Genomic DNA, 113,125 nt, shown 5'->3' on the forward strand with positions numbered 1-113,125 from the left:
CTCGTCAGCATCGGTGCCTTCGGTGTAGGCGGCCCCTGTTGTCAGCTCGCCGTCATGGTTGAAGCCGAACTGCATGGCCAGAGCCTTGAACTCGTCGGAGCCGTGATGGAGTTGCTGGAAGGCGGGCATCAGGTCGTCCTGGGCCAGGGCCTCGAGGGCCTCTGTCTCAAAGGCCGGATCGACTTCGCCTGCAAGGGCGGCCATGTCTTCACCGGCAATCTGCTCGTCGAAGACCATGACATCGGAGATGGTGCCGTTGAACTGCTGGTGGGCGGTGTGGGCATCATCGGAGCGCCAGGCCCCGGAAGCCCCGACCAGGAAGGCGCGCTCGTTCATGTCGAGGCCCTGCTTGAACTCGGGCTCGGCCGCCACCAGCTCGCCGTTGAGGTAGACCATCAGGCCGTCCTCGCCGAAGGTGACCGCCAGATGGTAGTCGGTGTTCTCCTCGACCTGGGTCGACTGGATCTTGAGATACTCGGTCGTGTCGTCAGATTGCTGGCGGACATAAATGGTGCCGTCCTTGAGCCAGACGGTCAGGTGTCCGCCCTCGTCATAGCCCGAGCCGTCCTTGGAAAAGAGGGCCTGGGACCCGGAGACATGATCGGCGTTGAAGGTCAGCGCGACCGTTCCGGCGGCAAGGTCCAGCGACGCCGGATTGCCCGCATCCAGGTAATCACCCTTCTCACCGGAGAACTCGTTGGAACCGGCAATGGCGAAGACCGGGGTACGTGTGGTGGACGCGCTTGACTGCATGCTTCTGACCTCCCGCAAGGCAATAGACGTGATCACATCGATCTGTTTCCGCTTTTGAAACAGGTGATCTGCGGGTGATTAACTTTTAAGACTTGTTTTGATGCGCTTAAGGGAAAAGGTCATTTTTGCTTCAAGTTTATTGAATGGTTTGGGAAAATTGTAAGTAAAATTAATAATAAAAAAGAGGGTTGAAATCCGGGGATGTTTATTAAAATTGCGCCAATTCTGTAGAAGTAAAAGATATTGTTTTGAAAAAGAAATTAAGTCTCGCGTGTAATTTTTCCCAATGCAAGTTTTGTCGGGTCAGTCTCGCGCAGGATTGCTCACGAGGCTTTCCTGAATTTCGAGACGGAACTGCGTTGAAAAAATTCTTCGGGAAATCCACAGGAACGCTACGTTGCCGAGGTCCCAAAACAAGAGCCGGCCGCGTGGCAAAACAGCAAAGCCGTAAGAATTCGAGAATGAATGGCATCGCACCTGAACAGGCAATGCGCTCTCCTGGAGTGAAGTGACCCGCGCGTCGATAAAACCGACGCACGGGCGGGAGCCTTGGGAAACGGGTGTTTCCTATCCGCCGAGCTTCACCCAACCGGCATTTTTTGCTGATGAACGCACGCACGCATCGATAAACTGAACACCTGCAAGACCATCGGCGATCCCGGGAACGAGGGAGGCGATTTCCTTGCCCTGCTGATGAGCACGAATGACGTCGGCGGCATCCTTGTAGAGATTGGCGAAACCTTCCAGGTAGCCTTCCGGGTGTCCCGGCGGGATACGAGTTGCCGGGTCGATGCTGTCCGACATTCCGGCGCCACCACGGGTGACGATGCGTTTGGGTTCACCGAAGGGTGTCACGTGAAGATAGTTCGGGTTCTCCTGATGCCACTCCAGTCCGCCCTTGTCGCCGTAGATCCGGATCTTGAGATTGTTTTCGTTGCCGGGAGCGACTTGAGAACACCAGAGCATGCCCCGTGCTCCGCTCGCAAAGCGCAGCATCACGTGGGCATTGTCATCTACCTGCCGGCCGGGCACGAAGGATTGCAGGTCAGCGGCCAGGCTTTCAGCTGACTGGCCGGTGATAAAGCAGGCAAGATTGTAAGCGTGGGTACCGATATCCCCTGTGGAGCCGCCTGCACCCGAGCGTGTGGGGTCCGTGCGCCAGTCGGCCTGTTTGTTGTTTTGTTCGACGGTTAGCCAGTCTTGAGCATATTCCACCTGGACGATGCGGATCGTGCCGAGGTCACCATTTTGCACCATTTCACGCGCCTGACGGACCATCGGGTAACCTGTGTAATTGTGCGTCAGGAAAAAGAGGGCGCTGGAATTTTCCGCTGCTTTGGCAAGTTTCTTGGCGTCGGCCAGCGTAGAGGTCAGCGGCTTGTCGCAAATGACATGGATGCCGCGTTTCAAAAACTCTCTTGCCGCAGGAAAATGAACGTGATTCGGGGTCACGATGGCGACGGCTTCAATGCCATCCTTCAACCGGGCTTCACGCTTGGCCATTTCCTCAAACGACGAATAGATACGGTCTTCCTTCAGGCCGAGAGCCCGTCCCGACTCCTGTGCTTTTTCAGGTGTTGAGGAGAGAGCGCCCGCCACCAGTTCATACTGACCGTCAATTCGCGCCGCGATCCTGTGTACCGCACCGATAAAGGCGTCCTTGCCGCCACCGACCATGCCAAGCCGGATGGGGCGTGCGTGCGGGTTGTCTTTTCCTTCGATTGCCATCTGGCTCCTCCTGTTGGCGTCGCGGTTTCAAGCGTGCCTTCACTGTAATCGATTACATTTCTATAAAGAAACCCCGCCCGATGGAAGCACTTGAATGCTGTTTCGACGAGCGGGGTCACTTTTCCTGGGTGCAAGGTCATTCTGGCGATAGGGTTTGACGGATCGAAACCGTGGCAGGATTTGCGCAGGGCCATTCTCCCGATACACCGGTGACCCGAGAGAAAGTGTGCCTGCGCAAACTCAGCTGATTCCCAACATCTTTCGGTTTGCTGCGTCGTCCGTACCGCCGTCGGCAAAGTCGTCAAAGGCTTTTTCTGTGACACGGATGATGTGATCGCGGACAAATTGAGCACCTTCGCGCGCACCATCCTCCGGATGTTTCAGGCAGCATTCCCATTCAACCACAGCCCAGCCATCAAAATCGTTGGCTGCCATCTTCGAGAATACCGCTCCGAAATCGACCTGGCCGTCACCAAGAGAACGGAACCGTCCGGCCCGATTGACCCAGGACTGATAACCTCCATAGACACCCTGGCGTCCGGTTGGATTGAACTCGGCATCCTTGACGTGGAACATGCCGATCCGGTCCTTGTAGATGTCGATATTGTCCAGGTAGTCCAGGCACTGCAGCACATAGTGAGACGGGTCGTAGAGCATCTTGCACCGGCTGTGATCGTTCAGCCGCTCCAGGAACATCTCAAAGGTGATGCCGTCGTGCAGGTCTTCACCCGGGTGAATTTCGTAGCAGACGTCTACCCCCATATCGTCGGCGTAATCGAGGATAGGCCGCCACCGTCTCGCAAGTTCGTCAAAAGCGGTCTCGACAAGACCCGCCGGGCGTTGTGGCCAGGGATAGATGTAGGGCCAGGCAAGTGCGCCGGAAAAAGTTGCATGGGCAGAGATGCCCAGATTCCGGCTGGCGGCCAGAGCCTGCTTTACCTGATCGACTGCCCAGGATTGGCGCGCCGCTGGATTGCCGCGTACCTCTGGAGTTGCAAAACCGTCAAAGGCGGTGTCGTAGGCAGGATGAACGGCAACGAGCTGTCCCTGGAGATGAGTGGAAAGTTCGGTAATTTCAACTCCGTTCTCCTTGGCGGTGCCAGCAAACTCTTCGCAATAGGTCTTGGAGCTGGCCGCTTTTTCCAGATCGATCAGTCGGCCGTCCCAACTGGGAACCTGAACACCGGCATATCCGCAATCGGCCGCCCATTTCGTGATCGCGTCCCAGGAGTTGAATGGTGCCTCGTCTCCGGCAAACTGTGCCAGAAACAACGCGGGGCCCTTGATTGTTTTCATGAAATCCTCCCGATGTTGAGGAAAAGGGGCCGGAACCCCATCGCGCAAAGTTCCGGCCCGAAGGTCACGGTCTTGTTCATGCCGTGACCTGGATGTCCCGAGCCTTAGAAAGGAGAATCCGGGAAGTAGTAGCTCTCGGCGTTCTCGCGTGTGATCAGCGTCGCGCCGAGAATGTAGCGGCCTGCAACAGGGCCATTGGACTTGAAGGCGTTGACCGTTGCGTCCATGGCTGTCGCGATCATTGCCGGCGGGTAAAGGACGTCGACCGGAATGAGTTCATCGCCATCCATGATGCCCTTGATGATTTCCTTCATGCCGGCGCCGCCAACAACAAACATGCCATTTCCATCGCGGCCGGCCTGCTTCAGGGCTGCGACCACACCAACGGCAATATCGTCATCCTGGGCCCACACGGCGTCGATATCCGGGAAGCGGGACAGGAAGTCCTGCATCACTTCAAAGCCGTCGTCCCGGTTCCAGTTGGCATGCTTGTGATCAAGAACATTGATGCCCGAGCCTTCGATTTCCTCCATGAACGCGTCAAAGCGCTCATTGTCGATGACAGTCGGAATACCGCGCAGGACAACGATATTGTCGCCCTCTTTCAGGCGGCCCTTCATGTATTGAGCCGAAACGCGGCCGAGTTCCGGGTTGTTGCCCGCTACATAGAGGTCTTCAATGCCCGGCTGGCTGAGGCCGCGGTCGACGACCGTGATCCAGGCACCGGACTTCTTGACGTTCAGGACCGGATCGGTGAGCGGCTCGGATTCAAAGGGAAGCACCACCAGTGCATCGATCTGGTGAACCGATACCAGGTCTTCCAGTGCACTTGCCTGTGCGCCGGGATCCGGAGAATTGACCAGAATAAGGTCGACATCCGGATACAGTTTCTCAAGACGTTTTTCGGCTTGCTCCGCGTGCCAGTTCATGCCGGCTGCCCAGGCATGGGTCGGGGTCGGGTAGCTGACGCCGATTTTGATCTTGTCTTCAGCAACCGCAGAACCTGCAAAAGCAAGCATTCCGGTTACAGCCATCATTCCCAAAGTTTTCTTCATGAGCATTGTTTCCTCCTCCAATGCTGACGAGTGGACGCACTTCTCCCGTCCGGTGCGAGCCGGTTCAAAATGAGGGGACGGGTCCCAGTTCAGTAGAGTGGCGTCAGGACTTTCCGCTCTTGCCGAGCTTCCAGTCACTGCGCTGCAGGAGAACCGCAACGATGATGATCAGGCCCTGCATGGTTCCATTCAGGTAGTTCGAGATCATATCGGTGAAGTTCAGAATGTTGCCGATGGTTGTCAGGATCAGTGCACCCAGGATCGTGCCGCCTATCCGGCCGTATCCACCTTTCAGCACTGTGCCGCCAATGATCACCGCTGCGATTGCTTCAAGCTCCCACAGGACACCGGTTGACGCCGACGCCGAACCGAGGCGGGGGACATAGATGATCGTTGCGAAGGACACACACAGACCCTGGATGATGTAGGTCAGTGTCTTGACCCGGTCGACATTGATCGCGGAGTACTTGGCGACAGCCTCATTTGAGCCGATTGCCGTGCAATAGCGCCCGAATGCCGTCCGGTTGAGCAACAGCCAACCGCAGATGGCAACCCCGATGAACACCCAGACAGGGAAGGGCAGCCCCAGGAAACTGTCATAGTAGACAGGTCTGTAGGTGCCGCGAATATCAAAGTTCAACGACAAGGTGCCGCCGTCGGCGAAGTAGGTGACGAGCGACCGGTATATGCCCATGGTGCCAAGCGTGACGATAAAGGCCTCGATCTTGCCCTTGGTTGTCAGGGCGCCGTTGATCCATCCGGCGCCAATTCCAAGCAGAATGGCGAGCCCGCAGCCGAGCAGCACCGTTGGAACTCCGGTTCCGAGCGTCTCCACGGCATTGTTCATTACAATGATCATGACCCCGGAAATGGCAGCGGCCATGGAACCGACGGAAAGGTCGATACCGCCCGCGGTAATCACGAAGGTCGCGCCGACCGCGATGATGCCGATAAAGGCCGAGCGGGTGAGCAAGTTGGTCAGGTTGCCTTCGCTGACAAAGGCAGGGTTCAGCATAAACCCGACAATGCAAAGTATCAGCAGCGCCAGCGCTGGTCCGAGCGTCTTGAAATCGATGGAAAACCGTTTGGCGGATTTGGCCGCTGTTTCTTCGGATGCGGTCATCATGGTCAATGGAGTTCCTCCCGTTTCAGCCCGGCGGCGTAGCGCATGATTTCGTTTTCGTTGATGTGGTCACCGGTCAGAACCCCGGTGATATGTCCTTCGCGCATCACCACGACCCGGTGACAGATCCCGATGATTTCCGGCATTTCCGAAGAGATCACCACGACGGACACGCCTTCTGCGGCCAGTGCTGCAATAAAGTGATAGATTTGCTGTTTGGTGCCGACATCGATGCCGCGTGTCGGCTCATCGATCACCACGATCCTGGGGTCGCATTCCATGATCTTGGCAAGCAGCAGCTTCTGTTGGTTACCACCCGACAGCTTGCCGACGGTGACTTCGGCATCGCGTGCACGGACATCGAACCTGCGGACAGCCCTGGTAAGTGCATCGTCTTCCGCCTTGCGGTCGATGGAGAAATTCCGAACGAATTTCGGTAAGGCAAACAGTGTCAGGTTGGGCCGCATCTTCTTATCCAGCAGCAGCCCCTTTTCCTTCCTGTCCTTGGTCAGGTACGCAAGGCCCGCATCGCGTGCTTCGGCGACCGACATGGGGGCCGTCTCGTGCCCAAACAGTCTGATCTCGCCGCTATCGACAGAAGACAGACCGCAGATTGCCTCGAAAACAGCGGTTCTGCCCGAGCCGACCAGACCGGAAAAGCCCAGAATTTCTCCCTTGCGCAATCCGAAGCTGACATTGGAAACGCCCGGCGCGTGCAGGTTTTTGACTTCAAGTACGAGGTCCGCGTCCACATCTGCTTCATGCATGGGCGGATAAAGGTCGGAAAGTTCTCGCCCCACCATCATCTGTGCCATCGTGTCCGGTGTCAGGTCTTGTGAAGGACGGGTATCTATCCACTGGCCGTCACGCAGGATCGTCACACGGTCGGCGATGGCTTTCACTTCATTGAGCTTGTGCGAAACGAAGACGATACCGACACCGCTTTCTTTCAGCTTTTCAACCTGGCGGAAGAACACTTCCGTTTCTTCTTCAGTCAGAACGGCGGTGGGTTCGTCCATGATCAGGATGCGAGCGTTGCGGCTGACCGCCTTGACGATCTCCACCATCTGCTTCTGAGCGATGGTCAGGTTGGAAATGCGGTCGGCCGGCGAAATGTCCAGGCCAATTTCATCAAGATACTTCTGTACGGTTCGCCGCATACCGGCGCGATCCAGGAAACCGTTTGATCTCATTTCGCGGCCAAGGAAGACATTTTCCTCCACGGTCATCTGCTCAGCGAGATTGAGTTCCTGGTGAATGAGCACGATGCCCAGCTTCTCCGCCGCACCGTTCGGGGGAAGGGCGGTCTGCCTGCCGTCCAGCCTGATCTGGCCGGAGGTCGGATCATGGAAACCTGACAGGATCTTCATCAGAGTCGACTTGCCTGCGCCGTTCTCGCCGATCAACGCATGCACTTCGCCCTCGCGCACATCCATGCTGACGCTGAACAGAACCGGCACGGGGCCAAAAGACTTGCTGATGTTGACAGCTTCAATGATCGCCGCAGGAGCGGACGCTTCCATCGACATTGATGATTCCTCCCAGGCGCCGGAACCCTCTTCCCCAAAGGCGCCATAATCATGATGTAAACGTTTTCATCATCGATGTAAACCTTTACATTGACGATTGTAAACCTTTTCATGAATCGTTTCAGGCACTATACCGCTAAGACAGTGTTGAGATTCATGCACTTAAATGAGCCCGCACTGCACAAAACCTGAGGGCAAAGAATGAGTGAACCGGTGGACCGGCCGGCGACAATCGAAGATGTTGCAAAGCTTGCGGGCGTTTCCATCGCGACCGTGAGCCGGGCCTTGCGGTCTCCGGAAAAGGTTGCCGAAAGCACGCGGAAGAAAGTCACCGCTGCAATCGCCCGAACCGGATACACCGCCAATGCGATGGCGCAGAACCTACGCATGCAGCGTTCGCAGATGGTTCTGGTACTGGCCTCGTCCATTGCCGACCCGAACTTCGCCGGCATCCTGACAGGCCTGGAAAAGGCTGCCAACGACCGTGGCTATGGCGTTCTGATCGGAAATACGGAAGGCACCACCGGATTGGAGCAGAACTACCTGCGTTTCATCTCAACGGGCATGGCGGACGGACTTGTGCTCTTGACCGGCCATGTGCCCGTCGCCGGAGAACCGCAGACACCTCTCACCAATCTGCCTCCAATCGTTGCGACAGAGCGCCCGGTTTCCAACACCCAGATCAGCTATGTCGGCGTTGATGACGTTGCCGCCTCCAAGATGGCAACCGAATATCTGATCTCTCTTGGCCACCGGCGGATCACCTTCATCTCCGGCGGACCGGCAGACATTCGCAGCGATTTGCGCCACTCGGGCTACAAGCAGGGGCTCAAGGAATCTCCCGAGAACCTGCGCGATTGGCGCATGGAGGGCGATGGCACCAGCGAAAGTGGCCGTGCTGCCGTCGAGCGCCTGTTTATCAAGGATGACTTGCCGACGGCTTTTTTCTGTTTCAACGACAACACCGCCATTGGCGTGATCTCCGCCCTGCAATTGCGGGGGTACCGGGTACCGGAGGACTTCTCCGTGCTCGGGTTTGACGACATCCCGTTCGCCAATAATTTTACCCCCGGCCTCACGACAATCCGTCAGCCGCGCCATCACATCGGTGAAAAGGCCATGAACATTCTTTTGGACCGCCTGGCAAATCGCACACTAACGTCTCAATCCCATTTGCTTCACGGTGACCTGATCGTTCGGGAGAGCTGTGCAGGTGTTGCCAAGCAACGGCGTTGAGAGCAGGGGGCACGCCCCGTAATCGCAGTGCCCTCTGAGTGGGAGGCGGAGACAGCAAGGCCTTAGATCGGCGCCAGATGGCTGGAAACCTCATCGAGAAAGGCGCGTGCGAGTTTCGACAGGCCGGTTTTACCGGCATAGACGGCATAGAGAGAAATCTCCGGCATCTGCCAGTCCGGAAGCACTTCGGTCAGTCGACCGGATTTGAGATCGTTTTTGCACAACAGGCCTGGTAGCTCTCCGATTCCTGTCCCGAATTCGATCGAGGTTTTTAGGGCCAGATAGTCATTTATTGCCAAGGTCGGCTCGAAGGTCGCTTCGTGAGATTGGTTGCCCTTTGTCAGGTGCCATGTCGTCTTCTCCTGCTCCTGAAATCCAAAGCCGAGAAGGCTGTGTAAGCAGAGGTCTTTTGGTCTTTGAGGGGCCGGGTTTACTGCGAGGTAGGATGGAGCTGCACAGAGCCGGTGCCGGTGACTGAGCAATTTGCGGATGACGAGGTTGGGGGCCGAAGGACGTGCGACACGAAAGGAAAGATCAATCCTGTCGTCGACGAAATCCAGCATGCGTTCGCTGACGAGAACCTGAACCCGCGCATTTGGCTGTTGCCGCAAAAACCGGTCGATTGGTTGGGCAAACAGCAGCTCCGTCAGATTGGGCGGAACTGATACTCTCAAAGTTCCGGCCAGGCTTTCCCGCTGGCTGCGGATGGCCTGGTTGGCATAACTCAGCGCACTGATGCCTTTGCTGCAAAGCTCGAAATATGTGGCGCCGGCGTCCGTGACCCGCAACGGTTTGCGCGACCTGTCCAGCAGCCGGATCTGCAATTCTTCTTCAAGTTCCGCCACCTTTCGGCTGACAGTGGACAGCGGCATTCGCAGAGTGCGTGCTGCAGCCGTGAAACTCCCCTGACGGACAACTTCGACAAAAACAGCGATGAAATCGAGGTGTTGCATGAGTTCCCATTTTTGGAATGTTGCTCCCAATATTAAGGGATATTCCAAAATGTGGAAGACAATTATCTCTTGATCAGGAAACTACTGACAGGGGTATTTCATGCACAATCGAGACGGAACGATCAATTACATCGAGTTCCCGTTGAAAGACGCTGAACTCACAAAAGCGTTTTATTCCAAAGTGTTCGGATGGACCTTTCAGAACTGGGGAGACAGTTATCTGAGTTTTGATGGTGCCGCTGTCGAAGGTGGCTTCAATGGTGAAGCCGGCACTCCGGTGACTTCACCTGGCGTTCTGGTGGTCCTTTACGCAGATGACTTGGAAGCAACCTTGCATGGGGTGAAAACTGCAGGGGGCACCATCCTCCGTGAACCTTACGAGTTTCCAGGCGGTCGCCGTTTTCATTTCTCTGACCCGAACGGAAACGAGCTTGCCGTCTGGACGGAGGTTAGCCAATGACCGTTCTTGTTACAGGGGCTACCGGAACAATCGGCGCGGAACTGGTTGGCCTGCTCGTCAAAGACGGGCTATCGGTCAAGGCTCTTTCTCGCTCTTCAGATCGTTTGTCACAGACCTTCGGCCAGGGAGTGGAGGCAGTGACCGCTGATCTCGAAGATACCGCAGCTCTCGGACGCGCCATGACAGGTGTGGAAACGCTGGTTCTGATTACACCGGCATCCGAAACAGCTGCCCGGCACGCTGCAAAGGCGATTGAAGCTGCGCGTTACAACAGGGTTCGGAAGATCGTCAGAATATCAGCCATCAAGGCTTCGCTGAAAGGACCAACCCACAATACGCGGCTGCATGCGCAAACTGAGGCGGACCTCATCGCCTCTGGCATTGATTATGTCATTCTGCGTCCGAACTACTTCATGCAGAACATGTTCCTGGCTGCAGAACAAATTGCAAAGACTCGTGCTTTTTCTTTTGCGACCGGGCAAGGGCGAATGGCAATGATCGACGCGAGAGACATTGCTCTTTGTGCTTTTCGTTGTGTTAAGGCCGGCGACTGGAATGGTCAGATTCTGGAACTGACTGGGCCTGAAGCCATCAGCTTCGATGAGGTTGCAGAACGCCTGTCCGACTTCCTTGGTAGTCCGGTCGAGTACAATCCGATCTCTCCGCAGACAGCTTTCGACTTTGTCGAAGCTGCCGGTTGGGGAGAATGGATGGCAGCCCTTACCCGAGACTACGGTGCTGCCTATGCCTCAGGCTGGGGAGACTTCACGACGGACAACGTGTCTTCTGTGACCGGGCAAACTCCACGCAGTTTTGACGCATTCGCACAAGAGGTTTTTCTGCCTGCCTTGATATCCCCTGTCCCAGAATAAGGAAAACTCGGGAGGTCACACGCGGATGAACGCTCTCGCAGGTATTGCAGCTGAAACGCGGGACAGAAGTTGGCTGGTCACCGCTCTGGTGCCCATATCGCCTCCAAACTCCATTGGTCTCAAGGCGTTATCCTCAAATCCTGAATCAACTGCTGAATTGATCAGTTCTGCCGCATCGGCCAGTTCCGGCCGGTCGAGTTTCTCCGCCAGGTAGTCCAGCATCAGGGCTGCGCTCAGGATGGCCGCAAGTGGATTGGCTTTGTCCTGCCCCATGATGTCGGGCGCGCTGCCATGCGCGGGCTGGAAGAGGCCTGTGGTGTCTCCGATCTCGGCGCAGGCCGCCATGCCCATTCCACCTACAAGTCCACCGGCGAGGTCGGACAGAATGTCCCCGAACATGTTCTCTGTAACGAGGACATCGAAATCCCAGGGTTTGCGTACAAGATCGAGCGCCTGAGCATCGACGTAATTGTAACCGGTTGGCACATCGGGAAAGTCCTGCCGCACTTCGTCAAACAGGTGACGAAAAAATGCCAGCGACGTGAAGACATTGGCCTTGTCGACGCACGTCAGAGTGCCGGGCCTGCCACGCTCCCGGCGTTTTCTGGCAAGATTGAAGGCAAACTGATGCAGCTTTGTCGTCGTCTTGCGCGTGATACGGAGAATATCCTGTACCTCATCATCGTTGACCACGAGGCTTCGGTCGTGAGCGGCGGCGGAATAGAACAACCCTTCCGTCGACTCCCTCAAAATGATCAGGTCGATATTTGCCGCACGCCGATCGGCAAGTCTTTGAGGGGCGTTCGGATAGGCCTTGACGGGACGGACACCTGCATAGAGCCCAAACCTGTCTCGCAGCCGGAGGTGAGGTGATATTTCGGTCCCATCCTGATGGCGGATGGCGGGCAGGCCGATGGCGCCCAGAAAGATGGCATCAGCAGCCTCTGCACGGTCTTCTCCATCTGGTTCGATATCGGTGCCGTTTTCCTTGAAATATCCGGCGCCGGCCTGGATCTCGTCATAGACAGGCGCTTTCAACCCGACCCTGGCCAGGGCCGCTTCGGTAACCGCCATGGCGGCCTCTGCAACATCGACGCCGATACCGTCACCTTTGATCAGGGCAATTCTCATTTTGGGTCTTCCTCAAGTCCAATCAACGTCAAATTTGTCGACAATCCGGCCCACTTGATCTGGTGAAAGTGCAGATGTGGGAACACCACGCAGCAGCAGGGCCAGTCGTGCCGTCGCTTCCAGTTCTTCCATCGCGTTGACCGCAGTTTCCAGGTCCTTCCCGGCGACCACCGGACCGTGGTTGGCCAGCAGAACAACAGAGCGCTTTCCGGCAAGGGCCCGCACCGCATCACCCATCGCCGGATCGCCCGGCACGAAAAATGGCAACAGCTGTACCTTGCCGAGCAGCATGACCCCGTAGGCCGTCAAAGGAGGCACCGCATTGTCAGGATCAAGGTCGGGGAGAAGAGACAGCGCGACCGAGTGAGACGAGTGAAGGTGGACGACAGCTCCTGTGCCGGGGCGCGTGTCGTAGAAGGCTGAGTGCAGAGGGATTTCTTTCGTGGGCCTGTCGCCCGACAAAAGCGAACCGTCTTCCGCCAGATGGCTGATCCGTGCCGGGTTCAGGGACCCCATGGAGGAGCCCGTCGGTGTGACGAGCAGGCTGCCATCGGACAGACGTACCGATATATTGCCGGTCGACCCATGACTCAAACCGCGGTCGAACAATGACTTTGCAAAAAATGCGATCTGATCGCGCGACTTGGCGAGTTCGCTCATGTGCAACCCTCCAGAATGGCGAGGGCATCCTGAAAGAAATTCGGCCCGCCAAAGTTTCCGGACTTCAGGGCCAGCGCGAGCGGTCGTCCCGTAACTTTCAGAGCCGGAACACCGGCGGCAATTTTCGGACCGATTTCCAGGGTGTCTGCGCCAAGACCGGAAACGACGGCTCCGGACGTCTCACCACCGGCCACGACAATGCGCTGAACACCTGCCTTGGAAAGCGCAGCGGCCAGGTCGGCAAAGACGGTTTCAATTGCTGCGGCGCTCGCTTCCCGGCCGTAGCGTTCCTGTGCAACAGCCACGACCTGCGGATCGGCAGAGGAATAGAGCAGGGGCGGTTGGTCCTGTTTCAACGCCCACTCGACAATTTCCTGCAGCGAAAGGCGGTCGCCCATTATGTCGTCTGCAGCAAGTTCGCGTGCCGGTGCTGCTGACTTATAGGCCTCTACCTGCTGACGGGTCGCAGTAGAGCAGGATCCGGACAGAACCACCGCCTTACCGGTGACGCCGGACCAGGGTGATAGTTGTTCGGCAAATCCAAAGTTGGCCGGAAGGCCCAAGGCTATGCCTGAGCCGCCGACAAGAAGCTTTCGGGACTTTGCAGCTTGCCCGATGGCAACCAGATCGTCATTGCGGATGGCATCCACAACGACCATGGCCTTGCCGGAAGTTTCCGCGCTTCGGTGAATGGCTTCAGGTCCGGCCCATACTTCGCCGGCCGAAACATGGCCGACATCCCAACCGGTTTGGCGTGCAAGGACTCGTCGAATATCCGGATCTGACATAGGCGTCAGCGGATGATGCTGCATGCCGCTTTCGCTGAGAAGCTTGTCTTTGACAAAGAGATGGCCCTGGTAGACGGTTCGGCCGTTTTCAGGAAAGGCGGGGCAAACGAAAACGATCGTTTCTTTCAGCCATTCCGCCAGGGCTTCGGCAACAGGACCGATATTGCCGGCATCGGTGGAATCGAAAGTTGAGCAAACTTTGAAAACAATTTGCTCTGCTCCCTGCGACATCAGCCAATCGCAGGCTGCCAGTGCCTGGGTCACAGCATCCTTTGCCGGAATCGTGCGCGTCTTCAGGCCAATGACGCCGGCTTCGATGCCGGGAGCCGCCGGGATGCCCGGAACGCCGACATACTGCGCGCTCGGCATTCCACCTTCCGACAACATGAGTGCAATGTCGGAGGCGCCGGTGAAATCATCCGCGATCACTCCGAGTTTCATGACTTCAGCCCCTTGAGCGGACCACGGTCGAGACGGAATATATGCTCTGGCCCGTGCGTCGGGAACAGGTCCCGCACCAGCGGATCATGACCTGGAATGACAAGATCCCGGGAACTGGCGAGCTTCTGAATGGTCTTGAATCCGTCCAGCATTTCTTTCAGGTCGACAACGATCGGGAACGGTTTGGCTTCCAGAAAATTCTCGTAATAGTGGGAAGCATCCGAGGCGAGACACATCCATCCCGGTTCCGTCAGCACCCGGACCACCTGCAGCCCCTTGCTGTGACCACCGGTCCGATGAACCGTGACCCCTTCGGCAACCTCTCCATCTCCTTCGTGAAAGACGACCCGCCCCGAATAGAGGCGTTTCACTGCTTCGCAGATGTGGTCGGCGGTGAAGGGCGCCTGCAGAGTGTCATGGCACATGCAGGGACCGGTGGCGTAGGCCATTTCGGCGGCTTGAATGTGGATCGTTGCGTTGGGGAAATGACGCAGGCCACCTGCGTGGTCATAGTGGAGATGCGTCACGATGAGTGTGGAGATGTCCTCAGGAGCAATGCCCAAAGGGGACAGCGCCTCGCGCGGATCGAGCCTTATTGGACGGCCCCGACGGTCGGCTTCTTCCTGGTCATAACCGGTATCAACCAATATCAGCTCGTCGCCCCGGCGCAGCACCCACATGAAATAATCCATGTCGTGCTGCAGATGGTGATCGTCATCGAACAGAAAGCTGTCCCTGCGGGTCCGTGAATTCCTGTCCGCATATTTGACTGCGAATACTTCCCAGGGCGTCATGAGGTCACCTTCGAATAGGTCGCAACTTTCTTGTCAGCGACCATGGACGACACTTCAGAGTCAAATTTCAGAAAGTGTTCGCTGGCGAGATGAACCTGAAAGGCGGTCGCATCGTCATAGATCTCGTACAAAAAGATCTCACCCGGCCGCGCGTCGTCTGTGCAGACGTCAAATTGGCGGCAGCCTGGTTCGGCCTTGAGTGAGGTTTGCGCATTTTCGATCATGAGTGGCAGGAACTCGTCCAGCTGCCCTTCCTTGATCTGAAAACAAACGGTTACTGCAAACATGGCCCGTATCTCCTACCGGAACAGATGCACCATACCCATCGATACGGCGGGTATGTAGGTGACGGCGAGAAGGGCGGCGATTGCGGCGATGTAGAGCGGCGCCATGTTGCGGGCGATGGACAAGACACCGACCCCGGAAATGCGCGAGGCAACATAGAGCGTGGCTCCAACCGGTGGCGTGAACAGTCCGACGGCAACGTTACAGGTCATGATCACCCCGAGATGGACAGGATCGACCCCGAAGGCTTGTGCGGTCGGCAGGAACAGAGGCGCAGTCAGAAGGATCGCCGGAACCGGATCGAGAACCAGGCCGAGAACCAGAAGCACCACGTTGACCAGCAACAGGAACATCCACGGTCCGGTTGAAAAGTCCTGCACGAAGCCAACCAGGATCTGGGGCATCTGTTCCAGAGTGATCAGCCAGCCGAGCACGGTGGTCGCACCGATGACGACCATCACGACCGCGCTGGTCACAAAGGAATCGATCAAAAGGCGTGGCAGGTCCTTCAGTTTGAAGTCTCTGTAGACGACCGTGGTCACGAACAGACCGTAGATAACGGCGAGCGCTGCTGCTTCCGTTGGTGTTACCCAGCCTGTGAAGATGCCGCCGAGGATCAGGATCGGCATGAAGAGTGCTGGCGCCGTGCCGACGAAGGAGGAGGTCAGCTCTTTCAGAGTTGTTGTCCTGCCGCCCGGATCGCAATTGGTCGACTTGCCGACGTAGTAGCAAACCGCCATGAACAGGGCACCGAACACGATACCCGGGATCATTCCGCCCAGGAACAGATCCGCGACCGAGACATTGCCGACGAAGCCGTAGATCAGCATCGGAATAGAGGGAGGTATGATGATGCCGATCGTACCTGCCGCGGCAACGAGCCCGGCCGCGAAAGCCGTGTTGTATCCCTCACGGGACATATTCTTGATCATGACGGAGCCGATCGCAGCGGAATCCGCGATGGCCGAGCCGGAAATGCCGCCAAAGATCATCGAAGCACCAACAACGACCATGCCCAGACCGCCCGCCATGAAGCCGAACGCCGCCTTGGCAAAGCCGATGATACGCAGGCCGACACCGCCACGGCTCATCATTTCACCGGCAACGATGAAGAGAGGAATGGCGAGGAAATGATTGGGTTCCACTCCTCCGATGAAGTTCAGGAAGAGCGCCTGCAACGGGTAGCCGAGATCGAACACGAAAATCGGCAGGACTGCGGTGAGAAGAATAGCCCAGACCAGGGGAATGCCCAGGAAGACGGTCGTCAGGAATACGGCAACAACAAAGAGAAGAATCATAGCAGGGCCTCCCCACCGTCGGAATGAGTAGCGTGGGGAACAACCGGATTTCTGAGATCGAAAACCATGTTGTAGAGGTGAAATATCAGCGTGATCGCCATGCCGACCGGCATGGAAGCGTAGAGCAGGCCGACAGGCCAGTAGAGGACCGTTGTTTTCTGCGCCCAGGTATGAACGGAAATATTGTAGCCGGTGTAGATCAGGCTGATCAGCAGTGCTGCGATGATAACGTCGATGGCAATCGACAGGACACGTTGCCCGACCAGAGGAAACAGTCTTTCAACAATCTCGGTGACGCGCATATGAGCTCCGCGCGCAACAGCTGCCGCGCAACCGATAAAGGTGCTCCAGAGCAGCAGGAAGCTGGTAACTTCCAGCGACCACGCCAGATCAAAGCCCGCAAACCCCCGCAAGGAAGCGTTGCAGAAAACCAGCGTGACAATCGCCAGGCTGCCAAGCGCCAGACAAAAGTCGACCAGATGGCTGAGCAAGCGAAGCGCAGCCGGATAGTGATCTCGGTAGTCCAAGGGTCTTCTCTTTTTCAAGAAAGGGCCGGAACCTTCAGGCCAGTCCGTCCGGTTCCGGCAGGTTTCACGCTATCAGGGTTCGGTCAGTTCTGTGCGGGAAGCGCTTCGCGAATGGCTGCTGCATCCGACAGGATTTGATCTACAGCTTCTTCGCCGTAGACGTCTTTTGCTTTCGCATAGACCGATTGAACTGCCTCGCGGAACGGTGCGATTTCCGGAACGCTGACCGTAGCGCCGTCCTCGGTCATTTCCGCAAGCTGGCTGTTGACCGAGTTCTTCACGAGTTCGCGGCTGAAGGCCGCAGACTCGGCGGCAGCCTTGAGAACGGCTTCCTTGTCTTCGTCAGAGAAGGATTGCCAGGTCTTTTCAGCGATGGTCAGTGGCAGCGGGCTGTAGACGTGACGGGTGAGGGTAATGTTCGGTGCGACCTCGTAGAACCGGAGCGACTTGATCGTGTCGACCGGGTTTTCCTGACCGTTCACGATCCCCTGTTGGATGGAGAGGTAGACGTCCGTGATCGGCATGACGACCGTCTGGAAACCGATCGCCTCCATGGACCAGCGGATCATGTCATTCGGAAAAACGCGCATCTTCATGGACTGGGCGTCTTCCGGCGAGGCGAGGGGTTCGTTTGTGGTGAAGCTGCGGAAGCCGGCTTCCCATGTCGACAGGACACGGAAACCTTTCTCGGGAAGCTTCTCGAACTCGCCCTGCAACCATTCCGAATTGTCGTAAAGCTCCCAGCCCTGTTCGTAAGTGTCGACCAGAAACGGCATGGCCGTCAGGTTCAGGGTCGGAAGGTGCGTCGCATAGCTGCCGGTTGCCGAGACGGTAAAGTCGATGCCGCCAAGCTGAAGCAGTTCGATGGCTTTCGGGTCGTTGGCCAGCTGTCCGGACGGGAAGACCTGCACTTCGTAGCGTCCGTCCGTGTATTCGGCGACCTTTTCCGCAAACAGTTCTGCTGCTGCCTGTCTCGAGCCACCGGGATTGTCGGTGTGACTGAAACGCAGGGTTTCAACAGCGGCAGCTCCGCTCACACCGGCGACCAGGACGGCTGCGCTCAGCAGCAGGCGGCTCAAACTCTTCTTATCAAGCATTTCGATCTCCTCCCACGGTCGTATTTCAAACCGTATCAATTTACACATTCGATTGCGTATACGTAATTCAATCCCTTGTCAACTCGACCCGGGTCGACTATCAAGTTGCGAAGGCGCGAGCGCCGCCGAGGACCTCAGGCCGAAAGGACCCGTCCCGCGGCAGATACGCAGATGCAGGGGAGAAGAAACTGATGACGGAAACTGGCGAGCCCTTGCGCGTTGCCTGTCTTGGAGCCGGCTACTTCGCCCGGTTCCACTACGAGGCCTGGCGAAACCTACCGCGCGTGCGCCTTGTCGGTGCTTGTGATCAGGATCAGGATAAGGCCCGGTCGACGGGCCTGACCGCCTTTGGTGACCTTCAATGCATGCTGAGAATGGCCAAGCCCGACCTCTTGGACATCATCACGCCGCCCCAAACTCATCTCGCAGCATTGAAAGCAGCGATCGAATTCGGCGTGAAAGCAATCATCTGCCAGAAGCCGTTCTGCAAAACGCTGGAAGAAGCAAGCGAGGCTGTGAGGATTGCAGATGAAGCAGGTGTCACACTTGTCGTGCACGAAAACTTCCGCTTCCAGCCTTGGTATCGAACGATAAAACAGGCGCTGCAAGACAATCTTCTGGGAGATCTTCTGCAGTTGACTTTCCGTTTGCGAACCGGAGACGGGCAGGGACATAAAGCCTATCTCGATCGCCAGCCATACTTTCAGACAATGCCGAAACTTCTGATCCACGAAACCGGTGTTCACTGGATCGACACCTTTCGCTATCTGCTGGGTGAACCGCAGGCCGTTTATGCCGACCTGCGCCGGCTCAATCCGGTCATCCGGGGAGAAGACGCAGGCTACTTCATATTCGACTACGAAGGGGGCGTGCGTGCCTTGTTTGACGGCAACCGGCTGCTGGACCATGCAGCTGAAAATTGTCGCACCACACTGGGTGAAGCGCTGGTGGAAGGCACAAGGGGTACTCTGACCCTGTCCGGGGACGGCTCCGTCCGATTGCGCCATTTCGCAGCTACCGAAGAACGCCTGTTGCTTGCCGCGCGTTCATGGGATGGGTTCGGCGGCGATTGCGTGAAGAATCTGATAAGTCATGTGATTGATGGCATTCTGGACGGAACGCCGCTGGAAAATGAAGCGCGCGACTATTTGAAGGTCATCGCGATTGAACAGGCGATTTACGAGTCAGATCGGCTGGGGAAGAAAATTCGGGAGTTTGTCAGTGCTTGAGGCGCCGAAACCCAAGACAATCACCACGCAGGCGATGGAACAGATCCGTCAACTGATCTTTGATGGCGAGCTTGCTGCGGGATCCGATCATCTGGAAAGTGAATTGGCCGACCGGCTGGGCATGTCCCGCACCCCTGTTCGTGAGGCAACCCTGATGCTGGCCCAACAGGGACTTCTTGAAGTGCGTCCGCGCAAGGGCGTGCGGATCACGACCCTGTCCTTGAAGGACATGGAAGAGATTTATTCCGTGCTGACGGAACTGGAGAGCCTGGCAGCGGAAGAGGCGGCTCAAGCCGGTCTCTCGGATGAAGACTTATGCGAACTCAAACAGTCCATCGAAGCCATGGAAGAGGCGCTGGGCAACGAGGACCGGGAGGCCTGGGCGATTGCGGATGACGCTTTCCACGAGGAATTGGTTCGCCTGGGGGGAAATTCCCGTGTTCAGTCCATTGTCTCGATGATGTCCAACCAGGTCCGGCGTGCGCGAGCAATGACACTCTACATCCGGCCACTACCGCTAAAATCCAACGAAGATCATCGTGCGGTCTTTGATGCGATCAAGAACGGTAATGCGGCCGAAGCGCGCGAGCGGCACCGCAGTCACCGGCAGGACGCGCGTGAAGTGCTGATCGACCTTCTGAAAAAACACAAGCTGTTTCAGCTTTAGCCAGTCTGCTCCCATCCGGAGCGGGCATATCAGCCCGCTTGCCAGACCTTGATCGCCTCAACCGGGTAAACCAGCATCAGGACATTCAGTGTGAGGTTGTCCCGGATGACCCAGAGCGCCAGCAGCTCAAAGACAATTGCGGTGAGAATGGTGACCCAGACAGGCACCCGCCAGGCGAAGAAAAACCCGAGCAGCATCCAGAGGATGTCGAAGACGGAATTGAGCACACTGTCGCCGGTATAGCCGACGGCAATGGTCGCCTCGCGGTAACGGTCGATGATCCATGGACTGTTTTCCGCGACTTCCCAGGCAGCTTCAATGAATATCGCCCCGAGCGCCCGTTCCCCGACCGTCCATCTCCGGAAAAGCAGCCACAGGAACCAGTAGAAAATGAACCCGTGGATGATGTGAGAGAAAGTGTACCAGTCGGCAATATGCTGTGAGGAGCCGGAGACATCGCTCGCCGGCGTCCACAGAAGCACATAACCGCACTCGCAAATGGGGATGCGCCCCATGGCCAATAGAATGATGGCCGTCGCGGCGATCATGCCGATACCGATGAGGAAACATTTGCTGCGGCTCAAGGGGCTCTCCCTGGACTGAAATGGGCGAATCGCAATTCTTTGCTGGAAATTTAGCAGAAACCTTTCTATGACCTTGCGCCAACGAAACATCAATCCGTCCGGCTCTTGAAGATTGAAGTTGCGCCCCGGTTTCAACCGACGCGTTTGCGCAACCCTGCCGGAACAGAGGATCAGGAGATCACAATGAGCCTCAACGGCGTGGCGCCTTTTCAAGCCCGGCGCACCTTCGCGATCATTTCCCACCCGGATGCGGGTAAGACGACACTGACGGAAAAACTGCTTCTGTCAGGTGGCGCGATCCGGGCAGCCGGTCAGGTGCGCGCCCGCGGTGAGCGCCGCCGCGCCCGTTCCGACTGGATGAAGATCGAACAGGAACGCGGGATTTCGGTGTCGTCCTCGGTCATGACCTTTGAGCGAAAGGGCATTGTCTATAACCTTCTCGATACACCGGGGCACGAGGACTTCTCTGAAGATACCTACCGCACGCTGACAGCTGTTGATGCTGCAATCATGGTGATCGACGCCGCCAAGGGTATCGAAACCCAGACCCGAAAGCTGTTCGAAGTCTGCCGTTTGCGCGATATCCCGATCATCACCTTCGTCAACAAGATTGACCGAGAGGGGCGTCACGCACTGGAGATCCTAGACGAAGTTCAGGAAGCACTGGCGCTTGACGTATCTCCGCAGACCTGGCCTGTCGGCATGGGGTCGGACTTCTTCGGCGTCTATGACTGGCAGAAGAAACAGTTCCATACGTCTGGTGGTGAGCGCGGTGGTCCCTTCACCGAGACCAAAGATGTTTCTGGTCTGGACGACGAGGCCCTGACCGGCACAGTCTTCGACCGGATCATGGACGAGCTCACCGAGAACGTTGAGCTTGGCGCGGAAGGCTACGCCGAGTTCGACAAGGAGAGCTTTCTTGAAGGCCATCTGACCCCGGTCTTTTTCGGTTCTGCGCTGCGTGACTACGGTATCGAAGAAGTGCTCGACTTCATTGCCGATTTCGCACCGCCGCCGCATTCTCAGCCGGCGACCGGTGGGCGCACCATCATGCCGGAAGAAGACAAGGTCACAGGGTTTGTTTTCAAGGTGCAGGCCAACATGGACCCGAAGCACCGCGACCGCATCGCCTTCGTCCGTCTATGCTCAGGAACTTTCAAGCGCGGAATGAAGTTGAAGCACGTTCGTGCAGGCAAGCAGATCGCCGTCTCGGCCCCGATCTTCTTCTTCGCCGAGGAGCGCGAAATCGCCGATCTGGCGTATCCGGGCGATGTTATCGGCGTGCCGAACCACGGTCAGCTTCGCGTGGGTGACACATTGACGGAAGGTGAAAACATTCACGTGACCGGCCTTCCGGCCTTCGCACCTGAAATCCTGCGCCGCGTCCGCCTTTCCGACACCATGCGGGTCAAGCAGATGCGCCAGGGCCTGCAGGATCTGGCAGAAGAAGGGCTTGTTCAGATCTTCAAGCCGGACCTTGGCTCCAACTGGATTGTCGGCGTGGTCGGGGCGCTTCAGCTCGACGTTGTTGTTGACCGGCTGCGTGCCGAATACGGCACCGAGATCGGATTTGAAACCGTGCCTTACACCACTGCGCGTTGGATCGAGACCGACGGCCAGACACTTCAGAAAATGCTTGAAGGTCATCGTATCTCGATCGCCAACGATCGCGACGACAAGCCGGTGTTCCTTTTCAAGAACTCCTGGGAAGTCGGTCATATCACTGAGAAATTCCCGGATGTGACCTTCCGCGAAACCCGCGAGATCGTCTACGAGGCTTAACGGCAGGCAGTGGTTCTGCCACGTCTTGTTTGCCGTTCTTGATCTAGGAAGGTTGACTTCGCCGGACCGCACTCGGGCCGGCGAAGAGGCTATGTCTGTGCACTGGTTTGACCTTGTCTATGCGCAGGGCTTGCGCATCGAGAGAGAGCGGCCGCAAGCCTCTGACCTCATCTTTCCATCGAGCACTATTCGGTTGGTTCTCACCGCCATCGAACTGCATTGATATCGCACCCTTTTGCGTGTTGGCCCTGCTTCGCGTTATCTTCTGGCGGGGGTTACGTTCCGCCGCCGGTTTTTCCGGTGGTAAGCCGCAACAGCAAACGTGGTGCGAAATGGCTGATTATGACAAGAACCCCTCTCCCTATTTGCAGCAGGCTTTTTCAGACAACCCTTATCGATTGCTCGAACTGACAGTCTTCATGGAGGTCCTCGGGGATGTTTCAGGCAAGCGCGTGCTCGACCTTGCCTGTGGCGACGGCCGCCTGACACGCATTCTGGCTCACGGTGGCGCCGCGGAAGTGCTTGGACTGGACGTTTCCACGGAGATGCTGGGCCGTGCCCGTGAGCAGAACGAACGTGGTGAACCGGAGGCATTTCCCGATAACGTCACCTATGGCGAAATCAGTGCCACCGATGACATGTTCCAATGGGTTGAGCCTGCGGACGTCGTCACAGCCATGTACCTGTTCCACTATGCCCGCAGCATGGAGGAAGTGTCTCAGATGGGCAGGTTCATAGGTCGAAATCTCGTCAAGGGCGGCCGTTTCGTGACCTACACCATCAATCCGGACTACGACTTCACAAATGCTCCGGAAGACATGGAAGCCCGGATCGGGTTTCGGTACGGCATCGTCGATCCGCCCGCCTACACGCTTGTGATAAAGGACTTCGAAGTGCCAATCTGGCAATGGAGCCGCGAAGAACACGAAGAGGCTCTCAAGGAAGGAGGCCTTCGCAATATCGAATGGCATCCTTTGAAGTTCCCGCCAGAAAAACAGGACCTGAACGAAGACTGGGCCTGGTATCTGGACAACTCAAGCTGCATTGTTCTGTCGGGGGAAAAAACAGAGTGATTGGGCTCTCCCTTTCGGGTCTGCCTGAGACTGCCGACGGTTACGGAAGGCGATGCCGAGGTTGCAGATGAAGCTAGGCCGTGGATACAAAATCAGTCTATTGTCGCGACAAAGCCCAAGACTTACCCTTTTCCGGACACTCAAGAATGCCTCTAACCCTGCGCCCGGTAACGCCCGCCGACTGTGATCTTGTCTGTCGGCAGCGGGAAGACATGTTTCGCTCCGCCCGCCACAAGGAGGACGCACTTGCAGCTATGGCGGAACCTTATCGTACGTGGCAGCGGGAGCATCTTGAGGATGGCAGCTATTTCGGTTTCATTGCGGAAGAAGAAGGGCAGCCGGTTGGCGGCATTGGTCTGATGGAAGTCGATTTTCCACCCCATCCGCTGCACCCGGCCAAGGCAAGCCGCGGGTACGTGCTCAATTTGTTCGTCGAGCCTGCCTGGCGCGGGCAAGGTATCGCGACAAAGCTCATGGCCGCTGCCGAGGAAAGCTTCAGAGCAAGGGGGCTGTCCTATGCAATGCTGCATGCCACGAAACAGGCGCGCCCGATGTATGAGCAACACGGCTGGTCGCAGACACCGGAACTGGGCAAGCCTCTTTCCCTTGCCTAGATGCTGTTCTTTCGCAGGCGTTTGATGGATCTGAGCAGTTTCCCGGGAGTGCGATTGCCTCGCTATCCTTCTCCACTTGCCACTGTTCCTGAAACCCAGAACTCGTTTCGCCGTGACTTGATCTGCCCGGCGAGAAAGTCAACGAACAAGCGGACGCGGGCGGTGTTTTTCAGGTCCTTGTGCAGAAGAAGCCAGATTGAGCGATAGGGAAGGGGTTTCTGGAAAGGAGCCCTGATCAGGCCGGGATGCCGGTCACCGAGATTGCAGGCAAGGTACGCCATGCCCATTCCGGCGGCGGCCAGCGTGATCAGCGGAACGATGTCGGATACCCGGTGTCGCAGTTTTGCTTTCGGATAGCAGCTGTTCTTGATCCAGGGAGCCGTGGTCTCGGTATCCGGTTCATGAAACCCGATGAGCGACAGGCCGTCTCCGCCATTGTTCCTGACTTTCTGCGCGTACTCCTTGGTGCAGTAAGCGGCCTGGGACATCTGTACCAGCTTCCGGCCGACGACATCTTCGGTCACCTCATTGGCAACTCTCAAACTGACATCGGCTTCGCGCCTGGTCAGGTCAACCACGTTGTTGGTGAAGTTCATATTCAGGTTGATGTCGGGGTAACGGTCGGAAAAAAGCGCAAGATCATCCATGATGGAGGTCATGGCCAGGCCATGCGGCAGGCTGATATAGATCGTTCCCTTCGGTACGGCGTCGCGTCCGACGATCACCCGCGATGCAGCCGTCATCTCTTCTTCGACCCGTTCCGCGTACGGCATAAGGTCTTCGCCCAACTGGGTCAGAACAAGTCCGGATTTTGACCGGTCGAAAAGCCTGCTGCCGACCCGTTCCTCCATAACCTCGACACGCCTTGCCAGGGTCGTGTGATTGGCGCCGATACTGTCGGCACCGCCTCGCAATGTTCCTGAGCGGGCAACCGCGAGGAAGTATTTCAGGTCGTCCCAGTTTAGCGAGTGGCTTTCCTGCTGCGTCATTCGATTGGATCTTCTGGTTCAAATTTGAAACATGATGTCCAATTTTGCCCCTCTACAGATCAAAGTTCAACCACTCTACCTCTTGAACATCGTGATCGCTGTAGAGGGAAAACCAACATGAAACCGATCCAGACCGTTTTAATCACTGGCGCGAATGCCGGTCTGGGGCGTGAAGCTGCAAGACAGCTGGCGCTTCATGACGGTATCGAAAAAATTTACCTGGGGTGCCGCAACGAATTGAAGGCCTTTGCCGCCAGGGCTGCTCTGGAGGCAGAAACAGGTCGCAAGATCTTCGACATCATCTTGATGGACATGAGTGACCCGGCATCCGTTCGCAGTGCCGTGGCCAACATGGAAGAACCGGTTGATGCCGTTGTGCTCAATGCCGGCGGCATGGGAGGCAGGGACCCCGCAGCCAAGACCGGAAGCGGTGTTACGAGCATCTTCGCCGTAAATGTTCTGGGGCACGCGGTGTTGGTCGATGAACTGCTTGAGCGGCAGTTGCTGACTTCCACGGTTCTCTACGCAGGGTCGGAAGCAGCGCGCGGAATTCCGAAGATGGGGATTGCCAAACCGGTTCTGGAAACGTCTTCTGTGAACGAGTTTGCTTCCATCGCCGACGGCTCAAAGTTCAACGCCAAGAGCGATCCGCTTGAACTCTACGCGAATGTAAAACTGATGGCAGCGTTGTGGATGAGTTCGATGGCCCGCCAGCATCCGCACATTCGCTTCGTTACCATGAGCCCGGGTGGCACTACCGGTACCAATGGCATGGATGATCTGCCCTTCCTCAAGAAGTTGTTTTTCAAGCATGTCGGTTGGGTTGTCATGCCGCTTTTCGGGATGATGCACGGGATTGATGTCGGGGCAAAACGGTATGTTGACGGCCTTCTCAACCCGAAATTCGAGAGCGGGCGTTTCTACGCAAGCGGCGGTGGTTCACCGACGGGACCGCTGGTCGATCAGACGACCATTGCTGCTGACCTCGACAACACGGCGTTTCAGGACAATGCAAAACAGGCCATTCGCCTCTTCGCCTGAGTTGCCACTCAACGATCTTCCCAAAGGAGACCAATATGGAAATGACTTTTCAAATTCTTGTCGGCCTGGCGAGCGCCTTCTTGCTCGGCCTTGGGCTGATGTCGATGTTCGCACCGAGGAAAATGGTTGGCAACTTCGCCGTGGAACCGCTCGGAACGGCCGGTCTGAGCTCGGTCCGGTCCGTATTTGGCGGACTGTTTCTTGCCTGTGTCGGCATGCTGGTGTTCGGGCTTGCGAGCGGACAGACGCTGGCTTTTGCAGCAGTGGCAATCGTGATGGGCGCAGTCGCTTTCGGCCGGGTCGTGGGGATCATTGCTGATGGTGCGGACAAGGCCGTCATCCCTCCGCTAATCGTGGAACTGGTCATCGCAGGCGTACTCGTGGCTGCCTATCTCCAGCCGACAAGCGTCTGAAATTTCCGGCAACCCAACTTGTAAAGCGAATGCGGCGGATGAAATTTCGCCGTATTCGCTTGTCTCCCAGACGCGGTCCTGAATAGAGCTCCGCGCGCACAAGCCACTTCGGTGGAACACGACTTGAAACCGAGTGAATGGTTGGCAGCAACCGGCATTTGAGTGCTCTCGTGACAGCGTCGCTGCGACATCTGCTTGACATATACTTCTCCGAGAGTGCCAAATTAAAGACAATTGTAACTTTTATTCATGCCGGTTCAGGATTGCGTCAACAATGATTACATTGCCGGAACTTGCTGCCGATGCACTTGGTGACTTCCTGACCAACTACGTTCAACGCCGGTTCGGTCAGTCGGAGCCGGAACTTGCCGAGCTTGTGCCGTCCGTTGCGCGCATTGCGCTGGAATGCATCGGCAACAGTGACGCTCTCTATCACAATATCGAACACACACTGCTGGTGACCATGGCAGGGCATGACATCATGCGCGGCCGGGCACTGCACACCCACATGGAGCCTGCAGACTACGCGCATGTGATCGTTGCCTGTCTGACCCACGATATTGGTTATGTCCGAGGTATTCTGCCCGGTGACGATGCCGATGGCTTTGTGATGAACGAGGCGGGCGACAAGGTGCAACTCGAACGTGGAGCATCCGATGCCTCGATGACGCCCCACCATGTCGATCGCTCGAAGCTCTACATCTTCGAACGCATTCAAAACACGCCGCTGCTCGATCCAAAGAGGATTGCGGATGCGGTTGAAGGTACCAGGTTTCCAGCCATTTTGCCTGACAAGGGCGAGGCCCTGGGAGAAGACGCAACGCTCCTGCGGGCAGCAGACCTGATAGGCCAACTTGGGGACCCGCATTACTTTCGCAAGGCAAACGCACTCTACTATGAATTTGAAGAAGCCGGGCTCAACAAGGAGTTTGGCTATGACACCGCGGCCGATCTGGTTCACCGCTATCCGCAGTTTTACTGGAACAGCGTCGCGCCATGCATACAAAACGCGATCCAGTATCTAAAGATCACCGCGTCGGGCCGCCAGTGGATCGCAAATCTTTACTCAAACCTCTTCCTGGCCGAGCGTGACATGGCGCTGCACGGGCCACAGCGATAGCCTATCAAGCGCGCAGGTACGTAAATCGTCGACCGCATCAATATTCGGGTCGAATGATCAGGTTGTCGTCATTCGTCCTTCTCACTGTGGTTTCGCAAGGTTATGCTTCGGAAAAGTTACAATGCGCAGTTTGAGCAACCATGCTTTTCATTCAGAATTTCAATGCTGAAAGTCTTGCGGACAGTACCGTCAGTTTGCTGGCTGCCTTTGTTTTGGGAACGTTGATCGGCGCCGAGCGACAGTACCGGCAGCGCAGCGCGGGTCTCAGAACCAATGTTCTTGTTGCAGTTGGTGCATCTGCTTTTGTCGATCTGGCGCTGATTGTGGCTGGAGCCGATGGCGCCTCCCGCGTGATTTCCTACGTGGTTTCCGGTGTCGGTTTTCTCGGGGCCGGGGTCATCATGAAGGAGGGCGGAGATGTCCGCGGTCTCAATACGGCAGCAACTCTGTGGGCGTCGGCCGCGGTCGGGGCTTGTGCAGGCGCGGACTTTATTGCCGAGGCCGTACTCGTCACAGCGGTGGTGATTGCCGGCAACACACTGCTGCGACCCCTGGTTAACGCGATCGACCGCGCCCCGATCAGCGAAGATCAGAGCGAAGCGATTTACGAAGTCTACGTTCTGGCTGAAGCCGGCAAGGCCACAGATGCACGCGAAGCCGTCTACACGATCCTGAATCGTTCCCGCTATCCGGTCGCCCATATCGAAATGGATGCGATTGGTGAGGGGGTCATGGAGATTGTGGCGACCCTGGTCAGTCAGTCCGTCGATGCGGAGGAACTCAAGAAGGCCATGGCCGAATTGAAAAAGGTAAGCGGTGTCAGCCGTGCGCGCTGGGAGGTCAGCACAGGCGAATAGCCACCTTCCGACAATTCAATTTTACGCAGCCAGATAGAACAGATTGAGAGATTCACGTGACGGATGGACGAACGACACTCACACCACGTTCGATTTTGGCAGCAACAAGTGGCAACGTTCTGGAATGGTATGACTTTACCGTCTACGGGTTCCTTGCCCCGACCCTGGCCGCATTGTTTTTTCCCTCAACCGACAAGCTTGCCTCTCTCCTGTCGGCCTTTGCTGTTCTGGCCGTCGGATACGCGGCAAGACCGATCGGCAGCGTGATCTTCGGCCACATCGGTGACCGGGTTGGCCGGAAGGCAGCGCTAATGATTTCCGTTTTGGTGATGGGGGGCGGTTCCCTGGCAATCGCAGCGCTGCCAACTTACGAGCAGATCGGCGTGGCTGCTGCGGTACTGCTGGTGTTGGTCCGCATCGTTCAAGGCATTTCAGTTGCCGGAGAATACACCGCATCCGGTGTTCTTCTGGTTGAACAGGCAAAGGAAGGTCGAAAGGCGCTGACAGGAGCCTGGGTAGCCTTTGCGATGATGTGGGGCTGCGTTCTGGGGTCCGCCGTTCCGGCCGGCTTCAATTCGATTTTGACGACAGAACAAATGACCGAGTGGGGCTGGCGACTGCCATTTCTTTTGGGAGGCGTTGTTGCTGTTTTCAGCGCGATATTGCGCCGGAGCCTGACTGAAACGCTGATTGACAAAGACAGCGAGGAGGGGGCTTCACCAGTCTGGCAGAGCATTCGGGATCATTCCGGTCTGATCGGTCAGATGGTGCTGCTGCTTATTCCGACTTCCGTTGTCTATTTCGTCATCTACGTCTATGCCGTGTCCTACCTGAGTTCCGAACCCGGTTTCACCTCTGCGGATGCGCTGGACATCACCACGGCCAATCTGATCGTCATGGCAATCTTCATTCCGATATGTGGTCTGGCTGCAGACAGGTTCGGTCTGAGGGCCGTATTCCTGTCAGGCGCGATTGGCACTCTTGTGCTGGCTTTGCCCTGCTGGTGGCTGATGCATCGAGATGACATGATGCAGGTGTTTATCGGGCAACTTGGCCTGACATTGGCGAGTACCGCCGGTTGGGCCTTGTCCATCACGGCATTGACGCTCATGGCGCCGGCGCTTCTTCGCTGTAGTTCCGTCGCGCTTGGTTACAACATCTGCCTGGCGTTGTTCGGTGGAACCACACCAATGGTCGCAACCTACCTGGTCAACCGAACGGGTGATGACTATGCCCCGGTTTACTACATTTTGTTTGCGGTACTTCTGTCTCTTCCAGTGATCTGGCGTTTGCCCAAGCTGATCAGTCGCATGTCGGCCTGAGTTGAAGGTCAGATCGACGAAGGCTATTCGGAAATCCGCAACCTGACACCGGTAAAGTCATAGCTCACCGGATCTCGGACAGTTTCAGTGCTGTCTGGGTCGGCATCAATGGACAGAAATTCCACGGTCGTGGATCCCGTCACGTCCCCGGTGTCAGGACTGGCTTCTGCAAGGGTTGTGATCCGTGCCATGTACCGGTTGTCGTCTGCGTTCGGAGACGTGGTGAAATCGAACATGACGATCTTGAGTTTGGCCTTGCCGTCGGTGTGCCCAAGGCACTTCCAGCTGCCGCGGCCATCAGAAAATGGCTGATATCCGGCAACGCCGCCTTCAGCGGAGTCGGTGACAAATGCGTGCCCGCCATTGGTCAGCGCAATCAGCCCCCGGTCCACCCTTGTCTTTTCCTTAATCTTGACGACCCGCTTTGTCAGGTAGGTGCCGACCGCATTCAGGCAGCCACCGATTTCCGGGCTGATCTCTTCTGCCTGAGCGGGGAAACCCGCAATGGAAAGGGCTGCAAGCGAAACAAGGGCCTTCGTGCTGATCATCACCATAACTCCCAAGCGCAATTTCCGGAACGGACCTAGCATAGCCCAGACATTCAGGGTTGCGAAATCAGGACAAGACAAGAAAGGCGCCGGATCTCTCCGGCGCCTTCAAATGTCTCGGCTTAATCGTTAGCTATTCAGGAAGCTCTTGCGGATGGCAGTTCGATATCGATGCCCAATGTGGTGACATCGCCGTCCCGGTCCATTTCCAGGCGAACAGCGTCCGGATCGATATCAATCTTCTTGGCCACCACCGCGAGGATTTCCTCCCGGAGGCTTGAGATCAGTGCCGCATCGGTTCCGTTGTCAGCCCGTTCATGCGCCAACAGAATTTGCAGCCTGTTCTTGGCAACCGAAGCGCTTTCGTTTCTCTTGCCGAAGAAGCTGAGGATGTTCATGCAGCCCTCCCTTTGAAGAGCTTGCCGAACAGGCTCTTCTTTTCTTCCGGGATGGTGACCGGGATCTCTTCACCCAGCAACCGGCGGACCGCTTCCATGTAAGCCTTGGCCGGTGCGGAGTTTTCGTCCGACAAGGTGACCGGCAGGCCGACGTTGGAGGCTTTCAGGACGTCCTTGCTTTCCGGAACGACACCGATCAGCGGAACGGAAAGAATGTCAACAACATCGTCAGTTGCCAGCATGTCTCCGGTCTTGGCCCGCTCCGTGTCGTAGCGCGTGATCATCAGATGTTTCGGCATGCGTCCGCCGTCTTCCGCTACCTTGGTCTTGGCATCGAGCAGACCGATGATCCTGTCGCAGTCGCGGACGGAAGATACTTCCGGGTTGGAGACGATGATGGCTTCATCTGCGTGGCGCATGGCGAGTGTCGCACCGCGCTCGATCCCCGCAGGGCTGTCGCAGATGATCCAGTCGAAATACATGCGCAATTCGCTGATGACGCTGGCCACGCCTTCTTCGGTCAAGGCATCCTTGTCGCGTGTCTGGGACGCGGGCAGAAGATAGAGGTTGCTGAGTTTCTTGTCGCGAACAAGAGCCTGCTTGATGGAGGCTTCACCGCGAACAACATTGACAAGATCGAACACCACGCGGCGCTCCGCACCCATGATCAGATCGAGATTGCGAAGACCGACGTCAAAGTCGATTGCGCAAACCTGGTAGCCTTCTTTGGCAAGCGCCGAGGCAATGGCCGCGGTTGTGGTCGTTTTTCCGACCCCGCCCTTGCCTGACGTGACCACAACGACGGTAGCGTTGCTCATGGTGTTTGTCCTGTTTTTCTTTGCAGCGCTGGCCACCTTCTGTGTGCCAGGACCGGGGTTAGTTCAGTTCTTCGAAGACCAGCGTTTCATTTTCAAAACGGATCTGAGTGGGCGCATTGCGCAGAGATCCGTCAAAATCGTCCGCGACTTTGTAAAGCCCATTGATCGAGACCAGTTCAGCGTCCAGCCTTGAGCAGAAGATCCGCGCGTTGTCCTTGCCTGCGACACCTGCCAGCGCGCGGCCACGCAAGGCGCCGTAAACGTGGATTGATCCACCTGCAATGATTTCGGCGCCGGAACTGACCGAGCCAATGACGGTCACGTCGCCATCGGGGTGCAGAATGCTCTGGCCGGAACGAACAGGTTCGGTGATTACGATGGAAGCTTCATTGTCTGCTGCATCAGCAATTGCTTCCGCCACAGCATCCGCTGCGGTTTCATCTGGTGTGTCGCTGGTAGCCGCGCCGTTCGCTTGCGCCTTCTTCTTCTTGGGAGAAGGTGCGCCTTCGCTCGGCCCGGCGTCATCGCCGTTCGCAGCCTTCGAGGTCTCTTTCGACGGTGTCGGCACTTCGACATCCGAGGTCAGCCGGCCTCCGGAAAAGCTTGGTGGCATTCCAGGTTTCAGCCGGGTACCGGCAACGCCGTCAATACCCATTACCCTGATGGAGCGTTCGGAAAGGCCTGCAAGCAGCTCTTCCAGTTCTTCAATAGGTATCTTGCTGCCACGAACATCAAGGACGATCGGCCGGTCGATAAAGAAGCCCGGAGAGCGCGAGATGATGCGGTCAATTTCCCGGAACCAGTCCTCGAAGGGCGGCTCGGGTGAAAGCACGATGGCAATAAAGGATTTTCCCTTGAACTTCATTTAAGAGGTCCGACGGCATCATTTGTTCGGTTGATTTGGTTCTATAAACGTAACATTAACCGAACCTCACATTTGGGCAGTCGGCCGTTTTCCACCGATATCAATTTTCATATGCAATTTCAGGCAATTGGCGACTGCCGAGAGTCGGCGATGAAAAAGGTATCGCGCGGACCTGCAAGATTTGACAATGCATCGGCTGAGAATCAAGTCCGTGACAAAAAGTGAACTCCTTCGCCGCCGCACAAGTTAACTAATTTCTTGTAAAGGGCTGGAAAATTGTCATAGTGCAGTGCACTATAGGTTGTCGATTAAGTGGGCGTTCAGGCGTCTTGGGAACAAGAATGAGTAATTTCAGTGACATAATGGGTTATGTCGGCCTTACAACTGGAGAGGCTGCTGCTGCTCTGAATGTATCGGAAGATGAAATTGTTCGCTGGTGCAGCACAAGCGATGCGCCACCCCTTCATATTTGGCAAAGCCTCGTGCGGATGCTCGATGAAATTCGCTTCTCTGCCGAAGAAGCCGCCAAGGCAGCCGATCTCGATCATCTGGACGCGTCGGATCTCAACAGCGTTCAGTTGATGGTTCCCGGTCAGGCAGCGTCGGAGTTTGCTGGTCCGAAGCGCGCGGCTACCGCGTTGGCGGTAGCAGCGCTGGCCCGCGTTTTCGTCTGATCATCTCCTTCTCGGCTTGAGAGCCGCTGAGAGCGATGTTTTTCGGTCACTCTGATGGATCATGCGTCCTGAAGCGAGGCTGCCAGATATTCCGCAAGGGCTGCCTCGCTGACCGGTTTTGGCAGCATTGCGAACCGATTGCGATAGGCATGCGAAACAGGTGCTTTTTCAGGCAGGTGTCCGGAGACAACAACAAGTTTGCAGTCCGTATGTCTTTCCAGAACCTGCGGAACCAGATCCCATCCGGAATGACCGTTGTCGAGCTGCAGGTCCGTCACGACGGCGGCAAGTGGTTCGCTCTGTCTAACGCAGGACTGCGCTTCCTCGAACGTGTGCACCCTTGCGACCGAATAGCCAAGCTTTCCGAGCTGACCGGAAATGACTTCTGCGGACTTTCGATCGTCGTCGATGACAAGAGCCCGACCTCGCGCACTGGGCACCCGGGATGAACCGGACGAGATTTGCTGCTGCGGAAAGAGCAAAGTCACACGGGTTCCCTGATCTGGCTGGGAGTCGATCTGGATGGACCCGCCTGACTGGTGCACAAACCCGTGCACCATCGACAAACCAAGCCCCGTGCCTTCGCCGTCTGGACGAGCGCTGAAGAATGGTTCGGCTGCCTGACGGAGCGTGTCCGCGTCCATGCCGCAGCCATTGTCCTTTACCCATAGCGCTATCTTTCCATCCGGCTGCCGCGCGACGCCGATTTCAATCTGCCCGTCATCGGCAATTGCCTGACCGGCATTGACGCACAGATTGAGGATTGCGCTTTCCAGCTGCCCGGGATCGATCCTGGCCAGCATCGGTCCGTCTTCGCAAGTGATGGTGAGGTTCACCGTCTCCGGCAAAGCCATCGAAAGAAGGTCTTCCATTCCCTCGGCGATGGCCGCTATGTCCGTTTCCTGAGGCGCCAGGTGCTGTTTGCGGGCAAAGGCAAGCAGTCTTTCAATCAGCGACACGCCGAGTTCTACCGCGTCATTGATCCTGGCGCGAAGAGCGGATGCTTTTGGTGACAGTTCACCTTCCAGCATGTGCAGATTGCCGGAGATCGTCGAAAGTATGTTGCCAAAGTCATGAGCAACCTCGCCGGTAACTTTGCCGAGGCTCTCGACACGCCGGATTTCTTCAAGGCGTTCATCGATACGTTTGCGCTCGGTGGTTTCGGAGAAAAGCCAGACCGAACCACCGTCGGGTAGGGCGGATTGGCGCACTTCCAGAACGTTTCCGGCCGGGCTGGCATATTCGCCAAAGCCGGCCCGGTCGTTTTCATTGGCTCGGCGTTCAAACGAGGAAACCTCGATCAGTTCTGCCAGCGTGAGCCGGTTGTCACCGCTGACCGGCTCCAGGCGCAGGAGTTCGCGAACCCGCCCATTTTCGGCAATGATCTGGCCGGTCGGTGACAGGACGGCAACGCCATCGCTGATGTTCTGGAACACAGTGATGAACAGCTCGTTGCGCCGCCAAACTTCCCGCGTCTTGCGTTCCAGCCGCAAGGCATTGGAACGGAATTTCCTGAAAGCTTCCGACAGCTGGCCGATCTCATCGGACGAGCTTGTTTTCTTGGGCAGGCGCGCTTTCAAGTCGCCGGCTGCAAGGCGCCGCATGACGTCGGTGATCTGGTGAAGGTTGCCGACCACATAGCGCGAAACGAAAAGCGCAGCACCCGCGGCCACGATCATGCTGATGGCGGTCAGGAAGAGGATCACCGCCTTGGCAAAGGTGATGCTCGTTGTCGTCTTGTCTCTTGAAATCTGCAATCTGGCTCTGGCGTCAGCAACCTTTTGCAGGGCGTAGGCATTCACCTGAGCGACTTCGGTGCGGATCCGGAAAAGTGCATTTTCCGCGTCGAGCCTGGCGGCAAGATCCGAAAAGCGGAGCGAAAACAGATCGCCACGCATTCGCACAGCTTCTTCCACTTCGGTGAGAGCGGCAAGAACGTGAATTGGCTGATTGACGCCGATATCCTGCCTGATGCGGCGGTACGTGCTCTGATGCTCACCGATCTTGATCAGTTCCTGGCTGCGCAGCGCCCCGATGGCGGCCATGACCAGCTGTTGAAGCGATGACCAGCTTTGCCGGTTCTGCAGCGGCTGCTCCGGCGCCTGTGCCAGCCGGCGGAACCGTCTCAAGAGACGCTCAAGATCCTGATCGATGAGCGTCAGCGTCGATGCTGTCTTGCTGCGCGGGTCCATCACCCTCACAAGGTCGAGAATTGCAGCTCTGATGCGGGCAAGCGGACGCGCGAGGTCAGGATCATTGCCGCCGAGCTGCTCGATCCGTTCAAGCATCCCGAGGATTTCCTTTGCCTCGCTCTCGAGCTGAAAACTTGGCCCCAGCGTCATCAGGAAGGGAGCGGATGTGGCCAGCTGGGAGGCGCTGCCGGAAAGCTCCAGCGCGTTTGAAACCTCGGTCAGCGTCTGGTCATGAAATGTGCCCAGCTGATCTTCCGCATTGTTGAGCGTGACTAGAGATATCAAACCGACAACCATGATGCCGACGAGAAGCAAGCCGATTGCCGAGAGCAGCAGAGACCTGATGCTGGGTTGCCTGAGCCGGGCGTTGCTCATGCCCTGTCTGCCTGCAGAACGAAAATGTATCCCTGCGCCCGCCGTGTCTGCAGGTGTACGGGCTTGGACGGAACATCCTCTATTTTTCGGCGCAATCTCAGGATCAGGACATCAATGGTTCTGTCCACGTATCGTTGCATGTCGCTGCCGATTTCGCGCATCAGGTCCGTTCGGGGAATGATGCGGTCGGGGTTCTTCACGAAATACTCGAGCAAGACGTATTCCGCATTTGTCAGGGGTATCTCGTCACCGTTCGGATCCAGCAATTCCCGGCGTTTCAGGTTGACCCGCTTGCTGCCGAAAGTGATTTCGTGGTCCTTGCCGGATTTGGCTGAAGCTGAAACACCATGTCCGTATCGTCGTAGTACCGCGCGTATGCGGGCAACCAGTTCGCGTGGATTGAACGGTTTCATCAGATAGTCATCGGCACCCGTTTCCAGCCCGATGATCTTGTCAATCTCATCTCCGACACCGGTCAGCATGACAATGGGAAGTTCGCTTGTCTCGCGAATATGGATTGCAAGCGTGAGACCGGACTCGCCTCTGAGCCGCAGGTCGATCAGCGCCAGATCGTAATTCTGAAGACTGCCTGATGACTTGAAACTGTCACTGTCTTGAAATGCGACCGGAGCAAAGCCGCTCGCTTCCATGAGAGCGGAAAGCGTGTCACGCACATCCGGATCATCATCGATGATGGCGATTACCGGGTTGTGTGCGTTCGCTTCCATGATGCCGCTCTTTTGCAGTTTATTGAGCTGTCTAACATGAAGAACAGGCGGGAAGACCAGAATTTAATTACAAATGTTTCAGCGCTGGCGCGGGCGCTGTAACACTGTTAACGAAAAAGGCTTGGCCGGGCTGTTCTGTTAACACTTCCCCGCTCGTTTTGCTGCGCCAACTGCCGCTAGGCTTGCCTCGGTCCTTCAAGGAGCCTCCGCAACTCATTGCGAGGCCAGAACGATCCATTTGGGAGGAAATTATGAAGAACTTGCTGGCCCGGCTCGGCTCCGCGGCTTTTGTAACCGGTTTTGCCGTTTCGTCTGCATATGCCGCGGACTGCGCGAACCAGGGTGCGCTGGACACTATCTATTGTGACGCCAATGGCGACCTCGTTGCCGATGCGCCGACCGATCCGGCCAAACTCACCAATCCCGACACACTGGTTTTTGCCTATACTCCTGTCGAGGATCCTGCGGTCTATGCCGACATCTGGGCACCGTTCATTGACCATCTGGAAAACGTGACCGGCAAGGACGTTCAGTTCTTCGCCGTTCAGTCAAACTCGGCCGAAGTGGAAGCCATGCGTTCCGGCCGTCTGCACATTGCAGGCTTTTCGACCGGACCGACGCCGTTTGCCGTGAACCTCGCCGGTGCGGTGCCATTTGCGATCATGGGCAGCGAAGACGGACAGTTCGGTTACCGCCTGCAGGTGTTCACGCAGGCAGACTCCGATATTCAGAAGCCGGCCGATCTTGCCGGTAAACGCGTTGCCCACACGTCTCCGACTTCAAACTCCGGAAACCAGGCCCCGCGCGCTCTGTTCCCTGCGCTGGGCGTCGTGCCGGATCAGGATTATGAAGTCATCTATTCCGGATCACACGACCAGTCCATGCTGGGCGTCGTTGCAGGTGACTACGACGCTGCACCGGTTGCCTCCGAGGTTGTGGAACGCATGGCGGATCGCGGGCTTTACGACCCGGCGGAGGTTCGCCTTGTCTGGGAGAGTGACCCGTTCCCGACAACGTCCTTCAACTATGCCCATGACCTGGACCCGGCACTGGTCGAGAAAATCAAGGAAGCGTTTTTCAGCTTCGACTTCAAGGGCAACAAACTCGGTGAGGAATTCGAAGGCGTCAGCAAATTCGTTCCCATCACCTACAAGGACCAGTGGGCCGTAATCCGGCAGATCCAGGCCAGCAACGGCGTTGAGTACACGCCGCAAGGTCTTGCCAAGTAAGAAACCGGCCATTCGGCCCGCCGCACTCTGTCTTCCGGCGGGCCGCTCCAAACGGGGTAAATCATGCTTACAATATCGAGCCTTGTAAAAAGTTATGGGGCCGGAGATCCTGTGTTGAAGGGTCTTAATCTTGAAGTCGCCGGCGAGCAGGTCGTCTCGGTTATCGGCTCCTCCGGCGCAGGCAAGAGCACGCTGCTACGCTGCATCAACCGACTGGTTGAACCCACCTCCGGAACAATCACGTTGAACGGCACCGAGTACACTTCGTTGGGCAAGCGCGACCTGCGCGTTGCGCGCCGGCGGATCGGAATGGTTTTTCAAAGTTTCAATCTCGTCGACCGACTGACGGTCATGGAAAATGTTCAAAGCGGACGCCTTGGTTACATTTCCACCTGGGCTGCGCTCAGCCGCCGTTACCCGAAGGAAGACATTCAGCGGGCATTCGAACTGATGGAGCGGGTCGGCATCGCCCATTACGCGGACAAGCGCGCCGACGAGCTTTCCGGTGGCGAGCGCCAGCGCGTCGGGGTTATCCGGGCACTGATGCAGCAGCCCGAAATTCTGCTTGCGGATGAGCCGACAGCTTCGCTTGATCCGAAGACATCCGAGCAGATCATGACCCTGCTGCGGGATCTGGCGAGCGAGCTGAAACTGCCGGTCATCATCAACATCCACAACGTCAATGAAGCAAAACAGTTCAGCGACAGGATCGTCGGTATGCGCTACGGCCGCATAATTTTTGACGACCTACCGACCGCGCTTACCGATGATGCCATGCACGAGATCTATTCCGGCATTCCACATGCGGACCGGCAGGTAGAAGGTGCTGCGGCATGAGCGCGGCAAGGGATCACTGGCGCAAGCAACCCTTCATAGCAAATCCGGTGCTGAGATACGGTCTTTATGCGGCAGTCGCATTTTATGTGGTGCTCACGATTTCGACGCTGCCAATCGACTGGGATCGCGTCACGCAGGGTCTGGCGCGCGCAGGAAGAATTTTCGGCGGTGCCTTTCCTCCAAGTTTCCAGCGCAGTGAATTGCTGATCAATGGTTTTCTGGAAAGCCTGAAGATTGCAATTCTCGCGACGGTCGGCGGGATCTTCCTGTCCATACCGATTGCGTTCATGGCGGCCCGGAACATCGCGCCATTGCCGATCTACTACTTGGGACGGGCTATCGTCATTGTGGCCCGGAGTTTCCACCCGGTGATCGTGGCGATCGTATTCGTGAAGGCGGTCGGGTTCGGACCCTTCGCAGGCATTCTGACGTTGATTGTCTATTCCATCGGATTTGTCGCAAAGCTGTTGGCCGAACGTATCGAGGAGATTGATCCGGGCCCTGTGGAAGCAATGAAAGCCGCAGGCGCTCCGTTCCTGTCAACACTGGTCTACGCCGTCGTGCCTCAGATCATGCAGCGCCAGATCGGTCTCGGCATCTATCAGCTCGACAGCAATCTCAGGGCATCTGCAGTTGTCGGTATCGTTGGTGCTGGCGGGATCGGAGCCACACTGGCAAATGCCTTTGGCCGTTATGATTACGACTTTGCCCTGGCCATCACGATGGTCATCGTCGGTGTCATCCTGATTTCCGAAGCCGTCAGCGGTGCAATCAGAAAGCGGATCGCATAATGGAACAGGTTCATCTTCAAGAGTGGGCGAGATTTACGCCACAGCAGCGCTTTCAACGCTATGCGATTTTTGCGCTGACCGCTCTCATCGTGGCTTGGGCCCTGAGCAGCGTGAACATCATCTGGGAATGGGTCTGGGATGCTCCAACCCAGATGGGTGACCTCTTCAGCCGTATGGTGCCGCCCGATCCCACCAACCTCCGGCAGATCCTCGAGGCCTTGTGGGAAACAGTAAATCTGGCGACCATTGCGACGGCGCTTGCAGTGGTTCTGGCGTTGCCCGTTGCCTATATCGCGGCTCAGAATACCACGCCCAATGCAGTGACGCTCTGGATCGGCCGGTTCATTCTGGTTTCGTCCCGATCGGTCAATACCATCATCTGGGCTCTGTTGTTCGTCGCCATTTTCGGGCCCGGCGTGGTGGCAGGGATCGTTGCGATCATGTTCCGCTCGATCGGTTTCCTTGGCAAGCTGCTCGGCGAAGCGATCGAGGAGATCGATCCGAAACCCGTCGAAGCTCTGCAGGCTTGTGGTGCATCCCATTTCAAGGTCGTGCTCTACGCAATCGTGCCTCAGGTCCTGCCGACTTTCTTTGCCGTCAGCATTCTGCGCTGGGATATCAACCTCAGAGAGTCGACTGTTCTGGGACTGGTTGGAGCAGGGGGGATCGGCGTCATCCTCCAAGGTGCCATCGACACCTTCAACTGGCAGGAAGTGTCCACGGTTCTGCTTGCCATTATTGCGCTTGTCGTGGCAGGGGAAGTCGTTTCCTCCTATCTGCGGCGCAAGATACTTTGAAGCCACGAATGAAATCTGCGCTCAGGAGTTTCATTCGCCAAAGCCAATAGATGCAGTCTTTGATCTAAGACACTGTCAGAACAACAAAAAGGCAGCGGGGACCAACCGGTTTCCGCTGCCTTTTCGTTGTTGCAGGCAAGCGACAAGACACAGGAAAACGCCAGAAAACGCCAGAAACCGGCTGTGCGACCTTGCACTTTTTCAGTAATCGGAGATGATCCGAAGGAACTTCTGCTTCTGCCGATGATTTACTGCAAGGATCCGGAGCAACGGCTCTGCGGCCGCATCGCCTCCAGGATTTCAACGCCTGCGCCGTGTCAGTGCTGCCGGCGACTACCACAAAATACCAAAGGCTGTGCCTATGACTGAAACGTTCAAGGGATTTGTCGCTGCGCTTCTTGCGTTTGCTTTTTTTTCAACCCACGACGCTGTCATCAAGTCGCTGGGTGGCACCTATCCCGTGTTTCAGATCATCTTCTTTTCCATGCTTTTTGCCTTTGTGCCGGTCTCCATGATTATTCTTGCTGACAAGGCCATCGACAATTTCCAGCCCCATCATCCCTGGCTGGTTCTGTTCCGCTCGGTCCTTGCCATCGTGTCCATGTCCTGCGGGTTTTATGCCTTTACGGTCCTGCCGCTCGCCGAGGTCTATGCGCTATTGTTCGCAATGCCGCTGATCGTCACTGTCCTGTCCGTTCCACTTCTGGGGGAAACGGTGAGGGCACAGCGCTGGGCAGCTGTCGTCATCGGCTTGATCGGGGTTCTGATCGTGCTGCGTCCGGGAATGACGGAACTGTCGCTCGGTCACATCAGCGGATTGACCGCAGCCTGCTCGAGTGCCCTGTCTTCAATCCTGACCAGGAAACTTGGTGGGGAGGAGCGCTCGGCGGTGCTCATTCTCTATCCGATGATCCTGTCGATGCTTGCGATGTCGACAACGCTGCCATTCGTCTACAAACCCGTGGCCCTCGAAGATCTCGGGCTGATGGCGACCATCGGATTTCTGTCCGTGATTGCCCAACTGTTCATCATCGGCGCCTATCGCGCGGCGCCTGCGGCCTTCGTTGCACCATTGCAATATAGCCAGATCCTGTGGGCGACCTTTTTCGGAGCGCTTTTCTTTTCCGAAACACCGGACTTTTACGTTGCGCTCGGCTCCTTCGTGATTATCTCGTCCGGCCTGTTTGTTGTCTGGCGTGAAAGCCGGGAAAACGTCTCCAAACGCACACCGGTTCTGAAGACGGCGAACCCGCGCTTCGACACGGGGCCCCAACCCAAGTGATGCTTACAGGCCTTGGCGGATCAGAGGCTGGCGGGTTCGCCTAGTCCAGCTTCTTTTTGAACCTCAGGGCTGCGACAAACATTCCAAGGACGAAGAAACCGCACATCCAGAGCACATCTCGATGCAGATCGAGGATCGTTGCATCCCGCAGAACGAAGCCTCGGATCATGCGCATGAAGTGGGTCGCCGGAAAGACCTCGGCGATGTACTGGGCAATCAGCGGCATGCCTTCATAGGGGAACATGAAGCCTGACAGCAGGATCGACGGCAGCAAAACGAACACCGTCATCTGGGTTGCCTGCAGTTGGCTTTTGGCGATGGTCGACATGACCAGCCCAAGGGACAGGCTTGCTCCGATGAATAGCAGGGTTCCGATGAACAGATCGAGCGTTCTGTCACCAAAGGGCACATTGAACAGAATATGTCCCAGTCCGAGAATGATGACCGTTTGCAGGAGGCCGATGAAAATATAGGGGATGATCTTGCCGATCATCAGCTCCATCGGCCGGACAGGCGTGTTGATCAGCATTTCCATGTTGCCGCGTTCGCGTTCTCTTACGATCGCGGCGGACGTGAACATGATCATGGTCATGGTGAGGATGATCCCCACCAGACCGGGCACGATATTGATGGCGGTGCGTTGTTCCGGGTTGAAGAAAAGCGCGACTTCAAACGTGGCGGTGGATCTGTTTGGCGGCTGCCGGTTGAGCTCGGAGAGCGGCATGCTGCGCAGAGACTTGATGGCACCGGCAATCATCGTGTCCGAGCCGTCGACAATCCATTGTGCGACTGGCCGGCTGGTTTCCTGATCTGTCGAGGGGGGCGTTTCGAGCCCTACCGAAGGTGACCGGACAATACGTTGGGACAGATCATCCGGAAGGATGAAGGCGGCGCGCACGCGTGCTGACCGGATGGCCTCTTCGGCTTCCTGTACGGATGTCAGGCGTTCGGTGACCTTGACCACCGTCGTCGCTTCCACGATCTGGATGAGAATTCGGCTGAGGGCCGTCTGGCTCTGGTCGACCACTGCGACCGGGATGTCGCGGACATTCGTGTTGATGGCGTAGCCGAACAGGATCAGCTGGATCAGCGGGATCATGATCACCATCCCGAACGTCATACGGTCCCGTCGCAACTGAGCCAGTTCCTTGAAGAAAACTGCCGAAATGCGGGTGAGGGATCTCATCATTGGCGGCCTTCCCCGGTGGCGGTAACGAACACGTCTTCCAGGTTGGGCCTGACCTTTTCGATGAGAGTGGCGCCATCTGTTTCCGGTTTCGCCTTAAGAAAGCCTTCCGGGTCGGGAACCTCGTCTTTGACCAGAACCCGCAGCCGGGCCCCCAGTTGGGCGGCTGCCATGATGCCGTCCGTGCCCAGCAGATGGCGACGAATGTCGCGAAGGTTCGGCCCTTCGATTTCGACCACATTGGCCCCCATGGCCGCCATCAGGTCTTTCGGCGCGCCGTCGGCCCGTTTCTGACCGGCTTCCATGATCGCAATCTTGTGGCAGCGTTCGGCTTCGTCCATGAAGTGCGTGGTGACGACAATGGACGTGCCACCTTCGACAAGATCGAAAAGTTGCTCCCAGAAGTGACGGCGGGATTCCGGATCGACGGCAGATGTCGGCTCGTCCAGAAACAGGAGCTGAGGTTCGTGCAGCACTGCGGTTGCAAGTGCAAGACGTTGCCGCTGGCCTCCACTCATCTTGCCGGCAAAGCGGTTCTTGAGATCCGTCAGGGAATAACGCTCCATGACTTCGCCGATACGCTTTTTGCGCTGTTTGGCGGGCATGCCGTAGATGGTCGCCATGAAATCAAGGTTCTCCAGGACCGTGAGATCGCCATAAAGCGAGAACGCCTGGGTCATGTAGCCGATCTTGTATTTGAGCGTTTCCGCATCCTTTGGGACTGAAAGGCCAAGAACCTCAACGGTGCCTTCTGTCGGCGTCAGCAGTCCGGTGAGCATGCGCATTGCTGTAGTCTTGCCACAGCCGTTCGGGCCCAGAAATCCGTAGATCATGCCGCGCTCGATCGTCAGGTCCAGTCCGTCAACCGCGCGGAAATCCTTGAATTTCTTGATCAGCCCTTGGGCGCGGACAACGATGTCGGCAGCGTCCCCGCTCACGGCAGCATCACCTGGGCCGGAACTCCGTTCGGCAGGTTGGAGGCGCTGTTGGGCAACTGCACTTCAGCCACATACATGAGGCGGGCACGTTCCGATTGGTTGAGCGCGTAATAAGGCGTGAAGGAAGGTTCGGAACTGATCCAGCGCACGGATCCTTCAATCGGATCGTTGAGGCCATCGACCCTGACCTGAAGCTTGTCGCCTTCGTTGATCTTGACCCTGTGCGGCTCGGGAACATAGACCCGGGCATAAGGAGCGTCCCCGGCAAGCAGCACTGCGACCGGGCTGCCAACGGTGACCCGTTCGCCAAGGTTCCAGGGCAAGCTGTCCAGCACGCCATCGCGTGATGCAGTGATCGTCAGGTCGGACAGGATCTTCTCCTGGGTGGCAAGGCTTGCTTCGGCGGCGGCCAGTTCGGCGCGGGCAATATCAAGATCTTCCGGACGCGTCCCGGTGACCAGCTCCTTCAGCTGTTCCTCCGCGCTCTTCAGGCTGGCCACGGCTGCGTCGCGCGAGGCGCGCGCGCTGTCGAGTTGAGCCTGGCTCGTCGTGCCGCGTCCGGTAAGGTCCTTGTAGCGTTGAAACGTTGCTTCCGCGTCGACCAGCTCGGCCTTGGAACCGGCGACACTTGCTTCCGCCTTGGCGATGTCTTCCTCCCGGGCGCCATTTTCCAGCTTCAGCAGATTGGCCTTGGATTGCTCAACTTCGGCGCGGGACTGATTGACGATGGCCTGCTGTTCATCCGGGTTCAGCTGTGCCAGCACGGTTCCCGCGGAAACGAACGTTCCCTGCGGAACCGGAAGGGCGACAAGAATTTCATTTGCAGTTGCCGTAAGCGCAACCCTGTCTCGTTCCAGCGTGCCGAGTGCGACATTGCCATCTTCGCCGTAGCAAGCCGCCAACAGCAGGCAAATGGTAGCAACCCGGGTTGAACGAAAAAGCGTCGCAAGCATGAATTCCTCCAGAGGATCAGCAACATGGCGCAGATGAGGCGCTGGATGTCCGCTACCTTAGCGCGCTTGTCTGCCCGGCACCATCTCTGCAAATGAAAAAGCCGGGCAGGGCCCGGCTTCCAGAATTTCCTGAGATCGATTGCTTCAGCTTGCGCGCTTGAAGATGTTGTACCAGCGCTTTTTCGGCACCTTGATTGCGCGCTCCAGAACTTCAGCGGCATAAAGGGAAGCGTTCTCCTTGGCCTTGATCAGACCGGACACCTGAGACTTTTCCAGATCCGCCAGACCCCCGCCGAATTCGAACAGATCGCGGAAGGCAGCACGTTCGACGATGGGCGTCATCAACACGTCGATATTCTGCGCGGAAAGGAAATCCTGCACGGCCTTCATTGCACGGGTGGTCACAGCCGCATTCGTGCGGGTCAGCACCACGCAGTGCTTGATGTCGTGACGGACGATCTTTTCAAGCTTCTTGATCAGCGTCAGGATCTTGGCACCGCCCCGGGCATCCATGGAAGACCCCTGGATCGGCACAACCACCAGATCCGAAACGGAAAGCGCGTTGGCGACGATCAGGTTTTCCGTTCCCTCCAGATCAACGATCACATAATCCGAGTGTTCGGCGGCAAATGTAATCTGCTCGGTGATGGACGCCGGTGAAATCTCGCTGATGACCGAAATTCCCGGGCACTTTTGCGGCAGCTCGTACCATTTCGAAATCCACTTCTGCGGATCTGCATCGAAGATGGTGACACTTTTTCCCCGTGCGGCGACTTCTGTCGCCAGCAACAAAGCAGCAGTGGTTTTACCGGCACCGCCCTTTGCATTTGCGAAGGAAATGACTGGCATGTGGGCTCTCCTGACCTTGCCGTGCATCGTCTTTTGAAAAGTCTCTTCCGGACTTCTCTGTCTGGCAGTCTGGAAATTTTATGGTTACCAATTCCTTAAATTCGCAAATTGGAAGGAAGTTATTCAGAAATCATAAAGTTTTGTGGATAAGGCGCGTCGAGATCTTGGTACAAATCGCGAGAGTGCTGGTTTGGTGAAGGTTTTGTTTACTTTCTCTCCGGTCAAAACCTCCCGAAAACTTGGTCTTCAATCCCGATATCCAGCAAGGGGCAGATGTAATTCCTCTCTCGTTTTGCTTCGCATGCCGATTGCGTGGGCGGCGGGGTCTGCGTAGGGTGTGGACTGGTTTTGAACAAGTGATTTGCCCGAATGAAGGACGCCTGATGCTGTACCGGTTTCTGACAGCCCGACCGGCCCGTGTTGCACAAGGAATATTGTTGTCTGCCGCTGTGACACTGGCGTCAGCCGGAACAGGTCATGCCGAAGCGCTGAAACCCTATAAGGACCGGTTGTTCCGTTACAAGAAAGTCACCGAAACGCTCTACAACGGCGATTTCATCGTGGTCGAATATTCAAAACAGCGGGATTTGCGCGACCGGGATGAAGTGGATGAGCGCCGGGTCTACGGCAACTACGTTTCCTACAAACCCAAACGTGGGCGGGGCAGTGCCGAGCTGAGCGCCAATGGCCGCACCATCAGCTACATGGGAACGGGCAAGTGGAAGGGCGGTGCCAAGGCGATCGTCATCTACATCCACGGTCAGGGCGGCAACCGCTTTCAAGGCATGAACGACGTTTCCTTCGGCGGAAATTTCAACAGGGTGCAAAACCTGATGGTTCGCAACGGAGGTGCCTATCTGACCGTCGATATCAAGGATTTCGGAAAACGCGGTACGGCCGATGTTGCGGCTCTGATCCAATATCAGAAACAGCTGTCGCCGGGCGCGAAGGTTGTCGTCGCCTGCGGATCAATGGGCGGCATCATTTGCTGGAACCTGGTAAAGAGCGCCCAATATTCCCGCCTGCTCAACGGCATCTTGCTGCTCGGTTCTCCAAAGGACCCCAATTTCCTGTCCTCCGGTGCATTGTCGCGCAACGTGCCGATCTATATGGGGCAGGGAACCCTGGACAGGGTGTACAACTGGGAAACACAGGCCAACTTCTACAAGCAGATAAAATCGCGTGCACCGAACTACCCGATCAGGTTCACCCTATTTGACACAGGCACGCACGGCACACCTATCCGCATGACCGACTGGCGACTGGTGCTGAACTGGATGCTTGGTTGACCTTGAGCTGGAAAGCTGACGTCACAGGTTCCTCTCAATCGTCAGCGTAAGCTCCAGCTTTCGCGTTTGGTGAAGGCCTCGAAACAAAGGGCGTGTCCTGTCGCGTTCAAGTCGTAGATATCAGGCAACCGACTAAGTGGACCCGTCATTTCACGAAGTGCTTCAAAGACCGCGTTCGATGGTCCGCAGCACGCGGAAACGCGTCTTTCCGGTATTGCCTCCCAGCGAGATCACGAAGGGCACCAACCCGTGCTTGGAGGTGTTGGCATATCCGGCCAGCGTGCGCACTCCGGGGATCGTGCCGGTCTTGTACCGGGAACCGGCCCGGGTCTTGGGCAGGAGCTCAGCATGCGGAGCAAACTGTTGCAGCACTTTGGCGAGGCCATAGGTCGAGAAACGGTTGTCAGGGCTGATGCCCGAACCTTCCTTGAGTTCGATGGCCTCGGCGATGTCATGTTGGTCGAAGATCGTCTCGGCGACTTTCAGCGACTTCTCAAGGCTGACGGGGCCACCGAGGCGATGTGCGCCAATTTCCAGAAAGATCTGGTTGGCGATGTAATTGTTCGAGCCAAGCATCAGCTGAGTCAGGATCTCCGAAAGGGGGCGTGACTGGTGGTGCACATGAACAGGCGCCAGGTTCTCCGGTACGGATCCGATTGATATTTCACCTTCAACGCTTCCGCCGGCCTGCTCGATGAAGGCGGCGAGAAGCTCGCCTGCATACCGCACGCCCACAGAAGGATCTTCCTGGGCCAGACTGATGCGGCCGCGCCCTTTGGGACCCCGTTCACGGAACTGGCTCACAGCCAATGGCGTGATCGGAGTTTGTTTCTCTGCGGAGCGGACGGCGTTTCCGCGACGCACCGCATGGATCGTATTGAAGTTTACTGCAAGCGCCGAGTTGAGGGCGTCGTATGCCTCGTCGGTGTCTTCGATGCCGGGAATGCGAAGATCTGCAGGGTAATAGCTTGCATCAATAACGAGCCCTGTAAACGGTTCCTTACCGGTCACGGCGACAAGTTCGGGTGCGAGCATTGCGAGCTCTTCGGAGACAAGGAAGGGGTCACCACCGCCGCGAACATATAGAACCCTATTGTCGTCCAGGTAAAAGTGGGTTTTGAACCTATAGTCGGCGCCCAGAACCTCCAGGGCCAGCCATGCAGTGACGACCTTGGCGACGGAAGCAGGAACGAAGTCCTGGTCTACGTTTTGTGCCACCAGTTCGTCGCCTTCCTTATCCAGCACAAGCACAACACCCGAAGATGTCACGGCCGCGATCTTGTCTTTGATACCGGCCAGGACCGGTCCGGAAAAAAGGAAGAGGGCAAAAGTGAAAGCAAGCAAGCGCATAGTGGCTCCAGTCAGCCACTGTTCAGGCGGCTGGTGAACTAGACGAATACCGAGCGGACATCATCCAACACATCGCCGATTTACGCTACGGGAATTTCTGAGTTCCGGTCCAGCATCACAAGTCATCCGGAAATTCGATCGATTGCGAAAGTTCCTCTTCAAAAGCGAACCTTCCTCACTTCTCGATGTTCTACCCATCGGTTTTGCAACAGCGCGCGTCCTGTAAATGTACCTTCCATTCGGGATAATCCGACAGTTTTGGAGCCGGGAGAGGACTGTCAGCTTAAGAGCCAAAGAACGGTGATAGCGGACATTCGCCTGGATTGTATGATCGGCTAACTGTGTTGAAAGGTTAGGTTTGCGTTTGTACGATGACAACAAGATGGTTAACTCGACGTCGCTTCAAACTCATTCCTTGTTGACCGCGAGGAGAAGTTGGAAGGTCGGAGCAATGCGGTACAGCCTCACTCGATGTCTCTTGGTTGGAGCAATTCTCGTTAGTTGCTTCAGTTCTGCTATTGCGCAGGAAGCTTTGAGCAGTCCCCCCGATACGATCTACACGAATGCGCGTGTTTGGACAGTCAATCCCGAACAGAGCTGGGCAGAGGCCTTCGCTGTCCAGGGCGGTAAGTTCGTTGCAGTCGGCTCGACCGATGACGTTGTGGCGCTGGCGGGCGAAGACACAAAGCTCGTCGATTTGAAAGACAAGATGGTCTTACCGGGCCTCTATGATATCCACATCCACCCACGCAACTGGTATGTCGCGGCCATTCTTGCAGAATCCGTTCTTGGAATCCCCGGTGATGCAGGACCGGAGGAAGCGGCCAAACTGATCCGCGAATACGTAGAGGCGCGTCCGCAGCTGGAGTATCTTTTCGCGCACAACTTGCCAGCCGAACTTTTCGACGGCGAGCCGACTGCCAAATGGCTCGATACTGCCGTTTCCGATCGGCCAGCCTACGTTGTCACCGCAACCGGCCATGAAGCGGTCCTCAATACCGCCGCGATGAATTTAGCAGGGATTGATGACGAAACACCCGATCCTCGAAACGGTGTAATCGTACGCGATCCTAAAACCGGACAGGCGACGGGTTACATGAAGCAAGCTGCCATGGGGTATTACGCCGTCAAATGGTTGCCAACCCTTGATGTTGACACACATGCAGAAGGAATCCGTCAAGTCCTGCCGATGTTCGCCAAGGACGGGCTAACCTCCATCCGTTGGCTACATGGCGAACCTAAGGAAGTGGAAGCCCTGCACAAGGTGGCTACCAGCGATGGCTTACCGCTTCGTGTCAGTGTTGCGTGGAGCTATGACGCTCCGACACGGGCGTTTCAATCCACGGAGGATCAACTCGCAGGTATTAAGGGCTTCAAGAAATTGTTCGCCCCGAGGCTCAACCCGGCTTTCGTCAAAGTCAATCTTGACGGCATACCGACGGGAACGGCGGCAATGGTAGACCCCTTCTTGACCGAGGGAAACTCGGCTTCCTACGACCCATTGAAAGGTGACGACGAGGAAAATCGCGGTCTGATTTTCTATGACAAGAGTGGGCTTGCGAACGAAATCGTTCGGTTCGAGGAACTAGGCTTAAGTGGCATGGTGTTTCACGCGGTAGGTGACCGTGCCGTGCGGGTTGTCCTCGACGCTATGGAAATTGCAGAGCAACAGCTCGGAAGCCTCAAAGGGCGCTATCAGCTGGCACACGCCTTTATTATTGCTGACGAGGATTTGCCGCGATTTGCCAAGCTCAATCTGACGGTGGAGTTTTCACCGGTTCTTTGGTTTCCGAATCCATTCAACGATGTGTTTAACGCAATGGTAGGTGAAGAGCGGACTGCTCAGGTCTTCCGGATGCGCTCGGTGTTGAATGCTGGGGGGCGCTTCGTTATCGCTTCTGATGGACCGCTCTATATGCAAGCCCCCTTGGCCTCGATTGAGGCCGCCGTCACACGACGCGATCCCATCAACGGGGGACCGCAAGATGCCGCAGCAAGCGAAGCAGTGACACTGCCGGAGGCGATTGCCGCACGGACGATAAACTCCGCCTATCTGGACTTTGCCGAAGATAAACTTGGCTCGATCGAGACCGGCAAGTTGGCTGACTTCGTTGTCTTGGACCGCAACCTCTTTGAGATCCCCATTGAAGAGGTCAGCGAAGCAGAGGTCCTTATGACGTTTGTTGAAGGCAAAGTCGTTTTTGATGCGAAGGGAACAACCCAATAGCTAGGGACGAATGGTTTAACCGAATAGGGAGCGTGGAACAGATGCTTTGTCAGCGTGCACGTGTATGTTCGATCATGCGCCCTGTTATATTGTTGTTTGCCTGTCTTATTGTGTCCGCGCCAACTATGGCCGGTCCCAGAACGGTAAACTGGCAGGATCTTGTCGATCCGGCAGGACAAAGCTTCGAAGATCCTTTCCGGACACTTAGTCGTTCCACACTCGGACATCTCAGGTCGGTGGTTAACAGCCGGGACAAGCTTGCAGAGCCCAACGTTTCATCTGAACAACGCGAACGCCTCCAATCTCAACTTTCTGACGCAATGGCGGCCCTTGAGGCGGCAGAGGTGGATGTCGAATGGCTGATTTCACAGCGTTGGGTGGTGGCGGGTCACCGCAAGCGCGCCAGTCGTTCCGGCAATGCCGCGCTCCATGGCCAAACTATTGTCCTGACCGGCTATGCGATTCCTGCACCGATTGGTCCTGGTGGTGATCGCACAGTCTATCTTGTACCAAGATACGGAATGTGCAGTCATATGCCTGCTCCGCCGGCAAACAAAATGGTGCGATTGCTTCTTCCGCGCGGCGAGACCACACCTGGCTTGTATGAAAAAATTCGAGTGAGCGGCAAAATTCAGATCGAGCCCAACTCTCGCAAGATGTTTCTTGTCGACGGTCTCAAAGTGATGGATGCGACTTGGTCCCTGACAATTGAAGAGATGAAACGGATGCCGGAACAATCACTTTTCGCGTCCCACAGTCTTATGGTCTTACATCAGCGCGCCAGAGGATTTCGGACAGAGTCGAAGCCTTAAGCTCTCGTTCCGATCAATCCAGGAACGAGCATCCGTGCTCTGCACCATCAATTGCCTTCGTTTGTCCTTTGGTCAGTACCGGGTGACGACGACTGCGACCGCAGCAAAGACCACGCCAATCAAAAGAGCTTTTGTATTCATTGACGAACGGTTGGGCAGTTTAACCCGAAGTGACAGGGCTATAATAACGCCGCCAGTCAACGCGGTCGCAATTGAATAGATCATGCTACTTTTGCTCGCGTTGAGACCGATCAATATGCCGACTGCAAGCGACGCGACAAAGTATGCGCGTAGCCACCCAGACATATGCGCGGGGTGGGTTTTATAGAGATAAATATTCACGCCAAATAGATGGAACGAATAGGCCAACGCTCCAATGACGTACAGCTCAGGCGATGTCGAGGTCGCTTGCATGACTGCAATGGCAAGCAAGCAGTTGTAGGTTCCGAGCGCCACTGTATCCAAGCCAAGCGACAACCTGTTATCGGTCCCCATATCACGACTGGCTTCCAGCAAGTAGTAAATGAGAAATCCAAGCAGAGAGCAACCGTACAGCGAGTGTTCCCAAGTCCTGCTTGCAGTTGAACTGGCCACCATTTCACCGATTTTTGGCAGCAAGAAAAGGAAAGCATAGCCAAGTCCGATCCCAGATGAAAAATCAGACAGCCAGTTTGCCTGAGTGGGGAACCTCCGAAAAAAAGATACGCAGAAGACGTGAACAGTGCCGATGACTACAATCGATGTTATCGCTAGGTATGTCGGCGCTTCGAACACGGCTAAGATCCAATGAAAAAATTACAAGCTGATGAGACACTCGTTGGGATCTAAAGCACAACCCCAAAAGTGAAGAAGGAGTGATAGTGGCTTTCTCGGAGAACGCGCCGACCAGGTTATTAAATTGCCAATTGTATTGAACAATCAACGGCTGCTTTGCAGATCGATCAGAAATCCACCGTGCGTCCGACTTGGAGGCGCAAAGCTGCCCCACATATTTTACACCTGATCCGGTTGGACACTCGTTCGCGCTGCCTCGGCAACGTCTGCCTGCGTGATCTCGATCATCGAGGTATGAACGCGGAATTTCACGATGGGTTTGTCGGGCTCAAGAACGCCGATCACCGTTTCGATGTCAGGACACCCGTCATCACGGCAGGCCAGTTCGACTACCGTGACCGGAGTGTCTTCCGGAAGGTTCATCAGTTCGCGAACCCACCTCTTGATTTCGGACGACTTGGCCTTCAAACGAGTGAATTTCGGCGCAAGCGGATTGTTGAAACCGGTCATTCCGCGACAGCCTGCCCGTGTGCGAAGCAGTTCCGGAAGCCTTCTTCGAATGTGTCGCGCGGAAGGTCACGTCCGATGAAAACGAGGCGTGTTGTCCGTTTTTCATTCGATTTCCAGGGGCGTTGGTGATCACCTTCCAACAGCATGTGGACGGCTTGCATCACAAAGCGGTCGTCATCGTCTTCAAAAGCAATAATCCCCTTCATGCGCAACAAATCGGGACCGAAATTCTGAGCGATCGACTGTATCCAGGGAAAGAACCTTTGCGGATCAAGTGGAGCTTCGCTCAGCAGCGAGAAACTCGTGACATGATCATCGTGGTGGTGGTGATGGGCGTGTTTCAGAAATTCCGGCTCGATCTCAAGCACCCGGTCCAGATCAAATGCGTTGCGGCCCAGGACTTCATCCAGGTCAATCCGGCACCGTTCGCTTCGATTGATTTTGGCGGACGGATTAATCCTGCGTATCCGCTTCTCCACTTCCTCGATTTCCTGTTCGCTGACAAGGTCGACCTTGTTCAGGAGAACAACATCGGCAAATGCCAGCTGTTCCTGCGCCTCATGCGCCTTGTCGATCTCGTCAAGCAAGTGCATGGCATCGACAACAGTCACGATTGCATCGAGCTTGGTCTTTGACTGCAGGTCCTCGTCGACGAAAAAGGTCTGGGCAACAGGGGCCGGGTCGGCCAATCCCGTTGTTTCGATCAGGATGGCGTCAAAGTGGTTTCGCCGTTTCATCAGACCTTCGATAATTCGGATCAGGTCGCCTCGCACTGTGCAGCAGATGCATCCGTTGTTCATTTCGAAGACTTCTTCATCGGTGTCTACGACAAGATCGTTGTCGATCCCGATTTCACCGAATTCGTTGACGATGACCGCATATCGCTTGCCATGATTTTCCGAGAGAATGCGATTGAGCAATGTGGTCTTTCCCGCGCCCAGGTAACCTGTGAGCACGGTGACGGGTGTCTTTTGCAAAACGTTCATTGCGATCTCCGCGATGTATTTGTGAAAGAGGAGAAAGTTCGGGAAAGGGTGGTCAACAAGACTTTCCCGGCATTTCTGAGTGACTTCGTGAAAGAAAAAGGAACAGTGTCGATCACCGCGGTGAACAGTTCACGCACCGGCTCGGGATCGATACCGTCCGTTATGAACACCAGCCGGGTTCGTCGGTCCTCATCGGGCCAGGCAGGCAACCGGACCGGGTTGGATACGGTGTGTTGAACTGCATGGACGATCAGCGGCTCTTCGGGAAAATCTTCTGTGGCGATGATCCCCTTGACGCGTAGCAGCCTCTGCCCTGCAGAACTCTGGAGAAGGCTGAGAAACCGGTGAAACTTTCGCTCCGACAGGGGATTGTCGCTGGTGAGGCTGAAGGTACTGATTCCCGCCCCATGTCTGAAATTGCCATTTCCGTCTTTCGGCTGGGAGCTGTGACCTGCTTCCTGCGCCAATGCGGCTTCCAGTGCCAGCCATCCGGCAACATCTTCTCCGCGCTCGACCACTGAATAAGGTCTTGGCGAAAACAGGGTTGAAAGGTCGATTGTTTGACGATCGATGATGTCGGCGCTTGTGTTGAGTTCGCGCAACGCGACTGAAAGAGTTTTGCGATCCGACGAAGCTTCGGACGTATAAGCCAGATCGGTCTTCGTAAGGACAATCCGATCCGCGAAGGCAATCTGCTTGAGTGCCTCGAAATGGCTTTCGACGGTGGTTGCGCCGGCAACAGCATCGAACAAGGTGATGACGCCCGCCAGATAGAACTCGGGGTCGCCGACCACGCTCTGATATTGCTGTGCGGGGTTCTTGTGAGTGGAAAGCGCATTGACCAGAGGTGCCGGATCGCCAAGCCCGCTCATCTCGACGATCACACGCGAGAAATCACCTGTCAGGCCATCCGATGCTGCACAGCGGAGGTCAAAAAGCGTTTTCTGTATGTCGGTCGAATCGGAACAGCACAGACAACCTGTGGCAACTTGGCTGATTGTCGTTTCTCCCTGTCGAACGAGCAAATGATCGACCGGGACATCTCCGAATTCGTTGATGATCACCGCCGTGTCCTGGACCGTGGGGTCATCCAGAAACGCGTTTAGCAAAGTCGACTTGCCGGAGCCGAGAAATCCGCTCAGCAGATATACGGGTATGCGGTCGGGAAGGTTCATGAATGTCTGATCATCTGGAGTTGCGGGTTTTCAGGGCTTCGTCGTGACCATCAAACGCAACGCGAAGAATGATGTCCGGTTATCAGCCAGCGGGTGTTCAGCATTTCGAAGGTGAAAAGAAAACGGGCGGGCACTGTTTCCTCACCGGTAGGTCTTGGAAAGGAAAAGGAATAGACCCCGCCAATGGTGACAGTGTCGCCTTCGCGATCGATCCGGAATTCTTCATGCTCGACGGCACAACGGGCTCCGCCGTCAGACAGAAAGAATTCGAAATAACGACGCCGACCTTCCTCGGTGACAATGATCTCGTTGGACAGGGTCGGCACCAGAATTGCGTCTGGCGCGTAGAGACCCAGCACCTGCTCGATCCGTCCTGAAGCCACAGCTTCGGTCCACTGCATCAGGGTTGCGCGCGCACCATTGAAACGAGGTTCTTCCATTGCTTGGGCGCAGTCCGCCGGGTTTTGTCTCAAATTCTGCCCCTTGTTCCCAACGGCTTTTGCGGGAAGTTTTCTGGAAGGCCTGGTCAATCACTGCAGGTTTTGAGGATCGGTCGTCAGCCCATTCTCAATTTGGTATGTTATGTTATATCGTATCGTGGCCAAATCAAGGAAGCATGCTTTGATTTATGCTGCGGACAAACTGCAATCTGGAAATTTGGGAAATGACAGAGTGAACAAGACAGCCAAAAGGTTCAAAGAGAAATATGGAGTACGATAACCGATGGTAGACAAACGTCCCTTTGCGAGCCGTGTCTCCGTTGAACAGGTAGAAGAGGGCAAATATCTTGCCCCAAAGTTCGATGCCAGTGGTTTCCTGCCAGTTGTCACAACCGATGCCGAAACCGGTGAGGTCCTGATGATGGGGGTGATGAACGAAGAAGCCCTGTTACGAACAATCAGAACGGGTGAGGCGCATTATTGGAGCCGCAGCCGCAAGTGTCTTTGGCACAAGGGCGCGACCAGCGGGCTGGTCCAGAAGGTCATTGAAATCCGCATCGACGACGATCAGGACGCCGTGTGGCTGCGTGTTGCAGTCGACGGAGGGGCCAGCTGTCATGTCGGCTATCGCTCGTGCTTCTATCGCGCAGTTCCGATAACAGCGGAGAGCGGGCCGATCGAACTCGGGTTCACCGAGACGGAGAAAGCCTTTGATCCGATTGAGGTTTACGGCGACGCGCCCAATCCAACCCAGTTGTGAAAGACTGCAGGCAACGTCACGGATGGCAAACTGTGACCGTTGCCTGCTGATCACATTGCTTTCGTTTCAAGGCAACAAATCACCTCTGCCGGCACCACAGGAGCACCGTCGCCCACTGCGAGCCCGCATCGGGACGCTGTTTGGATTGGAATGTCCAAGTCTTTTCTAAACCATTTTCAGCTACATCGGTTGGAGAGAGACCTGGAGACTTGCGGCATGAAGCAGAACCAATTGGCCGACAACCACGTAGCAGAAAGCGATTCATTTTCCGAGATGACCCGCTTTTGGGAAACTGGAACTCCCGCAGATGGAACGGGAAGAGCCGAGCGTGTTGAAACACGCAATGAAGCGGATTGGAGCGAGGCATTACAAGCGCTCATTTCGCGGTTTCCCGAGTATGCCCCGGGTCAGATCGCCGTATCGGTCTTTTCGGCTTATGCAGCGCGAGTGAGCGAGAACCGGCAGGCCGTCTTCGCTTTTGAAACTGCTTTTCCAGGGGAATACGCTGTTTTCGAATTTGGTCTCTCGGCCGATAAAACTTTCTGGGACATTCTTGAAAAAGTTGCTGGCAGTGGAATCGCCGGCGATGTGCCTTCCGACGTCTCCGGGTCGAACGAGTGCGCTGTTCCTCTTGCCGTGGCAGTCGGCTCCAGATCACACACGGCATTGAACGCTGAAGTCGAACTTCATTGCGACACCGATGGCAGTTTGACCTGGACATATCCCGTCGATGTCGACGCAAGGTCCTTCGATATGATTTGCGAGCGCATGGCGGCTCTTGCCGTCGGAATTGCGTCCAATCCTGAATTGGCTCTGGTCCATCAGCCGATCATGTCATCGGCAGAACGCAAGTGTGTAGTGGAGACCTGGAACGATACAGATCGTCACTATGGCTTCGATGGTGGCCTTGTTGCGATGATGGAGCGCTCGGTCGCAACGACACCAGACCATCCTGCGTTGATCTTCAAGGAAGAGACCCTCAGCTATGCCGAGTTCAACGCACGCGTGAACCGTCTTGCACGCAAGTTGCGGGCAAAAGGCGTTGGCCGGGACACTTTTGTTGCGCTTTTTATGGACCGAAGCCTGGAAATGGTGGTCGGGCTTTGGGCGACGCTCAAGGCAGGTGGTGCTTATGTGCCGCTGAATACGGAAGATCCGACCGCTCGCCTGACCGAAATACTCGAGGACTGCTCTCCGGTTGCTGTCCTGACCCAGGTCCATCTTGAAGACAAGATCGAAACGGATGCCCCGGAGGTTATCGTTTTGCCGGAAGGTGGAGATATCGGTTCAGACGGCGATGACAGCAACCCGGGCGTGGAAATCGGTGCGACCGATCTCGCTTACATGATCTACACATCAGGGTCGACCGGAAAGCCCAAGGGTGTCGTTGTTGAACATGAGGCGATCCACAATCGTGTTTTGTGGATGCACGAAGAATACGGCCTGGAGCCGGATGACCGGGTTTTGCAGAAAACGCCCTACACGTTCGATGTGTCTGTTTGGGAGTTTCTGTGGCCCTTTTCTGTAGGGTCGACGCTTGTGGTGGCTATTCCGGGCGGTCACATGTCGATCAGATATCTGCGGCGCGTCATCAAAGAGGGCGGCGTGACGCATCTTCACTTTGTGCCTTCCATGTTGCGCCTGTTTCTTCTGGCTCCGTCCCTGAGCGATTTGCCGATCAAGAAGCTGTTCTGCTCCGGCGAAGCGCTCGGTTTTGATCTGGTCCAGTCCTTTTACGAGAAGGCGAGCGATTTCGCGGAGGTACACAATCTCTACGGCCCGACCGAAGCAGCAGTCGACGTCAGCTATTTTGCCTGCGCGCGCAATCCGTCGGACAAGGCCATCCCGATTGGAAAGCCGGTGAGCAACACAGGCCTTTATGTGCTTGATGAATACGATCAGCCGGTCCCGGTCGGCGTCCCCGGAGAGCTTCACATTGGTGGCATTCAGCTGGCACGCGGCTACTGGAACCGGGATGACCTGACACATCAGCGTTTCGTCCCTTGCACCCTTGAGGACGCACCACATCGCCGACTGTATCGAACCGGCGATCTTGCCTATTTCCGTCCGGACGGCGAAATCATTTATCTCGGGCGGAATGATTTTCAGGTGAAGATCAGCGGGGTGCGCATCGAACTGGGCGAAATCGAAGCGGCTATTAGAACTGCAGAAGGCGTCAAGGACGTCGTCGTGGTCGCGGAAGAAACCGAGGGACAAAAATCCCTGATTGCTTACGTGGCGGCGGATGCTGCCGGAGAGGCGGCGACGGTGATCATCAAGGCGTCTGTTGCAGACAAGTGCCCGCCTTTTTATGTCCCGCAGGAAATCCGGTTCCTGGCCGAAATGCCATTGACGGTGTCAGGCAAGATCGACCGCAAAGTGCTCAGCGGTCAACCACGCCTTTGAGAGAATTGCCAAAATACACGCCCACCTGCTTGCCTTCAGCCAAGCGGGTGGGCGCTGCCAGCTGAGGTTCTCAAACGACCTCAATTGGGCCGTGATCGTCGCAATGACCGTCGTGGGGATGATGCAAGCGACCGTTGACGAGATAATAGATGTGATCACCGTGAGGCACTGCCTCATGTCCGCAGCCCGGCCCGTGAACATGATCCGGATCATGGCCAAGCTCGCTTGAGTCGACCGGTGCACAACCTCCAGGGTTTGTTGCCGAAACCTCAATGACGTGGTCTTCGACATGATCTCCATCCTGATGATGAAGGTGACCATCGTGGAGATAGTCAACATGATCTCTGTGGCGAACGGCCGTGTGGCCGCAGCTAGGCCCATGAACGTGCGAGTGGTGCGGGTCACTTTTATCTTTGCTGGTCACGAAATCTCTCCTTCGCTGTCCAAGAGAGAGATGTTTTCCTCCGCAGCATGGTCAAGAACATCGCGTAAAAGGCGGACCATGTAGTGATCTGCGAGTGCGTAGTAGCCGTGTTTCGCTTCTCGATGGCGCATCATTCGCTGACTGCCAACGGAGACAGAAATCTCCGCCAGTGCCTCGTCACTTGCCAACGGTTACTTCATCATCGCCGATGTCAACGATCGTCTCCACAAGTAGCACCAGGTGCGAACGTTTCGAGTGATCTTTTGCGCCGCAAATTGAAAGACCGGAACGATCCTTCATTCCGGCACTTTTTCATTCAATCGAAGGAAACGATAACACAGGCCGATGCCACCCCCAATTGACAATGGAAGTTTCAACTTTGGTCGCTATGCAACTAAGACCCTTCGCCAAACGTGTGGAATTCGGCCCGCGGTCGGAGCCGGACGTTCGTTTGATTTGAGGAGAACATCCAAGCCCCACAGCATTTATGGCCAGACTTGGAAGCAATCCTCCAGCCGCACTGGGAGTGTAGGGCGGCTACCTGAAATTTGAGGCGTGAAATGAACATGTTGCTGAACAGTATCGCCAAGTGACCCACCATGACGATCCGTCGCAGAGCAATGACGGAACATATTGGTTTCCGATCGTGTGCTTTACCTACTCGGATCGCCACGAAGAATAAACTCAACCAGTGCTTCGCGCGCTTCAGGCTCTTCAATGCCTGGATAGGACATCCACATGCCCGGAAACATGCCTTCCGGGTCGGTCAGAAACTGGTCCAGCAGATCTTCCGTCCAGACGTCTCCATCCTCAAAGGCTTTTTTGAGGACCGGCGAGTAGCTGAAGCTCGGGTCACCTCCAAGGCGTCGCCCCTCCAGGTCTGCCAGGTTGGGGCCAGGCAGACCGTTTTCGTTTGGGTCAAGGGAATGGCATGCCAGACAGGGGCCGAAGTCGGCAGCCGCGTCGAATTCGTCAGCCAGCGTACCGGCAAGCATGAGTGGCGATGCCAGAATGCTTGCCGATATACGGCGCAAGATTGTCATGTGTTGACCGGAAAGCGAATACGCACGAGGCGGTCGGTACCGGATTCTCCACCCCAGGCTTCGCCAGGACGTCCAGCCATCTGACGGACATTGGCATTCGGCATCGTGCTTGGGAAAGAGGTGAACCGCTCGCTTGCTGGATCAAACAACACAATGGCATTGGCACCGAAATCGGTGGTCCAAACCTTGTTTCGCTCATCGACATAGACGGAGTAACAGCGAGGAGCATCTCCGGGCAGCTTCCAGTTCTGCCATTCCGCAGTCGACGGATTGAAACGGCTGACATTGCCGCTGTTCCATTCGCTGATCCACAAAAGGCCATTGCTGTCCGACCATACGCGGCGTGGACCGGCATTTGCGGTTGGCGGGTCGAACCGTGTGACCTCGAAGGTCTCCCTGTCAATAACACCAAGATGATTACCCGCCAGAGAGACGTACCAGACATTGTTGTCAGGCGTGATTGTGATCCCGTAAGGGCCACGTCCGCCGGGCGCCGCCCAGGCGTCCAGTTTTTCTGACCGCGGATCGACGCGGCCCAGAACGCCGTTTTGTCCGGTAAACCAGTAGATACCGGTCCGGTCAAAGACGCCGGTGTTCAGGTTCGCCCGGGCGAACTCGGTGGGAAGCGGAAAACGTGAAATGTTCTTGCCTGAAGGGTCCAGGCGTACGATGGCGTTCTGGCCACCATCGGTGATCCAGAAAGCGTTGTCAGGACCCAGGACCACGCCATGAGGAGCGGACCCATCGCCGAGCGGGACAGGGTCGAGATTGCCGTTTCTGGGATCCAGCCGGGTCAGTGTGCCATCCCGCTGTCCGCAATACCAAACCGATCCATCCGTATTGAAAGCTATATCGCGTGATCGTGAACCGGGTACCGCGTCAAAATAAGTGACATCATATTCCCTGGCAGTTTGGGAATGTGGCGCAGCGGTTTGCGCGCGGGCACTATTGCTGCGTCCACCAAGACCCATCGTTCCAGCGATTGTTGCGACGGCTGCGGTCGACAGCATGAATTCTCTGCGGTTCATGTCCATTCCTCCGGCTTGGCTGGTTGTTTATTTCGTCTGGCCAATAATGGGGCGGACTGTGGCGAGAATTTGCGCATTACCAATTGTTAATTTATTGATTTCAATGGCGTTTTTGCTTTTGTGACGATCCGGAGACTTCGCTGGCGCGTTTAACCGTTCGCCTTTATTGCGGTGTGAACATCGAACTGGCCGTTTTCTCGTCAATTTCTCCTGAATTTCTGCACGCATTGATGCGAACAGTTCGAAACATGCCACTATTGAAAATCAGCGCGCTGCTGCTTGTCCTGATCGGTCTGGGTTTCGCGGTTGCCTTCGGCACAGGAACCCTGCGTTTGGTGACCGCCGGTTATCCACCGGCTCTCTGGCCTGCTTCAGCCCCCTTTGAAACCGTGCCCGGTACTCCGCAACCGATCCCGAGGCGACCGATGCCAATTGAACTGGACGACCGCGGAATGGAGCTTTTCGAGGCGTCCGGGGGTAGAGCGTTGCTGGTCATGCATGATGATCAACTTGCCCTGGAAACCTACCAGGAACGAATTGGTCCGGGCACAAGGATGAACTCCTATTCGCTTGTCAAAAGCCTTGTCGGTGCGTTGATCCTGAGAGCACATGCAGAAGGGAAAATCGGTAGCCTCGAAGACCCGGTCGGCATGTATCTGCATGGCATTGGGTCCGACGCGTTTCAGATGAGACCCTTGCGCAGTTTTTTGACCATGCGCAGCGGTCTCGAATTGGAAGCAGACGGCTCGGACAAACAGGGCCGGCTTCGGCAGGTCAATCCGCTGGGAAACCTTGCACGATTGCATGCTCACGGTTTGTCGGGCATCGAAGAACGGTTGGCTGTCGCAAAGGGGAATGAAGACCGGTTCTCCTATCAGAACGTCAATACCGCCGTACTTCGTCAAGTGTTGTTCAATGTCTATCGGCAGCCCGTTCACAATCTCCTTGCCGAAAAGATCTGGCAGCCAGCCGGGGCAGGCGACGCGTTCTGGTTGCGCCATCCCGAGAGTGGTGACGTGACTGCCTATTGCTGCCTTTACGCGACAGCGCGTGACTGGGCACGGGTGGGCAGCTACCTGATGAAAAACGGTACGCCGCGAAAATCCTTTCTGCCCGAAGGACTTTGGAGCGATTATTTCGATCGCGGGTTAAGCGGAAAGGAGTTGGCTGGAGACGTCTATGGACTGCACGTTCGTCACAATGTTCTCGACCGGCAGGGCGAGGATTTGCAGGGACCATTCACCTATATGATGGGGCAGGGCGGTCAGATCGTTTACATGATGCCGGAAAAGAACCTCGTGGTCGTTCGATTTGGCAAGCGGCACGCACTCCTCCACTCAACGCTCTATTCCGTTTGGAACAGTCTGTCCGCGCCTGAAACTTGAAGGGGCATCGGCTTTCAGCAGCCTGTCCCGCGCCTTTAGCCAGTGCTGAACTGAGATGAGCTTCAGACAGTCTTGTCGACCCTGTATCCCGGTTTCAACGGGTTCTGTTCTGCCTGCGGTGTCGCCTTGACCTGATCTGCAACGGCTGTATCGGTTTTCTTCACGGCACCCGCGTTGGCGCTGTCGGTTTCGCCTGGTTGGTCAGACTTTTGAAGCTTGGTGATCTGCGCTTCGATCTTGGTAATTCGGGATTGTATCTTCTGCTTTTCCTGGGCATCAGCTGCTTGCTGCAGGTTCTGTTTTTCGCGGGTAAGCAGGGACTTCAGCTTTTTGGGATTCGTCTCGTTGGAGACGTTCGATTGCTGAGAGTTTTGCGGGGGACTTGATGAAATTGCTTCGATTGCCATCCTGCACTCCCGATGTGAGCAACTCATAGTGGCGATTGTCTGCGCAAAATCTCTAGGCTGAACGAGTTAAGAATTCATTAATAATGAATCTCAAGCTCAGGTTATCGGTTTGGACAACCTCCTTGCTCCCAAGCGGGCAGGGCTCCACACAGACTTTTTGCGTGAAGCTCAAATTGGGGAGGCATGTTTGTGGAGGGGACCGGCGCCACTTCATTTCTCTTGCAGAAGCTGAATGTGGCGCCGGTTCCGGACAGAAAATCACCTCCTCTTTTTGTTTTCTTTCTGAACCGCCCGGATCAGTTTTTGCAGCGATTTGTCCTTGGCCTTGCGCTCCGCCAGAGTGGACGAGTTGAACCGTTCCTCGGCGACAAGTTTGCGCCATCGGGCCAACCTCGCAGGATCTATGCTGCCGTCTCTTATCCCAGCATTGATCGCGCAGCCTGGTTCGCTGTCATGCTGGCAGTCGTTGAACCTGCATTGATCTGCCAGGGCCGTCAGATCTTCAAAGACATCGGCGACACCCGCTTCAACGTCGGTGAGCTGGATTTCTCTCATCCCCGGCGTGTCGAGAAACCCGCATCCGTCGGAGTTGAAGTGCAGTTGCCTCCGTGTGGTCGTGTGACGGCCTTTGCTGTCATCTTCCCGAATTCCGCCGGTCTTGATGTCCTCGGTCCCGAAAAGGGCATTGACCAGCGTTGATTTTCCAACGCCGGAGGAGCCCATGAAAGCAACCGTCTGTCCGGGTTGACACCAGGGCTCCAGTCTTTGAGCGGGCTCTTCGCTCAAGGCGTTGAGCAGAACAACGGGAACACGGTCCGAGATCGCATTTGCAGCAGTCACGAAGCTGGATGGATCTTCACTGAGATCAGCCTTGGTAAGAACGATGACCGGCATCGTATCGGCCTCGAACGCCATGGCGACATAGCGTTCCAGACGCGCCACGTTGAAGTCATGATTGCAGGAAGACGTGATGAAGACCGTATCCACATTGGCGGCGATCAACTGCAGCTTTCGCTCCTTTCCCGGAGCGCGGCGTTTGAACAGGCTTTTCCGGTCAAGGACCCTGCTGTGCGACGGTCGTTGCCGATCCAGCAGAAGCCAGTCCCCAACCGTAGCCTCCAGGTTTGGCGGAACAAGAATGTCCACATCATCACCAAGAACATGCAGGCCGTTTCGATGGACTTCTATTACCCTTACCGGGGGAAATTCATTGAAGTCTTCCAGGCTGAGTTGTTGTGCAAAGAACGGTTGCCAGCCGAGGCGTTCCAGCGTGGAGCGTTCAGGTTTGCTGGTGCCGGCCTTGGTGGCCGACGGAAGAAAGCGGGAATAGTCCCGTGTCATTGTCTTGAACTTTCATGTCCGGCCTCGGACAGATCCGGGCCATAAGGTGCATTTGGAATTGGCTGCAAAACAACGCACGCCCGGCTTGCTTTGGCCGGAGCGTTGAAATTGTGTGGTTTTGCTTCGGGAGAGCGCTTTGCCTCCCCACCTTACCGGGACATAAAATCTCCATTTCGATGCTTGAGCGATAACGCCAGGTCGTGCTTTCTGTCAAGTTGAGGCCGAAGCAGGCCGTCGCAACAGTCAGGTGTCTGGAGATTTTTTGAATGAAAATATCGCACTGGGTTTTTTCTGCATTCATGCTGATCATGTCCGCGGGGTCTGTGCCGGCGGCCTCCGAAGACAAGGGAAATGCACCCAGCTGGAATTTCGTGCTTCAGGCGTCATCTGGCGAATTTGATGGTAAAACGCTCCGGCTCCATAGGCTCTCGGAGGCAACCACGGCCTTTGCGGATCGACCCAAGAGAATTGTTGATACACTGCCTGTTCAGACGTTTATCGATCAGTTTTGGCCAGACGGGCCAAACAGCTTCAGGAAAGATCCGCCCAACGCCGTTATCGTGTTCGGTGCAGATTATGTATTTGCCAACGCGGTGATTGAAATCGACAAACCGCAACTCACCGGTCAGGAATTGTCCTTCAGCATGAAAATTCTTGAGGGAGAAGTGCCGGAAAAGATCTTTGGGCCGGTCCTCATTCTGGACCCTGCCTGGAACCCGGGGCCTGGCGGCTGATGCCGGTCCAACCTAGAGACTAAATCGCAAGGTCATGCATGGCGCTTGGGACTTTCCGTTTCAGGCATCCGTGAACATTCGTTTGCCCCTAGTGCCAGCAGGCCTTCCGCCAGATGGTCGAATACGATCCGGATCCGTCTGCTTGTATGCAGCTCCCGGTGTGTCACCAGCCAGATCGGAAACGTGACCGGTTTAAGATCCTCGAAGGCGACAGTGATTTCTGGAAAGAGGGCTGCTATTTCATCGGCCATGATCGAAAGACCCAGACCTTGCCTGACATATTCCCAGGCAACCACCCCATAGGGTGAGCTCAGCTTGATGTTCGCTTCGCTGACATTCAGGCCAAAACCGCGCAAATAACCGACCAGTTCTTCGTTGTTGTCAAAGCCGATGAATTCGGTCTGATCTGCATCCTGAAGGGACAGCTTTCGGTCGAACTTTTCCAGGTATGAACGGGCGGCGTATATCCTTGCCGGAGCATCGCGCAACTTGCGTGCATAAAGGTCCGGGTGGTCCGGTTCCACGTGGCGGATTGCAATATCGGCCTCGCGCCGCCGCAAGTCGCTTAAACTGTTGGAGCAGTGGACCTTGATTTCAATGCCGGGAGCTTTCTGACGAAGACCGCGCAAGATATCAGGCAGCAGATGTGCCGCCGTCAAATCCGTTGCAGATACCGTTACCAGTCCTTCGATCTGTTGTGACTGGCCTGAGGCCGCCAGTGATACGCGGCTGGCCGCATCACCCATGGCACGCACGTGCTCGGCAAGTTCCACTCCGGCTTCGGTGAGGATCAGGCTCTTGGAGACACGTTGAAAGAGTGTCACGCCAAGAGTTTCTTCCAGGGCTGCCACCTGACGGCTCAGGGTCGGCTGTGTCAGCCCAAGCGCCCGGGCCGCAGCGGAAAGGGACCCTTCCTCCGCAGTCACAAGAAAGGCACGTGCCTGATTCCAGTCAAATGTGATGCTCTGCCAGTTCATACAAATATGTATATCACCTAGCAGAATTTCGGCAATTTCTATTCATTTATGAAGGGTGTATTGAATCTTGCAAAGGAGTGCTGCCGATGAACCCGCACTGGCTGTTCCTGCAATTTGCGAATGTGGTCCTGTCTGTTCTGGAGTTTCTGTCCTCTCCAACGGGAGGTCGGGACATTGGCCGTGACCTGCTGGAAAAGATCGGTCTGCGTGACGGTGGACGAAAGCGAAAGTAACGCCTTGCCGGCGTTGCTGACATCTCTCGAGAGGGATCGAAGACCTGACCATGACAACCACATGGACCAACGATTTGAAGCCATCACAGAGTTTCTGGGATCGGGCGGCACGCAAATATGCTGCATCTCCGATCAAGGATCAGGCAGCGTATGAAAAGACACTTGCCCGAACCACCGAGCATCTTGGTCCGCAGGATGAGGTTCTGGAACTGGGCTGTGGCACCGGATCGACCGCGCTATTGCTTGCCGGCAACGTAAAGTCTTATCTGGCAACCGATTTCGCTTCCGGCATGATTGAAATCGCGAATGAAAAACTTGCCACGGAAATGGCCGATGGAACCGGACCTTCAGGGCTTCGGTTTGCAGTAGCCGATGGCTTCAGCGAAAAAGTGCAACCGTCCGATTCAATGGCAGGATATGATGCGGTCCTTGCCTATAATTTCCTGCATCTGGTTGAAAACCCGGAAGACTTGCTGGAGCGGGTGAGGGGGCTGTTGAAGCCCGGAGGCCTCTACATTTCCAAAACAGTCTGCCTCAAGGACAAGGCCTGGCTGTTCGGTCCCATGATCAAAGTCATGCAACTATTCGGCAAAGCTCCCTTCGTGAGCATGCTCTCGTTTCAATCCCTGGAAGACATGATCTCGAAGGCAGGGTTTGAAATCATTGAGACCGGAACCTATCCGGAACCGCGCAGCCGCTTTGTGGTCGCCAGGAAGATTTGAGGTGATGTCGCTCTGAAACAGAGAGCAATCTATTAAATCGATTGAATTGTTGTAAATGGGCAGCTTGCCGAGCGGGTGAGCGGGTGCTAGGAGTTGAAATCCCTCCGAGGTATTCCCACCGAAAGCTGTCCATGCTCTTTCGCGACCGCGCTTTTTTCGCGTCCATGTTTCTGACGGTGCTGGCCGATCAGATCCTGCTGTTCCTGGTGCCGCTGGTTATTTTCCAGATTACCGGAAACGTCGCCTGGTCCGGCCTCGCCTTCTTCTTCGAAACATTGCCGCGTTATCTGACTTTCCCGGTCGCGGGCATTCTGTGTGACCGGATCTCACCGATCCTGCTCCTTCGGGTCAGCCGCATTCTGAGGGCAGTGGCCTGTGTCATCGGCATTGCCGGACAGATTGTCTTCGGTGGTGTCTGGTGGTTGATTGGGCTGTCTGCAGTGGTCGGTGTCTTGACGACACAGGGCATGTTGTCGCTGGAGATGGTCCTCGTGCGGGCCTTCTCCGATCAAAGGTTTGAAAAGGTCGCCAGCTACGGTCAGCTGGCCTCGCAGATGGGCGTTGTCCTTGGCCCGCTGACCGCAGCTTACCTGATGGCGATCTGGCCCTGGGAAGCGGTAGTGATCGTTGCAACGGGACTATTTGTCTTCGCCGATGTGACGTTCATCTTGTGGCCGGGTCAATCCCGGATGAAGGCAGCTCCGGAAACTCAAGTTGAGCGTCATCCGGTCGCAGATTTAAAAACAGCGCTTGCTCTTGTCTGGCGACTGCCTGGGCTGATGCGGGCGATCCTGCAAGCCGCCGGTGTCAATCTTATCATCGGCGCAACTCTGGCCACCGCTGCTGCCATGATGACGGGCTTCTTTTCGCAGAGTGAGCAGGTCTATGCCTGGCTCCAGGTGGGAGGAGCCCTGGCCACACTGGCGGTGCTGACAGTGACAGCCCATGTGCATCTGAGCCTGAAAACGCTTGGTTTGTCCGCTTATGGTCTGATCTGCGTCGGGGCGATCCTGACCGGAACGGGCGCGCATCCGCTTATTTACGCCGCAGGATTTCTGCTGATTGCCGGTTTTGACAAGATGTTCAACATCTATGTCCGCACTCTGCGCAAGGAAATCATTCCGGCGGAGGATTTTGGCAAGACCACTGGCGTCATCATTTGTTTGAACAACCTCTCACAACCCTTCGCCGGACTGGTTGTTGCCCTCCTTGCGGCAGGAGATGATGCGCGAGCAGAATTGTTGGGCCTTTCAGCGGTCATGGCAGTGCTGGGGCTCGTGACCTTTGGGCGACGTTAGCCGAACCTGAAGCCAACGCCAGGTCTGGCATGGGCGTTCACTCTACTGTGCGTTTGAACAGGTACACCTGTTTGGAAATGACGTGCCCGGCTTTCTGGACGCAGTATTTTGGGGAGCCCTGAATGCTTAAATCACTTTCTTTTGCTCTGGGCATAGACGAGTTGTCAGGCGCACTGCCTGACAACATCCGCGATCTCCGTCAGCTGGTTCGCCAGGGGGCTGCTCTTGCGCCAGACCATGCCGATAGTACGCGACGGTTCGGGTGCCTCGAAACGGGAGATCGAGACCGAAGCCGAACGGGTTTCGACCGGAACGGCCATTTCCGGGATCAAGGTGACCCCCATCCCGGCACTCACCATCTGAACGAGCGTCGACAGCGAACTTGCGTCTAGAACCTCGCGTGGCGGTCCCGACGGCAAGTTGCAGAAGGAAAGGGCCTGGTCACGGAAACAGTGACCTTCCTCCAATAGAAGAAGACGCATTTCTCGTAATGTGTCTGCGTTCGGCAATGGCACGTTGGCTTCGCTGGCCGGTCTGACCAGCACGAAGTTTTCCTGGAACAGCGGCGTTTCGGCCAGCGTCGTCTCGGACACCGGCAAGGCCACGATTGCCGTATCGAGCTGACCGTCACCAAGCTCTTGAATCAGCTTCGGCGTCACGGTTTCCCGAACATGAATATCGAGTTCCGGATGGCGGGCCGTCAGATCTCCGATCACCTTGGGCAACAGGTAGGGAGCGATCGTCGGAATGACGCCGATACGCAAGCGCCCGACCAGCCTTTCGCGCGAAGCGCGCGCCAGGTCACCGAGCTCGTCAGTCGCTCGCAAGATCTCCCTGGCGCGCTCGACTGCCACTTCACCAAAATGTGTCAGGCGTATTTGGCGCGCTCCCCGTTCGATCAACGGAGCGCCGAGCACGTCCTCCATTTCCTTAATCTGCATCGAAAGGGCAGGCTGGGAAATGGCGCAGGCCTCCGCTGCGCGCCCGAAGTGTCCGTGCCGCGCCAGGGCCTCAAAATAACGAAGCTGTTTCAGGGTGATATTGATCATAAGAAATACCTATCAAACCGATCAGAAAATTCAACTTCTTCTGATGGGTTTGTTTTGATAGCTTCTAAACTGCAAGGGCTGACACCGGCCGGATGCCCCCGTCCGGCAATTGGTGCCGAGGTACTTGCAGCACAAATTTTGGGAGATTTGATGAACCTGATCTGCCTTTGAAAGTCCGCATTCCGGCATCAATCCCGATGCGCCTGGGAATTCACGATCATCTCACGCAGCTCAGTTACTCAGACAAATTGATTACGACAGTGGAGAGAAAGATGGACGCACCAACAGACAAAACCGGCAAATGCCCGGTCATGCACGGCCAGCCTCTGGCCGCGACTTTCGGGGTTCGCTCCAACAGGGACTGGTGGCCGAACCAGTTGAACCTCAACATCCTGCGCCAGAACTCCGCATTGTCCGACCCGATGGGCCCGGGGTTCAACTACGCTGAGGAATTCAAGCAGCTCGACCTGAAGGCGGTAAAGGAAGACCTTTATGCCCTGATGACCGACAGCCAGGACTGGTGGCCTGCCGACTACGGTCACTATGGTGGTCTCTTCATCCGCATGGCCTGGCACAGTGCGGGAACCTATCGCACGGCCGATGGTCGCGGCGGTGGTTCAACCGGCTCGCAGCGCTTCGCGCCGCTCAACAGCTGGCCGGACAATGGCAACCTGGACAAAGCGCGGCGTCTGCTGTGGCCGATCAAGCAGAAATACGGCAACAAGCTCTCCTGGGCGGATCTTCTGATCCTGGCGGGCAACGCGGCCCTGGAGTCCATGGGTTTCAAGACTTTTGGTTTCGGCGGTGGCCGCGCTGATGTCTGGCACGCCGAAGAAGACATCTACTGGGGTTCGGAAACCGAATGGCTGGCTACGAGCGACAAGCCGCACAGCAGGTATTCCGGTGACCGAGACCTTGCCAATCCGCTCGCTGCTGTGCAGATGGGTCTCATCTACGTGAACCCTGAAGGTCCGGACGGCAATCCGGATCCGCTGGCGTCCGGCCGCGATATTCGCGAGACCTTCGCCCGTATGGCGATGAACGACGAGGAAACGGTTGCGCTGACAGCAGGTGGCCACACGTTCGGCAAGACCCACGGTGCCGGCGACCCGTCTCATGTCGGACCGGACCCGGAAGCAGCCCCGCTCGAGGACATGGGTCTCGGCTGGATCAGCACCTACGGATCCGGCAAGGGCCGCGACACCATCACATCGGGTATCGAGGGGGCCTGGACGCCCAACCCGACCAAGTGGGACACGGGCTACTTCGATGTGCTCTTCGGGTATGAATGGGAACTGGTAAAGAGCCCCGCAGGTGCCTGGCAATGGACGCCGAAGGACCTGAAGGAAGAGGACATGGCACCGGATCCGGAAGATCCGAGCAAGAAAGTGCCGATCATCATGACCACGGCCGACATGGCTATGCGCATGGATCCGATCTACGGCCCGATCTCGAAGCGGTTCCATGAAAACCCTGACCAGCTGGCCGAAGCCTTTGCCCGTGCGTGGTTCAAGCTGACCCACCGCGATATGGGGCCGAAAGTTCTGTATCTCGGCAGCGAAGTTCCTGCAGAAGATCTGATCTGGCAGGACCCGATCCCGGCTGTCGACCACGCTCTGGTAGATCAGGCTGATATTGCTGATCTGAAGGCCAAGGTCTTGTCGTCTGGCCTGTCAATTTCAGAGCTCGTGTCTGCAGCCTGGGCATCTGCTTCCACGTTCCGTGGATCCGACAAACGCGGTGGCGCCAACGGTGCGCGTGTTCGCCTCGCTCCGCAGAAGGACTGGGAAGCAAACGAGCCGGCAAAACTCGCCAAGGTTCTGGAAACGCTCGAGGGTGTTCGGAACGAGTTCAACGCGTCTGCAGGTGGCGGCAAGAAAATCTCGCTTGCAGACCTGATCGTTCTTGGCGGGGCGGCAGCGGTTGAAAAGGCAGCAGGAAACGCCGGTCACGCCATCTCCGTACCTTTCGCTCCCGGGCGAATGGATGCAAGCGATGGTCAGACCGACGCCGGTTCCTTCGAACCGCTGGAGCCGGAAGCTGACGGCTTCCGCAACTACCAGAAAGCGGCCTTCACGACGACCGCTGAGGAAATGCTGGTCGACAAGGCGCAATTGCTCACTTTGACCGCGCCGGAAATGACGGCACTGGTCGGCGGCATGCGCATGCTCGGAACCAACCATGGCGGTTCCAAGTACGGTGTCTTCACCGACAAGGCCGATACGCTCAGCAACGACTTCTTCGTCAATCTGCTCGACATGGCAACGACGTGGAAGCCGACTTCCGAGGCTGCCGACATCTTTGAAGGCCGCGACCGCAAGTCGGGTGATCTGAAGTGGACCGCGACCCGTGTCGACCTGATTTTCGGTTCCAACTCTGAACTGAGGGCCTTGTCAGAAGTCTATGCCCAGGACGACAACAAGGAGAAGTTCGTCAAGGACTTCGTCAGCGCGTGGACCAAGGTCATGAACGCTGACAGGTTTGACCTTGCCTAAGACGGTGCGATAATCGGGAAGCACAAAAAGAAGAGGGCTCGGTGCGAACGCTCCGGGCCCTTTTTCGTTTCAAGGTGTTGGTTGAGCACTGGAGGTGGTTCGTGTTTCGCCGGCAGTATCCGGGGTTAAGCCGGTCCTGATACTGTTGATCCGGAAAAGCGTGCGCAGATACTCCGAAATCTGAGTTTCCTGGAAGTGGCCGGCGAAGATCCGATCTATTGTCCCGTCTGCGAACATTCCATAAAGGGCAAGTCTCAGGTCTTCAGGGAGTGTCGATACATTCCTGGACGAAACGACGAAGGCGTAGGGCTCGTAGGCGCCGGTAAGCAATGTCGACAGGTCGGCCGGGCAATCTTTCTCGTTTCTGACACTGAATTCGGCGAGTGCAGCACGCACAATATCTACGTCTCCGTAATATCTGGACAAGGTGCCGTTGCAGAGTTCTGAAGCGGCCTCCCGGTGTGACTTGAAACCCTTGGTGCAGACCGTCGTGTCATTCTGGCTAAGCACACTCTGGCGCATTTCCAGATCGTCACCGATCGTGGTCCCTTCAACATAGCCCCAGATTTGGTAGCGTTTCTGATTGGCAGCTTCGTCTTCGACCGCCTCTGGCAACGTGAAGCTGACATTCTGTTGAAGCCAGTTCCAAAATCCCTTTGCCTGCTCGCTTCCGTCGGTCGTAGTCGCAGTTCTCGGGAGCGCAGGTTCAGTGCGTGCCCATTCGTGCAGTTGCTTTGCGCCGTCGGGATTTCTCTTGAATTCAACCCAGGAAAAAATGTCTGCACAGCTTGGTGAATCCGGGGCTGATTGTGGTAGCGCTGCCTCGTTTTCAAGTCGATTGTGGCCCCGTTCCGGTCTCACGAAAGAACTGTTTGCAACAAAGACGATCTGGGAGAAATCCAGATCAGGCGCCTGTCCCTGGGCGGAGAAGTTCTGCATCCTTTGGAGCGTGATCGTTGTCGGGTCGCAAAGCAGATCTATTTCAGGTGTGCCTGATCGAAGAATTGTCCCTCGTTGCTCTGAATTGATTTCGACAAGCTCAAACTGGTGGCCGGCGCGCTGAACCGCTTTTGTGCAAATGTCCCAAAAGAAACCGAGATACATGCCCGAGGCCTCGTTCTTCCAGATGAAGGGTCTGGCATCGGAGCGAACGGCCATCTTGATGCTTTCGCCCTGTACCTGTGCAGCCGCGAGTGTGCCAATCAAATACGTGACAAGGCCGAGAGTTGATTTGAAGGCCGCGATTTTCATGGGTCGGACGGTCCTGTTTGAGACAAGGAAAGCGTCTTGGGGGGAGCGGTCTGTTTTTCGCGTTTTGCTCTTGGCCGTCGCTGGTTCAAGAGAGCCTCGGCGACGCAAAACACAACGAGGAACCCCAAGATGGAGGAGTAGATCGCTGCATAGGCGATGAGGCCGTGATCAATGGAATCGAGGCTGGGATTGGAAGGTGAACGGCTGAGTGCGGAAGCCCAGGACGTCAGGAAACGGGTAAACGCACCGCAAATCGCCATGATGACTGCCGCGCAGGTTGCCCAGATCAGGCTCGAAACAATCGAATTCTGAAAATTCAATGACCCGGCCCGAGCGATCCTGGCATCCAGAAGGGTCACCAGCATCAGTGCCAGTATAGCTCCTCTGAGAGGTGTCGGCGCATTGTATTCGAATGAGTATCGCAGCGTTTCCCAAACCTTGTTGTGGGTTTCTGACCAGCCTCCCAGGTCAATCGCCGATTGCCAGAGCGTCAGTCCGATGATGAATAGCGTCGAGACAATCCAGGATACAAAGACCACGAGCGCGGCCTGTGGCAGCTTTTTGGTCCAGTGGGACCGCCACATGTTTCGCCAGCGATGCGACTGGCGGCCCCCATCGCGCAAGGCAAGTGCTACCATGATCGGCACGCAGATGCTGTTGAAAGCGGTGAATAGGTATATCAGCGCTCTGACGTATGGATTGCCTGGGGCTCCGCGTTGCAGTTCCGTTTCAAAGGGACCGGGGAAGAAACTCCACGCCAGAGTCACGATGAGAACAACGCCGAAGGACCAGAGCACGGTCAGCATTGCAAAAGAGCGTAGATGAATCGGTGCTGCGTGTTCGCTGAGCAGTTCGCCTAAAAACTCTACCAGTTTTTGTCTGGCAAGAATTTGTTGCCGGACCGAGCTTGGAGCGCTCCCTCTGGGAGGTAGGGCAGTCGTTTCGGCGACGATGATTTCGTGCTCGACGTAAAGCGCCAGAAGGATGCAAAGATCGTCCGCAAGATGATCGGCCTGGGCTGCAAGCCGTTCCCAGCTGGCGCGTTTCTTCTCGTTGGAATTGCCGGCCTCGTCTTTGGACGTCTCGTCTCTGGCAGGGTCGGTTTCTTGCTGCTCCGGCGCCTGTCGTTGAGCGGCTCTTTCTCCCTCGGTTCGAGGATCGCCGGGCAGATAACCGGATCTTTCGTCGAGCTCCAGAACCAGAACGTTCTTTCGTCTGCGCAGCTCGTCTTCCAATTTGTCGAACCGTTCGCGCTGGCCCGCATTCGCCAGTTTTACCTTTCTGTCCAATATCCAGGACGAAGCGGCGAATATGAGCGTGAGATCTTCCTGAAAGTCCTGCGGATCTGCCAGCTGTCCCTCAGCCGCAGAAGTGTAGTTATGCATCCGCTCCCAATCACCACGGGGAATGAGCAGGCTGTTTTTGGGCACCCCGTTGTTCCCTGAAGAATTGGCGATCTGCATGGCGTTTCGGCGCAGGTCCTCTCCGGCACCGATAACCCTCGTGGGAATGCCGGCAAGACGGTGAGCCGCGACGCGCATCCAGTCCTCGAACCGCTGAAGGATCGGAAAAGTTGGTGCAAGGCCGACAATGATCAATGCCATGGTCAGGGAGATCGAGGGATCGATGCCGATGTTGAAGTAGCTGCGTTCTGGCGAAGGTGTCAGTGAGTTGGAGGGTTGTTGCGCCCAGAAGACGCTTTCCCAGTTTCCGTGGGGAATAAAGCCGGTCGTGAATTCACTGGTATCACCGGAAGAAGCCGATGGAAGCTGGCTCGCGCCAATGGTGCCTGACGCCAGTTCCGGGCCCCCGAGATACGGCAAGACTTCGGCATAGGCGCAAAGGAAGAAATAGATGAGCAACAACGTCAGGGCATAAAACAAGTAGGCATGCAGAACGACCCGCCGGGCTCGAAGTTTGTCGGGGGTAAGCAAATCAACAAGGCGTTCAAGCTGCTTCCTGCCTTCGTAGGTTGCCCGATTGAAGCGTTCATAGGAGAAGAAGCCGATAATCAGGGCTCCAAAAAGCAGGGCAACCAGATCAGACATCGTTGATACCTGACTGCACCGGCGCCACTCTCTATCGACAGGTCTGAACTGCCGGATTACAGGCAGTTTGAGCAAATCCTGTAGTGGTTGAGCCACTCAACACGAGGAGGATAATCAAAACTTTCCTCATGACGTAATCCTTTAAGGTGTAATCCATATTTTTTTACAATATGAGACGATAAATTGCAATTTTTGTCTTGTTGCAATTATAGATAATTCTGATTTATCTGAGTTCTTCAAGTGAAACGCAAACTCGTTTCGCAATTGGGAGGAGGAAGGAATTAAATCTCCCTTAGAGGAAGTTTGCGGAGCTGATTGTGAATTTTTGTCCATCGGACCCTCTATTTTCTTGAAAAGTCATTCTCTCGTCACAAGCTATATGTTGCGTTGCAATATCTTTTGATCGAGACTGATTGTGACCATCGGCGAGACAACGCCTGATATCGGATACAGATTGCTCATGTTTGATTTGACGGGACAAAAGGCACTTGTTGTCGGTGTCGCAAATAATCAATCCATTGCGTATGGTTGTGCCAGGGCGTTCCGGGCACAAGGCGCGGATATTGCGATTACCTATCTCAACGAGAAAGCCGAGCCTCATGTCCGCCCTTTGGCGGAGGAGCTTGGTGCGGAAATCATCGCACCGCTCGATGTGACCAGCCATGAAGAGCTCGACACGCTTTTCCAGACCATCACCGAAAAATGGGGCAGGCTCGACACACTGCTTCACTCGATCGCCTTCTCGAAAAAAGAAGATCTGCACGGCCGTGTGATCGATTGCTCAGCCGATGGGTTCGGTCTTGCGATGGACGTGTCCGTGCATTCCTTTCTGCGTTTGATCCACAAAGCCGAGCCCCTGATGCCTGAAGGCGGAACCTGCATGACCGTGTCCTTCATGGGCGCGCAGCGTGTCGTTGAGAATTACGGTGTCATGGGGCCGGTCAAGGCAGCGCTGGAAGCGGCAACCCGATATGCGGCGGCTGAATTGGGCCCCAGGGGGATCTCCGTTCATGCCTTGTCGCCCGGTCCGCTGAAAACAAGGGCTGCATCGGGAATTGCCGAATTTGATGCATTGCTCAATGACGCCGCAGAGCGTGCACCGACACACCAGCTTGCAACCATTGATGACGTCGGTGCTTACGCCGCCTTTCTCGCCAGCCGGGAGGCTTACAACGTTACCGGCGGAATACATCCAATCGACGGCGGCTACAGCATCGTATGACAGGAGGTCCTGATGAAGGACATTTTTGACGCTCTTGAAATTGGTCACAACAAGTTCCTGGACACTCTGAGCGACGCGACCGCCTGGTCTCCCTCGGAGCGACTAACCGCCCTGGAAGCGCAGGCGACCGAAATTTCCAATGTTTCCGGGACGCTTGGGCTTGAGCTGACCAGTCACTTCATGAAGGCCGTTGATGGTCACAGGGATCGCCTGCAGAAAAACCTGACCGAACTTGGCGATGCGTTGACGGATGTCGCGAAGGCGCAAGGCGCTGGCACATTGCCCGCGGCCCTGGAAAGCTATTGGAAAGATGCCGGTCAGCGTACGGTGCTGACCTTGGATACACTGCGCCAGCGTGGTGACAATTTCCTGGAGCATGAGGACGCAGGCTGTCCACCCGTGCTCATCTACGAGTATGAAAAGGTGATGGACGGGGCGGACCTGCCAAAGCCATGCAACTATGTGCTCCTGAAAATCATTCCGCCGAAGGATGCCAAGTTCCGTGAGCCAAAATCCTTCAAGCGTCCCTACATCATCATCGATCCAAGGGCAGGGCATGGTGCCGGTATCGGCGGCTTCAAGCCCGACAGCCAGGTTGGAGTTGCCTTGCGGGACGGACATCCTGTCTATTTTGTTGCCTTCCGGCGCATGCCTGAAAAGGGTCAGACGCTTGCAGACATTACCAGTGCTGAAGCTGCCTTTGTCCGCAAGGTGATGGACCTGCACCCAGATGCGCCGAAGCCGGTCGTCACAGGCAATTGTCAGGGGGGCTGGGCGACACTTCTTCTTGCTGCGTCCAATCCGGACCTGACCGGCCCGGTGATCCTGAACGGTGCTCCCGTGGCGACATGGTCCGGACGCGTCGGTGAAAATCCGATGCGCTACAATGCGGGCCTCCTGGGAGGCACCTGGAACGCAATGTACTATTCCGATCTTGGCCACGGCGTGTTCGACGGGGCTGATATCGTTCAGAATTTCGAACTGCTCAATCCAGGCAGGAATTATTACGGCAAATACTACGATCTCTATGCAAAGGTCGACACCGAACCGCAACGTTTCCTCGATTTCGAGCGTTGGTGGGGCGGCTATTTCCTGCTCAATGAAGCGGAAATGAAATGGATCGTTGAGCAGCTCTTTGTCGGCAACAAGCTTTCCAAGAACGAAGCCCAGCTGGAGCCTGGTCGCAATGTCGATATCAAGCTGGTGCAGGCGCCAATCATTGTGTTCGCCAGCTGGGGTGACAACATCACGCCTCCGCCCCAGGCACTGGATTGGATCGTCGACAACTATACCGATGAACGCGAGATTGCCATACGGGGCCAACGGATCATCTACATGGTCCATGATCAGGTCGGCCACCTTGGCATTTTCGTATCCTCAAAGATCGCCAAGAAAGAACACACCGAGGTCACTTCGACGCTGAAAACGATCGAAGCCCTGGCACCCGGTCTCTATGAGATGACCATCGATGACTATGAGGGAGACCTCATGGATCGCTCCTTCACCGTGAGTTTTCACGAGCGCAAGATGGAAGATCTGAAGAAGATCAACGACGGCAGGGAAGACGAAATTCCGTTTGCTGCCGTGGCGCGGGCCTCCGAACATCAGGCGGAGTTTTATGATGTGTGTGTGCGTCCGTTCGTACAGGCCGGTGTGACGGAACAAAGCGCGGAGCTCCGCCGCAAGACCCATCCACTCAGAGTGCAGCACACCGCACTGTCCAGCATGAACCCGTTCCTGAACTGGCTTCCGGGTTGGGCTGAAAAGGTCAAGGAAGCACGGGAACCCGTTGAGGAAGACAATCCCTTCCTGGCGCTTCAGAAAGCCAATGCCGCGCTGTTTGAACAGTCGATGGACTTCTTCAGGGATATGCGCGATGCCGCGTATGAGAACATGTTCTTCTCGATCTGGGGCACGCCTTACATGCGGTGGTTCGGCCGTACGCATCAGCCGGGACGAACACTGAAGCGCAAGGAAGAGCTGCGCAGCCTTCCGCCGGTCCAGGGCGCGCTTATGCATGTCGACAAGGGCGGGTTCTGTGAGGCAATCGTCAGGATGCTGATCCTGCTTGCCGAAAGCCGGGGTAATGTGCGCCGGGACAGGCTGGAGCGCTCCTCGAGACTTCTCAATCAGCAGGAACCGTTCAAGTCGCTTACCCAGGACGAGCGCAGCTTCATTCTGCAGGAACAGACGCTTATCGTGGAGTTCGCGCCGAAAAAGGCCGTGGCGACTTTGCCCCAGCTGCTGAAGACGAAAGCCGAGCGCGAGCTTGCTTCCAAGGTAGTGCGCTACATCCCCGGTGCCATCAGTGAAATGGACCCGCACACTTTGGAGATGCTGCAAAAGTTCCACGATGTGCTTGGTCTCGATCCGAAGTTCGGTGATGTAACGGAAGATCCGTTGGCTTCAGGATACTCCGCAGCCCTGTTGGCAGCCGGAAAGGAAAAGTCTGCCTCAACGAAAGAGCCAACTGCCGAACAGGTGCCTTTGGAGACGGAAAAGAAAAAGCAGCCAACGGTGTCTGCTGCCAGCCGCACACCTCGACGGACTGCAGCAAAGGCGACAACTCGCAAATCTGCTGCTGGTCAAAAGAGCGCGCGCAAACCTGCAGCTCGAAGCAAACCAAGTAGATCGACGAAGAAATCGGAAGAACCTGCCGAATGAGGCAGGTCACATAAAGTGGAAAGGGGCGCCCGGGCCTCTCGGACGCCCCTCAGAGCCCCCCTGGATTGTATTTGGAGTGCGGCTCTGAACTGATGAATCTTCACTTTTTGGACCAGCCAACCTCACGCAGGTGGCTGGACTGCTAGAGCAATTTTCCTAGCTTGAATGGTGTACGTAAGAATACCAAGTTCAGAGCTTGCAGCAAGCCCAAACCCGATAGAAAGATCATAAAATTTTAACTGACCGGGGTCAGCTCCGGGTTAGTCGTCCCTTTGCCGTTTCACGACCACAAACGCCATTTAAAAACAAGCCCGTGGTGGGCAGCACGTTAAAATTGCGCTAAAGAATTCAAAAACCTACGTCCGGGGTTGCATGTTCGATTGGGCTTACAAGAAACGTCTCAAGGATGATCTGGAGAACTGGGTCGCCAAAGGCTGGGTCACCTCTGCGGCGGCTGCGTCGATCCTGAAAGAACAGGATCAGGATGACGGTCGTTCCAGGTTACCGACCGTGCTGGCGGGCATCGGCCTGGTGTGTGTGGCGCTGGCAATCCTTGCCTTTATCGCGGCCAACTGGGTGGCAATCCCAAAGGCGCTCAAGCTGATCGGTATTGCGGTTTTGATTGCAGCCAGCCACGGAGTTGCGGCGCAAGCAGCTAGAAAAGAACGCAAGGGTCTTGCAGACTTGCTGACTGGTTTCGCAACATTGGTCTTCGTTGGTGGTATGGCACTTGTCGGCCAGATCTTCCATCTGCCCTCCGATTGGGCCGGCGGTGCATTTCTCGTTTGTCTCGGCGCTCTGGCGGCCGCCTGGTTGACGGGTTCAAAGTCGTCTTTGATTGTCGCGGCAGCCGCGGCCCTTACCTGGCAAGTCACCCGTTCGGATCTGGGGGCGGGAACCATGATCGAGGGGGCGATTGGATTAGCTTTCCTGGGTGCCGTTTTCGGCCACGCGATCGTTTTTCCATCACGCCTGTCTCGCTGGATTGCCATCAGCCTGCTCTGGGTAACCTATGGCAGATGGTTTGCCGAAACGGCAGAGATCCTGGAAAACACCATGGGAGAAGGTGACAGTGCGATCTTACCCATGGCCTTGGCCGGCATTGGCGGCCTTGCCGCTCTTTCGGTTGTCATCGACCCGTTGGGTGACCTGTTCGTCAAATGGTCAAGCGACCGGCCCAACCGGGGGCATGGTCATTGGCTGATGACGAGATCCATGCAGGACGCCGGTTTCATGGTCCTGTGTTTACTTCTTGTCATCGCGCTGATTGTCGTGCCGGAATTCGATTCGGGCTTCTCAATATATGGCTTGTTGACCTGGACAGCTGTCCTTCCGCTTGGGCTCTCGCTCCTTCTGACGATCGCGGGATTGGTGCTTTCCTATAAAACAACGAAATCGGCAGCGCTATTTGCCGCCATCGGCTTTGCCCTGATTGTGATTGTCGTGCCGGTCGTGACGACGAGTATTCTGATTGTTTCCGCCGGTGCTCTAATGGCTCTCATCGGACTTTGCGCCCTGGCAACCTGGTACAACAATCGCTTCTGGGCCCTGTGTGCCTATCTGGGCCTGACCGCTATCGCTCTTTGGCTCCTGCAGGTGACCATCGGTTCGCTCCTTGGGCAGTCTGTTTTCTTCCTTGTTGCCGGGTTCTTGTTGCTTGGTGTTGCCCTTTGGCTGGCCCGCCTGTTTAGAAAGGGCAAAGGCGGATCCGGAAGTGCGAAGATCGCGCAGGAGGTGCAGTCATGAGCACGGGCACCGAGGCAATCGGCCAGGGTCGGAAGACCGATGCAAAGACGGCGTATTTCAAATGGGGAATTCTGGCTCTGATCCAGCTTCTGCTGATCTCCATTCCGCTGGTCGATCGTCTTCGGGTGCAGATGACCGGGACCGTTGTTCAAATGGAAATTGTGCCGGTGGACCCCAGAGATTTGCTGCGCGGAGATTATGTCATCATCAATCTCGCTATTTCCCGCATCTCCAAAGACGTCTCGGGCAGCGAAACCGTCAAGGCAGGAGATCCGGTCTTTGTCAGCCTGATCGCTGAAGGCAAGGGGCCTGTGCGTCCGATCACGGTCTCACGGTTGAGAGAAGATGCCGGAGAGCTGGCGATTTCCGGTACAGTACGCACGGTTGCCGATGAGTTCATTCAGATTGACTATGGCATTGACGCCTTCTTTCTCCCGGAAGGGGAAGGCCTTGCAATCGAACGGATGGACAAGAGCCGGGTTCTGCTTGAAGTCGCGATCGATGAAGACGGACAATCCCTGCCAGTGATGCTGCTTGTGGATGGAAAAGCGTATAAGGCCGACGGCACCTTTTGACGGGCAGGCGAACTGGCGCTATGAGCGCTGCACTTGGTTTTCCCGAAATAAGGTTCCTCATGTCAGATCCTGCGCTCGACACCCTGTTGCTGCCTCTCGAAATGGAAGCCGTTGAGCTTGCTGCAAGTGCGAGGCTTTTGTTCCTGCGCGCTCGCGCCGGGCGTGGCTTGAGTATTCTGAAAGGCCGTGATGTCCTGTGCGCGCAAAGTTTCGCTCCAGACCGCGATGCGCTGCAGAAAGCCGGGTTCGCTGTGGAGGCGGAAGCAGCCACGGATTCATTCGATGCGGTGCTCGTGTTGCCCGGCCGCCAACGCCAGGAAGCACGCGCGCAGCTGGCACAAGCTGTTACCAGGGCGAAACCCGGCGGGGTCGTGATGGCCTGTGCTCCCAACACGGAAGGGGCCAAGACGCTGGAAAGCGATCTGGCGGCCTTGCTTGGTGGCGCGGAAAAGCTGACCAAGAACAAATGCCGCGTTGTTTGGCAAACAAACCAGCCGGCCGGTCTGAACGAGGCATTGCTGAAGAAATGGCTGGCTCTTGATGTTCCGAGACCCATACTGGAAGGGGTTTATGTCAGTCGCCCGGGAATTTTTGCCTGGGATCGGATCGATCCTGCATCGAAGCTGCTTGTCGATCATTTGCCGGAATCGTTGAAGGGGCGTGGCGCTGATCTCGGCGCAGGATTCGGCTATCTCACCCGCGCGGTATTTGAAAAAGCCTCCGGCGTGTCGGCAATGGACCTCTACGAGGCTGAAAAGAGAGCGCTTGATCTCGCGGAGCAAAATCTCGCTGCCTTCAAGGGCAAGCGCGTGATGAACGGTGTCTGGTGTGATGTCACCAAGGGTATCGAGGGACCATATGACTTTGCCGTTTCAAATCCACCTTTCCATCAGGCGGGCAAAGCCGACCGGGCAGATGTCGGCCAGGGGTTCATTCGCGCTGCGAGTGCCGGACTCAAACCTGGCGGCGAGTTCTATATGGTCGCCAATCGGCATCTTCCCTACGAGCAGACGCTCTCTCAGGTCTTCGCAGATGTGGTTCAGTTGGCCGATGAAGGGGGCTACAAGGTGATCCGTGCAGTCAAGTCCAGGGGAGGGCGCTGACATGCGACTGGTAAAACTCATCGCAAATCTCGGCTATGGCAGTCGCAAGGAAATCCAGATGGCGATCAGAAACGGTTGGGTGACTGATCGGGAAGGTAACCGTCTGAAGGCTGACAGCAAGACAGCGCACGAAGATATTCTCTTCGATGATGAACCGCTTGATCCTGCACGGGGCGTCGTCATTCTGATGAACAAACCGGTCGGTTACACCTGTTCAACAAAGGATCAGGGACGCCTTGTCTATGACTTGCTGCCGGATCGGTACCGGATGCGCAAACCGGCTCTTTCCACGATCGGTCGCCTGGACAAGGAAACCTCCGGTGCACTGCTCTTCACCGATGACGGCACGTTTTTGCACAAGGTGATCTCGCCGAAGTCAAACGTGCCAAAGGTGTACGAAGTGGTGTTGGATCGTCCCATGAAGGGGGATGAGGCAGACCTTTTCGCTTCCGGTGAAATGATGCTCGAGAGCGAAGACAAGCCGCTAAAACCCGCAGAGCTGGAAGTGCTTGGCGAAACAAACGCCCGTCTCACACTTCACGAAGGTCGATATCATCAGGTTCGCCGTATGTTTGCTGCCACCGGGAACCACGTGACCGAATTGTCCCGCAGCCGTATCGGCTCACTCGGGCTGGAAGGCGTTGAAGAAGGCGCATGGAAAGTGCTTTCCGAGAGCGACAAGGCACAGATTTTCGAGTGAAATTTTCCATTGGGGCGCAGAAAAAACGCCCGGCATTTGCCGGGCGTTGAGTTTGGAAACCATGATTGATTGACGCTACCTTGGTGTGCGGCTGAGGACGCGGATGCGGCTGTCGAATTCCCCGCGATCCACGTAACACCCGCGCAAGTGACGGAAGCCGGTGTTCGGGTCGAAGGCAGCGCGGCCATGCAGGACGCGGCGATTGTCGAAGATCACCATTTCGCCGCCCGCAAGTCTCGTCGTCATCACGTATTTCTCGGACCGCGTCATTTCCATGATCTTTCGATAGGCCCGGTAGTAGGGCTCCATCTTGTCAGCGGGCAGATCGAAGATTCCGGCAAGATGTGCGTTGAAGTGCAATTCCTGCAAGTGTCCGAACGGGTCCAGATCGATCACCGTGTGATGGCGTCTGATGTCATAGTCGGTGTCATGGAAGCGGAACGGAACCGGTGTCTTTGAGAGCAGTTCGAAAGTATGCGGATCGTCGGCGCGAAGGTCGGAAGCGATAGCGAAACCGTCGCAGAATGTCGACCCGCCACCCTCGGCCTCGTTGGCGAGGCAGTGCAGGAACTGAAACCCGGGAGGCAATTCCTGGTTCGCCAGATCCGTATGCAGCGGAAGCGCGTGGGAGGTGTAGGCAAGGTTGTTCGGATTGGGCTTTGACATCACTTCGAACGTCGTGCCGAAGTTTGTCTCCCGCAGGAAACCGATACGGCGGGCGATCTCCATGCCGGCATCCTTGTCGTTGTCCATGCCATCGACAATCGACAGACCGGTCTTTTTGCTCGCGACCAGAAAGTCCCTCAAGGCGTCGTCACTGGTCATGAGGTCAGCAGCCGCAGCGCGCGGAAGATTGTCCGGTTCAAAGTCGCTCCGCCAGAGCACCGGCTCCACCCGGGCAGGGTCGGCGAGGCCGATGCCGGGGCGGTGGTCGAAGAGCCAGTCCGGATCGTATCGGCTGACATGATCGCCACCGTTCCAGGTCAGGATGATTTCGCCATTTTCCAGAGCGGCTTCGGTGAGCGAGATGTCGAAAGGAATGCTGGTGAGATCGAACTGCCGTTCCCGGGTTTGCGGGTGAAAGCCGCTCGGGCAATTGTCTCTGAGCCAGATGAAAGGGAATTCGGCGCTGGTTCCGTCCGGCCAGGCAACATGGAGCACGCGGTCACCGCCGCGCAGGGATGCGGTTGTCATTTATTGGTCCGTTGATGTGTTTTGAGATGTGTTCAACGCTGCCTGATAGGGCGCGCACGTCAACGGTTGGCGGGGGGCGGCCACCACCAGTAGGCTTTGTTATGCGGATTGCCGGGATTACGCCCGAGGACAGAGAGCATCCACTTTGAAACCGTCTTGAAGGCTCTGCCTTCGGTTGAACATTTTCGATGAAATTACATCAAATAATTCACCCGGCAAGAGAGATTCTGCCGGGTGAACATAAAGATCTCAAACAATTGATTTTGCGAACGAACCGTCAGCCCTTTGCCGATCGAGCTGCCAGTGCAATAGCAATGTAGCTCCAGCCATTGACCAGAACGGATACTCCGGCAATCAACCCGAGTGCCCAGGCGGCTGATCCCGGAAGGTCCATCCAGATCATCAGACCGGCGGCAAGCGAGACAAGCCCGGCAATGAGCACCCAGACCCAGCCTTCATGTGGCTTTAGCTTGAACGCAAGCAACACCTGGCTCACACCTTGGGCGACGAAAATGGCCGCGATGACGAGTGTAAGAGCAAAGGTTCCCGCAAGCGGATTGATATAGATGATTACGCCGCCAATGACCGCGATAATGCCGGTGATCAGGTTCCATAGAAAACTCGAGGTGCCCTGGGTCTTGAAGGCATTGTAAATCTGCACAAGGCCGCCGACAAAAAGCACGGCTGCGATCAAAATCGTAACGGCAATAGAGGTCGCCAGAGGGGCTGCAATCAGAATAATACCGCCTATAACAAGCGCTATGCCAAGTGCCAGGAACCAGCCCCAATTGTCCTGGATCTTTGCTTTCATATCTTCCACAGCCTGAACCGCATCTGACATTTGAATCTCCTCACGTTCCGGTTGCTCTTTGCAACGGTAACCGCTTTGCAGGAAAACGCAAATTCCTGATGACATTTCCGTGAAATTGATCGCCATTATCCCCGGTCTTGACTTTTGGTGTGTATATGCACACAAGAGGACATGGAAGATGATTTTTCCCTTTGTGTCCTGGACAACGCCCGAAAGGCAGCGCGCGCTGTCAGCCGTCACTATGACCGGTTGGCACGTAAGGTCGGGATGACAGCCGGTCAGTTTTCAGTGCTCGTCGCCATCCGTCAGGCCCGGAATGAAACGACTGGCGGATTGGCGGACAGGCTCTCCATGGAGCGGACAACGCTGGTTCGAAACATTGCCTTGCTGGAACGCAAGGGGCTGGTGACCTCTTCGTCATCCACTGACGGTCGAGGCAAGAATTACCAACTGAGCGACGAGGGAAAGAAGCTGCTGGACGAGGCGATCCCGCTTTGGCGTCAGGCACAAAATGACGTCAGGGATATTTTGGGTCAGGACGAATTTCTAAAGACAATCAATACTTTGAAAAAGCTTTCGCAGCTTTGAGTTCGACACATTGAATCAGTTTGTGAAGGACTTGGAAGAACGTTTGAACATCACCATGTGCTCAACGCACGAATGGACAAGAGCCAGAGCGAGGTAGGATATGCGGCGTGTCGTAGTAACAGGTCTGGGTGTGGTTTCACCGGTCGGGACCGGTCTGGATGCTTTCTGGCAAAGGATTACCGCGGGTGAAAACGGTATCCGCAAAATCAGTCATTTCGATCCTGAAGGCCTTGCCTGTCAGATAGCCGGCGAAGTGCCGACCAAGGCGGAAGATGAGCACGGGTTTGATGTGGATGCCGTCATGGAGCCGCGTGAGCAGCGACGGTCGGACCGCTTCATCCACTTCGCCATGGGGGCTGTACAGGAAGCCCTGGCACATGCGGGATGGGAACCAAAAACCGACAAGGAGAAGGAGCGCACCGGAACGATCATCGGAACCGGTGTTGGCGGCTTCCCGGCCATGACTGCCGGCACCCGGCTGGTTGACGAAAAGGGCCCGCGCCGGGCATCTCCGTTTTTGGTGCCTTCGTTTCTTGCCAATCTCGCCGCCGGACAGGTGTCCATCCGGCACGGCCTGAAAGGTCCACTGGGTGCACCTGTCACGGCTTGCGCTGCCAGCTTGCAGGCGATTGGCGATGCCGCGCGTCTGATCCGTGGCGGCGAGGCCGATGTCATGGTCGCCGGTGGATCGGAGGCCTGTATCGACAAGGTGTCTTACGCTGGTTTCTGCGCGGCCAAGGCCATGTCGTCAAAAAGAAATGACGATCCGGCCCATGCTTCGAGGCCATTCGATCAGGATCGCGACGGCTTCATCATGGGGGAAGGCTCAGGCATATTGATCCTCGAAGGCTATGAACATGCCAAAGCTCGCGGTGCGAATATTCTGGCGGAATTGAGTGGATATGGGACGAGTGCGGATGCCTATCACGTTACGGCCTCTTCTCCCGATGGAGAAGGAGGCTTGCGAGCGATGCGTCAGGCCCTGGCAAGTTCGAATCTCGCGCCTTCAGACATTGGGTATGTAAATGCGCATTCGACTTCCACACCGGTAGGTGATGCCGCCGAGATCGCCGCTCTGACCACCCTTTTTGAGGGCAGGGGAAAGGACCTTGCCGTTTCTTCCTCCAAGTCGATGTTCGGACATTTGCTCGGGGCTGCCGGCGCGGTTGAAGCCATCGTCTGCGTGAAGTCTTTGTTGAGCGGACTGTTGCCACCGTCCCGAAACCTCGAAGCTGCCGATGAGGCTATGGCCCGGTTTGAGCTGGTGCCCGGCAAGGCAATGGCCCGTGAGGTGGACCACATTCTGACCAACGGCTTCGGATTTGGCGGAGTGAATGCCAGCGCGGTGTTCTCGAAAGTATAGAGGTATTCAAGAACGAGAGAGCTTGGCAGAATGCAAAATCCCGTATATGAGAATATTCTCATAAATGGGATTATGTGATGTCCGATCTTGAACATGACCTTGCCCGGCGGCTCGTTGACCTTCGCCGGGCTCGTAACTGGCCATTGGAAGAGTTGGCCGAAAAAACGGGAATCAGCCGGGCCACGCTTTCCAGGATAGAGCGGGGTGACACAAGCCCGACGGCGTCCGTTCTTGGTCGGCTGGCGAGCGCCTTCGGTGTTTCCATGGGAGAGCTGTTCGGTGCTGACACGGTCGTTACCGACCGGCATCTGCCGCGAGACAGTCAGTCAATCTGGCAGGACCCGGAAACAGGCTTCCAGAGAAGGTCGCTGACACCGGCGACAAGCGGTTACCGCGGCACCGTGATTGAAGGCATTCTACCACCCGGGGCTACGATTACCTACGCCGCGCCTCCTGTGCCGGGCCTGGAGCATCATCTGGTTCTGCTGGAAGGTGACCTGAGCTGCACATTGGGGCAAGACGTCTTTGACCTGACCGCCGGGGACGCGCTGCGCTTTCGACTTGAAACATCCAACAGCTATTCGGCAACCGGCAACACTCCGGCGCGCTACCTCCTGACGGTGATCACGCCATGACCAAGACTGAAGAGACTGCGGTACTCACATCCCGGGCCGCAAAGGGCTTTCGGCCCGAGCCTCCGGTTTTTCTGTGTGAGCCGGAAGACCTGCAGCAGATCATACCGGAACTCGGAAACCTGCTGCGAGCCTGTGTCGAAGACGGGGCCGGTATCGGCTTCGTTCTTCCTCTTGAAAAGGAGCAGGCGGAAGCATTCTGGGCCAGCCGCTTGCCGAGCATAGAAAATTGTGACGCCTTCATGATGGTGGCCAGAGAACAAGGGGAGATAACGGGCGTTGTCATGTTGGCTCTTGCACTCCAGGACAACGGCCAGCACCGGGCGGAGGTCGCCAAGTTGATGGTGCATCCGCATCATCGTCGAAAGGGCATTGCCCGCAAACTAATGGCGGCTGTCGACGGGCTCGCGCTCTCTCTGGATCGTTGGCTTCTGGTTCTGGACACCGTCACAGGCGATCGTGCCGAGAGCCTGTATCCGACATGTGGTTACAGGAAGGTCGGTGTCATTCCGGATTATGCTTATGGCAGTCATGGGTCTCTGGACGCGACTACGGTCTTCTACAAGGATCTCAGAACCGGGTAAGCCCACTCATTTTGAGTGAGTGAAGGAAATTTTTCTGTTACATTTCAAGGGTAACAAGCGGCTCACCCCGCGAATTCCTTCGCGGGAATTCCCATGAGGTTTCAAATGAGAACATTTTCGAAAAGCCTGGCCGGAGCCATCATGGCGCTCGGGTTGGTGGCATCGCCTGTTCTGTCCGCAGACGTACAGGACCAGGAGACCTTGGCAGCACGTGTTTCAGAGCATTCACCTGCAAAGGAAGCCTACATCAAGGATAGGCCGATCCTGGGTTGGACGCTGAGCGGTAACAGGCTGCAGGATATTCCGGAACCCATTCGTGATGTCCTGGGCAGCACGGATGCGACCAAGTATGACGATGCCTATGTGGCCGCAAACAAGGGCTCGATTGTGGCCTTGCAAATGCGCAAGGACGGACCCGATTTCTACATCATCGGCAAGGAAACTTTTGACGGCAAATACTCGGTGGTGGCGCTGGAAGAAGTCGCTGCCAAAAACAGCCGGCTGATGGAGCGGCTGCTGCCCGAGGTCAAGGCGATGTACGATGCCAGGGCCGACGGCCTTGTCGGCGCGTTGAAAACGGTTCCGGTCGACATGATCCGTGTTTCGGCAATCGGCTACCCAACCGATGCTCCGCTGACAATTCAGGCGCCCTGGGGTGAGCAAAGCAAGCCGGAAGGCCAGGATGCGTTTCTCGTCTGGGATACGGGCGAGAACCAGTATTACATGGTCAACCAGGACGAAAACGGCCTGCCGATCAGTTACATCCCGGCCAATTGAGGCAGCAAGCCAGGCGTCGTTCATCTGAGAATGAGGCCTGGCGTTGTTACGTTCTTGGGGAATTTTGTGGCTGGCGCAACTTTTCCCGGGTTTGATCAGACGTTTTGAATAAGGCGCCTAACCCGCCTCGTTCAACATCTCCAACTCCAACCACTGTTCCTCTGCAGAATCCTTTTCCGTTGTCAGATCAGTGATTTGCTGGGAGATCTTGGCAAATTTGTCAGGGTTCTTCGCGTAAAGTGCCGGATCGTTCATTTCCGACTGAAGTTTTTCAAGCTTTGCTTCAAGTTTCTCGATCGTGTCGGGCAGCGTCTTGAGAAGATGCTGCTGGGTGAAGGTCAGTTTGGACTTTTGCTGTGGCTTTGAGGCGGAGCCGTTCGATGAAGAGCTCTTTTCCTTCTTCACCGTTGCGGGCTTTTCCACCTTGCGTGCCGTGACGCCTTCACCGCGCTGTGCCAGCATGTCGGTGTAGCCACCGGCATATTCGCGCCAGAGGCCGTCGCCTTCCGAAACAATGACGGAAGTCGCGACCCGATCAAGGAAGTCGCGGTCGTGCGAAACGATCAGCGCCGTGCCCGGGTAATCGGCAAGCAGCTCCTGCAGGAGGTCGAGCGTTTCCAGATCCAGGTCGTTTGTCGGTTCGTCGAGCACCAACATGTTGGACTTGTTTGCAAGCGCGCGGGCAAGCATGGCACGGGCGCGTTCGCCCCCTGACAAGGCTCCAACGGGAGTTCGTGCCTGTTCGGGAGAGAACAGGAAGTCCTTCATGTAGGACATCACGTGCTTGGTCTCGGTTCCGATGACGACCATGTCGCCCCGTCCACCGGTCAGGGTGCTGGCCAGGCTGTCATTCAGATCGAGATTTTCACGCTTCTGGTCAAGCGTGACAATCTCCAGATTGGTGCCAAGCCGGGTGGTGCCAGTGTCCGAGGCCAGTTCGCCGGTCAGCATCTTGAGCAGTGTTGTCTTGCCGGCGCCATTCGGGCCGACGAAACCGATGCGGTCTCCACGCTGGATGCGAGTGGAGAAATCCTTGACGATGCCGCGCTCGCCATAGGTCTTGGAAATGCCCTTGGCTTCGATGACGAGCTTTCCGGAAACTTCAGCCTCGGTCGCGCTCAGCTTGGCGGACCCTTGCGGTCCCCGGTGCTCTCGCTTCTGCTTTCTGAGTTCCGCCAGCTCGCGAACACGGCGCATGTTGCGTTTCCGGCGTGCGGTGACGCCGTAGGTCATCCAGTGTTCTTCGCGTTTGATTTTCTGCGCCAGTTTCTGCTGGTCGATCTCTTCCTGTTCAAAGACCTCGTCTCGCCAGGCCTCGAAATGTGCGAAACCCTTGTCCATACGTCTGGATACGCCCCGATCGATCCAGGCGGTCGCGCGTGACAGGTTTTCCAGGAAACGGCGGTCGTGCGATATCAGAACAAGTGCGGATTTGAGGCTCTTGAGCTCTTCTTCCAGCCACTCGATCGCCGGAAGATCCAGGTGGTTTGTCGGTTCGTCCAGAAGCAGGATGTCGGGCTCCGGTGCGAGCGTGCGGGCAAGGGCAGCCCGGCGTGCCTCACCACCCGACAGCGCATTGGGATCTTCCTTGCCGCTGAGCCCGAGCACTTCCAGCAAGTACGCACCGCGATAGGGATCGTCTCCTTCCGTCAAACCTTCATTGACGTAGTCGAGCGTGGATGAATAGGCGGAAAGATCCGGGTCCTGAGGCAGATAGCGTACCGTGCGCCCTGGTTGAAAGAACCTTTCACCCTTGTCCATTTCAATCTGCCCGGCAGCTATTTTCAGCAGCGTGGACTTGCCGGAACCATTGCGCCCGACCAGACAAAGACGGTCGCCTTCGGAGACTGAAAGCTCAGCACCGGTCAAAAGCGGCGTGCCGCCAAAAGTCAGATGGATATCACGGAGTGTCAGCAGGGGCGGGGCCATGTGTGCCTATGATGCGCTAGATCAAAGTTTCGGATCGGCGTTCGGTTTACTGGTAGGCCCCCTGCCGCGCAAGCAGGTTCGGAGGAACACGCGCAATTTTGAATTGCCGCACCGAGATTTTCCGGGAGAATTGAGATAAGATCTGAGAAAGTGGACAGGGCCGATCACCTGATGCCACCCGGATGGGCGGTAGGAGAAGGCGCGATGTTTGAACTCAGCAGAGGCTGTACCGGTTTCGGAAGCCTGCGGAAGATATTGAAATCCTGTACCTTGGCAGCGTCTCTGTTAGCTGCCGGCACCGGCCTTGCGGTCGTGTCCGGGACCTCGCAAGTCAAGGCGGATGCCGTCTACTTCGGCGGCAGTGGCGTCGGCTTTGCATTTGGCACAGGCGGCTATCGCGGATATCGCGGCTCGTTCTTCTACGGACCACTCGGATTCTACGGCCCCCCGTACCGTCCTTACGGACCTCCTTACTATTACCATCCCTATGACCGGCGCGCGTATCCCTATCGCTCGCGCATCTACCCTCGCTCCAGGGTATACGTGAACCCGCCACGTTACGTCGCGCCGCCGCGCTATGTCGCCCCGCGCAGATATGTTGGACAACCGCAACGTGTGCCTTATACTAAAAACGGGCTGGCTCCGTTCACGCCCCAATGGGTGGCTTACTGCTCCCATAAGTTCAAATCGTTTAACCCCAATACGGGGACATATCTGGCCTATAGCGGAAAGTATCGATTTTGCCGCTAGGTTTGAAATATAATTTCTCACCTGAGCACCAGAATTTTTGATTACGCAGTAAATGAGCGGAAAATTTTTCCTGGATTGTCGAAAAATGCGCAAAAACATCGCCTTTTTGCAACAAAGGTCGAAATGTGTCGTTGGGGGATGCTTGATTGCGCGCAAAGAGCGTGGAATCTTGTGCGCCATCGTTTCTTAAGCTTCAACAATAACCCACGAGGGGAGAGCGATATGTTCAAGTCCATGCGTGTAACAGCGCTTGCGGCTGCTCTAATGGCTGCTACATCACTTACCGCAGTTGCAGAGGTGGTTTACCATCGCGGCAACTCCGCTGATCCGGAAACGCTGGACCAGCACAAGACATCAACGACCTACGAAGCACATATTCTGCGCGACCTGTATGAAGGTCTGGTTGCTTATGGTGCCGACGGCAAGGTCATTCCGGGTGTTGCTGAAAGCTGGACAATTTCCGACGACGGTACCGTTTACACGTTCAAGCTGCGTGACGACGCCAAGTGGTCCAACGGTGACCCGGTTGTGGCAGGTGACTTCGTTTACTCGCTGCAGCGTATCATGACACCTGAAACCGGTGCCAAATACGCAAACATTCTTTATCCGATCAAGAACGCCGAGAAAGTCAACAAAGGCGATCTGAAGCCGGAAGAAATGGGTGTGAAGGCGGTTGATGATCACACGCTGGAAATCACGCTCGAAGCTCCGACTCCTTATTTCATTGAACAGCTGACGCACCAGACCGGTCTGCCGGTTCACCCGGCGACTGTCGAAGCACACGGTTCCGACTTTGTGAAGCCGGAGAACATCGTCACCAACGGTGCATATACCCTGGCCGAGTTCGTTCCGAATGCGCACGTCAAGGCGACCAAGAACCCGAACTTCCACGACGCTGCCAACGTCAATGTCGACACAGTCTTCTTCTATCCGACAGAAGACCGTGGCGCCGCGCTCCGCCGTTTCCAGGCTGGTGAACTGCACACAAACAACGATGCTCCGACCGAGCAGGTTGCCTTCATGAAGGAAAGCCTGGGCGATCAGTTCCGCGTCGCTCCGTATCTGGGCACCTACTATTACGCTCTGAACCATGAAGATGAAGCTCTGAGCAACCCGGAAGTTCGTCAGGCTCTGTCCATGGCGATTGACCGTGAGTTCCTTGCAGACGAAATCTGGGGCTCCACGATGGTTGCGGGCTACTCTTTCGTACCACCGGGAATCGGTAACTACGGTGAGCCGGCATTTGCCGACTACAAGGACATGTCCCAGATCGACCGCGAAGAAAAAGCGATCGAGATGCTTGAAAAAGCTGGGTTCAGCGAGTCCAACCCGCTGAAGTTGACCATCAACTACAACACCTCCGAAAACCACAAGAACACGGCAGTTGCAATTGCCGACATGTGGAAGCCGCTTGGCGTTGAAGTTTCCATGCTCAACACAGACACCAAGACCCACTACGCCATGCTGCGTGACCGTCAGGACTTCGACGTCGCACGTGCCGGCTGGATTGGTGACTATTCCGACCCGCAGAACTTCCTGTTCATGGTCGAAAGCGACAACACCGGTTTCAACTACGCTCGTTACGAGAACCCGGAGTATGACGCGCTTATGGACGAAGCCGCAGCTACCATTGACCTGGAGAAGCGTGCCGAGATCCTGAAGAAGGCGGAAGAAATGTTCATGCGTGACCTGCCGTTCATCCCGCTGATGTACTACGGCTCCATGAACCTGGTTTCCGACAAGGTTGCCGGATTTGAGGACAACCTCCTCAATGTTCATCCGACCCGCTTCATAAGCATCTCCGAATAATCGATAACACCAGGACCGGCAGGGAATTCCCTGCCGGTCTTTTGCAAGGTGGCAACCAAAGACCACCGGCAAAACAACAGGGGCAAAGCCTATGCACCGCTATGTGCTCGGTCGATTGCTCAGCGCAATCCCGACCCTCTTTCTGATCGTTACAATTTCGTTCTTCCTGATCCGGATCGCACCAGGCGGTCCGTTTGATCTTGAACGTCCACTTGAAGCCAAGGTGATGGAGAATCTGAACAAGATCTACCATCTCGACGAGCCGCTCTGGAACCAGTACCTGCTCTACCTGAAGAGCATCGCGCAGCTGGACTTCGGCCCGAGCTTCTACTTCCGAGACTTCACCATCAACGAGTTGTTCGCGCAAAGCTTGCCGATCTCCATGCAGCTCGGTCTGTCTGCGCTGTGCCTGGCTTTGGTCGTCGGTGGAATTCTGGGTGTCTCCGCCGCGCTTCGCCAGAACCGTCCGGCCGATTACACCATCATGGCTGCTGCAACGCTCGGGGTGACCATTCCCAATTTCGTTGTTGCACCGATCTTGACGTTGATACTCGGCGTCTGGCTCGGCTGGTTGCCGGTTGGTGGCTGGAACGGCGGTGCATTCGTCAACGTTATCCTGCCGGTTGTCACCCTGGCGCTGCCCCAGGTGGCCGTCGTGGCTCGATTGACACGCGGATCGATGATCGAAGCTCTGCGATCCAACCACGTGCGAACTGCACGGGCATATGGTCTGACCAGCTACATGGTTGTCGTGGTGCACGCGCTCAGAGGCGCTATCCTGCCTGTGGTTTCCTATCTCGGTCCGGCAGCCGCGGCATTGCTGACAGGTTCCGTCGTGATCGAAACCATCTTCGGTATTCCCGGCATCGGCCGCTACTTCGTACAGGGCGCCCTCAACCGTGACTACACGCTGGTGATGGGTACGGTCGTGGTCGTTGCCTGCTTCGTTATCCTGTTCAACCTCCTCGTGGATCTGCTCTATGCGCTGCTCGATCCGCGCGTGCGCTACGATTGAGGAGGGCACTGACATGACAATTACAGCAACAAACAACGAAGTGCCTGCAAAAGGGCGGTCTCTTTGGGACGATGCACGCGATCGGCTGTTGGCGAACCGTGCAGCCGTTGCCAGCATGTTCGTCCTTGCGGCCATCGCGCTGATCTCGATCTTCGGACCGATCCTGTCGCCACATCAGTTCGACACGGTCTACCGTGACTATGTGAAGGTTCCGGCGAGCCTGGAAGCTTATCCGAGACCGGAACAGGTCGAACCGGGCTTCATGTCTGTGGCCAAGCGTGCGCGCCTGACCGTGGACAGCTATGAACGCGATGGCGACACGATTGTAGCCAGCGTCACGTCGCGGCGTGAAATCGACCCGCGTACCTCGCGGTATTTCGACCGGAGCGATCTGTTCAGAGATGCGCAGGTTACGGACTTCTCCGAAGACAACAAGTCGGCCACCATCCGGGCCAACATCAACTACATGCATTTCTATTTCGGTACGGATGCCAACGGTCGTGACATGATGACCCGGACCTTCATTGCCGGGCGCGTCTCCCTGACAATCGGTCTGCTTGCAACGGTCGTGGCGATTTCTATCGGCGTGCTCTACGGGGCGACCTCCGGCTATCTCGGCGGCCGTGTCGACCAGATGATGATGCGTGTCGTCGATATTCTCTATTCGCTGCCGTTCATCTTCTTCGTCATCATGCTCGTCGTGTTCTTCGGCAGGAACTTCATTCTGATGTTCATTGCCGTCGGTGCGGTGGAATGGCTGGATATGGCCCGTATCGTGCGCGGTCAGACCCTGACGATCAAACGTCAGGAATATGTCCAGGCAGCCGAGGCAATGGGTGTGGAAGATGGCGGCATCGTACGCCGGCACATCATTCCGAACACACTCGGACCTGTTGTCGTTTACATGACGCTGCTGGTGCCGAAGGTCATCTTGCTGGAAAGCTTCCTGTCCTTCCTTGGGCTAGGCATTCAGGAACCGATGACTAGCTGGGGCGTTCTGATCTCCGAAGGTGCGCGTAACCTTCAGGGAGCAGCCTGGATGCTCATCTTCCCGTCGATCTTCCTGACATCGACCCTGTTCGCCTTGAACTTCATCGGCGACGGATTGCGCGATGCCCTGGATCCGAAAGACCGGTAAGGAGATGACCATGACCAGTACAACAGACAAGACGGTCCTCTCCATCAAGGATCTGAAGGTCGATTTCGAGACCGCAACAGGCACGGTGAACGCCGTGCGTGGTGTCAACATTCACGTCGAAGCGGGTGAAACCGTCGCTATTGTCGGCGAAAGCGGCTCTGGCAAGAGCCAGACGATGATGGCCGCGATGGGGCTTCTGGCTTCCAACGGCCGCACTCAAGGGGAAGTCGTCTATGAAGACCGGAATATCCTTGGTCTTCCGATAAGGAAGCTCAACGATGTGCGCGGTGCGAAGATCACTATGATCTTCCAGGAACCGATGACATCGCTGGACCCGCTCTACACAATCGGCCGCCAGCTGGCGGAACCCATGGTCGTGCATGGCGGTCTGTCCTGGAAAGCGGCAACGGCAAAGGCGCTCGAACTACTGAAACTCGTGAATATTCCCGAGCCGGAGCGCAAGATCAAAGCCTATCCGTATGAAATGTCGGGTGGACAGCGTCAGCGCGTGATGATCGCCATGGCGCTCGCCAATGATCCGGACGTCCTCATCGCGGACGAACCGACGACTGCTCTGGATGTGACGACACAGGCCCAGATTCTCGACCTGTTGCGCGATCTGCAGAAACGTCTCGGGATGGCGGTGATTTTCATCACCCATGATCTGGGTATCGTTCGCCGCATCTCCGACCGAGTCTACGTCATGAAGACCGGCGAAGTCGTGGAAAGCGGCGAAACCAAGAAGATCTTCAACCAGCCTGAGCATCCTTATACGAAGATGCTTCTGGACGCCGAACCGACTGGACACAAGCCGCAGGTACCGGACACGGCACCTGTGCTTCTGGAAGCCCAGAAAGTGGAAGTCGAGTTCGAACTGGATTCAGGCTTTCTGAAACCAAGACATGTTCTTCGTGCCGTCGACGACATCAGTTTCTCGCTCCGCCGAGGTCAGACCCTCGGCATCGTGGGCGAGAGCGGTTCGGGCAAGTCCACGCTCGGGAGGGCGGTATTGAACCTGTTGCCTGCAGGTGGCCGGGTGGTGTTCCAGGGGCAGCAGATCTCGGGAAAAGACCGCAAGCAGATGCGCGCCCTGCGCAAGGACATGCAGTTGATCTTCCAGGATCCGTTCGGTTCCTTGAGCCCGCGCATGACCGTCGGTCAGATCATCTCCGAAGGGTTGTTGGTCCATGAACCGTCACTGACGGCGAAGGATCGGGACCAGCGGGCCTGCCAGGCGCTGGAAGAAGTGTCGCTCGATCCCGTCATGCGCAACCGCTATCCGCACGAGTTTTCGGGTGGTCAGCGTCAGCGTATCGCGATTGCCCGGACCATGGTTCTGAAGCCCGAGCTGGTTGTGCTGGACGAGCCGACATCGGCTCTGGACCGTACCATCCAGAAGCAGGTGGTAGAGCTTCTGCGCGATCTCCAGAAGGCGCATGACCTGACTTACCTGTTCATCAGCCATGACCTTGCTGTTGTTCGGGCACTGTCCGACACGGTAATGGTGATGCAGCGAGGAAAGGTGGTTGAGGCGGGAACAGCCGATGCTATCTTCGAATCTCCGAAATGCGACTACACCAAGGAGCTGATCGGAGCGGCGATGCTGACGCAGCAACAGATGATGGAAACAGCCTAGGCATTTTCCGGAAGTCAGAGAATTTCAGAGCCCGGCCAGAGCGACAATCTGGGCGGGCTCTTTTTCGTAATTCTTCTGCAATTGCTCCAGATCCTTCCCGTAGAAATGAGGGGCAAGAACCACAGCGCTGGAGAGAATGTGAGCTTTTACCGCGTCCTTTGCGTCCTGCACCTTGCCTTTTTCCAGTGCTTCCAGAATCGCCTGGTGCGGCGTGACATTGCGTCTTTGCCAGGCCGCTTCCGACCTTGGAGTGGGAAGCATGACCCTTTGCAGCACCATGGTGGTTCTGATGAGGACCGGTTCCAGGGTGGGCATTTGTGCAATCTTGAACAGCTTCAGGTGGAGGTTGCGATCCAGCTCCGCGCAGCCGAAAACATCTCTTCGTAACCGGCATTCCTCAAACTGACGGTCAAGATCCTTTAGTTCCTCCAGTTGCCTGGAGGTGATGTTTTGGGCTGCCTCCGTGACCCCGGTCGCCTCGATGTCGATACGGAGTTTCAACATCAGCATGGCTTCCACAATGCTTGGATCGGTGACGAAGGTGCCCTGATATCCGCGGCGAACAACCAGGCCGAATTCCTGGAGCAGCATCAAGGCTTCACGGACTGTGCCTTGAGAGCAATTGTAGTCCTGCGCCAGCGACTGCTCGGTGATCGGGCTTTCGGAATTGAATTCCCCCGTGAGGATCTTTCTTTTCAGATCCTGATAGACCGCGTCGGATTTGCGGGCCCTTTTGCGGCCAGTTGCAGATTTGGCTTGGAGATCTGTGTCTTCAGCGAATTGTCCATTCACGGCACTGCCTCCTGCTGGCATTGAGTTCGACTGGTTTTACCCAACATGACTGCCATCAGAAAACGAACGATCCGCTCACGTTTCCGCTTTCCACACCATCCGGCCTTGCCAGGGCGGAGGGAAGGGACGATGGGGCTCACCAATGAGTTGCAACCATCGGTCCGGTCTTTTTCTCTGTCAATGACACGTCTCAAAGCCGCGAAATACAAAATACGGTGGCCCGACAGAGCGCCGAATGGATACACGGACGGCTGCAATAAATAACAATGGATTCATTGTTCCGCGCCGCATGCGCAATTGCAATCGCAAAAGTGTAAGATTCAGTCACAAACGTGCGAGGTCCACTTGACGAGGTGGTCCTTGGGATTGTTGCGACCAAGAGGCCGAGGTTCAGGCTGCCGCTTTCTCCAGCGCCGAAATCCAGTTCTTGTAGGCGATTTTTTCGATGACCGTTTCGCTGAAGCCCCTTGCATCGAGAACTTCAAGCAAGCGCGAGAGGCCGGTGACGTCGCTGAGGTCATTCGGGACAATGCAGCCGTCAAAATCGGAGCCAAGCGCAACACCATCTTCGCCGAGCCGGTCCGTCAGGTAAGCCGCGTGATCCGCGATGATGTTCAGGTGGGTGTCCCGAGCATAGGCGCCGTCAGGTCGCAGGAACGGGACGTGAAAGTTGATCCCGACCAGACCGTCGCTTTCCTTGATCGCATCCAGCTGCTTATCGGTGAGGTTGCGGCTGCTCGGGCAAATGGAATGTACGTTTGAATGGCTGGCAATAATCGGCCGGTCGGTGATCCGAGCGAGATCCCAAAAACCTTTTTCGTTCAGATGAGAAACGTCCAGCAGAACACCGAGCTTGTTGCAAGCTCTGACGAGGTCCCGGCCGGCACCCGTTAGTCCGGGGCCAATGTCGGGAGAGGCCGGATGGGCCATGGGAACACCATAGCCGAAGGCATTTTCGCGGCTCCAGACCAACCCAAGCGAACGCAAACCCCGATTGTAGAAGTCTTCAAGAGCATAAAACTCGGTGTCTATTGCTTCGGCCCCCTCGATGTGAAGGCTGACGGCCATCTTCCCAGCCTCGATGGCGGACCTGTTCTCTTCCGCAGACCGGCAGATGACAACCTCTCCATCTGCTTCTGCTTCGATTTGCTCGGCCCTTTCGAGCAACCGGTAGGTGAAGTCCATGGCCTGCTTCTGGGCGACTTCCTGATAGTTGGCCGGGTCCTTCGGGTCGAAGGGCTTGCTGAAGTCCTGGTCCGGATTGGAAGGAACGAACATTGCAAAAAGGCCACCCGCAAACCCTGCTTCCTGGGCGCGGACGAGATCAAGGTGTCCGGTTTCCGACCGGTCGAAAAAGCTGCGCTTCGTCCCTTTGAGTTCGTCGATTTCAAGCTTCAGCAGCGTATCGTTGTGACCATCAAAAACGGGAAAGGGGGATTTTACGTTGGCGTCGGACACGGAATTTCCTTGAAAGAAGAATCACGGGACAGGATGGCAGGATGCCTCAAGTTTCCCCAATCTAGTGGTTGTTTTGAAGAATGTAAGGCACTTTGGCCGAATGTGACTTGCAAGTGTTAAAAAGCTGGCTCAAGAAGGGGCTTCCAATTTGGGAGGTCCTATGAAGCGCCAAGATTCGTTGAACGACCAGCCATCCTCGCCGGACGCCGGGCTGCTTGGCCGGCGCACATTTCTTGCAGGCGGGATCATGATTGCCGCTGGTGCCCTGGCCGGATGTCAAACGGTTGTCGGTTTGCCGGACCAGGCCGAGTTGCCTGATGAAGAATTTGATTACGCGTCTGCCTACGCCGCGCTGCCAGATGGCGATTACACCTGGCCGGCGATCAACTACAAAAGTTTCGATGAGCAATACTGGCGTCAGGTGGTCGACTACAAGACCAGGGAACGGCCGGGTACGATCGTCGTCGATCCCTACAACAATTTCCTCTACTGGACGCTCGGCAACAACAAGGCGCTGCGGTACGGCATCGGCGTTGGGCGCGCCGGCTTTGCCTGGTCAGGCGAAGCACTGATCCGCGTGAAGCGCGAACACCCGATCTGGCGCCCTCCACGGGAAATGATCGCACGCAAACCTTCTCTGGAACGGTATTGGGAAAAAGGTTATCCGCCGGGGCTGAAAAATCCGCTCGGGGCGCGGGCAATGGATCTGTGGCAGGGTTCGACAGATACCCTGTTTCGGATCCATGGAACCAACAAGCCGTCTTCCATCGGCAAGAGCGTCTCATCCGGCTGTATCCGTATGTGGCAGCAGGATGTGATTGATCTGTTCAACCGGGTTCCACTTCGGACCAAGGTTATCGTGCTCAGCGAAGATCCCAACCAGGCAGCGTGATTCCGGTTGCAATTCGGGGTTGGTGCAGCTCAAACTCACTGAGCTGCAACTTTTCCTGAATAGCGCTGGAGACGCCCCATGAGCAGAATACCGGTTCCAGAGGACAATGAACTGGATGAGCGCACGCTGGCGTTCATAAGCAAGTTACCGAATCTGAACATGGTGCGCATGCTGGCGCGCACCGGCATCGCGCCGGAAATCTATCAAAGCGTTTCAGCCATTTTCAAAGACGACTGGTTTCCTGCTCTTGATCGGGAAATCATGTTGTTTCGCACGGCACGGGCCAACAACTCGCCTTACGAGATCGGTTTTCACAAGGCGGTCTATTCTTTTCCGGCAGGTCTGGTTGAGGCAGTTCTTTCAGATGATCTGGAAGGCTTGGACCCCTGGCATCGACGGCTTTGTGAAATGTGTGATGAGATGGCGCGGCAGACTGAGCTGTCACCCGCTTCCGTGGAAGATCTGGTGCAACACTATGGTGGCTACAATCAGGCCACACGCGCCATCTTTGTCATGTCCTGGTTCAACTGGCTGTCCCGCTTTGCTGACAGCACAGGCGTTCCCCCGGAAACGGAAGACCAGCTGAATGGCGTCAAAAGCCCGACGACCTGAGGCAGGCCGGCTCAGAGGGTGGTGACCAGAGCGACATCGTAGAACACCGCGCCAAAATGGCAGACCGCTGCGGCAAGCACGAATGCATGCCAGATCGCATTCTGGAAAGGCAGGCGCTTCCAAGCGTAAAACAATGTACCGATCGTATAAAGCAATCCCCCTGCGAGGATCATGTAGAAACCGAAGGTGGATGCTTTTTCGATCAGTGGTTTGGCCGCAAACACCACGACCCAGCCGAGCCCGAGATAGATCGGGACAGATAGTCTTTCCAAGCCTTTCAAATGGGCCAGCTTCATGAGGGCTCCGGCAAGCGCTCCAGTCCAGACCACGGCCAGCAGGACACCGCCTGTCCAGCCGCCGACAATGATTGCTGCCAGTGGGGTATAGGTCCCTGCGATCATCAGGAAAATCGCGGCGTGGTCCAACCGCCGAAGAATACCGGCTTTGTGGTCTTTGGCGAACATGTTGTAGAGCGCGGAGCAGACCAGCATGGTCATCAGGCAGGCCGCGTAGATCATGACGGTGACCTGGCGCGCGGGATCGCCGGCATTCCATAGAGTTACAGCCAATATGATCGTCGCCGTCAGCCCGAGGCAAATTCCGATGATGTGAATCGCGCCATCTGCAATGAATTCCGCCAAGGTCGGAGGCCTGATCGTGGTCATTCTCTAACTCCTTCATGGAAAGTGTGACACGGCGCCTGCAGCAAGGCGAGTCACGAAATGGTTTCCGGTTTGAAGCATTGGTGAACAGACAAGCAAACAAAAGAGTTCGGAATGAATGACGGAGAGTTATTCTAAAGTAGTAATAGGAGGGTCAGCGTTTTTCCTGATCTTGCTCAAATTGCCCAAAGTTGCTTTAAAATTTCAACTTGGAATTTTTCGCCTGATTTACACCCGCAATCTGGAATTCCTTCATGAGCAACCATCTCTTCGACACTTTGACAGCTTTCATTCCCGATCTTGAAAAAGACTTTCTGAAGAACCCGGATGGCTCTGTCCTAACGTACAAGGAGATGCTTGCCCGTTCATCGCAATATGCTGGTGCACTGGTGAAACTTGGGATCAAGCCGGACGACAGGGTTGCGGTCCAGGTAGAGAAATCATCCGATGCCCTGATGCTTTACCTCGGTGTCATCCGGGCTGGAGCAGTGTTCGTCCCTCTGAATTCCGCGTACACGCCATCTGAAATGAGTTTCTTCATATCAGATGCGGAACCTGCACTGTTCGTTTGTGACCCCGTCAACGCGGATGCCCTGGCCGGTATTGCGCAAAAAGAAGGGGTGAAGCTTCACACGCTTGATGCTGAAGGAAGAGGGAGCTTGAGCACCCTCGCAGACAGCATGCCGACCAGTTTCGATACAAGGCCGAGGGATGGCGAGAACCTCGCCGCAATTCTGTACACTTCAGGAACAACAGGCCGGTCCAAGGGAGCAATGCTCAGCCATGAAAACCTGGTTTCCAATTCACTGACCATGAAGAAGGTCTGGCGGTTCACCGAAGACGACGTGCTTTTGCATGCCATGCCGATCTTCCATGCTCATGGACTGTTCGTGGCGACCAACTGCCTGATGATGGCAGGGGGCTCCTTGTTGTTCTTGCCGAAGTTCGATCTTGAGCAAGTGCTTGAACTGTTGCCGAAAGCCACTGCCATGATGGGCGTGCCGACGTTCTACACCAGACTGCTCGGTTCGGACGCCTTTACCCGTGATCTGGTACGGCATATGCGCGTGTTCATTTCCGGTTCGGCCCCGCTGTCGGCCGAAGTGCACAAGGAGTTTGCGCAGCGAACCGGCCATTCGATCATCGAGCGCTATGGCATGACCGAGACGAGCATGAACACCTCCAACCCATATGATGGGGAACGTCGCCCGGGCAGCGTTGGATTTCCGTTGCCGGGTGTCGGATTGCGCATCGTTGATGAAAAGACCGGCCGCGAGGTATCGCCGGGAGAGGTCGGCATCATTGAGGTCAAGGGGCCGAATGTATTCCAGGGGTATTGGAGAATGCCCGCAAAAACGGCGCAGGAATTCCGTGTCGACGGCTATTTCATCACCGGCGACATGGGGCGGGTTGATGAAGGTGGTTACATCTCGATTGTCGGACGCGCGAAAGATCTGATCATTTCCGGTGGCTTCAATGTCTATCCCGCTGAAGTGGAAGCGGTGTTGGACAGTTTCGAAGGGGTTGCGGAAAGTGCCGTTATCGGCGTGCCGCACCCGGACTTCGGCGAAGGCGTCATAGCGGTGCTTGCTGCAAAGCCGGGCGAGACACTGAGTGACGACGCAATTCGGGCTTCCCTTACCAACCAGCTCGCCAAGTTCAAGCAGCCGAAGAAGTTCCATGTGCTGGACGCCTTGCCCCGAAACACCATGGGCAAGATCCAGAAGAACGTGCTCAGGGAGAGGTATCAGAAGGATTTTGCCTGAAATCTGGATCAGGACGACGCCGGGGCATCTTTATCCAGAGCAACCAGACAATAGGCGAAACAAGCTGCGATCATGACGGCCAGCGTCCAGAAAATGGACGAGAAACTGGTGTGCATTGCAAGCAGAACACTGCCAAGCGTCACGCCCAGGGTTCCGCCGACCAGACGGCAGGTTATGATCAGCCCGCTGACTTCTCCCTGCTTTTCAAGCGGTACCGCGTTGACGGTAATTCGTCCTGTCGGGATCATCGAATAGGGCAGTGTCGCGCCCCAAAGGAACAGCATCGGTGCAAGCAGCCAGTAGTTTTTGAAAACCAGCGTGGCTGCAATCAAACCGCAGCTCAACGCCAGCAATGCCATGGAAACCAGTACAGGCTTGCGCGCGCCGGCCTTATCCGCGTATCTGCCGGCAAATGCCGCAAGGAAGGGGAAGGGCAGAACACCAACGGCCGTGCCTATGCCCGCCCAAAGAGCTGAGAACCCCATCTCGAGTTGAAGAAAGTGCGGTATGAAAATCGCCACGATGATCTTGCTCATCTGGGACAGCAGAATGACCAGAGCGCTTGCGTGAAAAGGCTTGAGCTTGAAAAGCCTGACATCGATCAGCGGTTTGCTTTGTCTCGCCTCATAGCCGACAAAAACTGTAAGCCCCACAATGCCGACAACGAGCGTGCCGAGGATCGCCGGTGAAGCCCAGCCGAAATCCGGGCCTTCCATCAGTCCGAATATGAGCGATGTCATGCCGATCAGCAGCAGCACCAGACCGATGCGGTCGATGACCGGACGTTTCAGTTCCTTCTCCGGCTTTTTCCAGAGCAGGCAGGCAAAGACACCACCGGCTACCACGATGGGAATGTTAATCCAGAACACCCAACGCCATGACAGGAAGTCCGTCAGAATACCGCCGAGCATCGGCCCGATCGCCAGAAAAATCGTGGCCATGCCGGCAAGAATGCCAATCGCCCGGCCGCGCTCTTCCTGATCGAAAGTGAGCGTCGCCGCAGCCAGTGTCATGGGAAACATGATCGCGGCGCAAAGACCCTGGACGACGCGCATCGCGATCAACATCGCAGTGTTGTCAGCCAGCCCGGCCAAGAGGCTTGCGGCAGCAAACACCGAACAGCTGACGATCATCGCAGGGCGAAGACCGAACAGATCGATCGCCTTACCTCCGATTGCGGCAAAGCAGGTGAATGCGAGCATGTATGAATTGATGATCCAATGGGCAGTCGTGGCAGACATGCCGAACTCGGAGCGGATCGCCGGAAGTGAGACGCCAAGGATGGTCTCGTCCAGCATGACCAGTCCGCCGAGCCCGCCGACCGCAAGAACGAGACCTCGTTTCCGATCTTTTTCGGAAAGTGCAAGCATCAACTTCCCCCATCGTCAGCCCTGTTTCACAACTTGCAGCATAGGGTACTTGCACGACAAAAGCATAGATGTTTCTGAGGTTTGAAAAAACATCCGTAGTCGAACCCTGAACACCGGCGTCGATAGGGGGCGGAGAGAGAACACTTGTGAATTCGCGTCGTTTCGTAGTTGTCAGTCGATCGGGCCTTTCTTCTTCAGCGCGACCATCCCGTACGCAGAGCAAAAGGCAACCAGGATGGCGGGCACCACGAAAACGGATTCAAAGCCCGCCCCGATGGCCACCAGCAAGCCGCTCATCACCATGCCGAGCGTGCTGCCGAGAAGGCGGGCGGTGATGACCAGCCCGCTGACCTCCCCCTGCTTTTGACTTGGAACCGAGCTGGTCGAAACAAGGCCTGCCGGAACCATGGCGTAGGGAAGCGCGATCCCCCACAAAAGAAGAGCTGGAACAAGTATCCAGATACTCTTGAGGATCACGGCCCCCGCGATAGCGAGATTGGCGATAGCGAGGACCGCCATGGAAACCACGACGGGGATGCGAGGCCCATGTTTGTCGGCGAAACTTCCGGCGCGGGCAGAGAGGAACGGAAATGGAAAGACGGCGAACAACGTTCCCATGCCTGCCCAGAGTGCCGAGTACGACAGCTCCATTTGCAGAAAGCGAGGAACATAGATTACGACAATCATCTTGCTCATCTGGGTCAAAATGTAGATGAGAGCACCTGTGTGAAATGGCATCAAGCGGAACAGCCGAACATCTATCAACGGTTCGCGGTGCCTGAGTTCAAAGACTGCAAAGGCCGCGAGACCGATAACGCCGCATAAAATTGTTCCGAAGACAGTGGGCGAGCTCCAACCGAGATCTGGTCCCTCAACCAACCCAAATATGAACGAGGTGAGGCCGACGACCAAAAGAACAAGTCCGATCAGATCGATTTTGGGTTGCTTGACTTCCCGGTCGGGCTCTCTCCAGAGCAGGAAGGCGATCAGTCCGCTTGCCAGTACAATTGGGACATTAATCCAGAATACCCACCGCCATGAGAGGAACTGGGTCAGAACTCCGCCGACAAGCGGACCAAGGGCCAAAAAGACAGTTACCATGCCGACAAGGGTGCCGATAGCCCGCCCGCGTTCTTCCTCGTTGAAAGTGAGCGTCGTAGCCGTCAGCGCCATGGGAAACAGGATGGCGGCGCATAGGCCCTGAATAGTGCGCATCGAGATCAGCATCGCGGCGTCGTTGGAAAATCCCGCCACGACGCACGAGATAGCAAAGACGGAACAAGTAACGACAAGCGCCGGTCTCAAACCGAATAAATCCAGAGCCTTGCCACCAATCGCGGCAAAACAGGTAAAGGCGAGCAGGTAGGAATTCACGATCCAGTGGGTTGTCGTCAAAGACAATCCCAAGTCATGCCTGATGGTGAATAGGGACACTCCGAGGACCGTTTCATCAAGGTTCACAAGACCGCCGAAGCATCCCATTGCCAGAATAAGTCCGCGCTTCCGCGCGCGCTCGGAAAGTGCAAACAAGTTACGTTTCCCGGACGGCGGAGAAAGAGAACCGGACATGAGGCTGAAATCCTGACATAAAATTGCTCAGCTCGAAGTTTCTGCGCACTTCCTAAAGGATAACTTCTAATCAATTTCAACGTGCCGAACGCGTCAGGTCGGCATATTATGCTCGCGCTTCGGCCTCCTTTTCCCGCGCAACAGCAGCATATGCACAGCAAGCGGCGACTATGGCTGCCATCGCACAAATCAACCGGCTGGATTCGGCTCCCATTGCCAACATTAGGCTGCCCAAAGTCACGCCGAGCGTACCACCGAGAAGACGAGCAGTCATGACAAGAACCAGGCCCCGCTGCCTTTTTTGTCTCGGAGATCACCAATTGCCCGACTTCTCCCTCGGCTTTGATGTTTCGATCTCAAAATTCGACTGTGTGTTACCGCAGAATACGCAATTCTCGCGAGTTTCTTCAAAGACTTGAGGTCTGTGTCCCGAAAGCCAGAGTTGAAAGCGCTGTGTCCGTTTGTCTGCTCCAGGAGGAAAGCGCGGTGGCAAGGCGTGCGGCGGGACTGTCTTCCGGGTCGGACGCGCGTCTGACACACCACCAGTCGAGGGAAACCCCTTCTTCGCTGATTGGTCTGGCGACAAGTGTTCCGTCGGCAAGCTCAGGTTCAATGGCCCATTTGCTGAACAGCGTGACACCGAAACTGGCCCGTACGAGATCGATCACGGCTTCAGGTGTCGGCATAGGCGTCAAGCGCCTGAAGGGCACTGTCGGTTCTCCAAGCAAGGTGGTCCAGTCGAAGCCGGGTTCCGCGGTCAGGGGGTAGGTGAAGAAGCGTTCCTCTCCCATGTTCAGACTGTTGACGACCGGTTCGTTCGCAAGAGGGTGGTTCTTCGAAAGAACAGCCACGACCGGATGAGATCCCAACTTGATCGAGCGAAACTTCGAGAGCGCGGGCTCCCGGCCAAAAACAAGCGAGACATCGACAGACCCGTCCAGAAGCGCTGCGAGAGGGTGGGCTGTCGCTCGTCCGGACAAATCGACCGCAAGAGCTGAATCTGCCGTTTCCAGGTAATCGAGAAAAGCCGGAAACCAGTGGTATCGGCTGTAGGTTGCCTGGCCGAGCCGAACAAGTACACGAGCTTCGCGGGTCGAAGCTTCCAGTTCCTGTTCCAGGCGAAAGAGCTCGGCGAGGAAAGTCTCACCGAGACGGCGCAAACGTTCCCCTTCGAGGGTCAGCTCCAGGCCCGTATCGGCGCGTTGTACCAGCGGAAGACCAATTCTTCTTTCTGCTTCCCGCAGACGATGAGAAGCAGCCGACTGGGTAACGCCAAGGCGCAAGGCTGAGGAAGTCATGCTGCCGGTTTCCGCCAGGGCCGACAGAAGCGTGAGGTGATGAACGGCTAGTTTCGGGATCATGTGTGTATGAAATCATTTCATGATCAGAATGAAAACTAAGAATTTTATTTATTTTCCCGAGCGGGGTATCGACAGGCTATGTCGATCTCATCTCTATCAAAATTCAATTTGAACCCCTTTGGCGCAACCCTCGTCATTGTCGCCTGCGCCGTTTGTTTCGGGCTGGTGCCTGTGTTCGTTCGAGAGCTGAAGGAACTTGGTGCCGGGCCCGCGTCGATTGCGCTCTATCGCTATGGTTTCTCCGCATTCATGTTGCTGCCGTTTCTACCATTGGAAAGACACAAGCGAGGAAGCGCTCTTCTGCTTGCCGGAGCCGGTGCTGTGCTGGGGCTAAGCCTGATCGGTTATCTTGAGGCTATTTCAAATGCGCCTGTAGCAGCGGCCGGGGTCGTTTACATGTCCTATCCGGTATTCGCTTCCCTGTTCGCCTGGATCCTGCTGAAGCAGTCCCCCAGCCTGAGGTCCTTTGCTGCAGCCGGACTTGTTCTCGGTGCGGCTGCGTTGCTGCTTGACCCATCGCTCTTGTCGCCTGAAGTGATGTCTTCTCTGCTTTGGGCGATACCGGCTCCCGTAGCCTTTGGATTCCTTGTAGTGGTTCTGAGCGGGTTGAGCGGACAACTCAATTCACTGGAAAGGACGGCTTGCGGTCTGGTGGGGGCTCTTGTCGGGTTGACACCGGTTGCCCTCCAGGAAGGGCAGGGAACGCTTTTGCCGGCCTCGTCTTCCCAATGGGGACTGATCATTGTCATGGGATTGATGACCGCACTTGTTCCGCAGGTTCTCTTTTCCTTTGCCTGCCAGAAGGTTGGGCCGGTTCGCGCATCGGCCGCCGGCAGCTTTGAATTGCCGACCATGTTCCTCGTGGGGTTCTTTGTCTTTGGCGAAAGTGTCGGTGTCCGGGAAGCGCTGTCCGCGGCGCTGGTCTTGTCAGCAATTCTGCTGGCGCCATCAATAGGTGCAAAGCCCAAGAAAAGCGACTGGATTGGAAGTCCGAAAGAAGTGTCTTGATAAAAAGTATCTTGATATAAAGATAAAAACACACTATCTCCAAATCACCCGGGCAGGTAAAAGCCCGGAACGATTTTGGAGTAGATGCAAATGACAGCTCGTAATCCCGATCATCCGGTCCAGGACCTGTTTGTCGACCGGTGGTCACCCCGCGCTTTTGACGGTTCCGAAATGCCGGAAACTGATCTGAAGACCATTCTGGAAGCTGCGCGCTGGGCGCCGTCCGCTTTCAATATCCAGCCTTGGCGATTTGTCTATGCGTTGCGGGGTGACGCTCATTGGCAGAAGCTTGTGGAACTGCTCAACCCGTTCAACCTGGACTGGGCTCAGCATTCTTCAGCGCTGGTTTACTTGTTCTCGGACACTGAGGTTGACGGCAAGGAAGGCAAACCAAATCGCGCCAACGGAAGTCATTCCTTTGACGCCGGGTCGGCCTGGGCACACGCGGCCTTGCAGGCGACCGCGCTTGGCTATCACACCCACGGAATGGCAGGTATCCATAAGGATCGTGTTCACGAGGTTTTGGGCGTGCCGGAACGTTTCAAGCCAGAGATTGCATTCGCGATCGGCAGACAGGGCGATGCTTCGCGGCTTGACGAGAGCCTTCAGGCAAGGGAAACGCCGAGTGCCCGTATGCCGCTGTCGGACATAGCCTTTGCCGGTTCCTGGGGGTGAATACCTGTCTTTCGAGCGCGGCGTAAAAAAGGCTGCAGGCATTGCCTGCAGCCTTTTTCGTAGAGACGGGTCGTCGATCACGCAGGCGTGTCTGCCGGCGCTTCCGTTGAGGTCTTGGCCGGTTTTCTGGTGAATTTCTCACGCAGCCTTTGAACAGCGACATAGAGCACGGGGATCATCAGAAGCCCGATGGTGCTGTCCAGGATCATGCCGGCGAACACCGGCAGGCCGATTGAAACACGGCTCGCCGATCCGGCGCCTGATGCAAACACCAGCGGCAGAACGCCGACAATGAAGCAAAGACCGGTCATGGTGACAGGGCGAAAGCGTGTATGGGCTGCGCTGATGGCCGCGTCCACGATGCTCATGCCGTCGTCACGGCAATTGCGGGAGAACTCAACCAGCATGATAGCCTTTTTGGCAGCAAGACCGATCAACAGCACCATGCCGATTTGCGCATAGATGTTGTTGTCCAGAACCGGGATCAGATAGAGCGGTATCAGAGCCCCGCAAACGGCAAAGACAGCCGAAAGCATCACCGCAATCGGCAACATCCAACTCTCGTACTGGGCAACCAGACACAGATACGCGAATAGGAATGCCAGCAGCAGGATGTAAATCACGTAGGACCCGGCTTCGATCTCCTGAAGGGACATACCCGTCCATTCGACGGAATAGCCGTCCGGAAGCACTTCCTTCGCAACCTGTTCAAAAGCCGCAATACCGTCACCTGTGCTGTAGCCGATATTGGTCAATCCCTGGACAGCGGCCGAACGTTCGAGATTGTAGCGGGTCACGCTTTGAGGTCCGACCACAGCTTCCAGACTGACCAGCGTGCTGAGCGGGATCATGTCTCCTGAAGAGCTCTTCACATAGATCGAGCCGACATCGTCAAGCGTTTGCCGGTATTCGGCCTCCGAAGACAGGATCACCCAGAACACCTTGCCGTCGAGCAGGAAGTTGTTGACGTAGTAAGTGCCAAGATTGGCCTGCAGCACAGTGAATATGTCGCTGATATCAACCCCGAGGGCTTCCGCCTTGTCCCGGTCGAGTTCAACCTGGTACTCCGGTGAACTTGCGGAGATGGAGCTGAAGACCTGCAGGAACACGGGGTTGGTATTGGAGGCCGACAGGACAGCGTTTGTCACGGCACCGAGATCAACAACGCTTGCTCCAGCGTCGTCCTGGATTTGCGCAGCGATGCCGCCTGATATTCCAAGACCGTCAATGGGAGGTAGCGGGAAAACAAATGACACTGCCTCGTCAATCGTGGCGAGTCTTTCATTGAGTGTCTTCAGGATGTTGTACCACTGGGTTTCTTTGGTCTTCCTTTCACTCCAGGGTGCCAGGATCGGGATCAGTGTTGCGAAGTTCGACCCGTCCCCGGCGATAATGCTGAAGCCAGGAACGGCAATGACGTCCTGAACGCCTTCGACTTCGCGGATCATCGTGGTCATGGTTTTTGCCACGGCCTCGGTGCGTTGCAGTGAGGCGCCTTCCGGTAACTTGACATTGGCAAAGAGGACGCCCTTGTCCTCCAGCGGAATGAAGCCCGTCGGAGTTTCGCGGAACATGAACACCGTGGCCACAAAGGCAGCAACCAGAATGAGCAATGACACGGCGATGTTGCGGATCATGACCCGCACAAGCGCCACATAGGCATTGCGTATTTTGTCGACCAGGGCTCCGAAGAAATACAGCGGCCCATGCCGATTCTTGTCAGACCGGCGCAACAGCATTGAGCAAAGAACCGGTGACAGGGTCAGCGCGTTCACTGCGGACAGGCAGAACGCAATGGTGATCGTGAGCGCGAATTGAAGGTAGATTTCTCCGGTAATGCCGGGGAAAAAACAGACCGGCACAAAGACCGCCAGCAGCACAAAAGTGGTCGCAATGATCGGGCTTGTCACCTGATCCATTGCCTTGAGCGTGGCCTCGCGTGGCGCCAGCCCTTCCTCCTCCATGATCCTTTCGGTGTTCTCTATTATGACGATGGCATCGTCAACGACGAGCGTGATTGCCAGAATGACGCCGAACAAGGTGATCAGATTGGCCGAGAATCCGATGAGGAAAAGAATGGCAAAGGTTCCAAGCAGTGAAACCGGAATTGCAATGGCCGGAATGATAACCGCACGCCAGCTCATCAGGAACATGAACACCACGAAGACCACCAGGCCCGTGGTCATGGCCAGTGTTGTGAGAATTTCCTCGATGGATGCCTTCACGGCCTTGGTGATGTCGTAGAGCAGCTTGTATTCCACACCATTGGGGAAACTCGCCTGCATCTTGTCGAGCTCTGCATAGACGCTGTTTGCAACATCGAGAGCATTTGCCCCCGGTGACTGATAGATCGCGATCGCGGTCGATGGCTTGTTGTTGAGTGTTGCAAAAGCCGAATAGGAACTGGAGCCAAGTTCAACCCGGGCGACGTCCCGCAGTCGCACAAGCTGACCGGAAGATGAGCCTGATACAATGATGTCGCCGAACTGTTGGGCGGTTTCCAGTAGGCCATCAGCTTTCAGTGAGAACTGGAAATCGGTCGGCCCGTTGAATGGAGCTCCGCCAATCTGACCGGCTGTCGCCTGCGCGTTCTGTGCCTGGATGGCACTGGACAGATCCGTCGCCGTCAGGTCGAGCGCAGTCATCTGATCCGGCCGCATCCACACGCGCATGCTGTAATCAAGAGGACCGAACTGCGAGACGCTGCCGACACCGGGCAGGCGAGACAGGCGATCCTGGACGTGGATGGTGGCGTAGTTGCTCAGATAGATCGCGTCCCGGCTTTCGTCCGGGGAAACCAGATTGACCACCAGAAGCATGTTGGCGGACTGTTTCTTGGTGGCAACACCCAGGTTCTTGACCGATTGCGGCAATTGAGGTTCCGCCAGCGCAACGCGGTTCTGCACATTGACGGCGGCAATATCGGGGTCCGTGCCGATCTCGAAGGTGATGGTGAGAGTGTAGGTACCCGCATTGGAGCTGATCGAAGACATGTAGATCATGTTTTCAACGCCGTTCACCTGGTCTTCGATCGGGATCGCGACCGATTTTTCGATCAGCTCTGAATCAGCGCCGGGGAACTGCGCCGTGACAACGACTTGCGGTGGCGTGACGTTCGGATATTCCGAAATGGGAATGAACACGATGGCGATGATCCCGACCAGCGAGGCTATCAGAGACAGGACCAGCGCAAAGTTCGGTCGATCAATGAAGAATTTGGAGAGCATGGCTTGAAGACTCTCCTAGCTTTTGGCTTCGACTGGGGCGACGGTCATGTCGGGTTTGACCCGTTGCAATCCCTGAACGATGACCTGTTCGCCTTCCTTCAGGCCCGACTTGACTTCCCAGAGAGAGCCGGACTGTCGGCCCAGCGTGATGTCCTGACGTTTCACCTTGTTGTCGCTGTCAACGACATAGACAAAGTGACCCTTTGCATCGAGCTGAATGGCTGTCTGGGGAACGGCGGCCAGTTTGGCCGGATCGGCAGCCTCGACAGTCACGTTCACAAACTGTCCGGGAATGAGCAGGTTTTTCGGATTGTCGAAGGTTGCGCGCAGCTCAATGGTATCGCTGCTCTGATCGACAGTCGTGCCGACATAGGTAACCTTGCCGGCAGACGGAAACTGAGTGCCGTTTGTCATGGTCAGGTTGACCTTGAAAGTGGCGCTGTCATTTCCGATCAGCCCGGCTTCCCGATCTTCGATCAGATCCTTTTCGCCCATATAGAACGACACATAGATCGGGTCGACGCTGGTAACCGTTGCCAGCGTGCCGGTGTTGGAATCAACCAGGTTGCCGACATTGACATTGGTCTTGCTGATACGGCCGTCTATCGGGCTGTTGATGTTGGTGTAGCTGAGGTTGATGTCGGCAGTATCCAGATTGGCTTGTGCCTCATCGACATTTGCCTGATCCGTAGCGGTCGTTGCTTTCTGCTTGTCGTAGTTGGCTTGCGAGATATCGCCCTTGGCCAGAAGTTGGCGTTGGCGTTCGAGTTCAATCTGGGAGTTTTCAAGAGCCGCCTTCGCACCTTCAAGTGTTGCCTTGGCCTGGTCGACGCTTGCCTGATAGAGATCCTTCTCGATGACGTAGAGAAGGTCGCCCTTCTTGACGGTGCCGCCTTCCGTGAAGTTGCGTTTGTCGAGGTACCCTTCGACCCTGGCAACAATGTCGACGGTGCTGACAGCTTCCACGCGGCCGACATAGCGGGACGCATTGTTTGCCGTGATTGTCGAAACCTTTGCCACAGTGACTTTTTGCGGTTGCGTCGATGTGTCCTGTGCGTTCGCCGCGAACGCGGTCAATAGAGCTGACGCCAGTCCTAGAAACACTTTCGCCGATTTCATGTCCCCTCCGGCCAACAATCAAAATTTCGCAATTAGA

The 113,125-nt window shown here is 56.2% G+C and carries 106 protein-coding genes; 51 read left to right on the forward strand and 55 right to left on the reverse strand.

The genetic code is table 11. From position 1 onward, the window contains the following. The 6 genes from ABLO27_RS00005 to ABLO27_RS00030 form a co-directional block, all read right to left on the reverse strand. The coding region (locus ABLO27_RS00005; RefSeq protein ID WP_353029730.1) for a LamG-like jellyroll fold domain-containing protein at positions 1 to 753 on the reverse strand (753 nt) is incomplete at its 3' end. A 567-nt stretch (positions 754 to 1,320) separates the two neighbouring features. Then, entirely contained in the window at positions 1,321 to 2,481 is a 1,161-nt protein-coding gene (locus tag ABLO27_RS00010) for a Gfo/Idh/MocA family protein (RefSeq protein WP_353029731.1), read from the reverse strand. 240 nt (positions 2,482 to 2,721) lie between these two features. Next, a complete protein-coding gene (locus ABLO27_RS00015; protein ID WP_353029732.1) occupies positions 2,722 to 3,777 on the reverse strand; it encodes a sugar phosphate isomerase/epimerase family protein in 1,056 nt (351 codons plus the stop codon). A 104-nt stretch (positions 3,778 to 3,881) separates the two neighbouring features. After that, positions 3,882 to 4,838, reverse strand: coding sequence for a substrate-binding domain-containing protein (locus ABLO27_RS00020; RefSeq protein ID WP_353029733.1), 957 nt, complete (start codon positions 4,836 to 4,838; stop codon positions 3,882 to 3,884). 97 nt (positions 4,839 to 4,935) lie between these two features. After that, positions 4,936 to 5,958: an ABC transporter permease gene (locus ABLO27_RS00025; RefSeq protein ID WP_353031649.1), complete on the reverse strand. Its 1,023-nt coding sequence runs from the start codon at positions 5,956 to 5,958 to the stop codon at positions 4,936 to 4,938. A gap of 2 nt (positions 5,959 to 5,960) precedes the next feature. Then, positions 5,961 to 7,484, reverse strand: a complete 1,524-nt coding sequence (locus ABLO27_RS00030) for a sugar ABC transporter ATP-binding protein (protein ID WP_353029734.1) — start codon at positions 7,482 to 7,484, stop codon at positions 5,961 to 5,963. A 201-nt stretch (positions 7,485 to 7,685) separates the two neighbouring features. On the opposite strand from ABLO27_RS00030, the gene ABLO27_RS00035 reads away from it, so the two are divergent. Beyond that, positions 7,686 to 8,720 carry a LacI family DNA-binding transcriptional regulator gene (locus ABLO27_RS00035; RefSeq protein WP_353029735.1) on the forward strand — a complete coding sequence of 345 codons (1,035 nt, stop codon included), beginning with the start codon at positions 7,686 to 7,688 and terminating at the stop codon, positions 8,718 to 8,720. 62 nt (positions 8,721 to 8,782) lie between these two features. Here ABLO27_RS00035 and ABLO27_RS00040 read toward each other — a convergent pair whose 3' ends face one another. After that, complete coding sequence (locus ABLO27_RS00040) at positions 8,783 to 9,673, reverse strand: LysR family transcriptional regulator (protein ID WP_353029736.1); 891 nt, start codon at positions 9,671 to 9,673, stop codon at positions 8,783 to 8,785. A gap of 100 nt (positions 9,674 to 9,773) precedes the next feature. On the opposite strand from ABLO27_RS00040, the gene ABLO27_RS00045 reads away from it, so the two are divergent. Both ABLO27_RS00045 and ABLO27_RS00050 read left to right on the forward strand, forming a co-directional pair. After that, positions 9,774 to 10,133 (forward strand): VOC family protein, encoded by a 360-nt coding sequence (locus ABLO27_RS00045; RefSeq protein ID WP_353029737.1) that lies wholly within the window; start codon positions 9,774 to 9,776, stop codon positions 10,131 to 10,133. Further along, positions 10,130 to 11,005 carry an SDR family oxidoreductase gene (locus ABLO27_RS00050; protein WP_353029738.1) on the forward strand — a complete coding sequence of 292 codons (876 nt, stop codon included), beginning with the start codon at positions 10,130 to 10,132 and terminating at the stop codon, positions 11,003 to 11,005. Before ABLO27_RS00045 ends, ABLO27_RS00050 begins: the two co-directional genes overlap by 4 nt. A gap of 15 nt (positions 11,006 to 11,020) precedes the next feature. Here the strand turns inward: ABLO27_RS00050 and ABLO27_RS00055 are convergent, their stop codons facing one another. The 8 genes from ABLO27_RS00055 to ABLO27_RS00090 all read right to left on the reverse strand — a co-directional run bounded on the left by ABLO27_RS00055 (position 11,021) and on the right by ABLO27_RS00090 (position 18,026). After that, positions 11,021 to 12,136, reverse strand: a complete 1,116-nt coding sequence (locus tag ABLO27_RS00055) for an isocitrate/isopropylmalate dehydrogenase family protein (RefSeq protein ID WP_353029739.1) — start codon at positions 12,134 to 12,136, stop codon at positions 11,021 to 11,023. Positions 12,137 to 12,148: 12 nt separating this feature from the next. Further along, positions 12,149 to 12,796 (reverse strand): 3-oxo-tetronate 4-phosphate decarboxylase, encoded by a 648-nt coding sequence (gene otnC / locus ABLO27_RS00060; protein WP_353029740.1) that lies wholly within the window; start codon positions 12,794 to 12,796, stop codon positions 12,149 to 12,151. Then, on the reverse strand, positions 12,793 to 14,025 hold the full coding sequence (gene otnK, locus ABLO27_RS00065; protein ID WP_353029741.1) for a 3-oxo-tetronate kinase: 1,233 nt from the start codon (positions 14,023 to 14,025) through the stop codon (positions 12,793 to 12,795). The genes otnC and otnK overlap by 4 nt, the downstream gene beginning before the upstream one ends. Continuing rightward, on the reverse strand, positions 14,022 to 14,819 hold the full coding sequence (locus ABLO27_RS00070; RefSeq protein ID WP_353029742.1) for an N-acyl homoserine lactonase family protein: 798 nt from the start codon (positions 14,817 to 14,819) through the stop codon (positions 14,022 to 14,024). Before ABLO27_RS00070 ends, otnK begins: the two co-directional genes overlap by 4 nt. Beyond that, the gene (locus ABLO27_RS00075) at positions 14,816 to 15,106 is read right to left on the reverse strand and encodes a putative quinol monooxygenase (RefSeq protein WP_353029743.1); all 291 of its coding nucleotides are present in this window, start codon (positions 15,104 to 15,106) and stop codon (positions 14,816 to 14,818) included. Before ABLO27_RS00075 ends, ABLO27_RS00070 begins: the two co-directional genes overlap by 4 nt. Before the next feature lie 12 nt (positions 15,107 to 15,118). Then, positions 15,119 to 16,402, reverse strand: a complete 1,284-nt coding sequence (locus ABLO27_RS00080) for a TRAP transporter large permease (RefSeq protein ID WP_353029744.1) — start codon at positions 16,400 to 16,402, stop codon at positions 15,119 to 15,121. Continuing rightward, positions 16,399 to 16,929: a TRAP transporter small permease gene (locus tag ABLO27_RS00085; RefSeq protein ID WP_353029745.1), complete on the reverse strand. Its 531-nt coding sequence runs from the start codon at positions 16,927 to 16,929 to the stop codon at positions 16,399 to 16,401. The genes ABLO27_RS00080 and ABLO27_RS00085 overlap by 4 nt, the downstream gene beginning before the upstream one ends. Positions 16,930 to 17,012: 83 nt before the next feature. Beyond that, positions 17,013 to 18,026 carry a TRAP transporter substrate-binding protein gene (locus ABLO27_RS00090; protein WP_353029746.1) on the reverse strand — a complete coding sequence of 338 codons (1,014 nt, stop codon included), beginning with the start codon at positions 18,024 to 18,026 and terminating at the stop codon, positions 17,013 to 17,015. 191 nt (positions 18,027 to 18,217) lie between these two features. On the opposite strand from ABLO27_RS00090, the gene ABLO27_RS00095 reads away from it, so the two are divergent. Then, entirely contained in the window at positions 18,218 to 19,255 is a 1,038-nt protein-coding gene (locus tag ABLO27_RS00095; RefSeq protein ID WP_353029747.1) for a Gfo/Idh/MocA family protein, read from the forward strand. Next, entirely contained in the window at positions 19,248 to 19,922 is a 675-nt protein-coding gene (locus ABLO27_RS00100) for a GntR family transcriptional regulator (protein ID WP_353029748.1), read from the forward strand. The genes ABLO27_RS00095 and ABLO27_RS00100 overlap by 8 nt, the downstream gene beginning before the upstream one ends. Before the next feature lie 29 nt (positions 19,923 to 19,951). Here ABLO27_RS00100 and ABLO27_RS00105 read toward each other — a convergent pair whose 3' ends face one another. Next, positions 19,952 to 20,506 carry a DUF2585 domain-containing protein gene (locus ABLO27_RS00105; RefSeq protein WP_353029749.1) on the reverse strand — a complete coding sequence of 185 codons (555 nt, stop codon included), beginning with the start codon at positions 20,504 to 20,506 and terminating at the stop codon, positions 19,952 to 19,954. 183 nt (positions 20,507 to 20,689) lie between these two features. On the opposite strand from ABLO27_RS00105, the gene ABLO27_RS00110 reads away from it, so the two are divergent. From ABLO27_RS00110 to ABLO27_RS00120, 3 genes are all read left to right on the forward strand, one after another. Beyond that, a complete protein-coding gene (locus ABLO27_RS00110; RefSeq protein WP_353029750.1) occupies positions 20,690 to 22,288 on the forward strand; it encodes a peptide chain release factor 3 in 1,599 nt (532 codons plus the stop codon). 332 nt (positions 22,289 to 22,620) lie between these two features. Further along, a complete protein-coding gene (locus tag ABLO27_RS00115; RefSeq protein WP_353029751.1) occupies positions 22,621 to 23,361 on the forward strand; it encodes a class I SAM-dependent methyltransferase in 741 nt (246 codons plus the stop codon). A 146-nt stretch (positions 23,362 to 23,507) separates the two neighbouring features. Then, positions 23,508 to 23,975 (forward strand): GNAT family N-acetyltransferase, encoded by a 468-nt coding sequence (locus ABLO27_RS00120; protein ID WP_353029752.1) that lies wholly within the window; start codon positions 23,508 to 23,510, stop codon positions 23,973 to 23,975. A 62-nt stretch (positions 23,976 to 24,037) separates the two neighbouring features. On the opposite strand, the gene ABLO27_RS00125 is transcribed toward ABLO27_RS00120, so the two are convergent. Beyond that, positions 24,038 to 24,964 (reverse strand): LysR family transcriptional regulator, encoded by a 927-nt coding sequence (locus tag ABLO27_RS00125; protein WP_353029753.1) that lies wholly within the window; start codon positions 24,962 to 24,964, stop codon positions 24,038 to 24,040. A gap of 117 nt (positions 24,965 to 25,081) precedes the next feature. Between ABLO27_RS00125 and ABLO27_RS00130 the strand changes: the two genes are divergently transcribed. The 5 genes from ABLO27_RS00130 to ABLO27_RS00150 all read left to right on the forward strand — a co-directional run bounded on the left by ABLO27_RS00130 (position 25,082) and on the right by ABLO27_RS00150 (position 29,717). Then, complete coding sequence (locus ABLO27_RS00130) at positions 25,082 to 26,005, forward strand: SDR family NAD(P)-dependent oxidoreductase (protein WP_353029754.1); 924 nt, start codon at positions 25,082 to 25,084, stop codon at positions 26,003 to 26,005. 35 nt (positions 26,006 to 26,040) lie between these two features. Next, positions 26,041 to 26,418 carry a DUF4345 family protein gene (locus tag ABLO27_RS00135; protein ID WP_353029755.1) on the forward strand — a complete coding sequence of 126 codons (378 nt, stop codon included), beginning with the start codon at positions 26,041 to 26,043 and terminating at the stop codon, positions 26,416 to 26,418. Positions 26,419 to 26,692: 274 nt separating this feature from the next. Then, positions 26,693 to 27,538 (forward strand): metal-dependent phosphohydrolase, encoded by an 846-nt coding sequence (locus ABLO27_RS00140; protein WP_353029756.1) that lies wholly within the window; start codon positions 26,693 to 26,695, stop codon positions 27,536 to 27,538. A gap of 140 nt (positions 27,539 to 27,678) precedes the next feature. Beyond that, positions 27,679 to 28,395, forward strand: a complete 717-nt coding sequence (locus tag ABLO27_RS00145; RefSeq protein ID WP_353029757.1) for an MgtC/SapB family protein — start codon at positions 27,679 to 27,681, stop codon at positions 28,393 to 28,395. A gap of 56 nt (positions 28,396 to 28,451) precedes the next feature. Further along, positions 28,452 to 29,717 carry an MFS transporter gene (locus ABLO27_RS00150; RefSeq protein ID WP_353029758.1) on the forward strand — a complete coding sequence of 422 codons (1,266 nt, stop codon included), beginning with the start codon at positions 28,452 to 28,454 and terminating at the stop codon, positions 29,715 to 29,717. 23 nt (positions 29,718 to 29,740) lie between these two features. On the opposite strand, the gene ABLO27_RS00155 is transcribed toward ABLO27_RS00150, so the two are convergent. The 4 genes from ABLO27_RS00155 to minC all read right to left on the reverse strand — a co-directional run bounded on the left by ABLO27_RS00155 (position 29,741) and on the right by minC (position 32,346). Further along, positions 29,741 to 30,265: a hypothetical protein gene (locus ABLO27_RS00155; protein WP_353029759.1), complete on the reverse strand. Its 525-nt coding sequence runs from the start codon at positions 30,263 to 30,265 to the stop codon at positions 29,741 to 29,743. A gap of 137 nt (positions 30,266 to 30,402) precedes the next feature. Beyond that, positions 30,403 to 30,663 carry a cell division topological specificity factor MinE gene (minE, locus tag ABLO27_RS00160; protein ID WP_352939802.1) on the reverse strand — a complete coding sequence of 87 codons (261 nt, stop codon included), beginning with the start codon at positions 30,661 to 30,663 and terminating at the stop codon, positions 30,403 to 30,405. Continuing rightward, complete coding sequence (gene minD / locus ABLO27_RS00165) at positions 30,660 to 31,481, reverse strand: septum site-determining protein MinD (protein ID WP_353029760.1); 822 nt, start codon at positions 31,479 to 31,481, stop codon at positions 30,660 to 30,662. The genes minE and minD overlap by 4 nt, the downstream gene beginning before the upstream one ends. Before the next feature lie 58 nt (positions 31,482 to 31,539). Continuing rightward, entirely contained in the window at positions 31,540 to 32,346 is an 807-nt protein-coding gene (gene minC / locus ABLO27_RS00170) for a septum site-determining protein MinC (protein ID WP_353029761.1), read from the reverse strand. 341 nt (positions 32,347 to 32,687) lie between these two features. Between minC and ABLO27_RS00175 the strand changes: the two genes are divergently transcribed. Further along, on the forward strand, positions 32,688 to 33,020 hold the full coding sequence (locus ABLO27_RS00175; protein ID WP_353029762.1) for a hypothetical protein: 333 nt from the start codon (positions 32,688 to 32,690) through the stop codon (positions 33,018 to 33,020). A 59-nt stretch (positions 33,021 to 33,079) separates the two neighbouring features. Here ABLO27_RS00175 and ABLO27_RS00180 read toward each other — a convergent pair whose 3' ends face one another. Then, positions 33,080 to 35,587, reverse strand: coding sequence for an ATP-binding protein (locus tag ABLO27_RS00180; RefSeq protein ID WP_353029763.1), 2,508 nt, complete (start codon positions 35,585 to 35,587; stop codon positions 33,080 to 33,082). Continuing rightward, entirely contained in the window at positions 35,584 to 36,315 is a 732-nt protein-coding gene (locus ABLO27_RS00185; RefSeq protein WP_353029764.1) for a response regulator transcription factor, read from the reverse strand. The genes ABLO27_RS00180 and ABLO27_RS00185 overlap by 4 nt, the downstream gene beginning before the upstream one ends. Before the next feature lie 251 nt (positions 36,316 to 36,566). On the opposite strand from ABLO27_RS00185, the gene phnD reads away from it, so the two are divergent. The 5 genes from phnD to ABLO27_RS00210 all read left to right on the forward strand — a co-directional run bounded on the left by phnD (position 36,567) and on the right by ABLO27_RS00210 (position 41,251). Further along, positions 36,567 to 37,544 (forward strand): phosphate/phosphite/phosphonate ABC transporter substrate-binding protein, encoded by a 978-nt coding sequence (gene phnD, locus ABLO27_RS00190; RefSeq protein WP_352939791.1) that lies wholly within the window; start codon positions 36,567 to 36,569, stop codon positions 37,542 to 37,544. Positions 37,545 to 37,607: 63 nt separating this feature from the next. Further along, entirely contained in the window at positions 37,608 to 38,381 is a 774-nt protein-coding gene (phnC, locus tag ABLO27_RS00195) for a phosphonate ABC transporter ATP-binding protein (RefSeq protein WP_353029765.1), read from the forward strand. Continuing rightward, positions 38,378 to 39,172: a phosphonate ABC transporter, permease protein PhnE gene (gene phnE / locus ABLO27_RS00200; protein ID WP_353029766.1), complete on the forward strand. Its 795-nt coding sequence runs from the start codon at positions 38,378 to 38,380 to the stop codon at positions 39,170 to 39,172. The genes phnC and phnE (ABLO27_RS00200) overlap by 4 nt, the downstream gene beginning before the upstream one ends. Then, the gene (gene phnE, locus ABLO27_RS00205; protein ID WP_353029767.1) at positions 39,172 to 39,969 is read left to right on the forward strand and encodes a phosphonate ABC transporter, permease protein PhnE; all 798 of its coding nucleotides are present in this window, start codon (positions 39,172 to 39,174) and stop codon (positions 39,967 to 39,969) included. The genes phnE (ABLO27_RS00200) and phnE (ABLO27_RS00205) overlap by 1 nt, the downstream gene beginning before the upstream one ends. Before the next feature lie 361 nt (positions 39,970 to 40,330). Next, on the forward strand, positions 40,331 to 41,251 hold the full coding sequence (locus tag ABLO27_RS00210; RefSeq protein WP_353029768.1) for a DMT family transporter: 921 nt from the start codon (positions 40,331 to 40,333) through the stop codon (positions 41,249 to 41,251). A 40-nt stretch (positions 41,252 to 41,291) separates the two neighbouring features. On the opposite strand, the gene ABLO27_RS00215 is transcribed toward ABLO27_RS00210, so the two are convergent. From ABLO27_RS00215 to ABLO27_RS00230, 4 genes are all read right to left on the reverse strand, one after another. Beyond that, positions 41,292 to 42,440 (reverse strand): ABC transporter permease, encoded by a 1,149-nt coding sequence (locus tag ABLO27_RS00215; RefSeq protein ID WP_353029769.1) that lies wholly within the window; start codon positions 42,438 to 42,440, stop codon positions 41,292 to 41,294. Then, positions 42,437 to 43,375: an ABC transporter ATP-binding protein gene (locus ABLO27_RS00220; protein WP_353029770.1), complete on the reverse strand. Its 939-nt coding sequence runs from the start codon at positions 43,373 to 43,375 to the stop codon at positions 42,437 to 42,439. Before ABLO27_RS00220 ends, ABLO27_RS00215 begins: the two co-directional genes overlap by 4 nt. Next, positions 43,372 to 44,328: an HlyD family secretion protein gene (locus ABLO27_RS00225; protein ID WP_353029771.1), complete on the reverse strand. Its 957-nt coding sequence runs from the start codon at positions 44,326 to 44,328 to the stop codon at positions 43,372 to 43,374. Before ABLO27_RS00225 ends, ABLO27_RS00220 begins: the two co-directional genes overlap by 4 nt. A gap of 144 nt (positions 44,329 to 44,472) precedes the next feature. After that, complete coding sequence (locus ABLO27_RS00230) at positions 44,473 to 45,177, reverse strand: ParA family protein (protein ID WP_352939775.1); 705 nt, start codon at positions 45,175 to 45,177, stop codon at positions 44,473 to 44,475. 383 nt (positions 45,178 to 45,560) lie between these two features. Between ABLO27_RS00230 and ABLO27_RS00235 the strand changes: the two genes are divergently transcribed. Beyond that, a complete protein-coding gene (locus tag ABLO27_RS00235) occupies positions 45,561 to 46,466 on the forward strand; it encodes an alpha/beta hydrolase (RefSeq protein ID WP_353029772.1) in 906 nt (301 codons plus the stop codon). 162 nt (positions 46,467 to 46,628) lie between these two features. Here the strand turns inward: ABLO27_RS00235 and ABLO27_RS00240 are convergent, their stop codons facing one another. Further along, on the reverse strand, positions 46,629 to 47,816 hold the full coding sequence (locus ABLO27_RS00240) for a D-alanyl-D-alanine carboxypeptidase/D-alanyl-D-alanine-endopeptidase (RefSeq protein ID WP_353029773.1): 1,188 nt from the start codon (positions 47,814 to 47,816) through the stop codon (positions 46,629 to 46,631). A gap of 532 nt (positions 47,817 to 48,348) precedes the next feature. Between ABLO27_RS00240 and ABLO27_RS00245 the strand changes: the two genes are divergently transcribed. Together ABLO27_RS00245 and ABLO27_RS00250 are read left to right on the forward strand one after the other, a co-directional pair. Beyond that, positions 48,349 to 50,043, forward strand: coding sequence for an amidohydrolase (locus ABLO27_RS00245; RefSeq protein ID WP_353029774.1), 1,695 nt, complete (start codon positions 48,349 to 48,351; stop codon positions 50,041 to 50,043). Positions 50,044 to 50,084: 41 nt separating this feature from the next. Then, positions 50,085 to 50,855 carry a DUF3299 domain-containing protein gene (locus ABLO27_RS00250; protein ID WP_353031651.1) on the forward strand — a complete coding sequence of 257 codons (771 nt, stop codon included), beginning with the start codon at positions 50,085 to 50,087 and terminating at the stop codon, positions 50,853 to 50,855. 72 nt (positions 50,856 to 50,927) lie between these two features. On the opposite strand, the gene ABLO27_RS00255 is transcribed toward ABLO27_RS00250, so the two are convergent. The 5 genes from ABLO27_RS00255 to ABLO27_RS00275 all read right to left on the reverse strand — a co-directional run bounded on the left by ABLO27_RS00255 (position 50,928) and on the right by ABLO27_RS00275 (position 54,740). Further along, a complete protein-coding gene (locus ABLO27_RS00255; RefSeq protein WP_353029775.1) occupies positions 50,928 to 51,629 on the reverse strand; it encodes a hypothetical protein in 702 nt (233 codons plus the stop codon). Positions 51,630 to 51,848: 219 nt separating this feature from the next. Beyond that, positions 51,849 to 52,139 carry a nitrate reductase gene (locus ABLO27_RS00260; protein ID WP_353029776.1) on the reverse strand — a complete coding sequence of 97 codons (291 nt, stop codon included), beginning with the start codon at positions 52,137 to 52,139 and terminating at the stop codon, positions 51,849 to 51,851. Beyond that, a complete protein-coding gene (locus tag ABLO27_RS00265; protein WP_353029777.1) occupies positions 52,136 to 53,125 on the reverse strand; it encodes a CobW family GTP-binding protein in 990 nt (329 codons plus the stop codon). Before ABLO27_RS00265 ends, ABLO27_RS00260 begins: the two co-directional genes overlap by 4 nt. Beyond that, on the reverse strand, positions 53,122 to 54,300 hold the full coding sequence (locus tag ABLO27_RS00270; protein WP_353029778.1) for a CobW family GTP-binding protein: 1,179 nt from the start codon (positions 54,298 to 54,300) through the stop codon (positions 53,122 to 53,124). Before ABLO27_RS00270 ends, ABLO27_RS00265 begins: the two co-directional genes overlap by 4 nt. Positions 54,301 to 54,350: 50 nt before the next feature. Next, the gene (locus ABLO27_RS00275; RefSeq protein ID WP_353029779.1) at positions 54,351 to 54,740 is read right to left on the reverse strand and encodes a nuclear transport factor 2 family protein; all 390 of its coding nucleotides are present in this window, start codon (positions 54,738 to 54,740) and stop codon (positions 54,351 to 54,353) included. A gap of 283 nt (positions 54,741 to 55,023) precedes the next feature. Here ABLO27_RS00275 and hisI point away from each other — a divergent pair, with 283 nt between their 5' ends. Then, on the forward strand, positions 55,024 to 55,500 hold the full coding sequence (hisI, locus tag ABLO27_RS00280; RefSeq protein WP_353029780.1) for a phosphoribosyl-AMP cyclohydrolase: 477 nt from the start codon (positions 55,024 to 55,026) through the stop codon (positions 55,498 to 55,500). A 216-nt stretch (positions 55,501 to 55,716) separates the two neighbouring features. After that, positions 55,717 to 57,906: a non-ribosomal peptide synthetase gene (locus ABLO27_RS00285; protein WP_353029781.1), complete on the forward strand. Its 2,190-nt coding sequence runs from the start codon at positions 55,717 to 55,719 to the stop codon at positions 57,904 to 57,906. Positions 57,907 to 57,976: 70 nt separating this feature from the next. Here ABLO27_RS00285 and ABLO27_RS00290 read toward each other — a convergent pair whose 3' ends face one another. The 4 genes from ABLO27_RS00290 to ABLO27_RS00305 all read right to left on the reverse strand — a co-directional run bounded on the left by ABLO27_RS00290 (position 57,977) and on the right by ABLO27_RS00305 (position 60,401). Continuing rightward, positions 57,977 to 58,330, reverse strand: coding sequence for a hypothetical protein (locus tag ABLO27_RS00290; protein ID WP_353029782.1), 354 nt, complete (start codon positions 58,328 to 58,330; stop codon positions 57,977 to 57,979). Further along, on the reverse strand, positions 58,327 to 58,518 hold the full coding sequence (locus ABLO27_RS00295; RefSeq protein WP_353029783.1) for a hypothetical protein: 192 nt from the start codon (positions 58,516 to 58,518) through the stop codon (positions 58,327 to 58,329). The genes ABLO27_RS00290 and ABLO27_RS00295 overlap by 4 nt, the downstream gene beginning before the upstream one ends. A gap of 465 nt (positions 58,519 to 58,983) precedes the next feature. Further along, the gene (locus ABLO27_RS00300) at positions 58,984 to 59,373 is read right to left on the reverse strand and encodes a c-type cytochrome (RefSeq protein WP_353029784.1); all 390 of its coding nucleotides are present in this window, start codon (positions 59,371 to 59,373) and stop codon (positions 58,984 to 58,986) included. Beyond that, complete coding sequence (locus ABLO27_RS00305; protein ID WP_353029785.1) at positions 59,370 to 60,401, reverse strand: virginiamycin B lyase family protein; 1,032 nt, start codon at positions 60,399 to 60,401, stop codon at positions 59,370 to 59,372. Before ABLO27_RS00305 ends, ABLO27_RS00300 begins: the two co-directional genes overlap by 4 nt. Positions 60,402 to 60,649: 248 nt before the next feature. On the opposite strand from ABLO27_RS00305, the gene ABLO27_RS00310 reads away from it, so the two are divergent. Further along, positions 60,650 to 61,786 (forward strand): serine hydrolase domain-containing protein, encoded by a 1,137-nt coding sequence (locus tag ABLO27_RS00310; RefSeq protein ID WP_353029786.1) that lies wholly within the window; start codon positions 60,650 to 60,652, stop codon positions 61,784 to 61,786. 62 nt (positions 61,787 to 61,848) lie between these two features. Here ABLO27_RS00310 and ABLO27_RS00315 read toward each other — a convergent pair whose 3' ends face one another. Next, complete coding sequence (locus tag ABLO27_RS00315) at positions 61,849 to 62,193, reverse strand: hypothetical protein (protein WP_353029787.1); 345 nt, start codon at positions 62,191 to 62,193, stop codon at positions 61,849 to 61,851. A gap of 258 nt (positions 62,194 to 62,451) precedes the next feature. Beyond that, positions 62,452 to 63,534, reverse strand: a complete 1,083-nt coding sequence (gene rsgA, locus ABLO27_RS00320) for a ribosome small subunit-dependent GTPase A (protein ID WP_353029788.1) — start codon at positions 63,532 to 63,534, stop codon at positions 62,452 to 62,454. Between the two features lie 266 nt (positions 63,535 to 63,800). Between rsgA and ABLO27_RS00325 the strand changes: the two genes are divergently transcribed. Next, complete coding sequence (locus tag ABLO27_RS00325) at positions 63,801 to 64,268, forward strand: hypothetical protein (protein ID WP_353029789.1); 468 nt, start codon at positions 63,801 to 63,803, stop codon at positions 64,266 to 64,268. 32 nt (positions 64,269 to 64,300) lie between these two features. Here the strand turns inward: ABLO27_RS00325 and ABLO27_RS00330 are convergent, their stop codons facing one another. After that, positions 64,301 to 65,245: a LysR family transcriptional regulator gene (locus ABLO27_RS00330; RefSeq protein ID WP_353029790.1), complete on the reverse strand. Its 945-nt coding sequence runs from the start codon at positions 65,243 to 65,245 to the stop codon at positions 64,301 to 64,303. Positions 65,246 to 65,331: 86 nt separating this feature from the next. Between ABLO27_RS00330 and ABLO27_RS00335 the strand changes: the two genes are divergently transcribed. The 3 genes from ABLO27_RS00335 to ABLO27_RS00345 all read left to right on the forward strand — a co-directional run bounded on the left by ABLO27_RS00335 (position 65,332) and on the right by ABLO27_RS00345 (position 67,498). After that, positions 65,332 to 65,478, forward strand: coding sequence for a hypothetical protein (locus ABLO27_RS00335; protein WP_353029791.1), 147 nt, complete (start codon positions 65,332 to 65,334; stop codon positions 65,476 to 65,478). Between the two features lie 50 nt (positions 65,479 to 65,528). Further along, positions 65,529 to 66,200, forward strand: coding sequence for a class I SAM-dependent methyltransferase (locus ABLO27_RS00340; protein ID WP_353029792.1), 672 nt, complete (start codon positions 65,529 to 65,531; stop codon positions 66,198 to 66,200). 131 nt (positions 66,201 to 66,331) lie between these two features. After that, positions 66,332 to 67,498, forward strand: coding sequence for an MFS transporter (locus ABLO27_RS00345; RefSeq protein WP_353029793.1), 1,167 nt, complete (start codon positions 66,332 to 66,334; stop codon positions 67,496 to 67,498). Positions 67,499 to 67,662: 164 nt separating this feature from the next. Here ABLO27_RS00345 and ABLO27_RS00350 read toward each other — a convergent pair whose 3' ends face one another. Continuing rightward, positions 67,663 to 68,547, reverse strand: a complete 885-nt coding sequence (locus ABLO27_RS00350; RefSeq protein WP_353029794.1) for a LysR substrate-binding domain-containing protein — start codon at positions 68,545 to 68,547, stop codon at positions 67,663 to 67,665. A 272-nt stretch (positions 68,548 to 68,819) separates the two neighbouring features. Here ABLO27_RS00350 and katG point away from each other — a divergent pair, with 272 nt between their 5' ends. Further along, complete coding sequence (gene katG, locus ABLO27_RS00355; protein ID WP_353029795.1) at positions 68,820 to 71,042, forward strand: catalase/peroxidase HPI; 2,223 nt, start codon at positions 68,820 to 68,822, stop codon at positions 71,040 to 71,042. Positions 71,043 to 71,111: 69 nt separating this feature from the next. Here the strand turns inward: katG and ABLO27_RS00360 are convergent, their stop codons facing one another. Continuing rightward, positions 71,112 to 72,293: a transporter substrate-binding domain-containing protein gene (locus ABLO27_RS00360; protein ID WP_353029796.1), complete on the reverse strand. Its 1,182-nt coding sequence runs from the start codon at positions 72,291 to 72,293 to the stop codon at positions 71,112 to 71,114. Then, positions 72,290 to 74,341, reverse strand: coding sequence for a hypothetical protein (locus ABLO27_RS00365; protein WP_353029797.1), 2,052 nt, complete (start codon positions 74,339 to 74,341; stop codon positions 72,290 to 72,292). The genes ABLO27_RS00360 and ABLO27_RS00365 overlap by 4 nt, the downstream gene beginning before the upstream one ends. 460 nt (positions 74,342 to 74,801) lie before the next feature. On the opposite strand from ABLO27_RS00365, the gene fabI reads away from it, so the two are divergent. The 6 genes from fabI (at position 74,802) to ABLO27_RS00395 (ending at position 82,351) form a co-directional block, all read left to right on the forward strand. Beyond that, a complete protein-coding gene (gene fabI / locus ABLO27_RS00370; protein ID WP_353029798.1) occupies positions 74,802 to 75,563 on the forward strand; it encodes an enoyl-ACP reductase FabI in 762 nt (253 codons plus the stop codon). A 12-nt stretch (positions 75,564 to 75,575) separates the two neighbouring features. After that, entirely contained in the window at positions 75,576 to 78,227 is a 2,652-nt protein-coding gene (locus ABLO27_RS00375; RefSeq protein WP_353029799.1) for a DUF3141 domain-containing protein, read from the forward strand. Positions 78,228 to 78,599: 372 nt separating this feature from the next. Beyond that, positions 78,600 to 79,973 (forward strand): DUF2157 domain-containing protein, encoded by a 1,374-nt coding sequence (locus ABLO27_RS00380; RefSeq protein ID WP_353029800.1) that lies wholly within the window; start codon positions 78,600 to 78,602, stop codon positions 79,971 to 79,973. Then, positions 79,970 to 80,548 carry a GDYXXLXY domain-containing protein gene (locus ABLO27_RS00385; protein WP_353029801.1) on the forward strand — a complete coding sequence of 193 codons (579 nt, stop codon included), beginning with the start codon at positions 79,970 to 79,972 and terminating at the stop codon, positions 80,546 to 80,548. Before ABLO27_RS00380 ends, ABLO27_RS00385 begins: the two co-directional genes overlap by 4 nt. Before the next feature lie 20 nt (positions 80,549 to 80,568). Next, entirely contained in the window at positions 80,569 to 81,651 is a 1,083-nt protein-coding gene (locus tag ABLO27_RS00390; protein ID WP_353029802.1) for a class I SAM-dependent methyltransferase, read from the forward strand. A 1-nt stretch (position 81,652) separates the two neighbouring features. Further along, positions 81,653 to 82,351 (forward strand): pseudouridine synthase, encoded by a 699-nt coding sequence (locus ABLO27_RS00395; RefSeq protein ID WP_353029803.1) that lies wholly within the window; start codon positions 81,653 to 81,655, stop codon positions 82,349 to 82,351. Between the two features lie 75 nt (positions 82,352 to 82,426). Here ABLO27_RS00395 and ABLO27_RS00400 read toward each other — a convergent pair whose 3' ends face one another. Both ABLO27_RS00400 and ABLO27_RS00405 read right to left on the reverse strand, forming a co-directional pair. After that, positions 82,427 to 83,545: a TauD/TfdA family dioxygenase gene (locus tag ABLO27_RS00400; protein ID WP_353029804.1), complete on the reverse strand. Its 1,119-nt coding sequence runs from the start codon at positions 83,543 to 83,545 to the stop codon at positions 82,427 to 82,429. 277 nt (positions 83,546 to 83,822) lie between these two features. Continuing rightward, positions 83,823 to 84,386, reverse strand: coding sequence for an HdeD family acid-resistance protein (locus tag ABLO27_RS00405; RefSeq protein WP_353029805.1), 564 nt, complete (start codon positions 84,384 to 84,386; stop codon positions 83,823 to 83,825). Between the two features lie 141 nt (positions 84,387 to 84,527). Here ABLO27_RS00405 and ABLO27_RS00410 point away from each other — a divergent pair, with 141 nt between their 5' ends. The 5 genes from ABLO27_RS00410 to ABLO27_RS00430 all read left to right on the forward strand — a co-directional run bounded on the left by ABLO27_RS00410 (position 84,528) and on the right by ABLO27_RS00430 (position 88,300). After that, positions 84,528 to 84,944 (forward strand): MarR family winged helix-turn-helix transcriptional regulator, encoded by a 417-nt coding sequence (locus ABLO27_RS00410; protein WP_353029806.1) that lies wholly within the window; start codon positions 84,528 to 84,530, stop codon positions 84,942 to 84,944. 100 nt (positions 84,945 to 85,044) lie between these two features. Continuing rightward, a complete protein-coding gene (gene fabF / locus ABLO27_RS00415) occupies positions 85,045 to 86,307 on the forward strand; it encodes a beta-ketoacyl-ACP synthase II (RefSeq protein WP_353029807.1) in 1,263 nt (420 codons plus the stop codon). A 77-nt stretch (positions 86,308 to 86,384) separates the two neighbouring features. Further along, a complete protein-coding gene (locus ABLO27_RS00420; protein ID WP_353029808.1) occupies positions 86,385 to 86,942 on the forward strand; it encodes a helix-turn-helix domain-containing protein in 558 nt (185 codons plus the stop codon). Further along, positions 86,939 to 87,523 carry a GNAT family N-acetyltransferase gene (locus ABLO27_RS00425; RefSeq protein ID WP_353029809.1) on the forward strand — a complete coding sequence of 195 codons (585 nt, stop codon included), beginning with the start codon at positions 86,939 to 86,941 and terminating at the stop codon, positions 87,521 to 87,523. Before ABLO27_RS00420 ends, ABLO27_RS00425 begins: the two co-directional genes overlap by 4 nt. A gap of 105 nt (positions 87,524 to 87,628) precedes the next feature. Next, positions 87,629 to 88,300, forward strand: coding sequence for a hypothetical protein (locus tag ABLO27_RS00430; protein WP_353029810.1), 672 nt, complete (start codon positions 87,629 to 87,631; stop codon positions 88,298 to 88,300). A gap of 117 nt (positions 88,301 to 88,417) precedes the next feature. Here the strand turns inward: ABLO27_RS00430 and ABLO27_RS00435 are convergent, their stop codons facing one another. Next, positions 88,418 to 90,229, reverse strand: coding sequence for an ABC-F family ATP-binding cassette domain-containing protein (locus ABLO27_RS00435; RefSeq protein ID WP_353029811.1), 1,812 nt, complete (start codon positions 90,227 to 90,229; stop codon positions 88,418 to 88,420). Between the two features lie 204 nt (positions 90,230 to 90,433). On the opposite strand from ABLO27_RS00435, the gene ABLO27_RS00440 reads away from it, so the two are divergent. The 5 genes from ABLO27_RS00440 (at position 90,434) to ABLO27_RS00460 (ending at position 96,577) form a co-directional block, all read left to right on the forward strand. Continuing rightward, positions 90,434 to 90,979: a BA14K family protein gene (locus ABLO27_RS00440; protein WP_353029812.1), complete on the forward strand. Its 546-nt coding sequence runs from the start codon at positions 90,434 to 90,436 to the stop codon at positions 90,977 to 90,979. A gap of 222 nt (positions 90,980 to 91,201) precedes the next feature. After that, positions 91,202 to 92,788 (forward strand): peptide ABC transporter substrate-binding protein, encoded by a 1,587-nt coding sequence (locus tag ABLO27_RS00445; protein ID WP_353029813.1) that lies wholly within the window; start codon positions 91,202 to 91,204, stop codon positions 92,786 to 92,788. Positions 92,789 to 92,879: 91 nt separating this feature from the next. Further along, positions 92,880 to 93,803 carry an oligopeptide ABC transporter permease OppB gene (gene oppB, locus ABLO27_RS00450; RefSeq protein ID WP_353029814.1) on the forward strand — a complete coding sequence of 308 codons (924 nt, stop codon included), beginning with the start codon at positions 92,880 to 92,882 and terminating at the stop codon, positions 93,801 to 93,803. A 13-nt stretch (positions 93,804 to 93,816) separates the two neighbouring features. Continuing rightward, a complete protein-coding gene (locus ABLO27_RS00455; RefSeq protein WP_353029815.1) occupies positions 93,817 to 94,941 on the forward strand; it encodes an ABC transporter permease subunit in 1,125 nt (374 codons plus the stop codon). A 10-nt stretch (positions 94,942 to 94,951) separates the two neighbouring features. Then, on the forward strand, positions 94,952 to 96,577 hold the full coding sequence (locus ABLO27_RS00460; protein ID WP_417714731.1) for an ABC transporter ATP-binding protein: 1,626 nt from the start codon (positions 94,952 to 94,954) through the stop codon (positions 96,575 to 96,577). A 24-nt stretch (positions 96,578 to 96,601) separates the two neighbouring features. Here ABLO27_RS00460 and ABLO27_RS00465 read toward each other — a convergent pair whose 3' ends face one another. Continuing rightward, on the reverse strand, positions 96,602 to 97,369 hold the full coding sequence (locus tag ABLO27_RS00465) for a GntR family transcriptional regulator (RefSeq protein ID WP_353029816.1): 768 nt from the start codon (positions 97,367 to 97,369) through the stop codon (positions 96,602 to 96,604). Between the two features lie 390 nt (positions 97,370 to 97,759). Continuing rightward, positions 97,760 to 98,827 carry a dipeptidase gene (locus ABLO27_RS00470; RefSeq protein WP_353029817.1) on the reverse strand — a complete coding sequence of 356 codons (1,068 nt, stop codon included), beginning with the start codon at positions 98,825 to 98,827 and terminating at the stop codon, positions 97,760 to 97,762. 160 nt (positions 98,828 to 98,987) lie between these two features. Between ABLO27_RS00470 and ABLO27_RS00475 the strand changes: the two genes are divergently transcribed. Beyond that, positions 98,988 to 99,719, forward strand: a complete 732-nt coding sequence (locus tag ABLO27_RS00475; RefSeq protein ID WP_353029818.1) for a L,D-transpeptidase — start codon at positions 98,988 to 98,990, stop codon at positions 99,717 to 99,719. A 78-nt stretch (positions 99,720 to 99,797) separates the two neighbouring features. Further along, positions 99,798 to 100,331: a hypothetical protein gene (locus ABLO27_RS00480; RefSeq protein ID WP_353029819.1), complete on the forward strand. Its 534-nt coding sequence runs from the start codon at positions 99,798 to 99,800 to the stop codon at positions 100,329 to 100,331. 11 nt (positions 100,332 to 100,342) lie between these two features. Here ABLO27_RS00480 and trhA read toward each other — a convergent pair whose 3' ends face one another. Next, positions 100,343 to 100,996 carry a PAQR family membrane homeostasis protein TrhA gene (gene trhA, locus ABLO27_RS00485; RefSeq protein WP_353029820.1) on the reverse strand — a complete coding sequence of 218 codons (654 nt, stop codon included), beginning with the start codon at positions 100,994 to 100,996 and terminating at the stop codon, positions 100,343 to 100,345. A 251-nt stretch (positions 100,997 to 101,247) separates the two neighbouring features. Between trhA and ABLO27_RS00490 the strand changes: the two genes are divergently transcribed. Further along, a complete protein-coding gene (locus ABLO27_RS00490; protein ID WP_353029821.1) occupies positions 101,248 to 102,759 on the forward strand; it encodes a malonate--CoA ligase in 1,512 nt (503 codons plus the stop codon). An 8-nt stretch (positions 102,760 to 102,767) separates the two neighbouring features. On the opposite strand, the gene ABLO27_RS00495 is transcribed toward ABLO27_RS00490, so the two are convergent. The 4 genes from ABLO27_RS00495 to ABLO27_RS00510 all read right to left on the reverse strand — a co-directional run bounded on the left by ABLO27_RS00495 (position 102,768) and on the right by ABLO27_RS00510 (position 107,059). Beyond that, entirely contained in the window at positions 102,768 to 104,129 is a 1,362-nt protein-coding gene (locus ABLO27_RS00495; protein ID WP_353029822.1) for a DHA2 family efflux MFS transporter permease subunit, read from the reverse strand. A gap of 171 nt (positions 104,130 to 104,300) precedes the next feature. After that, positions 104,301 to 105,659, reverse strand: a complete 1,359-nt coding sequence (locus tag ABLO27_RS00500) for an MFS transporter (protein ID WP_353029823.1) — start codon at positions 105,657 to 105,659, stop codon at positions 104,301 to 104,303. Positions 105,660 to 105,804: 145 nt separating this feature from the next. Beyond that, the gene (locus ABLO27_RS00505; protein WP_353029824.1) at positions 105,805 to 105,972 is read right to left on the reverse strand and encodes a hypothetical protein; all 168 of its coding nucleotides are present in this window, start codon (positions 105,970 to 105,972) and stop codon (positions 105,805 to 105,807) included. Positions 105,973 to 106,105: 133 nt separating this feature from the next. Beyond that, complete coding sequence (locus tag ABLO27_RS00510) at positions 106,106 to 107,059, reverse strand: LysR family transcriptional regulator (RefSeq protein WP_353029825.1); 954 nt, start codon at positions 107,057 to 107,059, stop codon at positions 106,106 to 106,108. A 78-nt stretch (positions 107,060 to 107,137) separates the two neighbouring features. On the opposite strand from ABLO27_RS00510, the gene ABLO27_RS00515 reads away from it, so the two are divergent. Continuing rightward, the gene (locus ABLO27_RS00515) at positions 107,138 to 108,067 is read left to right on the forward strand and encodes a DMT family transporter (protein ID WP_353029826.1); all 930 of its coding nucleotides are present in this window, start codon (positions 107,138 to 107,140) and stop codon (positions 108,065 to 108,067) included. A gap of 84 nt (positions 108,068 to 108,151) precedes the next feature. Further along, a complete protein-coding gene (locus ABLO27_RS00520; protein WP_417714732.1) occupies positions 108,152 to 108,742 on the forward strand; it encodes a nitroreductase family protein in 591 nt (196 codons plus the stop codon). A gap of 77 nt (positions 108,743 to 108,819) precedes the next feature. Here ABLO27_RS00520 and ABLO27_RS00525 read toward each other — a convergent pair whose 3' ends face one another. Together ABLO27_RS00525 and ABLO27_RS00530 are read right to left on the reverse strand one after the other, a co-directional pair. Beyond that, positions 108,820 to 111,969 (reverse strand): efflux RND transporter permease subunit, encoded by a 3,150-nt coding sequence (locus ABLO27_RS00525; RefSeq protein WP_353029828.1) that lies wholly within the window; start codon positions 111,967 to 111,969, stop codon positions 108,820 to 108,822. A gap of 15 nt (positions 111,970 to 111,984) precedes the next feature. Then, entirely contained in the window at positions 111,985 to 113,088 is a 1,104-nt protein-coding gene (locus tag ABLO27_RS00530; protein ID WP_353029829.1) for an efflux RND transporter periplasmic adaptor subunit, read from the reverse strand. Between the last annotated feature and the right edge of the window lie 37 nt (positions 113,089 to 113,125).

The organism is Roseibium sp. SCP15 (genome assembly GCF_040329435.1).
In the GTDB taxonomy this organism is placed as follows: domain Bacteria; phylum Pseudomonadota; class Alphaproteobacteria; order Rhizobiales; family Stappiaceae; genus Roseibium.

Excerpts from the sequence above, each read along its gene's own strand:
- ABLO27_RS00420 (WP_353029808.1), top strand. The coding sequence starts at position 86,385 with ATGTCCGATCTTGAACATGACCTTGCCCGGCGGCTCGTTGACCTTCGC.
- ABLO27_RS00140 (WP_353029756.1), top strand. The coding sequence starts at position 26,693 with ATGATTACATTGCCGGAACTTGCTGCCGATGCACTTGGTGACTTCCTG.
- ABLO27_RS00240 (WP_353029773.1), bottom strand. The coding sequence starts at position 47,816 with ATGCGCTTGCTTGCTTTCACTTTTGCCCTCTTCCTTTTTTCCGGACCG.
- oppB (WP_353029814.1), top strand. The coding sequence starts at position 92,880 with ATGCACCGCTATGTGCTCGGTCGATTGCTCAGCGCAATCCCGACCCTC.
- ABLO27_RS00260 (WP_353029776.1), bottom strand. The coding sequence starts at position 52,139 with ATGACCGGTTTCAACAATCCGCTTGCGCCGAAATTCACTCGTTTGAAG.
- ABLO27_RS00405 (WP_353029805.1), bottom strand. The coding sequence starts at position 84,386 with ATGTCAGATGCGGTTCAGGCTGTGGAAGATATGAAAGCAAAGATCCAG.
- ABLO27_RS00015 (WP_353029732.1), bottom strand. The coding sequence starts at position 3,777 with ATGAAAACAATCAAGGGCCCCGCGTTGTTTCTGGCACAGTTTGCCGGA.
- ABLO27_RS00340 (WP_353029792.1), top strand. The coding sequence starts at position 65,529 with ATGACAACCACATGGACCAACGATTTGAAGCCATCACAGAGTTTCTGG.
- ABLO27_RS00090 (WP_353029746.1), bottom strand. The coding sequence starts at position 18,026 with ATGCTTGATAAGAAGAGTTTGAGCCGCCTGCTGCTGAGCGCAGCCGTC.
- ABLO27_RS00130 (WP_353029754.1), top strand. The coding sequence starts at position 25,082 with ATGAAACCGATCCAGACCGTTTTAATCACTGGCGCGAATGCCGGTCTG.
- ABLO27_RS00250 (WP_353031651.1), top strand. The coding sequence starts at position 50,085 with ATGCTTTGTCAGCGTGCACGTGTATGTTCGATCATGCGCCCTGTTATA.
- ABLO27_RS00275 (WP_353029779.1), bottom strand. The coding sequence starts at position 54,740 with ATGGAAGAACCTCGTTTCAATGGTGCGCGCGCAACCCTGATGCAGTGG.
- ABLO27_RS00325 (WP_353029789.1), top strand. The coding sequence starts at position 63,801 with ATGAAAATATCGCACTGGGTTTTTTCTGCATTCATGCTGATCATGTCC.
- minE (WP_352939802.1), bottom strand. The coding sequence starts at position 30,663 with ATGAACATCCTCAGCTTCTTCGGCAAGAGAAACGAAAGCGCTTCGGTT.
- phnD (WP_352939791.1), top strand. The coding sequence starts at position 36,567 with ATGAAGAACTTGCTGGCCCGGCTCGGCTCCGCGGCTTTTGTAACCGGT.
- ABLO27_RS00510 (WP_353029825.1), bottom strand. The coding sequence starts at position 107,059 with ATGATCCCGAAACTAGCCGTTCATCACCTCACGCTTCTGTCGGCCCTG.
- ABLO27_RS00035 (WP_353029735.1), top strand. The coding sequence starts at position 7,686 with ATGAGTGAACCGGTGGACCGGCCGGCGACAATCGAAGATGTTGCAAAG.
- ABLO27_RS00365 (WP_353029797.1), bottom strand. The coding sequence starts at position 74,341 with ATGTCTGATCTGGTTGCCCTGCTTTTTGGAGCCCTGATTATCGGCTTC.
- ABLO27_RS00475 (WP_353029818.1), top strand. The coding sequence starts at position 98,988 with ATGAAGCGCCAAGATTCGTTGAACGACCAGCCATCCTCGCCGGACGCC.
- ABLO27_RS00310 (WP_353029786.1), top strand. The coding sequence starts at position 60,650 with ATGCCACTATTGAAAATCAGCGCGCTGCTGCTTGTCCTGATCGGTCTG.
- ABLO27_RS00010 (WP_353029731.1), bottom strand. The coding sequence starts at position 2,481 with ATGGCAATCGAAGGAAAAGACAACCCGCACGCACGCCCCATCCGGCTT.
- ABLO27_RS00385 (WP_353029801.1), top strand. The coding sequence starts at position 79,970 with ATGAGCACGGGCACCGAGGCAATCGGCCAGGGTCGGAAGACCGATGCA.
- ABLO27_RS00380 (WP_353029800.1), top strand. The coding sequence starts at position 78,600 with ATGTTCGATTGGGCTTACAAGAAACGTCTCAAGGATGATCTGGAGAAC.
- ABLO27_RS00515 (WP_353029826.1), top strand. The coding sequence starts at position 107,138 with ATGTCGATCTCATCTCTATCAAAATTCAATTTGAACCCCTTTGGCGCA.
- ABLO27_RS00225 (WP_353029771.1), bottom strand. The coding sequence starts at position 44,328 with ATGCTTGCGACGCTTTTTCGTTCAACCCGGGTTGCTACCATTTGCCTG.
- ABLO27_RS00400 (WP_353029804.1), bottom strand. The coding sequence starts at position 83,545 with ATGACAACCGCATCCCTGCGCGGCGGTGACCGCGTGCTCCATGTTGCC.
- ABLO27_RS00335 (WP_353029791.1), top strand. The coding sequence starts at position 65,332 with ATGAACCCGCACTGGCTGTTCCTGCAATTTGCGAATGTGGTCCTGTCT.
- fabF (WP_353029807.1), top strand. The coding sequence starts at position 85,045 with ATGCGGCGTGTCGTAGTAACAGGTCTGGGTGTGGTTTCACCGGTCGGG.
- ABLO27_RS00490 (WP_353029821.1), top strand. The coding sequence starts at position 101,248 with ATGAGCAACCATCTCTTCGACACTTTGACAGCTTTCATTCCCGATCTT.
- ABLO27_RS00040 (WP_353029736.1), bottom strand. The coding sequence starts at position 9,673 with ATGCAACACCTCGATTTCATCGCTGTTTTTGTCGAAGTTGTCCGTCAG.
- ABLO27_RS00230 (WP_352939775.1), bottom strand. The coding sequence starts at position 45,177 with ATGCCAGTCATTTCCTTCGCAAATGCAAAGGGCGGTGCCGGTAAAACC.
- ABLO27_RS00505 (WP_353029824.1), bottom strand. The coding sequence starts at position 105,972 with ATGACTGCTCGTCTTCTCGGTGGTACGCTCGGCGTGACTTTGGGCAGC.
- ABLO27_RS00180 (WP_353029763.1), bottom strand. The coding sequence starts at position 35,587 with ATGAGCAACGCCCGGCTCAGGCAACCCAGCATCAGGTCTCTGCTGCTC.
- minC (WP_353029761.1), bottom strand. The coding sequence starts at position 32,346 with ATGAAGTTCAAGGGAAAATCCTTTATTGCCATCGTGCTTTCACCCGAG.
- ABLO27_RS00145 (WP_353029757.1), top strand. The coding sequence starts at position 27,679 with ATGCTTTTCATTCAGAATTTCAATGCTGAAAGTCTTGCGGACAGTACC.
- ABLO27_RS00075 (WP_353029743.1), bottom strand. The coding sequence starts at position 15,106 with ATGTTTGCAGTAACCGTTTGTTTTCAGATCAAGGAAGGGCAGCTGGAC.
- ABLO27_RS00315 (WP_353029787.1), bottom strand. The coding sequence starts at position 62,193 with ATGGCAATCGAAGCAATTTCATCAAGTCCCCCGCAAAACTCTCAGCAA.
- ABLO27_RS00095 (WP_353029747.1), top strand. The coding sequence starts at position 18,218 with ATGACGGAAACTGGCGAGCCCTTGCGCGTTGCCTGTCTTGGAGCCGGC.
- ABLO27_RS00445 (WP_353029813.1), top strand. The coding sequence starts at position 91,202 with ATGTTCAAGTCCATGCGTGTAACAGCGCTTGCGGCTGCTCTAATGGCT.
- ABLO27_RS00115 (WP_353029751.1), top strand. The coding sequence starts at position 22,621 with ATGGCTGATTATGACAAGAACCCCTCTCCCTATTTGCAGCAGGCTTTT.
- ABLO27_RS00215 (WP_353029769.1), bottom strand. The coding sequence starts at position 42,440 with ATGATGAGATCCCTCACCCGCATTTCGGCAGTTTTCTTCAAGGAACTG.
- phnE (WP_353029767.1), top strand. The coding sequence starts at position 39,172 with ATGGAACAGGTTCATCTTCAAGAGTGGGCGAGATTTACGCCACAGCAG.
- ABLO27_RS00440 (WP_353029812.1), top strand. The coding sequence starts at position 90,434 with ATGTTTGAACTCAGCAGAGGCTGTACCGGTTTCGGAAGCCTGCGGAAG.
- phnE (WP_353029766.1), top strand. The coding sequence starts at position 38,378 with ATGAGCGCGGCAAGGGATCACTGGCGCAAGCAACCCTTCATAGCAAAT.
- ABLO27_RS00390 (WP_353029802.1), top strand. The coding sequence starts at position 80,569 with ATGAGCGCTGCACTTGGTTTTCCCGAAATAAGGTTCCTCATGTCAGAT.
- ABLO27_RS00125 (WP_353029753.1), bottom strand. The coding sequence starts at position 24,964 with ATGACGCAGCAGGAAAGCCACTCGCTAAACTGGGACGACCTGAAATAC.
- ABLO27_RS00265 (WP_353029777.1), bottom strand. The coding sequence starts at position 53,125 with ATGAACGTTTTGCAAAAGACACCCGTCACCGTGCTCACAGGTTACCTG.
- ABLO27_RS00210 (WP_353029768.1), top strand. The coding sequence starts at position 40,331 with ATGACTGAAACGTTCAAGGGATTTGTCGCTGCGCTTCTTGCGTTTGCT.
- fabI (WP_353029798.1), top strand. The coding sequence starts at position 74,802 with ATGTTTGATTTGACGGGACAAAAGGCACTTGTTGTCGGTGTCGCAAAT.
- ABLO27_RS00350 (WP_353029794.1), bottom strand. The coding sequence starts at position 68,547 with ATGATCAATATCACCCTGAAACAGCTTCGTTATTTTGAGGCCCTGGCG.
- ABLO27_RS00120 (WP_353029752.1), top strand. The coding sequence starts at position 23,508 with ATGCCTCTAACCCTGCGCCCGGTAACGCCCGCCGACTGTGATCTTGTC.
- ABLO27_RS00345 (WP_353029793.1), top strand. The coding sequence starts at position 66,332 with ATGCTCTTTCGCGACCGCGCTTTTTTCGCGTCCATGTTTCTGACGGTG.
- ABLO27_RS00175 (WP_353029762.1), top strand. The coding sequence starts at position 32,688 with ATGAGTAATTTCAGTGACATAATGGGTTATGTCGGCCTTACAACTGGA.
- ABLO27_RS00155 (WP_353029759.1), bottom strand. The coding sequence starts at position 30,265 with ATGATCAGCACGAAGGCCCTTGTTTCGCTTGCAGCCCTTTCCATTGCG.
- trhA (WP_353029820.1), bottom strand. The coding sequence starts at position 100,996 with ATGACCACGATCAGGCCTCCGACCTTGGCGGAATTCATTGCAGATGGC.
- ABLO27_RS00135 (WP_353029755.1), top strand. The coding sequence starts at position 26,041 with ATGGAAATGACTTTTCAAATTCTTGTCGGCCTGGCGAGCGCCTTCTTG.
- ABLO27_RS00435 (WP_353029811.1), bottom strand. The coding sequence starts at position 90,229 with ATGGCCCCGCCCCTGCTGACACTCCGTGATATCCATCTGACTTTTGGC.
- ABLO27_RS00270 (WP_353029778.1), bottom strand. The coding sequence starts at position 54,300 with ATGAACCTTCCCGACCGCATACCCGTATATCTGCTGAGCGGATTTCTC.
- ABLO27_RS00020 (WP_353029733.1), bottom strand. The coding sequence starts at position 4,838 with ATGCTCATGAAGAAAACTTTGGGAATGATGGCTGTAACCGGAATGCTT.
- ABLO27_RS00360 (WP_353029796.1), bottom strand. The coding sequence starts at position 72,293 with ATGAAAATCGCGGCCTTCAAATCAACTCTCGGCCTTGTCACGTATTTG.
- ABLO27_RS00235 (WP_353029772.1), top strand. The coding sequence starts at position 45,561 with ATGCTGTACCGGTTTCTGACAGCCCGACCGGCCCGTGTTGCACAAGGA.
- ABLO27_RS00430 (WP_353029810.1), top strand. The coding sequence starts at position 87,629 with ATGAGAACATTTTCGAAAAGCCTGGCCGGAGCCATCATGGCGCTCGGG.
- ABLO27_RS00185 (WP_353029764.1), bottom strand. The coding sequence starts at position 36,315 with ATGGAAGCGAACGCACACAACCCGGTAATCGCCATCATCGATGATGAT.
- ABLO27_RS00080 (WP_353029744.1), bottom strand. The coding sequence starts at position 16,402 with ATGATTCTTCTCTTTGTTGTTGCCGTATTCCTGACGACCGTCTTCCTG.
- ABLO27_RS00530 (WP_353029829.1), bottom strand. The coding sequence starts at position 113,088 with ATGAAATCGGCGAAAGTGTTTCTAGGACTGGCGTCAGCTCTATTGACC.
- ABLO27_RS00030 (WP_353029734.1), bottom strand. The coding sequence starts at position 7,484 with ATGTCGATGGAAGCGTCCGCTCCTGCGGCGATCATTGAAGCTGTCAAC.
- ABLO27_RS00110 (WP_353029750.1), top strand. The coding sequence starts at position 20,690 with ATGAGCCTCAACGGCGTGGCGCCTTTTCAAGCCCGGCGCACCTTCGCG.
- ABLO27_RS00285 (WP_353029781.1), top strand. The coding sequence starts at position 55,717 with ATGAAGCAGAACCAATTGGCCGACAACCACGTAGCAGAAAGCGATTCA.
- ABLO27_RS00495 (WP_353029822.1), bottom strand. The coding sequence starts at position 104,129 with ATGCTTGCACTTTCCGAAAAAGATCGGAAACGAGGTCTCGTTCTTGCG.
- otnC (WP_353029740.1), bottom strand. The coding sequence starts at position 12,796 with ATGAGCGAACTCGCCAAGTCGCGCGATCAGATCGCATTTTTTGCAAAG.
- katG (WP_353029795.1), top strand. The coding sequence starts at position 68,820 with ATGGACGCACCAACAGACAAAACCGGCAAATGCCCGGTCATGCACGGC.
- ABLO27_RS00070 (WP_353029742.1), bottom strand. The coding sequence starts at position 14,819 with ATGACGCCCTGGGAAGTATTCGCAGTCAAATATGCGGACAGGAATTCA.
- ABLO27_RS00375 (WP_353029799.1), top strand. The coding sequence starts at position 75,576 with ATGAAGGACATTTTTGACGCTCTTGAAATTGGTCACAACAAGTTCCTG.
- ABLO27_RS00045 (WP_353029737.1), top strand. The coding sequence starts at position 9,774 with ATGCACAATCGAGACGGAACGATCAATTACATCGAGTTCCCGTTGAAA.
- hisI (WP_353029780.1), top strand. The coding sequence starts at position 55,024 with ATGGTAGACAAACGTCCCTTTGCGAGCCGTGTCTCCGTTGAACAGGTA.
- phnC (WP_353029765.1), top strand. The coding sequence starts at position 37,608 with ATGCTTACAATATCGAGCCTTGTAAAAAGTTATGGGGCCGGAGATCCT.
- minD (WP_353029760.1), bottom strand. The coding sequence starts at position 31,481 with ATGAGCAACGCTACCGTCGTTGTGGTCACGTCAGGCAAGGGCGGGGTC.
- ABLO27_RS00050 (WP_353029738.1), top strand. The coding sequence starts at position 10,130 with ATGACCGTTCTTGTTACAGGGGCTACCGGAACAATCGGCGCGGAACTG.
- ABLO27_RS00425 (WP_353029809.1), top strand. The coding sequence starts at position 86,939 with ATGACCAAGACTGAAGAGACTGCGGTACTCACATCCCGGGCCGCAAAG.
- ABLO27_RS00410 (WP_353029806.1), top strand. The coding sequence starts at position 84,528 with ATGGAAGATGATTTTTCCCTTTGTGTCCTGGACAACGCCCGAAAGGCA.
- otnK (WP_353029741.1), bottom strand. The coding sequence starts at position 14,025 with ATGAAACTCGGAGTGATCGCGGATGATTTCACCGGCGCCTCCGACATT.
- rsgA (WP_353029788.1), bottom strand. The coding sequence starts at position 63,534 with ATGACACGGGACTATTCCCGCTTTCTTCCGTCGGCCACCAAGGCCGGC.
- ABLO27_RS00055 (WP_353029739.1), bottom strand. The coding sequence starts at position 12,136 with ATGAGAATTGCCCTGATCAAAGGTGACGGTATCGGCGTCGATGTTGCA.
- ABLO27_RS00395 (WP_353029803.1), top strand. The coding sequence starts at position 81,653 with ATGCGACTGGTAAAACTCATCGCAAATCTCGGCTATGGCAGTCGCAAG.
- ABLO27_RS00525 (WP_353029828.1), bottom strand. The coding sequence starts at position 111,969 with ATGCTCTCCAAATTCTTCATTGATCGACCGAACTTTGCGCTGGTCCTG.
- ABLO27_RS00460 (WP_417714731.1), top strand. The coding sequence starts at position 94,952 with ATGACCAGTACAACAGACAAGACGGTCCTCTCCATCAAGGATCTGAAG.
- ABLO27_RS00025 (WP_353031649.1), bottom strand. The coding sequence starts at position 5,958 with ATGATGACCGCATCCGAAGAAACAGCGGCCAAATCCGCCAAACGGTTT.
- ABLO27_RS00455 (WP_353029815.1), top strand. The coding sequence starts at position 93,817 with ATGACAATTACAGCAACAAACAACGAAGTGCCTGCAAAAGGGCGGTCT.
- ABLO27_RS00330 (WP_353029790.1), bottom strand. The coding sequence starts at position 65,245 with ATGAACTGGCAGAGCATCACATTTGACTGGAATCAGGCACGTGCCTTT.
- ABLO27_RS00305 (WP_353029785.1), bottom strand. The coding sequence starts at position 60,401 with ATGAACCGCAGAGAATTCATGCTGTCGACCGCAGCCGTCGCAACAATC.
- ABLO27_RS00300 (WP_353029784.1), bottom strand. The coding sequence starts at position 59,373 with ATGACAATCTTGCGCCGTATATCGGCAAGCATTCTGGCATCGCCACTC.
- ABLO27_RS00520 (WP_417714732.1), top strand. The coding sequence starts at position 108,152 with ATGCAAATGACAGCTCGTAATCCCGATCATCCGGTCCAGGACCTGTTT.
- ABLO27_RS00480 (WP_353029819.1), top strand. The coding sequence starts at position 99,798 with ATGAGCAGAATACCGGTTCCAGAGGACAATGAACTGGATGAGCGCACG.